This window comes from Prevotella sp. P5-108 (genome assembly GCF_002251385.1).
Taxonomy (GTDB): domain Bacteria; phylum Bacteroidota; class Bacteroidia; order Bacteroidales; family Bacteroidaceae; genus Prevotella.
In genome coordinates this window covers 1-92,992 of record NZ_NPJJ01000026.1, presented here as the reverse complement: position 1 = coordinate 92,992, position 92,992 = coordinate 1, and the positions used below count along the sequence as shown (strand labels likewise).

Genomic DNA, 92,992 nt, shown 5'->3' with positions numbered 1-92,992 from the left:
GTACCAGCCTTTTTCAACTGAATGGTGATTTGCCTTGTAATCAAGTCGTTATCTGCAGCATAAAGCGACAAACAACCAAGCAACATAAACATCAAGGTAAAAAAACTACCTCTTTTAATAATTTGTTTCATAACTATTCTTTTTTAATTTACCACAGTGCAACTTTGCCTGCTATTCCCAAGTCAATAGTTGCTGTAACTACACCCAATGCCTTAAACACTCTTCTCATAGTTGGAATAGTTATACTATAACCTCTTTCCAATCGAGAAATCTGCGCTCTTTTCACTCCGATACGCTCGCCAAGTTGTTCTTGCGTCAAGTTTTGTTCTATACGAGCTTTTTTGATAGCTTCGCCCAGTCTGTAAGCATGTAATGCTTCATCCACATCACTTTCGAAAGCGTCACGTTTTGGAGTGCCAATTTTTCCGAAATGCTTGTCAAGAACATCATCTAATGGAGTAAGATTCATCTGTGCCATAATTACTTATTTTTGAAATATTCTTTTCTGATTGCTTCTGCTTTCGCTATTTCCTTACTTGGTGTCTTTTGAGTTTTCTTGATAATACCGTGAGTGGCAATCACCAATGTCTCTTTGTCCCTATCCCAAAAGGCAAAAAGCCGATAAGCAGTCTTATTATATAATGTACGGAACTCCCATATCTCCGAATTTTCTAACTTCTTGAAAAGTTCCTTGTTGCGTTCTCCTCCTGCAACACGCTTGATGTTGTAGTATATCTTGTAAGATACCGCTTCAGGTAAACTCTCAATGAAGTCCTGTGCCTCGTCTGTCAAGACAAGTCGGAAGATATTTTGTGCCATATTATTCTTTTTGGTTGACAAAGATACTCATATTGTTTCATAAAAAAGAAACATCTGCGATAAAAAGCCATCTTATGCTACATTTTTAACTTTTTAGCTACATATAATTGCGCATCAAGAACTAACAGGCAGGTTGCGAAGTACATTTGTAAACTCAGTTGAAATCATCTAAATCATAACTGAAAATAAATCATAAAAGATAAACTGCATTTTTGTAAGTCGAAGTTTTTGTTGTACTTTTGCAACCGACAAGAGTTGTTTGACAAGCAAACGTATGCGCATTGCAGAAATTAGAACCATTGCTAAATCATTACCTCCATTGAGGTGAAACACTCATAAATCGCTCATTCTAAGCTATTCGGCAGTTTTTAGCGTAATTTTAACGGAAAAGAGAAGAAGAAGAATCCGAAAATTCATACTTTTGCACCATATATAACTGATGGCACACACCTATGGTACGCCATCAACCCAAAACTACAACAGACATGGAAGAAAACAAAGCTCGAATTATGGTCGTCGACGACGAACAGGACCTCTGCGAAATCCTGAAGTTCAATCTTGAGACCGAAGGATATCAGGTAGCTACCGCATACTCGGCAGAAGAGGCGCTGGAGAAGAATCTGGCGCGCTTCGACCTGCTGCTTCTCGACGTGATGATGGGCGGCATGGATGGGTTTGCAATGGCAGAGAGGCTGAAGTCCAACCCCGAGACAGCCCACGTACCCATCATCTTCCTCACCGCCAAGACCGATGAAAACGACAAGGTCAACGGACTCAATCTGGGTGCCGACGACTATATCGCCAAGCCATTCTCCATACGCGAAGTGATGGCACGCGTAAGGGCGGTGCTCCGCCGCTCGGGCGAAAAGAGCGTCGGACAGCAGATACTGAAGTTCCGCGGGCTCGAAGTCAACCTCGACAAAAAGACCGTGAGCATCGACGGCGAAGACATCCCCTTCAGCAAGACCGAGTTTGAACTCCTGGCGCTGCTGTTGCGTGAGCGTGGCCATGTCTTCTCCCGCCAGGAACTCATCAACCGCATCTGGCCCAAAGACGTGCTGGTGCTCGACCGCACAGTCGATGTCAACATCACCCGCATGCGCAAGAAGATTAAGGACTATGCCCACCACATCGTGACAAGGCTGGGTTACGGCTATTTCTTTGAAGAGTAACACTATGAGAAGACCCACGGTAGGACAGAAGTTGTTTGTAGGCGTCATCGCCGTGTTTCTGGTCTTCGCCAGCACGTTCATCGTGTATCAGCAGGCGAGGGAGAAACAGTTCAAGATAGACGCTCTCAACATCAGGCTGCAGGACTTCAACGACCGCATGGCCGACGAAATCCACGACGGTGTCATCGCCACCGAGCGGGAGTACAGCGACTATGTGCGCCGGCACCATGCACCGGGACTGAGAGTGACCCTCATCCGTCCGTCGGGCGTAGTAATCTATGACAACTGGTCCAAGCGCAAAGCCCACATTGGCAACCACGCCTCGCGCCCTGAAGTCAAGCAGGCGCTCGAGCATGGCACGGGCTCTACCGTCGAGCGCAGCAGCAACACGATGAAGGGCTACTTCTTCTACTCGGCGTCCTACTACCCCGACGACAGCCTCATCGTGCGCAGCGCTTTGCCCTACAACCACGACCTGGCCAAATCGCTCCAGGCAGACCAGCATTACCTGTGGTTTGCATTGGCTGCAATCTTCATATTGGTCATCATACTCTACCACTTCGCACACAGGCTGGGCAAGAACATATCCACGTTGCGCGCCTTTGCCATCAGGGCGGGTCACAACGAGTCGCTGGAGACCGAGGAGCTCATCAACTTCCCCAACGACGAACTGGGAGAGATAGCCGAGAAAATCATCAAGATATACAAACAGCTGCAGCACACCCGCCGGGAGCAGGATGTGCTCAAGCGGCAGCTCACCCAGAACATTGCCCACGAACTCAAGACTCCTGTGGCAAGCATCCAGGGCTATCTGGAGACCATCCTCGACAACCCCAATGTCGACGATGCCATGCGCCAGCAGTTTCTGGAGCGCTGTTATGCCCAGAGCCAACGCCTCACGTCACTACTGCAAGACATATCGACGCTCAACAAGATGGACGACGGCGTCCAGATGATGGACTTCACCGATGTCGACGTGGCGCAGCTCGTGGCGGGCATCGCCAAGACCACCGCCCTACAACTGGAGCAGAAGGGAATGAAGGCAGTGGTAGACTTGCCCGAACGGCTCGTCATCCACGGCAACCAGAGTCTGCTCTACAGCATCTTCCGCAACCTCACCGACAACGCCATAGCCTATGCCGGCGAGGGCACCACCATCCAGCTGAGCGCCCATGACGAGGGCAGCCAGTGGCGGTTTGTCTTCAGCGACAACGGAGTGGGCATCGAGCCTCAGCATCTGTCACGCATATTCGAGCGCTTCTACCGAGTAGACAAGGGGCGCAGCCGGAAGATGGGCGGCACAGGGCTCGGGCTCGCCATCGTCAAGAACGCCGTGGGGCTGCACGGTGGCTCCATCACCGCCACGTGCCCCGCTGAAGGTGGAATGAGATTTGAATTTACCCTAAACAAGTAACAATACAAGAACAAACAACATGAAGACTATCACCGCAACACCCCTACAGTCGCGCGAGATAGCCCGGCTCATCATGGTGGCCATGAACTACGAGTGCTGCCAGTACTTCGCCGGCGACAACCATACGCTCGACGAGTTTGAAGACATGATGACCGCTCTGGTAGAGCGCACCGACAGTCAGTACAGTCATCTCAACACGCTGGTAGCCCTCGACGGCGACGACATCGCCGGCATCTGCGTGAGCTATGATGGCGGACAGCTGCACCAATTGCGTCAGGCGTTCATCAGAGAGGCCCTCCACCGCTTTGGCCGTGACTTCTCTGCCATCGACGACGAAACCCAGGCTGGCGAACTCTATATCGACAGCATCTGTGTGAAGCCCGAATACCGCGGCAAGGGCATTGCCTCGCAGCTCATCGAGGCTACCATAGACAAGGCACGCACCCTGGGACTGCCGGCAGTAGGTCTGCTCGTAGACAAGGGCAACCCCAAGGCCGAGAAGCTCTACTCCCGCATAGGTTTTGTGCATGTGGACGACTCTGCTTGGGGCGGACACGCCATGAAGCACATGCAATACAAGCTGTAAGGCCATCCCGGCTGGCTGGGAGATGACCCCGGCGACGCTGGAGCAAAACTATACGACACAGAAGACTATCTATACGAGATGGGGGAAAACCACTGGCATTGTGCCTTTGGTTTTCCCCCATTTTCTGTTGATTGCTGTCCAGACTGTGATGGACGCTGGAACGGTCCTGACTATGGGCAGGACCTGTGCGGTCATTTCTGCGCTTTTTCCCAGTCCTCCCACTCTCGCATAGCCTGTTGCCAGTCGGTCTGCTCGCCGCTTTCCACTGCCTGGCGCTGGCGTTCAGCCTCATCGCGGGCACGGTCGCGGGCACGCTTAGCCTTCATATAGGCAATAGTGGCGTCGTCGAGTATCTGAATGGCACCACGGTCGAGCGCGGCCTGCAGTTCGTCTTCGCCGAAAGCACGGCCAGGCTCGTTGAAGTCAGAGATGTTGAACTCGTAATTGACTCTGAGTTCATGTCTTACCTGCTTCTGCTGGGCGCGGTTACCTGCGTTCTTCAGTCTGAGCAGTTTGGCTATTTGAATGATTTCAGTCTGTGAGAATTTGTTTCTTCCCATGCTTCATTCTACTTATTTCAGTTCCAGTTCTATCACCTTGTCTATCTCGGTGGGCACCTCGTTGAGCAACAGAGTGATGCCGTCGCCGCTCTTGGCCATCTTGACAGGTCTACGGGTGACGAAGTCGACAGCGCTCTTTATCTTCTTGTTGCCAGTGGGGAGGAAGAGGCCCTTGTCCTTGAGGTCGAGGATGTGCACATAGAGCTTATTGCCCTTCTGGGTGGTCACGCCCCAGTTGTGGGGAGCCACGATGCCCGCACGGCAACCATAGATGGTCTCGCCGTAGGTCTTCATCCACTCACCCATTTCGGCCAGACGACTCACGGCCACCTCCGGGAGATTGCCGTCGGGCTGAGGGCCGATGTTCATGAGCAGGTTGGCGTTCTTGCCAGCAGCGCGGACGAGATACTGCACCAGTGTCTTCTTGTTCTTATAGTTCTGGTCGGTAATCTTATAACCCCACATACCATTCATGGTCTCGCAGGTCTCGAGGGGCAGACGGCTGATGTCCTGGCCAGAGAGTCCGGCGGTATTCTCACCAGGCAGGTCGCGCTCGAAGATTTGCATATCCTCGCCATCGAAAGGAGTGACGTGGTGGTTGTTGCCGACGAGACAGGCGGGCTGCAGACCGTGGATGAGGGCATACTGCTCGGGCAGCTGCCAGTCGAAGTTGGGGTCTTCATTGTGGTCCCACCATCCGTCAAACCAGATGGCACCAATCTTACCATAGTTGGTAAGCAGCTCGGTCAGCTGGTTGTTCATAAACTGGTAATAGCTCTTCCAGTCGCCCTTGGCGCTGGGTCGTCCGGTACCTCTTCCGGTGCGTCCCCAGGGGTAGTCCTCGCGATACCAGTCCAGATGCGAGTAGTAGAGATGGAGGGCGATGCCCTGGCGATGACACTCGTCGGCGAGTTCCTTGAGGATGTCGCGCTTGAAGGGAGTGCCGTCTACAATATTATAATTGCTGTACTTGGTCTTGAACATAGAGAAACCCTCGTGATGACGAGTGGTGAAGCAGATGTACTTGGCACCCGACGCCTTGATAGCGCTGACCCACTTGGCAGCGTCAAACTCAGCGGGGTAGAAACCTTTGGCGAGCTTCTCATACTCATGATAGTTCAGGTTCTTGTTGGTCATAGTCCACTCGCCAGTGGCAAGCATACTGTAGAGACCCCAGTGGAGAAAGACACCAAAGCCCATGTCGCGGAATTCCTTTCTGGCCTGCAGATTGTCTTCGGTGGGTTCATACTTGGCGCTTGCCGATGTGGCAGTAAGCAGCAGTGCTGTCAGCGCGATGGCTACTCTCTTGAAGTTAGGCATTTTCATGTAATTTTTAATTATAGTTTGTGTCATTTCTGTGACTTCTCCTGTGCGCCCCACCCCGTTGCGCGGCGACGGAGCCATGCTTGCGGGCGCGGGCCAGAGGCTTGGCGGGCGACCGACTGTTGCCGGCAGAGCCACGGGGCGGCTCATTCCGCCTCTCCTTACCGATGCTCTCCGGGCTACGGTCTCCTCTTCTGAGCGAGAGGCATGGGACTGGTTTGGGAATTCAAAAATACACTCTTTATCTGTAACCTGCAAGTTTTTAGGTTAAAATTCTTTCCCTGTAGGAAAAAAATAGGGCAAACGCGATGTAGTTCAGAAAAAAACATATACTTTTGCCAAGATTTATAATCAACTTCATCTAACTTGTCATGAACACAGAACAATTATCGCCTGCCAAGAAAACCATCGTGGGTGTGCAGTTTCTCTTCGTAGCCTTTGGCGCTACGGTGCTGGTACCCCTTCTTATTGGCATCAATCCCGCCACGGCACTCTTCACCGCCGGTGTGGGCACCCTCATCTTCCATGTTGTCACCAAGGGGCGCGTGCCTATCTTCCTGGGCAGCTCGTTTGCCTTTATCGCCCCTATCATAGCCGCCACCAAGCAGTGGGGACTCCCCGGAACCATAGCCGGACTCACCAGCGTGTCGCTTGTCTACTTTGTGATGAGCGCTCTGGTCAAGTGGCAGGGCCGCAAACTGCTCGACAGGCTCTTTCCGCCGGTGGTGATAGGCCCCGTCATCATCCTCATCGGCCTCTCACTCTCGGGCAGTGCCGTCAACATGGCCAAAGACCACTGGCTGCTCGCCTTCGTATCGCTTATCACCGCCATACTGGTGCTCACGCTCTGCCGCGGACTGATGAAGTTGGTGCCCATACTCTCGGGCGTGGCAGTGGGATATATCGTGGCGGTGTGCATGGGCGAGGTCGACTTCACGGGCGTGGCCAATGCCTCATGGATAGCCATGCCGGTGGCTTTTGACACTATCACCCACTTCAGCTGGAGCCCCTTCCTCTACATGATGCCCGTAGCCATAGCGCCGGTGATAGAGCATATCGGCGATGTCTATGTGGTGAGCGCCGTGGCAGACAAGGATTTCGTCAAAGACCCTGGTCTCCACCGCACCATGCTTGGCGACGGTCTCGCCTGTCTGTGTTCCGCGTTTCTTGGAGGACCTCCCGAGACCACCTATTCGGAAGTGACAGGAGCCATGTCTATCACCAAGGTGACCAGCCCGGCCGTGATACGCATCTCTGCCCTTACCGCCATCTGCTTCTCTGTCGTGGGTAAGCTCAGCGCGCTGCTCCAGTCTATCCCCCAGGCCGTGCTGGGCGGCATCATGCTGCTGCTCTTCGGCACCATAGCCAGCGTGGGCGTGCAGAACCTGATGCAGCACCGCGTGGACATGAACGACACGCGCAACGTGATAATCATCTCCGTGATGCTCACTATGGGCCTCGGCGGCGCCGTGCTCTCCGGAGGCTCGTTTGCCATCTCGGGCATAGGTCTGTCGGCGGTCATCGGCGTGGTGCTCAATCTGGTACTGCCCAAGACCAAGGCAGAGGAAAAGTAGACCATCCTGGCACAGACCCTGACGGCCCACACCCCCTCATACACCCACCCCACCACCGCAGCGGCAAGGACTGCGGTGATGGCGGGCAGGTAGGCTAATCCTAACAATTAAAGTATATCCATCCATTAACGTTTAACTAAAAACAATGAGTACACTGACTATTGCAATCATCATCGTTTTTGTGTTCGGCTATCTGCTTATCGCGCTCGAGAGCCTGACACGTGTCAACAAGGCAGCCATAGCGCTGCTTATGTTTGTGGCGTGCTGGACGCTGTTCATGATAGACCCGGCAGCCTACATCAACGGATGCGGCTCCGACATCGCCAACCAGGTGAGCGCCGTCATCGAGCACCATCTGGGCAGCACCTCTACCACCCTGTTCTTCCTCATGGGAGCGATGACCATCGTCGAGGTGGTCGACCAGAACGGTGGCTTCAACTGGGTGCGCGGCGTGATGCAGACCCGCAGCAAGAGAGCGCTGCTATGGCGCATCAGCATCGCCACATTCTTCCTATCAGCCATACTGGACAACCTCACCACCAGCATCGTCATGGTGATGATACTGCGCAAGCTGGTCGAAGACCGCCCCACGCGCATCATCTACGCCTCGATGGTCATCATAGCCGCCAACTCGGGCGGCGCGTTCTCGCCCATAGGCGACGTGACCACCATCATGCTCTGGAACAAGGGCGTGGTGACAGCCCTCGGCGTAATCAGCGAACTGCTCATCCCCTCGCTCATCTCGATGGTGGTGCCCGCCTTTATCCTGCAGTTTACCCTCAAGGGCACGCTGGCCGAGGCTGACGACAGCACCAAGACCGAGACCGCAGAGCTCGACTTCACCGAGTCGCAGCGCCGCATCGTGTTCTATGTGGGCGTAGGCGGACTCATCTTCGTGCCCATCTTCAAGGCCATCACCCATCTGCCTCCCTTTGTGGGCATCCTCCTCGTACTGGGCACCCTGTGGACCGTCACCGAGGTCTTCTACCGCCATCTGCGCCAGAAGAGCGACCGCTCGAGCATGCAGAAGCGTGTGGCTACGCTGCTCTCGCGCATCGACCTCTCTACCATACTCTTCTTCCTTGGCATCCTCATGGCTGTGGCCTGTCTCGAGCAGACCGGCGTGCTGGTAGCCTTGGGCGAGACGCTCAACGACGTATTCCAGGGCAACCACTATCTCGTCACCGGCGTGATAGGCGTGCTGTCGAGCATCGTCGACAATGTGCCCCTCGTGGCAGGATGTATGGGCATGTATCCCGTGGCACCCACAGGCGACATGGCAGTCGACGGCATCTTCTGGCAGCTGCTGGCCTACTGTGCCGGAGTGGGCGGCTCGATGCTCATCATCGGTTCGGCTGCAGGCGTAGTGGTCATGGGCCTCGAGCGCATCTCCTTCGGATGGTACATGCGCCGCATCACATGGATAGCCTTTGTGGGCTATATCGCCGGCATCATGGCCTATGCCCTCATCCGCACCTTCATCATGCCCGTGGCGCTCTAAGCCACCGGAGCAGTTCCCCATACTACGGCAGCGCCTGCCAGCGCCGCCCTCATGACCCCAGCCGGGGCATCCTCGACCAAGCAGGATGCCCCGGCTGTCTGTTTGGCAGATTTGGCTGGCAGCAGCGTGGGCTGGGAGGGCATCGACAGCGGCATCGCCATCAGGAATGTCGGCGCCGGAGCCGACTCTGGCGGCGAGGAGGTCGCCTGGGCTGGCTCGTATCAATAGACACGAGCCCGCGTATCATACGTTACGAGCTCACGTGCCTTATGTCACGAGCCTTCGTGTCATACGATACGAGCCTCGAGAGTCAACCGCGGCGGGCGCAAAGCAGCTCACTGTGAACTCAATGGCGAATGGAGAAGAAAGTCAACACGATTGGTTCTTCCGGGGAGGCAGACCGTCTGCGCGTCGGGGCGCCCCGTGATAGCCGATAGGCTGTCATGAAAGACGGGAAAACGCACTCACCACAGCCATCATCGGCGACGGGATGAATAGCGGGGATGAAACGTGCGGGGAGAGCAGCCGGGGGAAAAGCCTGGGGCAAAAAAAATCCAGGGGAACGGCTCTTCCCCTGGATATCTCTCGTGGCGGTATGCCCGAGAGCAATGGTATGGCGTCTATGCGTTGACTTTGGCGAGATACTGGTCCATGAGCCACTGCTTCTGCTCAGGGATAGTCATGTGGCTGTTGTCCAGAAGTATGGCATCGTCGGCTTGGCGCAGCGGAGATACCTCACGGTGGGAGTCGATGTAGTCGCGCTCCTGCACATTCTTAAGGATATCCTCGTAGTCGGCCTCCATACCCTTGGCCTTGAGCTCATCGTAACGGCGCTGGGCACGCACCTCGGCCGAGGCGGTGACAAAAATCTTGAGCTCGGCATCGGGGAAGACGGTGGTGCCTATGTCGCGGCCGTCCATCACGATGCCCTTGTCGCGGCCCATAGCCTGCTGCTGCTCGACCATGGCTGAGCGCACAAAGGCGAGCGTGGCCACGGGGCTCACATGCGAACTCACCTCGATCGAACGTATCTCGCGCTCTACCAGAGAGCCGTTGAGATAGGTGTCGGGGCGGCCTGTCTCGGCGTTGAACTTGAAGGTAATCTGTATCTGCGGCATCAGCTGCTGCAGGCGCTCGCTGTCTATGCTGCCGTCGGCACCGAAGAGTCCCGCACGGAGGGCATAGAGGGTCACAGCACGATACATGGCGCCCGTATCGACATAGACATAACCTATCTCGCGAGCCAGGTCTTTGGCCATGGTACTCTTGCCACACGACGAGTGGCCGTCGATGGCTATCACAATTTTCTTCATATATATAATATTATAATGTATAAGCTGCATTGATGACGAGCGACGAGCTCGACACATGATACTTGCCATAGGCGACGCCTATCTTGAACCGCTCGAGCGACAGTCCGGCACCCAAGGACAGTCCGGCGCCGTGGCTGCTCTCTTCGTCGTCGCCGCTCACTATCTTCATCTCGTTGGCACGGCGCATATTGTATCCAGCGGCCACGTAGATGTTATCGGAGAGCAACACGTCGACGCCCAAGACCCAGTGGTAGATGAACTTGTAATCCCAATGGTTCATGTCGACCATCGTGGCAGAGATGCGGAAAGGCGTATGCTCGATGCGCTTGCTGGCTCCGAGCTGCACATCGATGGGCATCGACTCATAGTCGTCGTTGTAGGCTTTGAGCTGGCCTCCCAGGTTCTTGGCGACCAGCGACAGCGACCACTCCCGGTCGGCGTCGTAGTAGTTGAGCCCCAGGTCAAATCCCGCCGCAATGGAGTTGTAGTCGCCGATATACGACGTCACCATGCGGGCGGTGATGCCTCCCGCCAGGCGGTCGGTAAGCAGATAGGCAAAGGTGGCGGAGAGGGCAAGATCCTTGGCGGAGAACTCGCCAGTCTGCACGTTGCTCGCATCGGTGCGCCGCATCGTGCCATAGTTGATGTACTGCGCCCCGAAACCCAGTGACGCGCGGTCTGCCAATACCAAGGAGTAAGATGCACTGAGCATATTGGCACCCGACATGTAGTTCATATAGTTGAAACCGATGGTCTTGTCGCTCACCGATGAAAGCAGGGCGGGATTGTGGAAGGCAAGAGAGGCATCGTCGTCGGTCAGCGTGATGTTGTCGCCACCCAACGCCGCAGCATGCGCACTCACCGGCAGTCGCAGAAAGTTGTATGCTGTCTGGCTCTCCTGTGCCCGGCATGACAGAGCTAACAGTAAAAGCAGGAGAGTAAATGTACTTTTTTTCATCTATTTACCTGATTATTTCGCAAAGTTACGAGTTTTTTCAAAAAACTGAGTTAAATTTGCATATGAATTAATGCAGACGACACAAAATAATTGCCGACAATGGACAAAGCATCTCATACCAACTCTGGCGACATCGACAGCAAGCGCCTTCCGAGCTTCCTGCTGGGTGTGGTGCTTGCCCTGTCCATCCTCTACGTCGCCCTCGAGTACACCTCTATATCCCAGCCCTACCCGACCGACGACTCGCTCGACGAGATGGTGCAGGACATAGACATGCAGACTCCCGCCACCCAGCCAGACATGATGGCTGCCACCCAGCCCGATAAGCCGGTGACCACACAGGTCAAGGCGGTAGACAAGGAGGTGGACTCGCAGACCGACGAGGCCACAGACAACAGCGCCGAGGGGCCCACCTTAGTGACGGGCGGCGACGAGGCTCTCACGGACAAGGCCCATGTGAGCGAGGCCATACCCCAGACTCCTGCCGACGACAAGCCCATCCACTTCAGGGTGGTCGAGCAGATTCCACAGTTTGAGGGCGGCATGGAGGCGTTCACCAAATGGCTCACGCAGAACCTCTGCTATCCCGCCGAAGCCCAGCGGGGCGGCATACAGGGCAAGGTGGTGGTGTCGTTTATCATCAACCGCGACGGCAGCATATCCTCGCCCAAGATAGAGCAGTCGGTACATCCGCTGCTGGACCGCGAGGCGATGCGCGTGGTCAAGATAATGCCCCGGTGGAAGCCCGGCAAGGAGAACGACAAGCCCTGCCGCACGCTATTCGCCATCCCCATAGTGTTCCAGTTGTAGAATCCCTAAAACAAGATAATTATGATGACAGCCGACGAAATTCTTGCCAAGTTCAATGAATTCCTTGAGCATCTGCCTTATGACAGAAAACCGTTTAGTCTTTATGAACCCGTCAAGTATGTACTCTCTCTGGGTGGCAAACGCATCCGTCCCACGCTCATGCTGCTGGCGTACAATCTCTACAAGGACGACCCAGAGTCTATCCTTATGCCCGCCTGCGCCCTGGAGACCTACCACAACTATACACTGCTCCACGACGACCTGATGGACAATGCCGACCTGCGCCGCGGTCACATGACCGTGCACCGCCGTTGGGACGCCAACACCGCCATACTCAGCGGCGACTCCATGCTGGTGCTCGCCTATCAGCGCATGGCCCAGTGCCGTCGCGACAAGCTGGCCGACGTGCTCAACCTCTTCACCGAGACGGCTCTGGAGATAGGCGAAGGTCAGCAGTATGACATGGAGTTCGAGCAGCGCAATGATGTAACAGAGGCAGAGTACATCGAAATGATACGCCTGAAGACCAGCGTGCTGCTGGCGTGCGCGCTGAAGATTGGCGCGCTGCTTGCCGACGCTCCCGAGGCCGACTGTGACAACCTCTACCGCTTCGGCGAAAAGATAGGACTGGCCTTCCAGCTGCAGGACGATTTCCTCGATGTCTATGGCGATACCAAGGTGTTTGGCAAGGCCATCGGCGGCGACATCCTCGCCGGCAAGAAGACCTTCATGCTCATCAATGCTCTCGCCCATGCCAACGACAGCCAGCGCAAGGAGCTCGAGCAGTGGCTCGCCATCAATGACAGGCCGAAGGAGAAGATTGAGGCTGTGACCAGACTGTACAACGAGATTGGCATCGATAGAATGGCTACCGAGAAGATAGCCTTCTACTTCACGGAGAGTCATCGCTATCTCGAGGCAGTAAACGTAGACGAGTCGCGCAAGATAGAACTGAGACGCTATGCCGAACGAATGATGAAACGCCAGTACTGATGACAACATTCATAGATACACATACGCATCTCGACGGCGAAGAGTTTGCCAACGACAGGCCCGAGGTCATCGCCCGGGCCAAGGCGGCAGGCGTAGGCAGCGTCTTCATTCCCGCCATCGACGTGAAGAGCGTCGCCACGGTGCTCGATGTCTGCCACCAATACCCCGGCTACGCCTATCCCATGATAGGTCTGCATCCCGAAGAGGTGCGAGAAGACTGGGCTGAGCAGCTCGACACGATGCAGACGATGCTCGACGCCGACCGCAACGGCAAGCAGGAGTTTATAGCCATCGGCGAAGTGGGCCTCGACTACTACTGGTCGCGCGAATATGAACGCGAGCAGTTGCTTGCCTTTGAGCGGCAGGTGCAATGGGCAATAGAGTATCGGCTGCCACTGATGATACACTGCCGCAAGGGGCAGAACGAGATGGTAAAGCTACTGCGCAAGTATGAGCAGGAACTGGTAGGCGGCGTATTCCACTGCTTTACCGGCAACAAGAACGAAGCCCAGGAGCTCCTCGGCTTCGAGCGGTTCAGCCTGGGTATCGGCGGAGTGCTCACCTTCAAGAGCAGCCATCTACGCGATGACCTCCCCGCCGTCGTGCCGCTCAGCCGCATCGTCCTCGAGACCGACAGCCCCTATATGGCGCCCGTCCCCCATCGCGGAAAGCGCAACGAGAGTGCCTATGTGGCCGACGTAATGCGCTGCCTGGCCGCCAGCTACGGCGTGAGCGATGACGAGGTGGCCCAACAGACCAACAGGAATGTAGAACGTATCTTCGGAATAAAATAGGGTAAATATAAAAAAACTCAAGACAAAAGCCACGATTACCAAAGTTTTTTCGTACTTTTGCACGAGCTAAGAGGAGAGATGCTCGAGTGGCTTAAGAGGCACGCCTGGAAAGCGTGTATACGCCAAAAGCGTATCGGGGGTTCGAATCCCCCTCTCTCCGCCAAAGAGTCCTGTAAGTCGAAAGACTTGTAGGACTCTTTTATTATAATCCTGCCGTGCCTTTCAAAAATTACATTTACGACCAATAGTGTAGTTTTATACATTTTCTATATCATTTCATACAAACCATCTGCAACGATTTGCTTATGGCATATACATAGCCTAATTATGTATAGAAAAGCAATGAAGAAAGTATTAGTAGTTAGTTTTGGGCGGTATGATGGCGTAAACATAATTTGTGTTTACTATCAGACTCTTGCCAACATGCGTAAAGAAATTCTGCTTCAGCTTGTTAAAGGCTTCCACAAAGTAGTGCAACTGGAACGTCATCGTCACCGACTCTCCGTTGAAGAGATGCACGTCACAGTAGTTGCCAAAAGCTTCTATATAGGCAATGTCGTCCGTTGGCAACATAGTTAGATTCAGTACAGCATAACTCATTGGAAATCTTGCATTATTCAGAGGGTTGAGACGATGGCGGTGCAAACGTTTGCATAACTTTTTCCCCATATTTTCCATCTTCCCTAATATAGCGTAATGCAAAAATACATATATTTGCAGTCGAAAAAAACCAAAGAACGAGGATGGTCTTGGTTCTGCATAATGTGCAGGACCTGCTCTACTAACTAAAAACGTAGCATATCTATTAATAACGCGATAATTCTGAAAAGATGAAAAAATTAACTAAAAGCCTATTTGTCCTTATGTTGATGCTTGGGACAATATTGGAGATGAAGGCAGCAGATGCATATCTGCTTACAGCCCAAAAAAATCAACGGTATCGTTGGTGAGTATAAAGTGCCAAGCAACCATCAGCTTGCTCAGAACACTTCTTATGGCGACAATGTGTATTCCCTTAAAATCACTTCCATGCCCGAAACGAGTTTCTGGTTCCGTATCGGAGTGTCAGGGGAGAGTAATCAGATGCAGCCTGAAGTCAATGGTGATCCGCTTACGATAAACGAGGAAGGAACACAAAATCCCACCTATTATTCTATAGAAAGCGACTGTTATGGAAGCAGCAATGCCTGGAAAGTAAGCTATACGGCGGGCGAATATGAATATCTCACGGTTAATGTGGACATCACAGAAGGCGCGACGCGCCGCGTATGGATAGAAGGAAAGAAAACTTCCGCAGGAGAAAGCGGTGAGCCTGCAACAGATGTAGAACCGGGTTACTATCTCGTGGGCAATTTCTTCTCGCAATATAATAAAGGTGGAGAATATAATCCGGGAGGCGACGGCGCAACGATAGACTATAAAAAACATGTGTATTTCAAATTCGAACAGCAAAGGGACAAGAGCTATTCGTTCAGCATCCCGGCATGCCTCACGGCACATGCACAGATTCTTGCTGTTGACGAGTATGACAATAAGATGGTTTACGGACCGGGCGAGGTATTCAACCTGCATGGTGCAAAGGATAATACCAGCGCATGGCCGTCAACAAACGGAACTGTGGGAACTATTTGTGGAACAACAGGGGCAAAGACACTTCTCGGTTCTGCGACAATGGAAGAGGGCAACAACTACTGGAATCTCGTGACCCGCAATGACGGAGTGATAGACGACGATGGCATGTATACCTTCAGCTTTACGCTTGACAAAGACGGAAAACCCTCCGACTGGCAGGTGAAGCATGATGCCAATACACGTGTGACTTATTTTATTGACAACAAGGAAGGGGCTACGGCGCAGCCGCTCTATGACACTCGTACAGGTGGCCAGGGAAAATTCAGCGACAAGATGGAAGCTCCGCTCTATTTTGATGGTTCCAACAGCTATTGGGCAATCGATTATATTGTGAATGACGTATCCTCTACAGGGACACTTGCTCAGGCTAAAACGGCAACGCCGGATATTCATGCCACAAAGAGCGTAAACAACAATTCCGGAACTCACGATAAACTATTCTTCCTCGGCAACGGAGGCGTTGACTACAATTCTACCAGCGAGTATCGTGACAAGGTATGGGCTAACCAGAAACCTTTCACCCTTCATCTGCAGGGTATAAAGAGAATACACTATAATCCTAACAAAGGAAATAACGATTTGTCAATGCAAGACGGCAGTTATGGTCTGTCGGGCAGTATAGAGATAATCAACGGCAATGCTGACGATGCTGAGTCCCTGATAAAAACCATGTCTATGATAGGCGATGCCGTGGAAGGAACTTATGATGCAGCAACGGGCAATTGGCAGTATACTTCTACCGCAGGAGACATGAAGTATGATGACAACGAGCATTGCTTCTCGCTGACGATATCTACTGTAGACGCAAAATACGCCAAATCGCATTTCAGGTTTGTTGCCAACCATGACGCAGACCAGAACTGGGGCGAGACGGACAACAATATTACAAACAATACCGGATTTGCAAGATCTGCTTATGATGCCGCCGATGATGGCAACCACTCATGTATGGCTGACGATGCAAACGACGTGCAGTTCCGTAAAACGGCGAGAGAGGATGAGGAGGGCTTCGGAAGCACAACTCCTAATAAGAAGGATATCCTCTGGAACCGTCCCGCAGGAATATGGACGATAAGGTTCTACCCAGAGCTCGACAAGGATGGTAAAGACATCTCTCGCTATACCATATCAGAAACAAAAGTCATCAAGATGCCTTTCACCTATTGTGTAGGGAAGTTTATCCGTACATACAGCAACAATGTGGCAATGGCACCTGTCGACGACAACGTGAAAGTGTATGAGGCATATCGCTACAAAAAACCGGAGAATGCAGGAGACCCACTTTCACAGCGTATGGGTACGGTTTATCTTCGTCAGCTCAAGTATATTCCGGCAAATATGGGAGTGGTACTCGTAGGGGAAGTACCAGAGGGAGAATCATTCTCAGACTATGCCACACTGAATTTCTCCTTGAGGGAAGCACCGGCTGAAATGCCGTTAGAAGGTGATAATTACACGGCAGTGTGGACAAAGGCAGACGAGTATGCCGGTCAAGAATGGAACAACTATCTCAAGCCGACAGTCACGGCTATCGACAATCTCGGAAACGCTGATACCGATGCTGATGGAAAAATACTCCATCGTTTCTTCGGCCTTGCAAACTTCCATTCCACAAACTATTACAAGCAATATCAGACCGGAGACGACTATATCGGTTTCTTCCGCCTTACGCAGAATGGTAGAAGCGAAGCCAACAAGGCGTACCTGAGTATTCCGGCAAATGGTGCTGTAGACGGTGGGGTAGGAGCGAAGTTCGGGTATATCGATTTTAACGGACAGTTTCTCGGAAATGAGACGGACCTGAATAATCAGTCGCTTGCCAAGATGGCTATTGTCTTCGATGACGAAGATGATGGCGGAAGCACTACTGCTATAACAGAAGTCAAGCCGAATAGTACAGACGGCAACGCATCGTTCTATACCCTTCAGGGAGTAAAGGTGTCACGTCCTGTCAAAGGAGTGTATATTCATAATGGAAAGAAATTTATCAAATAAGAAACCAAGGAAATATGAAAAGTTATATTAAGCCGGAAGTCAATGTGTATAAAGTTAGAATCGAGTCTCTTCTTTGTGGAAGCGAAGGTGGACAGATAGGATGTGGGTTTGCCCCAAAACGTGACTCTTCTCTCTTTGATGAGGAAAATGGTGACGGACATACTGGTCGCGGCGATTTTTGGAATGACTAAGACTTTGAAGATTGAATGAAATATTCTGAATAAATGTAGTTTTAGTTGCGATAAGCAATCCGGTTAGTAGTGAGACAATCTGTAAGTAGCTTTAGTGGATATTATCCCTAAAAGCTCTTGCAGAATGTCTCTTTTTCGTTAGAAAAAGTGTGTATTTGGTTGATTATTCGTTAGAGAGAAAGTTTGTCATACGGCATGCCGGTATACAAATTCAGCCACCATCTTCTTGCCGTCCTTGTCCATTTGGCGCATACGGCGGTAAAGTGGAAGACAAACGTTGATGACTTTGTCAAGTGAAAGCGCATAAAAAGCCTTGTTTGCGTAATAAATGCCTCCGAAAGGAGTGATTTTCTCAGATTTTATATTTACCTTTGCCATATGTCAGATATTCTTTATTATAAGTCTGCTAATTTAAGGGGTTAAAGGAACTGCTTTATCAGCTTATGCTTGACAACGACCGCCTTGTGGCTGTCAATGCGCTTTGGACGTTTACCCATTTCGCTGTCGACGACAATGTTTGGCTGTTTGCCGACCCCAAGTCGCCCTATGCAATAAGGGCGCAGTGCATCAAGCTTGCCTACGAGCAGATGAAATACTGGTCCGAATTGCTTGATGAACTGCGCCAGACACTTGACTTGATTAGCTGCGAACCGCTTTCGCCAGGGCTGCGCTCAGCTTGGAAGCAGGTGATGAAGAAAATTTTATCCTGTAAAGTATATTGACACACCTAATGCGTATCTTTGCATTTGAATTAATTATACTACTATTATGGAAGAATCAAGGAAACTCTATTATGGATTTATACCGAAAGTACTTAACGAGGAACTCTTGTCATTTCTATGTAACAAGCATAAGGGCGAAATAGGACTTGGAGTTAAGAAGAATTATCCTCGTCTGCGCATACGCTATGTTATTGACAAGAACAGATTCGGTTATGCCGACTTTGGTGACTTCTTCTTTTGGGAAGATGGCGGTCTGTATGTTTGGCAACAGAGTGAAGAATTTGAAGAAGACCATAATCCTGACATTGTAGAAGACTACTTCGGACATTCTTGTGAAGGACGTGGCTATACGTTGCGTTCTATCTTTGCAGGAATAGACACAGGTTATGATGACAGCAATGGTAGTAGGATGTTCACTGGCGATGTTGTGCTGGTAAAAGAACCTAATGGATACGAAATGGGAGCTTTATGTCTTGCCTCGCCATGTGGTTTAATTAGTGATGGGTTCTATGGCTTTCCTTTGGACAATCACAGTTTGACGTTGGATATGTGTAAGGATGAAGGTTATAATCTTGAGCGTATCGGAACTATATTCTATCAACTCGACCCTTGCGAAGAACCTGTTTCTATATGGGAGCAGGCATTGACCTTCAACAATACTTACCGTGATAAATAGGAAGAATCCGTCTTACGAACTATGGCAAGATACACGCCAAACTTTGATAAGGAAGCATGGAAATACTTGGGACTTGAGATACTTGGAATCGAGGAGTTTAATTGGAAGTAATCAAATAAACATTAAGAAGATGAAAGTTTATATTGTATTTATACAAGACCTTTTAATAGGTAGAAATGAAGAGTTTGATAATGCAGACAAAAAACGCATCAGACTTATTAGACATAAGGACAATAGAAAAGAGAAATTAATTGACGGAAAGAAATATTCCAACTCACTTTTCGATTTGTATCTTAATGAGCATGACGTGTTCCTTAGTTATCAAAGTGAGCAAGTTGAAAAACGTTTCAAGGATGTTGACTATATTGTTTCGTTTATTGGCGAAGAAGGTATATCGTCTCGATTTGTTGGAGTCTTTAAAAATAATGGCGTATTGAAAGAAATAGAAGACTATAATGGAGAAGTGCAAGCCAAGTTTGATTTCTCTGAACTTGATGGCTTCCAACTACTTAAAGAAAGAATCGTAATAGATTGGAATAATCCTGTAAGTTGGCTTCAAGGGTTTAACAATAAAATGAAAGTAATAAGAATCGATCGTGGGCTACAAGAGAATAATATTCCTGTCTTTACCAGTTTTGAGGATGTAGTTCTTAATTATAATCAACTTAAAATGATCTTTAAATCAAACAATAAGGAGTGGAAGGCCAAGTTGGAAAGTTGTAATTGTATCTATCTTATCCTTGACAAATTAACTGGTAAACAATATGTGGGTTCTACATATAATACTAAAGGCATTTGGGGACGTTGGGAGATATATGCTAATACAGGGCATGGGTTTGATAAAGATTTACAAGAGCTTATCAATAACGATGCCACTTATGCTCAAAAGTATTTTCAATGGTGTATATTAGAAACATTGCCATTGAAGATATTGGAAGAGCATGCTATAGATAGGGAGTCGCTCTATAAACGCAAGTTTGGAACACGTGAGTTTGGCTACAATAACAATTAAGCCTATGTCACTCATACAAAAGTATATTTGGGTAATTAAGACCATTCATCGTTCTGGGCGCATTACATTGAAAGATCTCAATGAAAAGTGGCGTCAGAATATAGATCTTAGCCGTGGTGAGAACTTGCCACGGCAAACATTTGATCGTTGGAAAGGCGGTATCCTTGATATGTTCGGCATTGTGATTGATTGTGAGCAACATGGCAGATACCATTATTATATAGCCAATCCCGAAGTATTAAATGAAGGGGAATTGCGTACATGGCTTCTTGAAACCTACGGCACGGCAGAAACATTATCAAGCAGCATATCTATCCATGATAGAATACTGACAGAAGATATTCCTTCAAGCCAAGACTTTCTTGCAACAATACTTGAAGCGATGAAGTCAAATGTAGTTCTACAGATGACGTTTCGTTCTTTTTCGATGCAAGAGGCAAAGACGTTTCTTGTTGAACCGTACTGTGTGAAAATGTCCGCACAGCGTTGGTATATGTTAGCAAGAAATATAGACTATAACTACTTGCGTTTGTATTCTCTTGATAGAATAGAAGGTGTTAACTTAACAGATGCTCATTTTGTTTTGCCAAAAGATTTTTGTGCAAAAGAATATTTTGCAGAATACTTTGGAATTGTATTGGATGAATCTGCTCCGCTTCAGAGAATAGTGTTAAGGGCAGATAAATATCATCAGCACTATATGCGCACATTGCCGTTGCATCACTCGCAAAAAGAAATCAATGCATGTGATGATTATGCCGATTTTGAATTAACATTGCGTCCAACCTACGACTTTTATATGAAACTAATGAGTTTCGGCAATATGATAAAAGTGTTAGAGCCCAAAAGTCTTCAGGAGAAGATATGTATATGGTTGGATAAAACAATAGAGGTTTACAAATAAAGATAGTTCTACAAGTATGGAATCAAGGTTATTTCAAGTCTTAAAGGCTTTCAAAGGCGCTGATGGTTGTGAAGCGAACCTGTTTAAAGAGTTTAAGAAAATAGCTGAAGCTGCATTCTTCTCGGGCTATTTTCTTATTAATGGCGGTTGTAAGGATGCGTATAGACTAAAGTTGACCTGCATCGAATTCTATTACCATGAGGATGATGGCAATATTAAAGATGAAAAAAAATATCTGAAAGGGAAAGATGAATTTGGTTATGCTTTAGGTGCTGTATATCCAAATCCATCGGGCGTTGATGTTTTGTTTGATGACCCACAAAAGAAATATCATGCGTCTTTCTTGATTAGAGGATATAAAGCTATTGTGCCTGGGGGAAAAGAATGGGAGAATAATGAAAAAAGAAAAGATTGGGCTCCTCATGATCTTTGGTATGATATATTTGGTGGAGCAAATATACTAAGCAATGGTAAGTTTTGTATAGAATGGATAGATGAGCCTGATGAAACATCAGGCTATGCAGAACCTATGCAGCGAATCAATATAAACGACAACAGATTATGGGGATTTAAACGAGTTGAAAAGCTATGATAACAGAACAATATAAAGACAAAGTGTTTTTTTCACAGTTGCTACGTACTGATTATCCCAATATCTATAAGGATGTTTGTGAAATTCTGGATGCTAATAACGTAGCGCATGAAACACTTCCTTTAACTAAGGATTATTGGTGTCGTGATTATATGCCGATACCATTTGCATGTGATAGTTTCTCCCAATTTGTCTACAATCCCGACTATCTAAGAGGAAAGGAAAATTATATTACTGACGTAGATAAAGTAATGAAGAAGATTGATAGAACTAATTTAATCGTTAATCATTCTTCTTTGGTTATAGATGGTGGAAATATTGTTGTTGGCGAAATAGAACAACCAAATTTTTACACCACGAAATCTTTTATTGTAATGACAGACAAGGTGATGATAGAAAACGAAGGATTATCTCAAAACGAGATAGAATCTCAAATTCGGGATTCTTTCAAACCTAAAGAATCTAATTCAATTATTGATGATATAATTATAGTATGGCTACCATGGGATAAAAAGGATGTTTGTGGGCATACGGATGGAATATTAAGATTTGTCAGCCCACAAAAAAATGGCAAACCTGTAGTGTTAACTAATCTTTCTGTATATGATGATGGTATTGCGACTCAAATGCGTAATATCTTGATGGAACATTTTTATGTTATAGAGTTGAATCTTTCTGAATATAACGAATTAAGTTGGGCATATATCAACGCTCTTCAGACGCGTGATGTTATTATTGTTCCAGGAATTGGCAATACAAAACTTGATAATGAAGCAATGAGTCATTTTATTGCTTTATATCCAGATTATAGAGGAAGAATTTATCAAGTTCAGATGAAAGAATTTATCGAGAAATGGGGTGGAGCTTTGAATTGTTGTTCATGGACAATTAGTGAAGATATGTCCAAATTGCATCACGATATAGAGAATGACAAAAGATATAATTCTATTATAGAGAAGTATCAGAAAGACTCTAATAGTGTATGCTTTGATGAAATCCGATTCCTTGGTGACTATTATCCTAAAAAACTAGAGAATGATAATAGGGATTTGGATCGTTTGTATTATGGTTTTTAATCTGGGAGCTTTCGGAAGATGTACCGGCATAACATTCGTTGATTCCAAGCATATTGTTTCTTTGATAACAAGCCAAAGGCATTGCAAGGATACTGCATCGAAGACACGAAGCAACTTACATTGTTCTAAGGACAGAATAATCTCTTTCGATGCTTTTTATATAGCCCATGTCTGATGGCATGGGAAGAGAATTCATGTATCTGTCTTCACATGCAACTAATCGCTATTTTATCCCGAATTGGGGTATTCTTATAAAATATGCCGATGGCTTTGATAAACACAGACATAACAAAATATTACTAGTTTAAGAATATTGTGATTTTATACTCTCTCCTCCATGTATTTCTCCGGGTCGCGCAAAAAATCCATAAGATTTATAATATACACGCCTTCTTCATTCATGTAGGTAGGTTGTAGCCCATTTACAATTACGATTCTGCGAAATCCGTCGCGAAGTTTACGTAGTGAGGTCAGTTCTTGATTTCGTTTTTCTTCTGTTTCCATCGCATAGGCCGATTGGATGTATACTCGCTCATAGCCACGGTTGCAGACGAAATCGATTTCCAGCGTCTTGCGCTGACGGGATCCATCCTCGATTTTCACTTCGGTAAACACCTGTCCTACATCCACCTTCATTCCAATAGCACGAAGCTCGTTGTAGAGCATATTCTCCATCATATGCGTTGGTTCTACTTGCCGAAATCCTAATCGGGCATTTCTCAGTCCCAAATCCTCAAAGTAATACTTAAACGGCGAATCTATGTATTTTCTTCCTTTAATGTCATAACGAGTAACACGTTCCAACACGAACGCATCCTCCATATATTCCAAGTAGAGACGTATGGTATCCACCGAAATGCTACTATGCTTTACACTTTTAAAAGTGTCTGCAATCTTTGGAGGATTGGTCAGACCACCCACACATGATGCCATGATGTCCACTAGTTCTGACAAATCGCTATCTTGACGAACTTCATATCGCTCTTTTATGTCACGCAAATAAGTATGCTCCATCTGCTGTTCCAGATAACTCACCTTCTTGTTGACATCGTTTTCTAAAACGACCTGTGGCAATCCTCCATAGAGCATATATTCACGAATCATATCTTGCGAATAGTCATCACGGAAATCTGCTACTTCTCTGAAGGTCAATGGACGCACGTGTATTTCATCTCCTCGTCCACGAAACTCAGTGATTACATCCTTAGACAGGAATTTTGCATTAGAGCCAGTAACAAACACATCCACATTGCTTATGCTTAGGAATGAGTTCAATACATCCTCAAACTCGCTGACCATCTGTACTTCATCCAGCATAACATAATATTGACCGTCTGGTGAAAGACGGCTATCTATGTATTGAAGTAATGCGTCGGGGTCTCTCAAACTTTTATTCAGTCGGGTCTCCAAATTTACCCCTATGATATGGTCTTCTTTCACTCCTTGTTTTATGAGGTAGTTCTTGAAAAGGGTGAACAACAGGTATGACTTGCCGCATCTGCGCATTCCTGTTATCACTTTTATCAACCCATTCCCACAACTGTGGATAAGTAGATCCAGATATTTATCTCTACGGATTTCCATATTTCTATTCGTTTATTTTGTGTAAATACACATTATTAGCGACCACAAAGTTAGCTTTATTCCTTTGTACACGCAAATTTCAAGGCAAGAAAATGAGTCAATGGTCACATTTTTAACTCTTACAAGGCAGTTTTTCCTTCATACAACGCCGATAGACGTTATCAACAGTTGGGGCATCTCTAAGATGTATGCCACCCAAATTGTCAAGAATGTCAATGGCGAAAACTTCACTATGGCGGCACTTGTTATGCAAGTGAATGGCTTCCAATTTCAAGGCAAGGTATATATTGCTTTGGATGAAGGTTCTGACTACTATCGTATCTTTGGAGAGAAGGACGGAACGACTAAAGAATATCATCATAATATAGCTTTTGATGAACTTGGCGATGTACTTGACTCAATGATAGAGACTGGAGGTATGAGCAAAGAAGATACCAAGCAAAGGTAAAAGACTTTGTCTGTAGCCTCTGACATTAAATCTATTGGCGCAAAGTGGCTCAGCAGAAAAAGGTGGGGATTATTTTAATTTTTTAGTTTCTTGTCACAGTTATCGGTGGCCACTTATTGCTGTAACTGCCTGTAAAGTTATGATAAAAAACAATATTCTCCAATTTTTGACCTCACATGAAGGTGAAAATGACGGAATACTGTGGTATAGTCTTAGTTGCTGGTTTTTATCGTTGTCAAAGTTGATGATTGGTATGTCGTGGCGAGCCTTTTAATGGCATTCGCCACGACCATGACATGCATAGCTAATACTTACGACGGCGGTCGAAAATGTCTATCTTTATATCCTTGATGATATAGTCTTTCAAGAGATTGGCCACACCATATGGAGTGATGTCATCGGGCTGGTTATAGCAAAAATCATCGTCATCGACAGTGTATGGAGGTACAAATGTCACTACGATACTTGCTGTATTTACCGCACCCGCTGTGTCAGACCTTACGGGGGTGCATTCCATACTGCGTAGCCAGGCTCCGCATAGGTAGGTTTTCCCCTTTGGGTCTATATAGGGGGATGTGCCCTGCGACTCACAATCTTTCAGGGGCATTTCCCATATATACTGATTGATTAGCACCTCAAACTTCTTGCCGATAAAATAGCTGCGCTGGTCGTAGAAATTCTGTTTTAGAAAGGCTATTGTATCTCCTCGAAACTCTTTCAATGAGTGGTAGGTATAACTCTGTGCGCATACCTTAGACAGCCCTGCTATGAAGGCTATGAGCAATAATAACTTTTTCATTCTTGGCATATTTTAGTGATTATGTATTTTGCATTGGCTTTCTTGTAAGCCCCGTATGAAGTATAATGAGTTTCAATATCTCCACCGGCATCTTTCTCATTTTTAATTTTCGTAAGGCAAACACCAGTATCAAAATATTGTAAGATAGCGGCAAGTCGGAATAAGTTTTTATCTTCTCCTTTGTATTTGCTAAATGATTTCTTTTCCGTGTTAAAAAAATAGAGAATGTCTTGCAATGTTTCCTTCTATATTTGTATCTATTGTTGGAATATCTCCCCATGGACTATAAGGTTTTCCCCAATATCCTCCTCTATTGGGGTGTGGGGCTGTAACCTCGTATTCTGGAATTTCGAGTTCCCAGTTATCAGAGCTATCTGCGTCGGCAAATCTGGTCAGAGACGATTTGAGACCCTGATAGAGCCTCTTTGATGAGATTAGAATCCGACGATAGACATAGCAAAAATACAAATTAAATCTGAGGAACTCATTCCTTTTGGAGGAATATTTTCAATCATGGAGCAATTTGACTCCACATTGTCATCCGTAATCGACTCAACCCTCGGTCTAAGGTGTAGATTGTTCCATCTCATGGCACGTTTTCTCGCCATGACAGAGCTTAAGTAAACTTAGCTCTGCTCATCTGGCTTAACGAAAACGTTCGTTTCCAACAGAAAGACACGCTGAAGATGTTCTTTGAAAGATTTGAACAGAACTGTCTTACTATCAATTATTTCAGAGCTGATTGCGGGTCATGTTCCGAGGAAATCATAATATGCTACTTTAATGGGGACGTATCTCGAATGGCACCCAAAATAGGAACCGTCGTATGCGGAACCGCATGTACGGTGGTGTGAGAGGTCGGAAAACGAAAGTAGGAAGAAAACTACTTCGTTTTCCTCCTACTCGATTTATTGTTTCCATTACACTCCCGACGGTGGGGATGATAGATAGGACGGTGGAGATGATAGATAGGACGACGGAGATGACCCCGGCTTACTTGGTGACCACCTTGATGATGCACTTGGGTTCACGCCCGGCTTCCTTGGCATACTTGACATAAGTCGCAGTACCCTTGTCCTTGATAATCGTCACCGAATCAATCTTGGAGGATGGCGTCTTCTTCATTTCCGAATAAGGCACTATCTTGCCATTGATGACGCAGAGCACATCCTCCTTCTTGTCTACACTTGTGCTCTGGGTTGTATTCACCGTGACGCTGTTGCCGTCGACTTTCGTTACAGTTGTAACCGTCTTCACGTCACTTATGGTTCTGCCTTTGGTCTTATAGTCAGAAGTGATGATGACGTGAATGTTGCTCACTGGCTCTATCGAGTATTTCACGATGGTCTTGCCATTGAGTTGCCGGCCGTCAAAGTTTTCCACCTGATGTCCATCTATCACATAGACCGGCTTTTTAATCTTCTGCGCACTCATGGTTGCGACAGAGAGTACTGCTACGAGCAGTAAGATAATCGTTCTTTTCATTTTGATATGATTTAGAAGTTTATGGATTGCGATACCAATTCTATGGATGACTCGCCCGAGCCCCGCCTGAGCATATACGAGTTGGAGTTACCGTTGTCTGACACGGTACTGACCTTGAACTCGTCGTCGTGAGAAGAGATGACGATATCATCGGGCACCACATCGGCCAACAGAGCCACCGCCTCCAGCAGTTCTGGGGTACTGATGCGCTCGGTCTGCTTCTCCTGCGGTCTGCCAGCAGACTTGGCGGGTTTGGGAACCGTCTCTGCGCGAGGTTCTACCTTCTGGGGCGGCACATTGGGCGTGGTCTCCACTACGCGCTTGACCTCAGCCTGCCGCCTAACCTCAGCCACAGGCTTCTGAGCCATCTCCCCGCTATTCCTCATCATGGGGATAGCGATTACCATGACCGCTACGGCACAGGCAGCCACCGCCCAGATCCACAGAGTTACGCTCTTGCCTTTCTTTCGGGGAACCCGAGCCAGCATGGCGTCCTTTTCATCCTCACTGAAGTCATAGACATCGGTAGAGAAGCTGTCAAACAGCTCCTTAAACACCATCCACTCTTCGGGGATAGCCTCAGCCGTGCTGAAGTAGTCCGACAGCAGCTGTTCTTCCGACTCCGTTGTCAGTCCTTGGACAAACCTTTCAAGAAGTTTTCCTATGTTTTCCTTAGTCTGTATCATAACTCTGTCCCTTTCATTAGTTGTACGAGCGCCATCCGAGCCTTGCTTATCATGCCCCGGACCGACGACTCCGACGTTCCCATTATCTTGGCGATATCCGCATACTGCATATTCTCCACATTGCGCATCCTGAGCATTGCCCGTTGCTTGTCTGTGAGCGCCTGAATATTACGTTGCAGCCGTTGCTGTCCCTCCCGTTCCTCCAGCTGTATCTCCGGATTGGCGTGCGAGGCCACCTCCCATGCCCCATCGATAGAGACAGTCTGCCGCTTGTCGCGCAGCATGTTGAGCGATACGTTCCGGCAAACCACGGCAGCCATATTCCTCATCTTCGAGGCTTCTGCCACACGGTCTCTGACTACCCACAGCTTCACAAGAGTCTCCTGGACGGCATCCTCTGCGTCGTCTGCGTCGTTCAGATAGTGCCTTGCCTGCTTCAGTAGATTGCTGCGCAGACCCTCTACACCATGTATGAACTCTTGTATATCCATCGTCGCTAAGATTTGTTACTACTATAATAACACAAAAAGCCTGGTTTCGCTACCAGAGCAACCAGACTTTTTCTTTATAGTTGTCTACTAAGCCAACCAGATGGTCAAGCATAGCATTATGGATGCAACGATAAACCGCAGAAAACGTCGCAAGATTTGCGACAAAGTTAATAAATAAATGTCGCAACCACAAACAAAAGCAGGGAATTTAGATATAAAAAGACAATAGTACGACTCAGACGACTCGCAACCGATGACAGCGCTGCGGGCATTACCATTAGCGGCGCCGTGACCACCATGGGCGGCTCGTAACTTATGACACGAGACCTCGTGCCTTATGATACGTAGGCTCGTAACATATGATACGTGAACTCGTATCATAAGGCACGAACCGGCAACCGCCATGAACTCGCTTATTATCGACGGCTTACACGATATTCAACTACAACCCACAGCGATGCAGCACTAGGCTCCATGACGGCGTCTGCCTTTCCTGCCGCTGCAAAGATGGACTAAGAAAAGGTGATTACGACTTTTTCCGCTGCAAGCATGGACCAAGCAAAGGCGCATACAACACTTATCGCTGCAAACATGGACAAAAAAAGATGCTTGCTGCCCTCTTGGCTGCAAACATCTATGCTAAAGTCTACGCCGCTACCCTGCTCCACAGCCTGCCTGACGGCGGAGAGGGCAGAGACGGTGGTTATCTCTTCATATACTCAGTGGGAGTGGTGCCATACGCCTTGGAGAAGCACTTGGAGAAGTAGCTGCTGTTGGAGAAGCCCACTGTATACATCACCTCCGACACGCTGAACTTGCCCTCCTTGAGCATGAGCGCCGCCTTGTGCATGCGTATGTCGCGGATATACTCCACGGGCGTCTTGCCGGTCATCGCCTTGAGCTTGCGGTAGAGCTGCTTGCCACCCATGCCCACGATTTCCTGCAGGGTGGTGACGTTGAAGTCTGAGTCTATCATGTGGGCTTCTATCGCCTCGTTGATTTCCGTGAGCAGACGCTGGTCCGCGGGGCTCAACTCGGGTTCCTCGATTTCCACCTTTTCTGCCTGGATGCCCAGATAGCTGTTGGTGAGGTCGAGTATCTCATCAAAAGAGCGATGACCCACCGCGCTCTTCAGGTCTTCGGCCAGTCGGTTGAAGAAACTCATACGTGCGTCGACCTGCTCGAGTATCTCCGCCTTCTGGCGGCGCTCCTCTGCCAGTCGCTTTCTGACCCACACAAACTTGAGGCTACCCCAGGCGATGGCGGCAGCCAGCAGGGTGTAGACGAGTTTGGCCCAGAGCGAGAGATACCATGGTGGCAGTATCGATATGTCGAGCCTGTAGACCTCGTCGCCGATATTGCCCTCGCCTTCAACGGCATGCACCGTGAGATGATAGCTACCATGGGGCAGGCCGTTGTAACTTATGTCCAGATTGCGATGCGTCATATACTGCCAGTCGTGGTCGCTGCCCTCGAGGCGATAGGCATAGACCGCCGAGGGATGGTCTGAGAAGGGCAGGTCGGTAAGCTGCAGCGTGAAGTTGTTCTCGTCGCTCTCTATCACCAGTCTGTCCATGGTACGCGGAGCCTGCTCGAGGGTTTTCACACGACCGTCGTCGCTGCCGGCTGCCCGACCGTCGGCCATAGCCCCCTGCAGCTGGCGGCCATTGACCATCACGCCAGCGAGCATGAGCCTCCGGGGATGGACGCTCGCTGTGGGCGCGTCGGCATTGAGCGTCACATAGCCGTCATTGCCACCCATCACCACCTGGCGCTGCGTGGGCGAATAGTAGATGGTCATGGGCGTGATGTCCTGGGGTATCTTGAATCTGAAACTCTTGCCGTCGAGGCCGATGACACAGCACTCCTGGCCGCTCACCACCCAGGTGTGCCCGTCGACATCGCTCATACATGCCACCTTGCCGCCTATCTGCCACTCGCGGGGCTTGACGGGCCATGTGGCTTTGCCCTCCATGACATAGCATCTCACCTTGCCATTGCTGCCCATCCACACATTGCCACGGGCATCGGCCATGATATAGTTGACCACATCGTCCGCGGGCACAGCCTCGATCTTCATGGTCTTGGGATTGATGCGGTCTACGTGGTTGCCGGTCGAAGCCCACACCATACCCTGGGCATCGGTTACCAACTGGCCCACATGCAGCGCCGAGAGGGCATTGGCGCCGTGGTCGGCAAGATGCACATCGGCCACGAGCGTAGCCGTAGCCGACGGCGATGAAGCCGTGGCTGCAGTGACGGTCTGCACGAGCCGCTGGCGGTCTACGACGAAGATGCCGCCCATGTATGACGCCATCCACATGCGTCCCTGCCGGTCTTGGAGTATATCATAAGCCCACGCTGTGGAGTATCTGCGCGTGGGGTCGTAGACGATGAAGTTGCGCATCTGGCCCGAGCGGCTGTCATAGAGGTTGATGCCGTGGTCGGTACACACCCAGACGCCGCCCTCGCGGTCTTGATAGATTTTGCGCACGCGGTTGTGGCTCAGCGGGTGCTGGCTGTTGTTCTGCCGATACCATGCCTTGCCCTGTCTTATCACGCCATTGGTGCCACCCATCCACCATTCGCCGTCGCGCGTCTGGCAGAGAGCGTGCAGACAGTTGCCCTCATTAGACAGGGTAGCCTTGTAGAGCGGAGTATATATATAATAGGTATGGGACGACAGGCGCGACAGCCCGTTGTCGGTTCCTATCCACACATTCTGCCACTTGTCGACATAGCATGCCCACACGATGTTGTTGGGGATAGACGAGGCGTCGTGGGAGTCGTGCTGATAGTGGCTGATGGTACCACTGACAGCCATGGAGAAGAGTCCGTCGTCGGTGCCAATATACAGGGTGCCGTTGGCAGCAAGGGCAAAGCACTTGATGGAGTGACCGTTGAGGGCGTCGATACGGGTAAACGACTTCAACTGCAGGTCGGCGCGGTAGAGGGCGCCCTCGGTGCCTATCCAGTAGCAGCGGCGGTGGGCATCGTAGGCAAGGGCGTTGACCAGTGGCTGGGTGCCCTGGCAGAAGGCTATCTGCCTACGGCCGAGATAGAGTCCGGAGATGGTGCCCTTGAGCAGCCCTCTCCGCGTGGGAAGCAGGGCGTAGACATCGCTGCCATAGCCGTCGCTGCCATGACGCAGGTCGATGACGCGCAGCTCGGTGGGAGTCTTGCGGGTAGTGGTAGTGCCCGCAGCAGTGGCGGTACTGGGTCTATAGGCATAGGTGTCGAGGTCGAAGGCCTGCAGACCGTTGGCGGTGGCAAGATAGAGCATATTGGACTGCTGCGCCAGAGCATTTACGCGCGTATTGGCCACCGTACAGTCGCCGAAGTGGCGATAGCCGTGGTACCCGTCGTAGCTGAAGAGTCCGGCATCGGTACCTATCCACATCAGGCCCTGACTGTCCTGCATGATGGCGTAGATGGTCTGCGCTCCGTCGAGCGTGATGTTGGTAAACCGTTGTGCATGGAGCGCACAACAGATGATGTGCATGAATATAAACATGCCAATATGTCTGATAGTCTGCTTCATATACAACAAAAATACGCATTAAAAAGCACACTGGCAAACATATTGGCAAGAAAAAATCAACCGACTTTCAAAGTAACGGTTTTCTCGATATTGCGGGCAGCGCTTCTGACCCTCACGGTGACCTCGCCCGCCTGCTTCAGGCTCTGGACGATGAGTACCAGCTTGCCCGAGAAGAGCCGCATGCGGGGCTGGGTAAACGACTCGAGCGAGGTGGCATCGCCGTTGCATGCCGCCTTGAACTCTCCGGCGCCGCTGACCTCGAAGGTGAGCTCGTCGTCGGCAAGCGGACACTCGTTGCCATCGGCATCGAGCATGCTGACCGTGATGAAGGCCAGGTCGTGACCGTCGGCGTTGAGGGAGGCATCATGGTTGTGGTCGCAGCCCTCGACCAAGCACGCCACGCCGGTAGAAACGTGGTCGGGGCAGTCTACCTCGAGGCGTATCTGCGATGGCTCTCCGGCTGTACGGCGACAGTCTTCGCCCACCTTTTCTCCATACTGGTTGTAGGTGACCACGCGTATCTCGCCGGGTTCGTATCTCACGTCGTTCCATCTGAGGCGGTAACGGTCGAGACGGCTTGTCGGGTCCTTGCGCACACGCCCCTGGCTCTTGCCGTTGACGAAGAGCTCGCCCTCGACGCCGTCGGTGTAGCAGTATACGGGTGTAGGCTCTCCCTCACGCCCGCTCCAGTTCCAGTGGGGCAGCAGATGGGTGGTGTGTACACGACCATTCCAGTGGGCACGATACATGTAATAGCGGTCTTTGGGCAGTCCAGCCAGGTCGCAGATACCAAAATAGCTGCTGCGCGAAGGCCAGTAGGTGTCATAGGGCGTGGGCTCGCCCAGATAGTCGTAGCCTGTCCACACAAACTCGCCGATAACCCAGCTGTGGTCATCCTGCATCTGCCAGTCGTCGTCGGGCAGATTGCTCCACGAGCAATACTCGGTGTCGTAACTCGAACACTGGCCGTCGGGATAGGGATTGTTGTTGTGCGCCCCTACCCTTACCGGGAACTTGTATACTCCGCGCGAGCTCACGGTCGATGCCGTCTCAGACCCGAGCAGAAAACCCTGGGGCAACTGTGCCATATTGTTGTAATACTTGTGAACGCGGTAGTTGAAACCCGGCACATCCATCACCTGGGCGAAACCTGAGGCCAAGGATTCTTCGGCCCGGTCCATGCCCTGGGTGACAGGGCGCGAGGGGTCGTACTGGTGGCAGAGGTCCTGCAGACGGCGGGCGATGGCAACGCCCTCTTTGCTCCACTGCTCGGGTATCTCGTTGCCTATACTCCACATGATGATGCTGGGGTGGTTGCGGTGGTGCTTCACCAGATTGGTGATGTCTCTGTCGCCCCACTCCTCGAAGAAACGGGCGTAGCCGTTCTTGCACTTGGGATAGACCCACATGTCGAAGCTCTCGGCCATAACCATCATGCCGAGCGAGTCGCAGAGCTCCATCTGCATGGTAGAAGGCATGTTGTGGGCTGTGCGGATGGCGTCGCAACCCATGGCCTTCATCATCTTAATCTGGCGGATGAGGGCAGCCTTGTTTTCGGCAGCGCCGAGGGGGCCGAGGTCGTGGTGGAGACACACTCCCTTAATCTTACGGCTCACGCCATTGAGCTGGAAGCCGTGTTCGCGGCTCACCGAGATGGTGCGTATGCCGGTCTTGACGGTCTGCACATCGACCAGGCGGCGCCCCTCATAGCGGGCGAGGCTGAGCCGATAGAGCGTGGGCGACTCGGGCGACCAGAGTCGGGGCTCGACCACACGGAGCGTGGTCTGGAACTGGGGGGCGTTGCCCTGCAGCGTGTCGGCAGCCACCACCCTACCCTCGGCATCGGCCAGAGAGACCACGGTGTAGCCACGCTTGCCCATATTGCCTTGAAGCAGAGCGCTCACCTCGACCTGGGCCTCATCGCGGGTGGCACTGAGGGTGCGCACATAGGTGTCCCAGGGAGAGAAGGCGGCATCGCCATAGAGCTCGACATGGACCGGACGGTAGAGACCGCCACCAGGATACCAGCGCGAGCTCTCTTCGCAGTTGTTGAGATGCACCTCGACAAGATTGTCCTTGGAGCCAAACTTGACAAAGGATGTGATGTCGATGCGGAAGGCGTTGTAGCCATAGGCCCAGCGGCCTGCCTCACGCCCGTTGACGCTCACCACGGGTTCGCTCATAGCTCCGTCGAACACCAGTACGGCGCGCTTGTAGCCCTTGGGCAGCGCCAGACGCATGCGGTAATATCCCTCACCTATCCAGGGCAGCGCGCCCGAGCGGCCCGACTTCTCGGTCTTCTCGGTCTCGCCGTTCTGCTCGATGGCGACCATCTGCAGATCCCACTTCTTGTCGAAAGGCCCCGATATAGCCCAATCGTGGGGCACCCGGACGGGTTGCCACGACTGGCCGTCGCGTGAGAAATCCCAGTCGGGGAGGTCGATAACACGGCTTACCTGGGCCCGGCACCCCGTGGAGAGGGCCAACATAAGTGTGGAAGCCAGCAGCAGGGCTTTTGCTATTATATTTTTCATTGTTGTCTGTAATTGTTAGTCGGTTGTTGTATTATTCGTATTTCCAGGTCATGGCGTTGAGGTCGGCGGTGACGGTCACCTCGGTGCCGTTGACATCGTCCTTGAACCAGATGTTCCAGTTGCCGTCGGCTGTAGACAGCTTGAAGAGGTCTGAAGGGTCCGAACCGTAGTTGGCCTGTTGGTCATCCTTGCTCTCACCCACGTAGACAGTCACCACTACCGAGGCGCCGATGAGGGGGGCACCATTTTGTGCATCTGTCACTTTACCCTGGATGGTTCGAGTCTGTGCCAAGACTGGCAGACAGCCCATGAGCAACAATGCCACGAGAAGATAGCTTCTCTTCAGTTGTCTTAAGATTGCGTACATTTTAGTTACTATGTTAGGTTGTTGGTTTTTAACTGTGGCAAAATTAGCCAATAGGGTAAAAACAACAAGACATATATCAGACAAAGATAAAAATAAAACGGACACAAGTGGTCATTTCGCGCGTTTTTGTCCGTTTTGTTGCCAATATGACCGATATGTTGCCAAGAAAGACGGCCTCTTTTATCCACAATCAGACAGATAAACGACTGGGGGTTATCTTTTTTCCGACTTCAAAGTATGAAATGACAAATTCAAGGTGCCAATGATATAATTCGTGATGTGCATTACACGTATCGTGCCATGAATGACAAATCTATCATACGAAAAAAAACGGAGCGAAACCAATGCTATTATTGTAATAATGTGTAAATTTGTCGGCAAGCAGCTTACTGCCTACTCAGATAAAGCCATAATCATGACAGACATAAAGGATAAGAAGATTGCCATATTCGGCATCAGCCGGCTGCGCATGGGAACCGACGGCAAGGGCATCACCACCCTGGTCGCAATGATGGGCTGCCCGCTGAAGTGCAGGTATTGCCTCAACGACCGCTGCCACTACGATGTGGGCGGCAACGGCGACGGCAGCGAAGGCCACACCCTGACGCCCGGAATACACTGGGTCACGCCACTGGAACTCTACGAGATGGTGAAGATGGACAATATCTACTTCCAGACCACGGGCGGAGGCATCTGCTTCGGTGGCGGCGAGCCCACGACGCAGCACGCGTTCATCACAGCCTTCATCCCGCTCTGCCCCAGCCACTGGAGGTTCACGATAGAAAGCTCGCTGTGCTGCACCACCGATGCCATAGAGGCACTGGCACCCCATATCGACGAGTGGATAGTCGATGTCAAGGATATGAACAGCTATATCTACAGGGAATACACCTCCGCCGAACCGGTAGTCAAGGAGCGGCTCGCCGAACTCATGAAGCTGGTGCCCGAAGAGAAGATTAGGGTCAAGGTGCCGCTCATCCCCGACTTCAACACCGATACCGATGTAGAGCGGAGCGTCGACGAGCTACGGGCGATGGGCTTGACGCATATAGAGAGAACCGAATACATCGTCAAGCCATCCAAATAGCATATATATAATAAGGTATAGACAGAGGGAGGATAGCTACGCATCGACCGGCAGCCCCTCTACACGCAGACCGCCGCTGAAGTTGGCCCTCGGGCTTGTCTTCAGCGGCGGTCTGTTAGTATTTTTTGGCGGGAAGGTCATCTCGGCGGGCGTAGAAGTCATCTCGGCGGGTGCGGAGACAATCTCGGCGGGCGTGGAGGTCATCTCGACGGGTGCGGAGACAATCTCGGCTGGTGCGGAGACATCACCCAGCGAAGCCGCGATGAAGCCCACCCTCGCTTCAGCGCTTCAGCGCCTCGAGGATATGGTCTCTACACTGCTCCATTATCCACTTGGGCGTGCTCGTAGCCCCACATATACCTATGGTCTTGACTCCGTCGAGCCAGTGCAGGTCTATCTCCGACGGCTGCTCGATGTGGTGGCTGTTGGCGTTGACGCGCAGACACTCATTGAAGAGCACCTTGCCGTTGCTGCTCTTGTGGCCGCTCACAAAGAGTATCATGTCGTGGCGGGCGGCAAAGGCGGCAATGTTGGGCATACGGTTGGCAACCTGGCGGCAGATGGTGTCAAAGCTGCGGAAGGTGGCTTGGGGAGAGATATGCGCCTGGATGTAGGCTATGAGGGCATGAAACTCGTCGAGCGACTTGGTTGTCTGCGAGTAGAGGTAAATGTCGCGGTCGAAACAGAGATGGCTGGCGTCGTCAAGGTTCTCTACCACGATGGCGTTGCCATCAGTCTGACCCACGAGACCCAAGACCTCGGCATGGCCGTTCTTGCCAAAGATGACAATCTGTGCCTGGGGATTGTCGTCATACTGGCGCTTGATGCGGCGTTGGAGCTGGAGCACCACAGGACAAGTGGCATCGATGATTTCTATATGGTTGCGCTCGGCGGTGGCATAAGTAGCCGGCGGCTCGCCATGCGCACGCAGCAGCACCTTGACATCGTGGAGCTGAGACAACTGGCTGTGGTCTATAGTCTGCAGTCCCTGCAGATGGAGACGCTCTACCTCCATGCCGTTGTGCACGATATCACCCAGGCAGTAGAGCGTATCGCTGCGTGAGAGTTCTTCTTCGGCTTTGCTGATGGCGGTAGTCACTCCGAAGCAAAATCCGCTACCGCTGTCTATTTCTATCTGTATCATCAGGATAAGGATCTATCGTTTTACATCTACGGCTATCACCACCTTGGCATTGTCGGGGTCGTTGGTAATCATCAGTATGCGTGGCCGAGTACGCACCTTGTGGAGCGCCGATGCCACGGCGGTCACGCGCAGACGAGCCGACGCGCCGGGAGCTATCTTGCGGGTCGAGAGCGACACCTCCAGTCCGGCGGTAAACATCTGTATGTTGCGTATCTCGAGGTCGGTGCGTCCGTTGTTGGTGATGATAATCTCGCCGCGCTTCTTCTTTTTACCGTCAAAGCTGCCCAGGTCGAGGTAGGTGGCAGAGAGGCTCATCTTGGGGGCATACTGACGGGTGGCGTCGGTGATATTCTTAAACGAGGGCAGCAGCACCGCCGACACCTCGATGGCCTTGTCGGCAGAGACGCGCTCACCGGGATTGCTGCCCAGGTAGATGGTGGTCTGGGTGAGTCCGAAGTCGCGCAACTTGTCTGACAGCAGCGTGAGGGTCACCACTCCGGGACGCCCGGCGGCTATCGTCGACGGCGACACTTGTGCCTCGAGGTAGTTGGGCAGGTGCATCACCTGCGGGCTCACTGCCTTGGAGGTGGGGTTGAGGATATTGATGCGGAAGAAGGGTCGCTCGCCACGGTTGACGTCATCATATTCCACGTCGGTCTTGTCGACACGCAGGTCGCCGAGCTCGAGGGGGAAGTCGCCGGTATAGTCGATGACCTCTTCCACGACCACGCCACGCAGGGTGAGATACACGGGCTTATTGCCGCCATCGACATAGAGCGCCAGCTCTTTCTGGAAGTGTCCCAACTGACGGGCGTCATAGACAGCGCTTACCTTGAAGGTCTTGCCGTTGGCTATGGCCTGACTGGGGTAACTTGCCACTGTGCATCCGCAACTGCTGCGCACTTTGGCGATGGTGATGGGACGCCCGCTCTGGTTGCGGGCCTCAAACTGTACGGTCACGGGGCGGCGATACTGCACCTGTCCGCAGTCGATGGTGGGTTGGGCTACTGTTATCTTCTGTGCCATAAGCGCCATCGGCGCCACGCACAGCGTGAAGAGGGTCATCACCAGACGGTGAGAGTGTGAGGATAGGTTCATTATGGTCATATTATGGATTTACGTGGATGATTTCACCGGCAGCACGACCGGCAAAGGATGGACTGTAGGCACACTGCACGGTGCACTGACCTGCCCGGTAGTCGCCGGCACGGTCTACATAGTAGGAGGTCTCGATGACATGGGTGCCCTTGCCCATCCGGTCGAAATAATAGGATGTGCGGCAGTCGCGCAGGGCCTCATAGCAACCCTGACGATAACCGCTCAGCTGGACGACGGGCTCCAGACACGCAGCGCGCTTGTCGGTGACTTCGACAAAGTCGTAGTCGCGGTCGGCGCGGATGATGATACGCACGGTTACCTTGTCGCCCACGCCGAGGTGGGTGCCTCCGACAACTTGGCGCTCGATGCTGAAACCTTCACCGGCCTTCTCTACCTTGTCGGATGGCAGCATCATCGAGGCATAGACGGCACCCCAACTGGTGTGGGGCTGCTGCTTGGTGATGGCTATCGAGTTGACGGCGCCGTCGGCCTGCCAGGTCTGCGCGCCGATCATCGGCACGCTGGTGTCGGCTTCCATCGGCTTGCCGTCGATGGTGATGCGTGTGCCTGTGGCTGGCGCGAGGGCCGAGCCGTTGTCCTTGAGGAAGGCATAGATGGCGTTTACGCTGTTTATCGGTGTGTCCCAAGCCGTCGTACGCTTCTCCTGCAAGAGCCACTGCCGCATCTCGTCGATGGCAACGCTGTCTTGGGGAGCGAGCAGACCCATTGCCTCGATGGTGGCTACCTGTGTGGGGATGCGGTAGCTGCACCAAGAGTAGCCGGCAAGCGGAGTATCGTAGTAGCGACCCATGCCGTCCTTGTAGACGGTAAACTCGCGCGCACTCTTCAGGCACTCCTTGGCCCTGGCATCGCGTCCGTAGAGGGCGAGCACCACGGCGCTCTGCGCCTTGTCGGCGATGGTGGCCACGTGCTTCTGCTTCTCCATGATATCGAGCAGATAGTCGATGGTGGGGGTTGCCTTGCGCCCGGCGAGTGCAGAGGCGTAGAGATAGCGTGTCTCGATATAGTCGAGGCGGTCGGTCGTATGGTTCTTGGGGTCACGTTTCTTCATTTCCTCCACGCGCTGTGCCATCACTCTGTCCAATGCTGTCAGTGCGTTGTCCAGGATATTCTGCGTGGCGGTCTGCTTGCCGACGATGCGGTCGAGCCTTGCCAGCGTCTCTGCCACGGCGGCAGTCATATAGACGTTGCCTGTCATGCCTTTCCACCATGCCAACGTACCGTCTTCGTCCTGCAGGTCACCGAGGCGACGCAGGATAGACGACTGCGAAGCAGCCAGCTGGTTGGCATCGAGGTATCGGGCCAGACTATGCATACGCTGGGTGTCGCGGGCGGCATCCATGAGCCACGGGGTTTCAGCCAGAACGGTCTGCTTCAGACTCTCGTTCTTTTCCAGCACACCTGTGAGCGACTCATCGGGACGCTGCTGCCAGAGGCTTATAGCCTGGGCGATAGCGGGCGAACTGCCGATGATGTGCTGGGCGATGGCGTTGGCATAGTAGGCGGTGACGAGGCTCATGGCGTTGTCGCCCGAGGGGTTGGCCATCGACGGCAGAGCCTGTATCATGAGCCATGCGGGGTTGTCGGTATATTCTATAGTGGTATGCGTGCGCGTGGCGCCGGCGGAGTATAGGGATGTCAGGTCTATGGTGTGGGTGCCGGTGCCCGTGAGGGTAAACGGACGGGTGTTGACCACCTGTTCACGGTCGGGCAATACGGGCAGATAGTGCTGTTCGCCATCGGCAAAGTCGCTGCCGGTAGCCATAGCCTTGCACACCACAAGAGTCTCGTCGGTAGAGAGGTCGAAGGCGAAATAGAGGGTAGCCGCAGCCTTGGCGTCGACATCAAAGTTCTGCTGACGCGCCACGAGGGTGCGACTGCCGTCGGCGGTGGTGAGCTCCAGACGCAGTCGGCCGCTCTGGCGATGGTCCGAGGCATTGGTCACACGCACGGCGATGGTGGCATGGTCACCATTGCGCACAAAGCGGGGCATATTGGGCTGCACCATCACCTTCTTCTGTGCCACGGCGAGGGCTTCGATGGTGGTAGCATTGAGGTTGCGGTCGTGTACGAGGCCCTTGAACTTCCACGTGGTCACCGACTCGGGCAGACGGAAGCTGATGGCGATGTCGCCCTTGGCATCGGTCTGCAGGGAGGGATAGAAGAAGACGGTCTCGTTGAAGTTCTCGCGCAGAGAGGCCCACTCGGGCTCCTTCTCTGTCTCGGTGACCGACGGCTCGGGCATCGCCGCATCAGACGCCAGTTTGTCCTTGACCCTATTGGCACGGGTCGACTCGGCGCTGGCTACTCCCCTCACAAAGAGCTCCCTGCCTGCAGATGCCGAACCGGCATACATGGGGCCTGCGGTGCGATAGAGGAACCGGCAGGGCCACGCCGTAAGTTGCGAGAGCGACAGGTCGGGCTCTACCAGCATCTTGGTCTCGAGATAACTGTACAGACCGATACTTCGGCTGTAGGGTATGCGCCAGTCGGCATTGTAGAGCCGGCTTGCGCCATACTCGTTGTAGAAGCGCCAGTCATGGGCATAAATGGCATCGAGCGAATGGTCGTAGAGCGAGGCTATGAGCTGGGCGTCGGCGGGCTTGCCGTCGGGGCGGCTCACGTGGAGGGTCCACGTTTCCTGCTGTCCAGGCACGAGGCGGTCGCGGAAGGTGGTCCAGCGTGCCACAAGCCGCTTGTCGGGCATAGGCCGCATGATGCGCTGGGTGTGTATGTAGCGGCGGCCGTCCTTGACCCAAGCATAGGTGAGGGTGAGGGCGTCGCCATAGTCATCGCGGTAGGTGAAGTCGCGCAGATGGAGCTGGCCCTTGAGGTGGAGCGAGCCGCTCTCTATCACGCGGTCGTCGGCAAAGAGACTGTAGACGACGTACTGTTCGGGGGCAGAAGAGCCAAGTTGCAGCCTTACCTTGTCCTTGCCCTTGAAGCGGGTGCCGCTCAGATAGAACCAGTCGGGGGTATCGATGGGGGCACGGCTGTCGGTAGCGCTGAAGAGTACAAACGGGTGTACGAGGGTGTCGCTGTCACACACGGCGGTGAGCACATGGCGGCCGCTCTTCAGCCCCTTGAGGAGGGCTCTCAGGTCTACCGCCTCGTTGGCCTTGGCGGTATAGCTATGCTTGCCGAGGGTATAGCTCACGGTGCCTTCGATTTTCTGACCGGCGCTGTTGCGGTAGTCAAAGCGTATGGAGCCGATGCTGTCGCGCTCTATCTGGTCTGCCATGTCGCAGCTGAGCACTGTAGGACGCGTACCAAGGGCTACAGAGGTCTGGGCGTCGTGGCTCTCTCCGGCGGCATCGGTGACGGTGGCGCTGACATCAAAGGAGTAAAAGACCTGACGGTCGTAGTCGGCATCCTTGACCGTGAGGGGCAGACGCAGACCGAAGCGGCCCTGACTGTCGGTGACCGCAGCGGGCAACTGCTCGACATGGCTGTCACCGCGACCGAAACGCCACCACCACAGTCCTATCCGGCGTGTAGACTTGGCGCTCACCTTGGCGTGCTGCACAGGCACTCCGGCATAGGTCATCACCCTACCGGTGAGCAGGAGCGTGTCGCCAGCCTCGTAACGGGTGCGTATCGTGTCCCATTCTATCTTGAACGTAGGACGCTTGTATTCCTCGACCCTGAAACTGGTGCTGAGCGAATAGGGCATGTCGCTGTCTATGTAGTATCTACCGGTGAGGCCGGTGGCGGGCAGCACAAACTGGCTGTGGGCGGTGCCATAGCTGTCGGTGGTCACCTTGTGCTCGGCTATCACCCGGCTGTTGGCGTCGTGCAGACGTAGGGTGAGGTCGCGACCTGTGATGGCGTCGCCTTGGGTGGCGCTGCTCCTGTAGGCTCCCACCACAGCCACCTGCACGGTCTGTCCGGGACGATAGATGCTGCGGTCGGTAAAGAAGCTGAACCGCTCTTCTGCCTTGGACTTTAGGTATGAGAGCATCGACCATGTCTGACCAAACGGACTGTTGATGTCCATGCCCGAAGTAGCGCGCATATAGCTGCCTCCCCACTTGCCCGTGCAGAGCGCCTCGCCCTTGCGGTTGACGCGGATGACGGTGTCCTGGTCGCAGCGGCGCATGTCGCGTCTGATGATGATGGATGCCTCAGGCACGGGGTTTCCCGTTGTAGCGTTTACCACTACCAGCCTCATATTGGCAGTGCCCTTAGCCGACTGGCTCTGCACCATCAGGAGCAGGTCGCTTACGGAGAGAAGGGCATACTGGGGCTTCACGCCCTTGACATCGGCCTGCACCTCGACCAGATAACTGCCCAAGGGCAGCGGGGCGAGCGTGGCAGAGTCGGAGAGCAGCTTGTAGTCGGCATGGCCGATATACTTGCGCACCACCGTCTGCACGGGTGTCTTGCCTGCGTCTTGTCTGAGCGTCTCCACCAGTTTGTCTGTCTGTTGCAGAGACTCGCTACTGATGTCGGCATAGGGCTTGCTGAGCCGATAGACATTGAGGGTGAGTTGGTGGATATTGCGTATCGAGTTGATATGTATCTTGCGCTCCTTGCCGGGCAGCATCTGCCGCTCCTGGAGACTGATGTTGAACTGGGGCGCGGTGAGGTCGGTGCGCCTGTTGCGCAGGATATTCATGCGGGGCCATGCTCCCCACTTGGCTATAGCCCAGTCTATGTATCTTATGCGGCGCTCTACGATGTCTTTAGCATCTTCATCCATAGCCTCATAGTGGTCTATGGCCAGCTCGCCACACTCGTCGAGGTCTTGGTATACATTGATGAGCGAGTCTATGGCGTGCTGGTAGTGCTGCTTGCCGCTGCGGGTGTAAAGCCAGTCGCTGTGGTTCTCACGCAGGTCGAGGCAGGCGGCCAGACAGGCGGCGCGGCGGTTGCCGTGGGCTTCGTAGTAGCGGTTGAGCAGCCCATACTCCTTGGCCTCACCAGCCACAACGTGGAGCAGGTCGCCTCCGAACGCCTTGCTCATATCCCGGCGCTCCACGGCAGGCTCGTAGGTCTTGGCCTGGGTCTTGGCGAGCAGGTCGGGGTCCTTGAGGGCGCGGGCAAAGCAGTCACGACTCTTCTGCTGATAGGCTTTGCGGTTTATGCCTCTCTGCTGCATGGCGTAGAGCTTGCCCAGGGCGGTGGCATAGACGGCGCGCAGCACGGGCGACTTGGCGCGCTGCTCTTCGGCAGCCATCTGCGCAGCCACGGCGTCGAGTGAGTCGGGCGATATCTGGATGGTCAACCCTCCACGGGCTATCTGTGCCTTGACCAGATGGCCGTAGGCTTTCTCGGCAGTGGCGCGCACGATAATCTTGTCGAGCACGGCGATGGCAGTGCGTGGCTGCCATGCGGCGGCAGCCTTGTCGTAGCGCTGCCAGAGCGAGGTGTAGGTGTCGGCAGCCGATGCCCGCACCACGGCGATGAGCATCAGAGTGAATAATATGACCGATTTCTTCATTATTGTCAGTTCTGTAGTTACTATATCGCAAAATTAGTAAAAATAGGTGGTCACTACAAGAATATTTATATAAATGTCATTAAAAAAGCTCATTGTTTGTCATTTTGTCTTGACCGCTGCCCCACCCGACTCTATCTGGCTCGCGGACGCTGCCATCCACAGGCTGGGACTGCTCGGAGAGAGCGCCGCGATGATGCGTAAAACAATCCCCGCAGCCGACTGTCGACTGCGGGGATTTTGCGATATGGGCTATACTCACCACCCTACTTGGCGGCGCGGTACTGATACCGTCCTCCGGTGATGTCCTGAAGACTGAGGTGGCGATAGAGGATGTCGTACATCTCGGTGGACTGACTGCCCAGACGGAAGTGGACGCCATGGTCTTCATAGATGAAGCAGATATCGCCATTGCCGTCGAGCGCCATGGATGAATAGGCAGAATAGCCTTTGGTAATCTCGTGGCGCTGCCATCCGTCGGCCCAGCTGTCGGGAGTGGCCCAACTGTCGGCTGTGTCGAAGGCTTTCCAGTAGATAGAGACATGGCTGCGGCGTTCAAGGTTGGTGGGATGGTTGCCAGGGGTGCCACGGGGCACCGACTGGAGAGCCACATAGACGCGGCGGCCGTCGGCATCGAGGGCTGGAATGAAGAGTATATCGCCATTGCAGTTGTTGTTGATGGTGGCTGTACCGCCGTCGTGCTTCTCCGAGGCTACAGGCTCTGCCCAACTGCCGTCCTGGCATTGGCGGTCGGCGTAGGTGAAGATGTTGAACCATCGGCCGTCCTGACCGCTGCGACGACAACTGAGCAGCACGCGGCCGTCGGGCAGCTCTTCTATCTTGGCTTCATCGCCCTGTGGGGCTGGACGGGCGTCGGCACCGCCGAGGGGTACCCATGTGTGGCCGAAGTCATCGGAGTAGACGACCAGACTGCCCTCATTGGTCACCACGGCTGAGTAGAGACGGTAGTAGGTGCCATGCTTGACAAGTCGGCTCTGGCAGATGCGGCCGCTGGTGAAGAAGAGGCGGAAGATATTGCCATGACCGCGATAGAGGTCATAAATCTGCGAGGTCACATCGCCACCGTTCCAGGTGTAGCCGTCGTCGAGGCTGTAGTAGCGGCCTACCTTGAGTACCTTGGAGTAGTCGCCGGGTACATCTACACGCGACCTGCCGTAGCCCACTTCGCCCGAGCCGGTCATAATGAGCATGCGGCCCGTCTCGCGGTCGCGCACCACGGCGGCATCGCCATGGCTCTGGTCGAAGTTGCCGCTGCCAAATCCCATGACGGCGCAGCGGGGAGCGGTCCAGGTCTGTCCGCCGTCGTTGCTGTGGCGTACCTCGATGCTGATGTTGCCCACCGAACCTACATCGCCCCAACTGGTGGCGTCGGTCACGCCCGAGCGGTTGTCGGAGAAGGCTATGACGTGGTTGTCATACGCCACGATGGCGGGAATGCGGTAATACTTGTGACTGGCGGTGTCGGTCTTCCACAGCGTGGTCTGTGCGCACGCGGCAGTGGCGACGACGACCATGCCAAAGGCTGTAAGGATTGTCTTCATAATTAGTCTTTACTATATTTGTGATTATTGTTCTGGGTACAGGAGTCAGCCCGGTGCCGGCAGCGGGTGCAACTGAGGCTGTCGAAGTAACGCACCACGGGCAGCAGGAACGGCGAGAGATACTGGACGACCCTGTCGCCACGGTAGGCGATGCGCCCGCTGCTCCACGCCACATAGACGCGGCGGCGGGCACGGGTGAGGGCTACATAGAGCTTGCGGCGGTCTTCGGCGCATTGGGCTTCGTCGTCGCGGGTGAAGTAGTTGGGGTAACGGCCGTCGACGACATCAAAGACGATGACATTGTCAAACTCGAGGCCCTTGGCCTTGTGGATGGTGGAGACGAAGATGCGCTCGTCGAGGACATCGGAGCCGCAGAGGTCTGACTCTTTGAGGGTGTTGGTCTCCATGAGGTGGCGCTGCAGCTGCTCGGCAAGCGACGGCGCGAGGCTGCTGTCGACGATGTCGTGGGCGATATAGCTGAGCACATAGTCTATCTTGTGGGGTTGGGCATGGTCGCCGCCCATCTGGCGCAGGTAGTCGTAGACGGCACGCATCTGGCCGACCATGGCAGGACTGTCGCCAGCCGGCGCGTGGTCATAGAGCTGCTCACGGGCACGGACATAGAGGTCGCGGTAGTTGCGGCGCAGCATGTCGGCAGCCCTGCGGGTGGCGGCACGGTCAAGAAACTCCTGCTGCTCGGGGATGACCTCGCGGCAACGACGGTAGAGGTGGGCCATGACGCGGCAGGTGTCTTCGACATCGACATCTGCAAGGTGGGCATTGTCTTCGCTGAGTCCGAAGAGATGCTGGCGGCGGAAGAAGTCAAGCCGGTAGCTCACCAGCTCGGGATGGAGCAGGCGCAGGAGCTTGAGGGTGTCGATGCAGCGGTCGTGAGCAGGAAGGGCGACATCGGGGAGATAGCGGCTGAGGTTGTGGACGAGGATTTGGTAGTCGTACTCGACATTGTGACCCACCAGACGGCAGTCGCCGATGTAGTCGACAAACTGGCGCAGTGCCTCGGCATGGCTGACGAGGGTGGCGTGGCGCCGCTCTTCGATGATGGGGTTGGGGATGTCGCCGAGCATCTCGGGGATGGGGCGCTCGGTCTGGATATGCACCACAAAGGAGGAGCCCTGGACCATGCGGCCATGCTGCATCTTGACAGCGGCTATCTGCAGGATGTCGTCGTCGAAGACGCTGAGTCCGGTGGTCTCGGTATCGAAGACTACCACGGGAGCGTCGGCGTCGACGGCAGCCACAAAGTCCTGCACGTAGGTGGTGGAGTCGTAGAGCAGAAAATCGGAGGGCAGGAGGGCGCGGTTGAGCATCTTGCGCATAAACTCGCGGGCAGAGGCGGGAGCGGCAAAGACGCCCAATCCATAGAGCAAGCGTGCCCATGCCATGAAGTTGGTCTCCGAGGCAAGCACATTGAGATGGGCGAGCATGGTCTTGACCTGGACTGAGGCAAAAATATCTGTTCCCGACACCTGGAAGAAGGGCATATCGAGGGCATGGAGTGCCTCGCCCACCTTGTCGGCATCATAGTTGGAGTTGACCACGATGGCGGTGGTCTCACGGTTGTCGGCAAGGGCGAGCTTGCGGGCAAGGGCAGCCACATCGTGATACTCGCTGTCGATGAGGGGCGACTCGATGAGCCGCATCTCGGCACAGTCGGCGGCGTCGCTGGGCTGGGCTGTGGGCAGCAGAGCGCGGTCTACGCCCAAGACTTCGGCAGCATAGTGATTGGTCATGGCAAGGAGCGACGCCGGCGAACGGTGGTTGATGTTGAGGTGGTAGATATGGTCGCCACAGCGCTGGCGCAGCAGGGCAAGGGTGTCGCTCTTGGCGCCCATAAAGGAGAAGATGGCCTGCTGGGCATCGCCGAGATACATCACCATGCCCTCGCCACGGGTGACGGCGGTATCGGTGATGAGGTCGATGATGGCCATCTGCATGGCGTTGAGGTCCTGAACCTCGTCGACCTGTATCCAGCGGTAGCGGGGATAGTCGTTGTCGACAGTGAGGGCGTCGTAGGTGAGCAGGAGCAGGTCTTCGAAGTCGATGAGCTTGTTCTGACGGCAGTAGGCGGTGTAGGCGTGGGCATAGCGCATCTTGCGCAGGGTATTGGTGGCAAGGGCTTGGGTACCCACATCGAAGGCGTCGCCATGGATGACGTCGCGGTAGTCGTCGGTATGGTCGTAGATATGTATCATGGCGTCGGGGGTAAACTCGCGACGCTCGGCACGGCAGATGGCTTTGAGAGCGCGCACATCGTCGGCACTGACACAGTCGGGATGGAGCCTCAGCCCACGCGGATGATGATGGATAATCTGGTGCATGAAGTGGGCAAACTGGATAATCTCAGCATACTCGCGACGGCGGTTGTGGCGCTGCTTGATGGCACTTTCTTCCTCGTTCTGGTAACGGGCAAGGATGCTCAGGGCATCGTCATCGTCGATGACCGAGGTCTCTGCCTCGACAAGGTGGTGCTCGAAGAGGAAACGGGAACAGAATCTATGGATATTGCCGACATAGAGCTGGCCGAGGTCGGCACCCTCGATATACTGGGCGATGCGCTCGCGCATGCCGCGGGCAGCGCGGTTGGTAAAGGTGAGGCAGAGCATGTCGCCATAGGCTATGCCCTGGTCGTGGGCACGGCGGATGCGCTCGGTAAGTATCTGGGTCTTGCCGCAGCCAGGGGGCGCCAGCACCAGGTGGTAACCTCCTAACGGGGTTTCTATCACGCGCAGCTGACTTGCGTCGGGCTGCCAGGCAGGGGACATAGATTGTGTCATAGTTGTATGAATCTGCAAAAAAATATCCATAACCGCCACATGCGCTGTGACTATGACGGTCATGGATAAGGATTATATCAGGTTAAGGGGTGTGATGGGCAGCGGAGAGGGCGAAGGGGCGACGCCAACATCAGTACGTGTCGGGCGAGTTGCCATAAGGGATACGACGCGGAGCCTTGAGGGCTACTCTCGTGGTGGTCTCCATTTTTAAGCCGTCACGCCCTTGAAAGCTCATCGTAGTGAGCTTTCCCTCTATGAGCAGTTGCAGCCAGGCTGCTGCCTTTGAGGATATGCGGTGCTCTTCCATATAGTAGTGGGTGGCCTGTTCGGGATGGTTCTTGTTTTTATACTCCCAAGCCTCACCGTTGGCAAGTTGGTCGCGGTCGCATATATAGACCGTGCTGAATTCACGGCCGTCGGCGAGGGTGTGGTTGATGAGTTTGAGGACATCTATGCCATCCACAAAACACTTGATATATTTGTCGGTCGCCATGAGCTGCTTGTATGCCGAGCTGTAAGGTCTGAAGTCGCGGGGGACCCAGAAGATGTCTGTCACCTTGTTCGGACCATGAGCATAGCTGCTGGTGCATATCACAATGTAGTTGCCATCGCCAGCATCGAGCTGTTTGATAATGCGGTCTTTCATCCAGGAGATGTACAACCGCTGCTGGTCGGTCATTTCCTGGGCAGATGGTGTCGAGGGAGTGGTCTTCTGAACCGGCTTGGGGGTAGCTACTGGCGCCGGAGCCGCTTGGGGGGCTGGCTTGGGGGTAGCCACGGGCGCCGGAGTAGCGGGCGTGGTAGGCGTAGAGGGCTGATAGCCTATCCGCTGCTTAATCTCTTCGACGGTGGTATCATAACTGATGTAGGAGCCGTCGTCACCACGCTTCAGCGAGAAGTCGAGGATGGTAGAACCGGGCGTGTTGAGGGCTTCGCCATTGGCGGTATTGGTCACGAGGACATTGAGATAATAGTGGTGGTCGCCCTCGGGCCAATTGCCTGTGTCGTAGTTGACAAAGAGGGGGTAGTCCAGATAGGTGTCGATGTCGTGGCTGGGCATCAGGGCACCGTCGCAGCGGTAGATGACCACGGGGTCGTCGCCCGCCACATCACTGTCGAGGGTAACCTCGCCGGTGAGGCTCACGCTGCGGCGCTTCATGCCGCTCACGGTAAGATAGAGGTGGACCTTCATGCCTCGCTGGCCGTCCAGGATGACATCGTGCTCTACCCAGGCACGGGAAATCTTGGCATAGCGCCGGGCCGCAGCGCTGGTGCTCATGGTCACAAGCAGGGCGACCATGAGCAGCATGCCAGTGCGGACGGCAAAGGATAAGGAAGAGGTGTTCATATCGTCAACGATTGAAGCCTGCCCCGCATCAGGCCTTCTTGGTGGTGCGGGTGGCTATGATGAAATAGGTAATGAGCAAGAGGTAAGCAGCCAGAGAGAGGAGCTCGCTCAGGTGGTTGGCCCACCAGGCGTCGTAGTTGAACTCGATGCCGCCAAACTTGAGCAGAGCGCTCACTACGCCCATCAGGGCACCGCCGGCGATAAATCCGCTGGCAAGCAGGGTACCCTTCTCGCCACGGGCCTTGTTGACCTCAGCATCCTGCGAACGGGTGGTGACAAACCAGTTGACGGCGCCACCCACGAGGAGGGGGATATTGAGTTCCATAGGGATAAACATACCCAGGGCAAAGGCAAGGGCTGAAATCTTGCAACGGTCGAGAACGAGGGCGATGACGGCGCCGATGCCGTAGAGCAACCAGGGCGCCCCCTGACCGTTCATGAGCGGAGCGATGACGGCTGCCATGGCGTTGGCCTGGGGTGCGGCGAGCTTGCCGCTCTGGAAGCCGTAGGTCTTGTTGAGCACGATCATCACGCCGGCTACAGTGGCTGCCGACACGATGGTGCCGAGGAATTTCCAGGTCTCCTGCTTCTTGGGAGTGGTACCCAACCAGTAACCGATCTTGAGGTCGGTGACAAAACTGCCTGCCATAGAGAGGGCGGTACATACCACGGCACCCATAAGGAGGGCTGCGAGCATACCGGCATTGCCCTTGAGACCCACAGCCACCATCACTACCGAGGCGAGGATGAGGGTCATGAGCGTCATGCCCGATACGGGATTGCTACCGACGATGGCTATGGCATTGGCAGCCACAGTGGTGAAGAGGAAGGCTATCACGGCAACCAACAGGATGGCTACCACGGCATGGGTGAGGTTGAAGTCCATCACGCCGGCATAGAAGAAGGCGAAGGTAACCATAAGGGTGAGCACCGAGCCGATGGCGATAATCTTGAACGAGATGTCGCGCTGGGTGCGCACTACCTCTTCGGCGCCAGCGCCCTTGCCCTTCATCTCGCGGGCGGCAAGGCCGACGGCACTCTTGATGATGCCCCAGCTCTTGATGATGCCTATCACGCCAGCCATGGCGATGCCACCGATACCGATGGAACGGCCGTAGGCCTTGAAGATGGTTTCGGGAGTCATTTCACCCACAGGAGTGACAATATTGGGGTCCCACTGGTTGAGGACGGTGTCGGGGAAAAGCAAGGCCATACCCGGAACGATAAGCCACCACACGGCAAGCGAACCGAAGCAGATGATGGCGGCATAGCGCAGACCGATGATGTAGCCCAGACCGAGGACGGCAGCACCGGTGTTGACCTTGAAGACGAGCTTGGCATGGTCGGCAAGCTGCTGACCCCATGTCACTACACGCGAGGTGAAGTTCTCGTTCCACAGACCAAAGGTGGCGACGATGAAGTCGTAGAGTCCACCGATGAGACCAGCCACGAGCAGGGGCTTGGCCTGGCTGCCTCCCTTGGCACCCGACACGAGCACCTGGGTGGTGGCAGTGGCTTCGGGGAAGGGATATTTGCCGTGCATATCCTTAACGAAATACTTGCGGAAAGGTATGAGGAAGAGGATGCCGAGGATACCACCCAGCGACGAAGCGATGAATACGCGCAGGAAGTCGGCCTGGAGGTCAAGCATATAGATGGCGGGCATCACAAAGATGGCTCCGGCTACCACAGCGCCCGAACAGGCACCGATGCTCTGGATGATAACATTCTCGCCCATGGCGTTGCGGCGCTTGGTGGCCGACGATAAGCCGATGGCGATGATGGCGATAGGGATGGCGGCCTCGAATACCTGACCTACCTTCAATCCCAGATAGGCGGCAGCAGCCGAGAACAGCACTACCATCAACAATCCCCACGTCACACTCCATGCTGTGACTTCGGGAATGGTCTTTTCGGGACCCATAATGGGCTTGTACTCCTCGCCGTCGTGAAGTTCACGAAAAGCGTTGTCGGGCAGCTGCACCGCGTCTTTCTCTTTTTCTGTCATTGTAGTATATATTAGTAATGTTTTAACTGATACAAAGGTAGTGCAAACCGAAGAGAATACAAAATAAACGTGTTTATTTTTATTCTTGAGGTGCAGCCTACCTTCACGGCGATAGCCGTAGAGTTAATGGAAACTGAAGAGAAAACAAAACAATCTGCTGTTTTTATTTCCGAGACACCGCCTACCTTCATGGCGATAGCCGTAGAGTTAATGGAAACTGAAGAGAATACAAAACAATCTATTGTTTTTTACATTTCCACTCACTTCCCCTGCCCTATCTTCATCATGAAGGGCGTGGCAGGCAGTCCTGTCGAACCAAAGAGGTTGGCGTCTTCGGGATTGTTTTCCCAGCCATAGGTCACCGTGGTCACTGCGAGGTTGGGAGTGGTGAGCAGGCGCACGCTGTCGGTGCCTGCTATCTCGGCCTTGACACAGTAGCGCTTGCCCTGGGCGTCGATGACGGCAAATCCGCAGAGATAGCCATAGCGGTCATGACACTGCAGACCCTGGGCCACATGGCTGAAGGTGACCAGGATGGTGCCGTCGCCCTGGCGGGTAACGCCGGTGGCACGAGGACTCTGGCAGACGAGGTCGCTATGGCCATAGTCGTTGTGCAGGGCATGGAGGGCAAGGCGGCGGGCTACGGTATGCTTGTCGAGGGGATGTTCGTCGGTGGGATTGCCCACGTCGATAGTCACCGCCTGCCCCGTATGGGCAAGGGAGAGGGCCGAAGTCTGTGCATCGCGCAGTCCGGCAAGGTCGTTCTTGGGCGTGGCGATGAAGTTGGGCAACTGCACCCAGTAGAATGGAAGATCCGGGCGCTTTCGGGCCTGTCGCCAGCCGTCAATCATGGCTGGGAAGAGGTCGCGGTATTCGCCGGGGCGCTCGGTATTGGCTTCGCCCTGATACCAGACGATGCCCTTGACGGGATAGGGAGCCACGGGGGCGACCATACCATTATATATACGTGAGGGGAAGTCGTTGGAGAAGTAGCTGCGGAAACCGCTGTTGTCCTTCTCTACCGACACGCAGTAGCTCCAAGGATGATTGAGGATAGAGAGGCGACGGCTGCCCACCTGGACATAGAAGAGGCTGGCAGAGCCATAGCATCCGCCACCGTCGTGGTCGTCGACAATCTTGACCGTCAGCTCGTTGTCGCCGGCATGGAGCACACCGGCAGGTATCTGGTAACGACGCTTGACGGCATAGCCACGGGTGGCGCCCACACGGTGGCCGTTGACCCAGGTCACGTCGGCATCGTCGATGAAGCCGAGGGAGAGCAGAGCCTCGCGACCGGCAAGGGAGTCGGGCACGGTGAACTTAGCAGTGGTCCAGACCACGCCGTCCATCCGGGCGAGAGGAGCGTCGGCCCACAGGCCGGGCATGGCGAGGGGCTGCCAGTGACTCTTGTCGTAAGAGGGGGCATACCAGCCTTCGGCTTCGCCACGATCGGCAGCCACCTCACGCTCGAAGCGGGCGTCGTTGGCAAGTCCGCGCAGCTCGTTGGCACGGAAGGCGTCAGAGCGGAGCTGCTCCATGAGCTGGGTATACTTGGGGAAACGGTCTATCGACCCCATGGTCATCCAGCTCTCAATCTGGGTGCCGCCCCAACTGGCGTTGACGATGCCCACAGGACAGCCGAGCGCCGCATTGAGTTCTTTGGCGAAGAGGTAGCCCACGGCGGTGAAGCAGTCGGCAGCCTCGGGGGTAGTGACAGCCCAGTGTCCACTCACATCGTCGGCAGGACGGCTCGCCAGGGCGTGGTTGATTTCAAAGAGGCGTATGCTGGCATTAGTGGCATGGCTAATCTCGTCGTCGGCACGGTCGATGCTGCGCAGACGGAAGTCCATATTGGACTGGCCACTGGTCATCCACACCTCGCCAGCGAGGATGTCGGTCACGGAGAGGCTCTCCTTGCCGGCTGAGACAGTGAGGGTGTGAGGTCCGGCGGCGCTGATGGCGGGGAGATAGAGACTCCAGCGGCCGTCCTTACCGGTGCGCACGGTAGCCTTGTGTCCGGCGAGGGTGGCTGTAACCTTCTGACCTTGGGCAGCCCATCCCCAAACGTGTACGGGCTCGCCGCGCTGAATCACCATGTGGTCTGAAATGATGGCGGGCAAACGGAGTTGCGCCATAGCGCCCAAGGCAAAAGCCATGAGCAGGAGTGTCAATGTGTAGATTCTTTGTTTCATGACAGTGGATAAGTTTAACAACTCAATAAGTAGGTTTATGGTCATTGTGACTACAAATTTACACATTTTTGACGGTTAAAACGCCATCCCCCGCCATGTTTTTGCATATTGGGATGAAATTGGTAGGCAACGGGAGGATGGTTGCGTCGCAGGAGATATCACTGCGGGGCGCGGAAGGGAAGACGGGGAGTGTGGAGACCACACCGCCTACTTCGTATCATAAGGCACGAGCTCTCGTAACATAAGGCACGTGGCCACGTAACATAAGGCACGAGCCCACGTATCATAAGGTACGAGCCAGCCGACAGGGTCACGGTGGTGGCAAAGTGAAGCTCCATCCCAGTCTTCCTCAAGGGGAAGGAGCGCAACCAAATCTCCTCAAACACAAGGAGAATGAACTCACACCCCATGGCGAAGGTTTGGGAGATGGGCTCAATTCTCTCCCTTTGTAGAGCCAGAGAGGGGCTTCTTGGGTACACTCCGTAAGCAGCGGCAACTCTGTAGGAGTTGCGATTCCACAGCCCAGGGTTGCGGGCGAAGCACGCTACCCTGGGTAAGCGACCCACTAACCTGGCAACTCTGTAGGAGTTGCGCTTAGCCGTAGGCGTTACTTGTCGTGTGTATTTCCTTATTACATGAATTTACCGTCACAAGGAGCTACAAAAAGTTTTGTGGCTTTTCAGGGCTTCGCCCTATGCGTCCGTGTGTGTCGGGAGATATCTCGAGAGCGAGCTCTCGGATATTCCCCGTCACCCCCATCCGCGCCTGCCCGGTGGCAGGCTGAAAAGCCGCAAATACAAAAAGTCCGCCGTTGGCGGTAAAAAAAGTCCGGCTGCGCCGGTACAAAAAAATGATTACCTTATTTCTATCCGTAGCGTCATATAAATGGGATAACACAAGCTGCTATTCCTGCAGTGGTAACGCCTTCGGCTAATCGCAACTCCTACAGAGTAGCTAAGTAGGGTGGTGTTCTTACCCAGGGTAGAGGCGCTGCTCGCCTCAACCCTGGGCTATGAAATCGCAACTCCTACAGAGTTGCCAGGGGTGCGTACCATCAACCACAAGCCCCATCCTAACCTTCCCCAAGGGGAAGAAAAAAGCCAAACAAAGGCCCCATTCCAGCCTTTTTCAAGAAAAGGAGCGTAATCATAACCTCCTAAAACACAACGGGAATGGATTCCCTCCCCTTGGTGAGGGCTGGGGAGGGGCTTACAAGCTGCTGTTTTTTTACCGCCAAAGGCGGCCTTTTTGAACGGCCAAAGGCCGCTTTTTGAACCATGGCGGCTGTTGTCGTCATGCAAAGCATGGCGTTGGGGGTGGCGGCGACGACATGGAGGAAAACTCGTTTTCCGACTGGCGTCACCGACAGTCACAAAAAGGCGAAGCCGACAACAGCCGTCATGGCTTTTTGTGTTTTTATCAACCACAAATAGAAGCAGCTAATTATAGATTAGCCAAGCGACTGACCCCTTGTTTCCTGCTGCGGGTAACGCCTTCGGCTAATCGCAACTCTTACAGAGTAGCTACACCTTATTATATATATACCCAGGGTAGAGGCGCTGCGCACCTCAACCCTGGGCTTTGTAATCGCAACTCCTACAGAGTTGCCGTAGGGAAGCCCCATCCCAACCTTCCCCAAGGGGAAGGTGTGCACCACAACCTCCTCAAACACAAGAAGAACGAATTCCCGCCCCTTGGGGAGGGTTAGGGAGGGGCTTACAATCAGCTGTTTTTTTACCGCCAAAGGCGGACTTTTTGAACGGCCAAAGGCCGCTTTTTGAACCATGGCGGCTGTTGTCGTCATGCAAAGCATGGCGTTGGGGATGGAGGCGACGACAAGGAGGAAAACTTGTTTTCCGACTGCCGTCACCGACAGCCACAAAAAGGCGAAGCCGACAACAGCCGTCATGGCTTTTTGTGTTTGTATCGTCCACAAATAGAAGCAACTAAGTATAGATTAGCTCCGCGAATGAACCCTTGTCTCCTGCTGCGGGTAACGCCTACGGCTAATCGCAACTCTTACAGAGTAGCTAAACATTATTATATATTTACCCAGGGTAGAGGCGCTGCGCACCTCAACCCTGGGCTATGAAATCGCAACTCCTACAGAGTTGCCAGGGGTGCGTACCATCAACCACAAGCCCCATCCTAACCTTCCCCAAGGGGAAGGAAAAAAGCCAAACAAAGGCCCCATTCCAGCCTTATTCAAGAAAAGGAGCGTAACCATAACCTCCTTAAACACAACGGGAATGGATTTCCATCCCTTGGTGAGAGCTGGGGAGGGGCTCACAATGCACCTCCCTCCCCCACACCAATAAAAAAAACGTGGCAGGGAACTCAATCCTTGCCACGCTGTATGAAATAGGGCGGTATGGGCGTTGCCGATACTGTCAGGTTACTTCTTGTTCTTCTTGTAATACTCCAGTCCGAGCTTGACGTTCTTGGTGAGCGCATTGGAACTGAAGGTGGCGCCGCTGACGCCATCGACCTCGGCCTTCTGGGCCTTGGCCACTGTAAGGCCCTCAAACTGCTGGAGCACAGCCTTGGCACGGGCGAAGAACTTGGGAGTCTCTCTGTTGGGCAGAGCCTCTACCTTGACCACCTTGTTTTTCTCGATGTGTATCAACACGGGAGTGGCGCCCTTGAAGCCACGCACCTGCGCACCCAACTGGGTGGTGTTGACGATGGTGGTGTTGCCCTTATGGGTCATGATTTCATCGGCAGGACGCGCACTGATGAGCAGCGCCACTACCACTGCCGCCATCACGGAGGCAAGCATAAGATAAGTTTTGCGATTCATTATGATTCGTTTTCCGTTGTTTTCTGCTTATACCAGATGACTGATAATCTCCTCACGGTCGCCAGCGAGCATGTCGATAACGGGTATCTCGGGCATGGTGTAGCAGCCGGGCTGCAGATGCATAGTGGCGCGAGCCACATTGACAAGCACCTGGGCGGTGAGGGCAGGGTTATTGATGCTCATATTGAACTCGAAACGCTGGTTTGGGGTCTTGCCGCTCACACCCTTGCGCACGAGGTTGACACCATGACCCATATCGCGCACATCATCGACAGAGGCTACGGCGAAGACATGGGTCTCGTCGTTGGCGAAATAGGGGTCGGCCTTGATCTCAGCGGTGACCTGCTCGAGGGTGGCTCCGTCTTCGAGCTCTACATAGACCATACGGCGATGGATGCCTTCGCCGAGGGGAATGGTGACAGAGAGGGCATTGCGCACACCCTCCTTGCTACGCACGCAGACAGAGTGACCCATACTCATGCCGGGACCGAAGTTAGTATAGCTGAGTCCCTTGGGGGCAAGGCTCTCCATGAGCACGCGCACTACGGAGTCGGAACCTGGGTCCCATCCGGCAGCGATGACGCTGACACGGCCTGCCTTCTTGCAGTTTTCCATCTGCTTGCGGCGATAGTCGAGGATGCTGGTATGGATATCAAAACTGTCGACGGTATTGATGCCCATAGCCACTATCTTGGCTGAATAGTCGGGGCAAGAACGTGTAGGCGTGGCGAGAATAGCCACATCTACATCGTGGAGCAGGGAGATATCATCTACTACCTCGTAAGGAGTAAGTTCCAATGGGCAGTCTGTGTTGCCTTGACGACGCACGATGCCAGCTATCTCGAAATCCTTGGCGGCTTCGAGGGCCTGCACGGCGTAATGACCGATATTGCCGTAACCTACTACGGCGGCTCTAATCTTTTTCATTGTCAGTATAATGTTAAATTTGTTGTTTGCGATGGCAAAATTACTCCATTTCTGCGTAAAAACCGCCATCTTAACAGTATTTATTACTAACAAATGATAAATCGACAGCGCGACAGCCATCAAAAAAGTCCCGATGACGTTCATGGTCATCGGGACTCTTTAGTTATTGTTAAAATTAAATTTCAAAAGTACTACTATTCGGCTGCATTATCATAACCAAAGGCATCAATCTCGTTGATGGCGCTACCGTTACGGCGGCTGTTCTTTATGACGAAGCAGAAGTAGCGGAAGTTCTTCATCTCACCAAAATTCCAGGTTGCCGAAGCTGAGCCATTCCAGAACACCATAGTGGTATGCTTGTAGACTGCATGCTGGAAAGCAGGCGTATTGGCGTAGTCGGCACCGGCGTTGATGTCAAACTTCTCGTTACCACAATAGAGTTCTACGTTATAGAGTGTACGGCCGTTATACCAATTACCAGTATTCTGGTAGAGCACTATCTTGTTAACGAAAGTAGTCTCATTGCCCAGGTCTACGAGGAAAATCTTGGGATAGGTGCCATTGTTCCACCACCAGCCGTTGGCAAAGTTGCTACTATTTACGCCATCGATAGCCAGTTCGGGAGGATAGCCATTGCTATAACCAGGAGCCTCTACCGACCAGTTGGTATGGGTAAGTTTGCCGGCAATAGGCGTGGGCGACTTGCTCCAACTGTTCCAGATAGTGTCCAGTCCGGCAACAGGGCAGTAGCCCGAGGCATACTCATAACGAGTACCCACCTTGGCATTTTCTAACACCACGCTGGCTACATTGCTGGGCACAGGGTCTGTAACCACCCACTCGCCATCGTTGTTGAGATAGCGGAACTTGGTTGCCACCATCTCATTGGTGCCAAAGTCAAGGGTTATATTGGCGTTGGTGCCACTGGGAATCTCAGCCGACTTAATGGTACGTTCTGAGTGTGTTGCGAGCCAGATGTCGCCATAAGGCGAAGCGGTATTCTCAGACTGCATAGACTGGTTGCCCTCCTTGTCGTAGTTGACGATGTTGAAGGTATAGCTCTGCTCTTTGAGCTGGTCTATTTCCAGTCTGATACTGTCCTGCCCGGCATAGTCGGCATAGTTCAGTTCCTTGGTCTGGTCGCCATTGTCCCAGGTGATGACAGCCTTGGTCACCGAGGGGTCTTTGGGCGTAGCCCATCTGAGCTGTATACGCTTATAGCCCAACTTGGCGTTAAGGCCATTGGCTTTCTCCGGATAGACGCTGCCGCCAGGTACTACCCACTGCTTGTAGATGTCGTCCTGATCCTTGCAGGAAGTGAACGAGCCTATAAGCGCGGCAATCAATGTTATATATAATATTCTTTTCATTGTCGTATGCTATTTAGGAAGATTACTGTTTTAATAAATCTGACCATAAGGACTTACCTCGCCGATGAACCATCCACCTGAGGTCTGCTTGTACTGCCATGACTCGAAGGTGTTAACCACCACGATGCGCAGATAGCGTATCTTGTCAAAGGCACGGGGTGTGAGCGGGTTGGTGTTGTCGCACTCATACTCAGTGCTGTTCAGATAGTACTCGCGGTCCTCAGAGGTCCAGCCGTCTACGGTGCCGTCAGGAGCATAACCCGATGGCTTGTACTGCTCGCCCTTGGCAATCATGAACCACCCACGGCTGAAGCCATGACGAGACTGGTAGTCGGCATCGTCCTTGTTAGCAGGATTGTTTATAAGGTCCTGGCGTGGGTCTACATCAGTACCCCAGAACTCCCACTCGCGTACATTACCACTCTGGAAAGGCATGTAGTCCCAGCGGGGCTTGGTGGCGATACGGCTGATAGAAGCCTCCTGGCCGAGGTCAATGGTAAGCCATGTGGGAATGGGGTTACCCTTGGCTGCAAGGAAGAACTTGCCGGTACCATTGTACACACCGTCGAAGAGGGCTTTTACGTCACCGCCACCGGTATCGTTGACAAAGTTGTCTGCACCGGGCTGCAGTTTTTTGAGGTCCACAGGATACGTGCCTACAGGATAGTGCTTGCAGAGTTTCTTGTTGAGAGCTACCTCCTCCTTGGGAGTCAGTTTGATGAGCTGTGTCTCAGAAACATTGCCGAAATCATCACGGAAGTGGAACGCGAAAACGGTAGGAACTGCTTCCAGGCCACGGCGGGTCAAGACGACAGAGTTGCTCTCTGTGAAGAAGGTAGACACGTCTTTCCACTTACGCTGGTCGTAGGCCAGGTCTTGGTCAGGGTTGGTCTGGTCGCACTGTACTACGAGGGCCAGTTTGGCCAGGGTAGGATTATCAGTGATACGTATTTTGATGCCACCGAAACTCTCGAAAGCCTCGAACTTTGCGGTCTTGACGGGAGCTACCAGCGGAGTTATTTTCACGGTCTGTCCCTCTGACTTGTCATCGTTGGCATTAAACGAGCGGATTACCACGTCGTGCTCGTTCTCGTCGGCATAACCTTCTACGACCAGTGTGTCAAGATAGCGCGATATGCGTGACTCTACGGTTGCCCCGTTGCGCTGGTAGGTTGCTACCACGCCCTTGAGGTTGGGGTCGTCAGGGATAGACACCTTGATGACGGCACCGCCAGGAACCGATTTGATGCCCACAATGGTGGGCTTCTGCGGAATGGCTATTTCGCCTTTCTGGTCTATTCTGTTGCCGTCACCACAGCTAACCAGGGTGATGACAGCCATCAGTAATAAACTGAGTGATATTAGTATCTTTTTCATAATTGTATGCTATTTATTAGTTTACCAACCTGTGTTCTGGATAAGATTAGGATTGTGTTCCATAGTCGATGTGCTGATAGGCCAGAAGTAGTCGCGGAGCAAGAAAGGCTGCTCGAACACGAGGGTCTTCTTGTAGTATTCAGTAGGATCCGAGGCGTTCAGGTTGAAGCCGTAGATATTCTTGCTATACTCTGCGGGGGCCTCTTTCCAGCGGCGCAAATCCCAGAAACGCTGGCTCTCGAATGCCATTTCGTTCATACGGTCCTGGTGGATGATGGCGCGCATACCGGCCTGTGTGCTGTAGTAGCCGGGGTTGGTGCTGTAGCTGTCCCAGGCAGTCTTCACGTCAGGAATATGGGCACGCTCACGGATGTCGTTGAGACACTTGAACATCTCGGCGCTGTTAGGACCATTGGGGCCTTCCACCTCGTTGATGGCCTCGGCGTAGAGCAGGTAGAGGTCAGTGAGACGGATGATAGGATAGGGGAAGAAAGTCGTAGAGACATTCGTTCCGGCATTACCCGATACACGGTTCTGGTAAGGAATGGTACGCTTGGGGAAGTAGCCGGTTACAGGGCCCTGGTTGCCACCGAGCTTGTTGGCATACTTACCATTGCGGCACTCTACATCGAAAATGTCCTCGGGCGAGAGTTGACCTGGGGCTTTCTGCAGGGTAGCCTCGGGCAACTGGCCGAGCCACTTGCCACCGTCGAAACCTAAGTAGGCATAGAAGCGGGGTTCGCGGTCGAAGTTGAGCTTAACGGTCTCGTAGCCTTTCTCTATATAGTATTTGTGGGCCTCGTCGCCACGTACAATATCAAGCTCGTTCCAGCCGTTCTGGCGATCCCTGTCAACCGTGATTGGCACTCCGTGCTTGGTGTAGAACTCCTCGGCTATCTTCAGAGGCACACCAACGCAGCGGTAACCAGTGATGGGGCCACTCATTCCGAGTGTCTTGGCCTGGAGGTCTACCGTGGCGAGCATCTGCCAATACTGGCGCTCGCTGCTTCCCCATGAGAGCTGGGTGTTGCCCCAGATGAGTTCTGTGTTCCAAGGCTGGCAAAGTGTGCCACGCAGAATGAGATCGGTCTTCAGCGTGTCGTTGTCGCCCAGACGCAGGGTAATGTCCTGGCCTGTGTACAACTTGATGTTAACCTTCTCGCACTCATCGATGGCATCCTTACAAGCCTGCATGGCATATTTCCAACGCTCCAACTTCTGCTCCTCGGTCTTTGAAGGGAACAACTGTACGCCGCGCTTGTCAACGAGGTTCTTCTGATCCTCGTTGCCATTAAACAGGGGGCTGGCAGCATAGCAGGCCACACGGGCCTTCATGGCAGCAGCGGCAGCCTTGGTGACATAGCCATACTCACTCTCGTCAAACGACTCAGACAGATAGGGGATGGCCTTGTCTATCTCGTCCAGGACAAAGTTGAAACAGCTGTCGATGGGGTCGCGGTAAACACGGACCTCTTCTACGCTGGCATCCATGGGCAGACTGTGCTTGGTGATAGGGATGGCACCCCACTTGCGGATAAGGCAGAAGTGGTAGTAAGCCTTGAGGAACCGTCCCTCGGCCTTCCACTGCGCCTTCTCCTCATCGGTCATGTCAGGCACTTTGTCCACGTTGTCTATTAGGTTGTCGCAGTCGCGAATGGCCGTAAAGTAATGATCCCAGTCATTGCCATATACATTGGACTTGCTCTGCAGACCACGGGCTATCATGGTCATGGTCTGGCCGATGTACTTTTGGGTGGTACGGGGATAGAGATCCCACAACTCGTCACCACCGAGCAGAGCCGGGTCGCCACTTCCGAAACCGTCTTTCTGCATATATGAATAGCAGGTACCACGATAACGGATGGCTGTTGAGCGAAGGTTGAAGGCGTCGTCCAGTGTGGGGTCGCCGCCATCGGGCACTACATCAAGGTAATCGTTGCACGATGCAAGGCTCATCAGGGCTACACCGGCAATCAGTACCGAAGTCTTGATTTTGTTAAATATCTTCAACATAATATGGTCTGTTTTATTGGAAGGTAACGTTTAAGCCGATATTGATAGTACGCTGCAGCGGATAGTTCAAGGCTGAGGCTCCCTGCTCGGGGTCCCACATCTTGAAGCTGCTCCAGTTGAGCAGGTTGGTACCCGATACGTAGAAGCGCAGACTGTCCATGTGCCACTTCTTGGTGAGATTGCGTGGAATGGTGTAACCTAACTCCATCTGCTTCAGGCGCAGGAACGAGCCGTCGCGCATCCACCAAGTACTGGTCGGCGTGTTGTTGTTGTTAAGATAGGTGCTCAGGCGGGGCCAGAAGGCATACAGGTTGCGGTTGTCCTCGCTCCAGTGGTCGTCGGCGATAGACTTGAGCAACTGGGTGTGCTGGTAGAATGGAGCCATACCGCCAGTGTTGTTCTTGCTGTAGCCACTGGCGTTGATCCAGAACGACTCGTTGGCCAGGCCCTGGAAGAATACCGAGCAGTCGAAGCCCTTGTAGCCTACCGACACACCGAAGCCGTAGATAAACTCAGGCGAGGTGGGGTTGCCGATGGGCACCATATCGGCCTCGTTGATGATACCATCTTTGTTTACGTCGGTGTACTTGATGTCACCACCGCCGTACTGCGAACCAAAACCGGCCTGCGACGGGCTGTTAGCGGCCTCCTCGTCGTCTACGAACAGACGCTCGGCTATGTAACCCCATTTCTGCTTGATAGAGTAGCCCTTGTGCTGGCGATACGACTCGGCATAGGTGGGCTCCTCGTAAACCTCGTACTTGCTGCGGGCAAAAGTGAAGTTACCGCGGGCCGATGTCCAGAGATCCTTGTTCCAGTTTTTCTTGTATTCGAGCTGGATGTCTACACCGTGTGCAGAGGCCTCGCCGATGTTGGCGCTGATAGCGGTCTGCAGACCCATAGTCGACGGAATGTCTGCACGGCTCATATATATATCGGTACGCTTCTCGTTGTAGTATTCGGCTATAATGTCCAAGTCCTTGTACAGCTGGAGTTCCACTCCGAAGTTCTGCTTCTTGGAGCGTTCCCATGTAATGGCTGCGTTGGCATAACGCTTAAAGGTGATGCCGTTATAGGTGGTCTGCAGGTTGTTGCCGAAGTGCGATGCGGCCGAGCCAGAGTTCATATTCATCTCAGAGAGATAGAAGAAGCGGTTGGTTGCCTTTCCGATGTTGTCGTTACCTACGAGACCGTAAGAGTAGCGCAGTTTCAGCTTGGTGATAATTTTTTCCAATGGCTTGAAGAACTTCTCGTTAGACATCATCCAGCCGAAACTCATTGAGGGGAAGAAACCCCAGCGGTGCTCCTTGGAGAAACGCTCAGAACCGTTGTAACCGAAGTTGAACTCGGCAAAGTAGCGGTCGTCATAGCCGTAAGTCAATCGGCCTGCCAGGCTCACGTTACGCGAGGGCAGCGAGAGCTGCAGGCTGCCGGCGTTGGCATTGCGCTGCTCGCGGGTGGTGAATACCAACAGGGCACCCAGGGAGTGAACGTCAAAGTGCTGGTTCCAGTACAGGCGGCTTTCCCAGTACATGGTGTTGGTCACGTTCTTCTTTCCTTCTTCATAGGTCAGATAGTCTGTACCATCCTCATTGATACGGTTAATGTGGTACTCGCCTGTGTACGAGTCGTAGCTGCCCAGCTGATACCAGTAAGGTTTGAAGTAACGCTTGGTGGTAAAGTCAGAAAGGCGCGTAAGGTTAAAGAGGGTGGTGAACTTCAGGCCCTTGGTGATGAAACTCAGATCCTGGTCCAGCTGTACGGCGGCTATCATCTGGGAGCGCTGGTAGTCCTTGTAGCCGCGAACCATCTCGGCGTATGGGTTGATGTATCCGCCCGTCTCGTAGTTACCGAACATGATGTGCTTGATGCCTATATGGTCATTGTCCATGGGATAGTAGGCGGGGAAGAGCACAGGGTCGGCGTGCATTACGTTGACAAACATCTCGTTACCCGAAGACATCGGGCCGGTGTAGTCGTCAAAGTTGCCGGTAAGGCGCAGGCCCACCTTGGTGGTCTTGGTAACATTGACATCCACGTTGGCACGCATGGTGTAGACCTTGCTGTCAATGTTGTTGTTGAAGCTGTTGCGGTGGTCCACCTTCAGGATACCGCTATCCTGGGTGAAGGCTCCCGATATATAATAGGTAGCCACCTTACCACCACCTCGGATAGACACATCGGCACGGGTGCTCTGTGCGGTGTTCTTGAACAGCATGTTGTACCAGTCGTTGGCAGGGTAGATGATGCGGTTGGCACCAGGCTTGCCCGTGTTCTCTATCTTGTCCTGGCTGTAGATGAGGTCGTCAATGTTGCTGGGATTGCGCGACAGCAGGGCCTCGTTGTAACACTGCATGTAGGTTACGGGGTCGGCTATCTCCACCTTCTTGGTAGGACTTGAGATAGAGTGCTCTATACGTCCGAAAATCTTGGCGGGACCCTCCTCACCACGCTTGGTGGTAACCAGGATGACACCGTTGGCACCGCGGGCTCCGTAGAGGGCTGCGGCCGACGCATCCTTGAGGATAGAGAAACTCTCGATGTCATCGGGACGCAGACGGTTAAGGTCTGTTGTGGTCAGCTCGATGTTGTCGATCAAGATAAGAGGGTTGGAGCCACCCTCGCCGAACGTGGTGACGCCACGAACGAAGAAGTCGGTGTTGTCCTGGCCCGGCTCACCCGAGCGGGTGTAGGCTATCATACCAGCGATGTTACCGGCAAACGACTGGGTAAGGCTGCTCGATGGTACGCGCAGGTCCTTGGCGTTGACCGTGGTAATAGACGCGGTGATACTCTCCTTCTTCTGCTTACCGTAGGCTACGACCGTTACCTCGTCAAGCTCGTTACCCTTGGGGGCAAGCTCTACATTGATAACTGTCTGGTTTCCCACGGTAACGACTTTGTCCTCCATACCTACGTAGGAGAACACAAGTTTGTCGGTTGGCTTGACTTTGATTTCATAGCCACCATCAACGTCGGTCATAACACCCTTTGTGGATTTCTGGACTACTACGCTTGCGCCCGGCAAGGGTTCGCCAGTACCTTTCTCAGAGACTTTTCCCTTGACCGTTATCTCTTGTGCCAAAAGAGACAAAGGCATGAAAAGCAAGAAAAAGAGTAATGTTAAACTACATTTTTTACTCATATTTTATCAATTATTAAGATGATGCTGATGCAAATTTACAATTAATTATGAGACCCAAAAACTTTTTAAGGTGAAAATTGCGTTACAGTAGGTAATTTTTAGCGCAAAATTTGCGCAATTCCAGAACCACGGGGACTAATCAGAAAATAATTGCGTTTCCCCCTATACCTATTTATATATATAAGGGGACATAGTAGAGGGTTGAAAGGTTGGTAACGCCTACGGCTAATCGCAACTCTTACAGAGTAGCTATATTAGTTGATCGCTTACCCAGGGTAGCGTGCTTCGCCCGCAACCCTGGGCTGAGGAAACGCAACTCCTACAGAGTTGCCAGGGGTGCGCACCGCCTACGATGGGATAACCATACATGGTTGTTGGTGTGCATATCATCGACAACAACCAAATTATGTATAACCCTTGGCGGGCGCATCATCAACGATGAATTATGGCCCGCAAGCAGCAGCAACTCTGTAGGAGTTGCGATTTCATAGCCCAGGGTTGAGGTGCGCAGCGCCTCTACCCTGGGTAAGAACACCACCCTACTTAGCTACTCTGTAAGAGTTGCGGTTAGCCGAAGGCGTTACCACGGCAGGAAACAAGGGTTCTATCGTGGAGCTAATCTATAATTAGTTGCTTCTATTTGTGGTTGATATAAATACAAAAAGCCATGGCGGCTGTTGTCGGCTTCGCCTTTTTGTGGCTGTCGGTGACGCCAGTCGGAAAACTCGTTTTCCTCTGTGTCGTCGCCGCCATCCCCAACGCCATGCTTTGCATGACGACAACAGCCGGCATGGTTCAAAAAGCGGCCGGTGGCCGTAAAAAAAAGTCCGCCGTTGGCGGTAAAAAAACAGCTGATTGTAAGCCCCTCCCTAACCCTCCCCAAGGGGCGGGAATTCATTCTCGCTGTGTTTTAGGAGGTTGTAGTTACGCTCTTTTTCTTGAAAAAGGCTGGTATGGGGCCTTTGTTTTGGCTTTTTTCCTTCCCCTTGGGGAAGGTTAGGATGGGGCTTATGGTGGACGGGGCGCACCCCTGGCAACTCTGTAGGAGTTGCGATTTCATAGCCCAGGGTTGAGGGGCGCAGCGACTCTACCCTGGGTATATATATAATAAGGTGGAGCTACTCTGTAAGAGTTGCGGTTAGCCGAAGGCGTTACCACAGCAGGAATAGCAGCTTGTGTTATTACGCTTATATGACGCTACCGATAGATAATCAGGTAATCATTTTTTTGTACCGGCGTAGCCGGACTTTTTTTACCGCCAAAGGCGGTCTTTTTGTATTTGCGGCTTTTCAGCCTGCCACCAGGCAGGCGCGGATGGGGGGTGGCGGGGAATATCCGAGAGCATGCTCTCGAGATATTTACCGACACACACAGACGCATAGGGCGAAGACCTGAAAAGCCACAAATCTTTTTGTGTTTTCTTGTGATGGTATATTCAAGGATATGGAACCACACGCGACATATAACACATACGGCTAAGCGCAACACGCTATCACCTCCGCTCACATCCTACTACCTTCCCCACTCTCCCGCCAATCACTGCGGATTGCAGAGGACTTCGCAGACGCGGTCCTGGAAGTGGCGGGCATCGCTGGCGCGCATCACTCCCTGGTTGAGTATGGCGAAGCAGAGCTGGTGCCCGTTGGCGGCAGTGCAGTAGCCTGCCAACGAGATGACGCCGGTAAGGGTGCCGGTCTTTGCCTTGACGTTATCCTTGGTGAAGGTTCCGTGCATACGCTTTTCCAGAGTGCCATCTACTCCTGCCTTAGGCAACGAAGGGAGCAGATGAATATAGATATTCTGATAACGATAGGCATAGCGGAGCAGACGCACCTCGAGTTCGGCGGTGACATAGTTGTAGAGCGACAGACCCGAACCGTCGGCAATGCGGTAGCGCTGACCGTGGAGTCCTACCTTGTCTATAAGGCGACGGATATACTGGCGGGCGTGACGGGCCGAAGCCGGACGGGCACCACCCGAGGCTGCGAGCTGATAGAAGAGCGACTCGGCATAGAGGTTGTCGCTCTCCTTCATCATACGCATGAGTATCTGGTCGATGGTGTGATAACGGGCGCAGATGCAGAAGGCTGTGTCGGGCTTGACGGCGGTAGAGGCAAAAGCCTGGACCACAAGCCCCGACTCGCGCAGTTCACGCTCAAAGCGCTCCATAAACTGGTCCTTGCGGCCATAGATGAGGGGCGTGAGCACGGGGTTGTCGTCGTCCCAGCACCATCCCTCGCCCAGCAGGTCGTAGTCCTTCATGCTCTTGTCGGCATAGAGGTGGCCGCGGATAGTGTCGACGCCCATCTTACGGATGCTCTCGACAAAGGCTGACATATCATCGGCATTGAAGAGGGGGTCCATGCCACCCACGCAGTAGATGTCGCCCTCGAGGGTACGGTTGGCGATATGCCCGGTATAGCACAGCTCGGTCTTGGTCTGATACGAACCGCCGAGACGGTCGATGGCGGCAATGGCGGTGAGCAGCTTCATGGTCGACGCCGGACGCATCATCTGCCGCTCGTTGTGACGGTAGATGACAGAGTCGGCTGTGAGGTCATAGACCATGAGCCCTACCTGAGAGGTCTGGAACATATCGGCCTCGAGGAGACGGTCGATGCCATGTACGGCAGACTGTGGCCACTTCAGCGAGAGCGAGTCGCGCACGAGGGTGTCGGCAGGCAGAGTCCCCCCCACTTTCTCGTCCTCGCCCGCTACGTCCTGGGCCTGTACGGGAACTGCGGTCAGCCACATCAGCAGCCAACCTAATATATATAAATAGGTACGCGTCATTGTTTAACAGTTATTCTCTTTGTCATTTCATCTACAAACAGCTGTTCCATCTGTGGTTTCAGACTCAGCGACCTGCCCTTGCCATACTCTACGAGTACATAGCCGACCAGCCCGAAGCAGTTTGTCATCGTCTGGCAGCGGCTTACATCGGCATAGGCAATGCTGCGGGTACGCGAGAAGCGACCACCGCTCACCACGAGGGCCTCGGGGGTGAAGGAATAGGTGGTATGGAGCACGCGCTCGACCATCAGCACCCACACGGCTGCCACAGGCAGCGCCACCACCACCCTCTGCATCCAGAAGAAGTAGAAGGAGAGCAAAGCCATGAGCACGATGGCACTCACATCGATGGCCGTAACCCTGTAATGGAATATCCTGTTCATAATAACTGTATGCAAAATTACGAATTTAATTGCCAAAAGAGTTATGATTATTATAATTTTTAGTAAATTTGCACCGAAATAAGATAAATATGGTTTACAAGTACGATTTTCTCATTATCGGCTCAGGCGTAGCCGGAATGAGTTATGCGCTTAAGGTAGCGAGAGCACATAAAGGTAAGGTCTGCATGATATGCAAGACATCGCTCAACGAAGCTAACACCTACTTTGCCCAAGGCGGAGTGGCGTCGGTAACCAATCTGCTGAAAGACAATTTCAAAAAGCATATCGAGGACACCATGATAGCCGGTGACTACATCAGCGACCCCAAGGCCGTAGAGCAGGTAGTGACGATGGCGCCCGAGCAGATCAAGGAGCTCGTCAACTGGGGTGTCAACTTCGACCGCAAGGACAACGGCGAGTTCGACCTGCACCGCGAGGGAGGCCACTCCGAGTTCCGCATCCTGCACCATGCCGACGACACCGGTGCCGAGATACAGCGCGGTCTGATGGAAGCCGTGCGCAGCAACCCCGACATCGATATCAAGGAAAACCATTTTGCCGTAGAGATTATTACCCAGCACCACCTCGGTGCGCGCGTCACCCGACGCACTCCCTATATCAACTGCTATGGAGCCTACGTGCTCGACCCCGACACCCAGAAGGTAGACACCTATCTGAGCAAGGTCACCGTGATGTGTACCGGTGGCTGCGGAGCCGTCTACCAGACCACCACCAACCCCGTGATTGCCACGGGCGACGGCGAGGCTATGGTCTACCGCGCCAAGGGTACCGTACAGGACATGGAGTTTGTGCAGTTCCACCCCACCTCGCTCTACCACCCTGGCGAGACTCACCCCGCCTACCTCATCACCGAAGCCATGCGTGGCTACGGCGGCATACTGCGTCTGCCCAACGGCGAGAGTTTCATGGAGAAGTATGACAAACGACTCTCGCTGGCTCCGCGCGACATCGTGGCTCGCGCCATCGACCGCGAGATGAAGACCCACGGACTCGACCACGTCTGCCTCGACGTCACCCATAAAGACCCCGAAGAGACGCGCCACCACTTCCCCAATATCTATGCCAAGTGTCTCTCCATAGGCATCGACATCACCAAGGAATATATCCCCGTGCGCCCCGCAGCCCACTACATGTGTGGTGGCATCAAGGTCGACCTCAACGGATGCTCGAGCATCAACCGGCTCTACGCCATCGGCGAGTGCTCGTGTACGGGTCTGCACGGCGGCAACCGCCTGGCCAGCAACTCGCTCATCGAGGCGGTGGTATATGCTGAGACCGCAGCGCGCCACAGCATAGAGCACGTCGACGAGTATGACTTCAACGACAAGGTGCCCGACTGGAACGACGACGGCACCATGACCAATGAGGAACAGGTGCTCATCACACAGAGCGTGAAGGAGGTGGGCGAAATCATGAGCAACTATGTGGGCATCGTGCGCAGCGACCTGCGTCTCAAGCGTGCCTGGGACCGTCTGGACCTGCTCTACGAAGAGACCGAAAACCTCTTCAAGCGTGTCAAGGTGAGCAAGGAGCTCTGCGAGCTACGCAATATGATCAACACGGGTTACCTCATCACGCGTATGGCCATCGAGCGCAAAGAGAGCCGTGGTCTGCACTACACCATCGACTACCCGGTACACGCTTACGATAAGAAATAAGCACGGCACATAGACAATGGAAGCCCCTACACGGTCCTCCACAAGGAGAGAGGGTTGAAAGCCCCTCCCCAACCCTCCCCAAGGGGCGGGAATTCATTCTCGCTGTGCTTTAGGGGATTGTAGTTACGCTCTTTTTCTTGAAAAAGGCTGGTATGGGGTCTTTGTTTTGGCTTTTTTCCTTCCCCGTGGGGAAGGTTAGGATGGGGCTTATGGTGGACGGGACGCACCCCTGGCAACTCTGTAGGAGTTGCGATTTCATAGCCCAGGGTTGAGGGGCGCAGCACCTCTACCCTGGGTATATATATAATAAGGTGTAGCTACTCTGTAAGAGTTGCGCTTAGCCGTAGGCGTTACCACGGCAGGAAACAAGGTTTCAATTGCGGGATTAATCCATTAATAACTGCTTCTATTAGGGGTTGATATAAACACAAAAAGCCATGGCGGCTGTTGTCGGCTTCGCCTTTTTGTGGCTGTCGGTGACACCAGTCGGAAAACGAGTTTTCCTCCTTGTCGTCGCCACCATCCCCAACGCCATGCTTTGCATGACGACAACAGCCGGCATGGTTCAAAAAGCGGCCGTTGGCCGTAAAAAAAGTCCGCCGTTGGCGGTAAAAAAACAGCTGATTGTGTTATTCCATCTGTTTGACACCTGCCGATAGAAAATAAGGTAATCTCTTTTTGTACCGGCGCAGCCGGACTTTTTTTACCGCCAAAGGCGGACTTTTTGTATTTGCGGCTTTTCAGCCTGCCACCAGGCAGGCGCGGATGGGGGTGTCGGGAAATATCCGAGAGCTCGCTCTCGAGATATCTCCCGACACACACGGACGCATAGGGCGAAACCCTGAAAAGCCACAAAACTTTTTGTAGCTTCTTGTGATAGCATATTCAAGGTATATGGGCATATACATTACAAGTAACGCCTACGGCTAAGCGCAACTCTTACAGAGTAGCTATATTAGTTGGTCGCTTACCCAGGGTAGCGTGCTTCGCCCGCAACCCTGGGCTGGGGAAACGCAACTCCTACAGAGTTGCCGCTGCTTGCGGGAGGCCAATTGCGGGGTTAATCCATTATTACCTACTTATGTAATAAGTTGATATAAACACAAAAAGCCATGGCGCCTGTTGTCGGCTTCGCCTTTTTGGGGACTGTCGGTGACACCAGTCGGGAAACTCGTTTTCCTCTTTGTCGTCGCCACCACCCCCAACGCCATGCTTTGCATGACGACAACAGCCGGCATGGTTCAAAAAGCGGCCGGTGGCCGTTCAAAAAGTCCGCCTTTGGCGGTAAAAAAACAGCTGATTGTAAGCCCCTACCTAACCCTCCCCAAGGGGCGGGAATTCATTCTCGCTGTGCTTTAGGGGGTTATGATTGCGCTCCGTTCCTTGAAAAAGATTGGAATATGGAGATCATTTGGGCTTTTTTCCTTCCCCGTGGGGAAGGTTAGGATGGGACTTATGGTGGACGGGACGCACCCCTGGCAACTCTGAAGGAGTTGCGATTTCATAGCCCAGGGTTGAGGGGCGCAGCACCTCTACCCTGGGTATATATATAATAAGGTGTAGTTACTCTGTAAGAGTTGCGATTAGCCGAAGGCGTTACCCGCAGCAGGAAACATGGGGGCAATCGCGGGGCTAATCTATACGTGGCCGTGCGCACAATCCTACCCACCCTCCTGCCGAGCGTACACAAAAAAAGCCCTCTCACGTTTCACAACGGGAGAAGGCACAAATTATGAAAACTTTAATCTATCCGAATATCTTCTATTTCTTGAGAATATCGAGCTTGGGGGTATCGATGCCGCTCACATGGTCGTGGCGCACATCGTTCTGCTGCTCAAAGATTACGATATCGTTCTTGCCCTTCTTCAGGAAGCAACCAGGCAGATAGAGGGTCTGCTGGGGACCCACCTTCCAGTAACGGCCCAGGTTGACACCGTTGACAAAGACGATACCCTTGCCCCACTCTTCCATATCGAGGAAGGTGTCGCCGGGGCTGGCTACATCAAACTGACCCTGATAGATTACGGGCAGACCCTTGGCATAGCCGTGGTCGCCAGCAGCCAGCACAGGAGCCTCGCTCATGGGCAGACAATACATTTTCCACTCGCCCTCGATGGGGTTGTCGTTGATGGTGATGGGGCGCACAAAGCCCTTGAAGCTCTCGGAGATGCGGGCACCATAGTTGATGCGTCCCATATTCTCGACCAGGATGTCGAGGGTGCTGTTGAAGGGTACCTCGACCTCCAGGCTGTCTACGCCGGTGACGGCGTTGAGCTCGCCCACCTTCTCGCCGTTGACATAGACGATGCCATAGTCGGCAATGCCGTCGGCCTTGAGCACTCCGGCGATGGGCTGGTTGAAGTGGCGGCGGTAGAGCACGTATCCGTGGCCCTGGCCGAGCGCCTCGAATGTGGGCATGGTGTCACACTCCACAGGCGTCATCCCCTCGATGCGGTCAAAGAGGTTCTGGGTCTGGGTGAGACGTATTTGGGGCAGCGTGATGACAGGTATGCGCTCGGGCACTGCCGGCACATCCTTGTTATACTGCATCAGTATCTTTCTGATGGCCTCATACTTGGGTGTAGCCCATCCTGCCTCACTGATGGGGGCATCGTAGTCGTAGCTGGTGAGGTCGGGCTGCAGACGGATGTCCTTGGTATAGTTGGCACCCGAGGTGAAGCCGAAGTTGGTGCCACCGTGCACCATGTAGAAGTTGAAGCTGATGCCGGCATCGAGATACTTCTGCATCTGCTTGGTAAAGGCATCGGAGCTGACCTTCTGGAAAGGTTCGTTCCAGTGGTCGAGCCATCCGGTATAGAACTCTGCGACCATGTAGGGGCCCACTCCGCCGTGATAGGCGTCTACCTTCTTCTTGATGGTGTTGATATTGTTTTCGCCGTTGCACGTGGGCAGTGCTCCCTCGATGGCTCCACCCTCGAAGAGCCAGCTGCCATCGCTGGTGAACATGGGGATGTCGAAGCCGGCGTCGATAAGCTGCTGACTGATGGCGGCACTATACTGTCTGTGTACATCGAGGGGGATGTCCTTGCGCTGGCTGACATACGAGCCAAACTCGTTTTCAGCCTGTACCATGACGATGGGACCGCCCTTGGTTATCTGGAAGTCGCGCACTTGGACTGCGAGCTGGTCGATATAGGTGCGGCACGAGTCAAGGAAAGCCTTGTTCTGTGTGCGTATCTTCATCTCGGGCACGGTGCTGAGCCACCAGGGATAGCCGCCGTACTCCCACTCGCCACAGGCATAGGGACCGGGACGCAGGATGACCATCATGCCCTCGTCGGCAGCTGCCTTGAGGAAGGCGCGTATGTTGCGGTTACCCGTGGTCCAGTCCCACACTCCGGGTGCGGTCTCATGGTAGTTCCAGAAGACGTAGGTGGCCACGGCGTTGAGTCCGAGGGCTTTCATCATGCGCAGACGGTGATGCCAGTAGGCTGCGGGCACGCGCGAATAGTGCATCTCGCCCGAGTGGATCTGTATGGGTTTTCCGTCGTAGACAAAGTTGCCTCCCTCTATCTTGAAGGTATGCTTGGCCTTGGCTCCGGCTGTGGCGGTGAAGCCTGGCAGCAGGGTCATGGCGGTCATGATGATAACGATGATAAGTAGATTGCGTCTCATTATTGTTGTGATATAAGTTTTATTCCTTACAAAGATAATAATAATAAGGTATATCGCCCAACAAATCATCGAAAATTTTGCCCTACCCCACGATTTTTGTCGCCAAAATGACAAAAAGGCAGACCAAGACTGACATTTTGTCAGTTTTCGGGCATAGGTACATAGTTTGTATCATGATGAGTGACAATAACAAAGATAATAATTAAAACAACAAGCGATATGACATTTGACAAATTTACTATCAAGGCGCAGGAGGCCGTGCAGAGCGCGGTCAACAAGGCGCAGATGGCGCAGAATCAAGCCATAGAGCCGGTACACCTGCTGGCAGGTATCATGGACAAGGGTAAGGATGTGACCCAGTTCATCTTCCAGAAGCTGGGCGTCAACCCACAGCAGATTGAAACGCTCGTCGAGAGCGAGATAGCCCATCTGCCCAAGGTGCAGGGAGGCGAACCCTACTTCACCAATGCCACCAACGAGATACTGCAGAAGGCTATGGCCGAGGCTGCGCGCATGGGCGACGAGTATGTGGCCATCGAACCCATACTCATGGCTATCATGCAGACCCAGAACACGGCAGGACGCATACTCCGCGATGCAGGCATGACCAAGGACGAGGTAGAGAAGGCCATCGCTGCCCTCAGACAGGGCAAGAAGGTCGACGATGCCCAGGCCGACGAAAACTACCAGGCGCTCGCCAAGTATGCGCAGAACCTCATAGACAAGGCGCGCAACGGCAAGCTCGACCCTGTGATAGGCCGAGATGAAGAAATACGCCGCGTGCTGCAGATTCTCTCGCGCCGAACCAAGAACAACCCTATCCTGATAGGTGAGCCGGGTACGGGCAAGACCGCCATCGTCGAGGGACTCGCCCAGCGTATCGTGCGTGGCGACGTGCCGGAGAACCTGAAGAACAAGCAGCTCTTCTCGCTCGACATGGGCGCGCTCGTGGCTGGTGCCAAGTACAAGGGTGAGTTTGAGGAGCGACTCAAGAGCGTCATCAAGGAGGTCACCCAGGCCGACGGCAACATCATCCTTTTCATCGACGAAATCCACACGCTCGTGGGTGCCGGCGGTGGCGAAGGTGCCATGGATGCCGCCAACATCCTCAAGCCTGCCTTGGCACGTGGCGAACTGCGGGCTATCGGTGCCACCACGCTCAATGAGTATCAGAAGTACTTTGAGAAGGACAAGGCGCTCGAACGCCGTTTCCAGACGGTTATGGTCGACGAGCCCGACGAGATAGATGCCATCAGCATCCTGCGTGGCCTGAAGGAGCGCTATGAGAACCACCACAAGGTGCGTATCCAGGACGATGCGTGCATCGCAGCCGTCAAGCTCTCCGAGAGATATATCTCTGACCGGTTCCTGCCCGACAAGGCGATAGACCTGATGGACGAGGCTGCCGCCAAGTTGCGCATGGAGCGCGACTCGGTGCCCGAGGAGCTCGACGAGATTGACCGCCATCTGAAGCAGCTTGAGATAGAGCGCGAGGCAATACGCAGCGAGATCAAGCACCGCCAAGGCAGCGGCGCCGAGGATGATGCGGCTGCCAATCTGCACGACTCGCTCGACAAACTGGACAAGGAGATTGCCCAGCTGGGTGAGCAGGAGCGCCAGTACAGGGCTAAGTGGGAGTCCGAGAAGGCCCTGGTCAACAAGATCCAGCAGGACAAGCAGGAGATCGAGAACCTGAAGTTTGAGGCCGACAAGGCTGAGCGCGAGGGCAATTATGGCCGTGTGGCTGAGATACGCTACGGTCGCCTGAAGAGCATCCAGGACGACATAGACCATATCCAGCAACAGCTGCGGGGTACCCAGGGCGGCGACGCTATGGTGCGCGAAGAGGTCACTGCCGACGATATCGCCGAGGTGATTAGCCGCTGGACGGGCATCCCCGTGTCGAAGATGATGCAGAGTGAGCGCGAGAAGTTGCTGCATCTCGAAGACGAGCTCCATCACAGAGTGGTGGGTCAGGACGAGGCCATCAAGGCTGTCGCTGATGCCGTGCGCCGCTCACGAGCCGGACTGCAGGACCCCAAGAGACCTATCGCCTCGTTTATCTTCCTCGGCACGACCGGTGTGGGTAAGACCGAACTTGCCAAGGCGCTCGCCGAGTATCTCTTCAACGACGAGAACATGATGACGCGTATCGATATGAGCGAGTATCAGGAGAAGTTCAGCGTGACAAGGCTCATCGGCGCGCCTCCAGGATATGTGGGCTACGACGAGGGTGGCCAGCTGACCGAGGCAGTAAGACGCAAGCCTTATTCCGTGGTCCTCTTCGACGAGATAGAGAAGGCCCATCCCGACGTGTTCAACACCCTCTTGCAGGTATTGGACGACGGCCGACTCACGGATAACAAGGGCCGCGTGGTCAACTTCAAGAATACCATCATCATCATGACCTCCAACGCCACGCGTGAGATGCTGGGCAAGATTATGCGTCCTGAGTTCCTCAACCGTATCGACGACATCATCACCTTCCATCCGCTCACGCAGGAGGAAATCTCCAAGATTGTGGAACTGCAGATGCAGAAGTTGCAGAAGATGACTGCCGAGCAGGGCGTGACACTCACCTGGACCAAGGCGGCAATAGACTATCTGTCGCGTGTGGGCTTCGACCCCACCTTTGGCGCCCGCCCCGTAAAGCGTGCCATCCAGGACTACGTGCTCAACGACCTGAGCCGTATGCTGCTGGCTGAGCGCGTAAGCAAGGACAAGCCCATCACGGTCGATGTCGCCAACGACCACATCGTGTTCAGCAACTAATTTACCATTAAAAAAAATCCCTTCCGCCATAAGTGACGGAAGGGATTTTTTTGTGTCTGTATGTGTCGTAGTTACTTCACCACTTTCTTTCCACCTACGATGTAGATGCCTGCAGGGAGATTGTCGAGGCTGGTGCCCAGATACTGGCCCTGGATGTTGTAGACGCGGTTGTCTACGGGCTTGCCAGTGGTCTCGACAGTATCGATGCCGGTGCCTACGCCATCAGCCACGATGCGCACCTCATCGAGGAACATACGTTTGGCAGGGGTGAAGGTAATCTTGCCGCTACCGGTGCCGGTAATGTCGATGCTGTACTCGGTCCATTCCTCATTCTTCATGGTGAGGGTAGCTACCTCGGCGCCGTTGTAAGTCACCTTGAGCGAGGTGGCGTCACTGCCGTAAGGCGCAGCCTTGAAGGTGAGCTTGGCCTTGCCGTTGAGGGCAAAGGAAGGTGTGGTGGCAGAGCCGCTCTTCTTGGAGGAGCCAAACTTGCCGCACTTGAAGCCACCAGCACGGGAGACTGACTCCCAACCTGCGTTGTCTGTTACCAGCGCATTGCTGCCAGAACTCCATGTACCGTCGTTTCCGCCCGTTCCAGCACACTTGTCAAAGCTCTCATAAAACACCTGACCCTCTGGAGTGGGTTCTACCACGATAGCTGCATTGTACTGGAAGTTCACAGTACCGTTGTCATTCTCGGTAATGTCCTTGACCTGACGGCCCATGTTGCGGGTACCGTCCTCGTTGTCGTTGTAAAGACCGAACGAAGGTATCGATGTGTCGCTCAACTCATTGTTTGACTTGTAGGGATACAGGTCACCTGTGAGTGTAGTCTTGGTATAATACTGCTCGTATTTGTCCCAGTACTTACTGTCGTCAATGTTGTCGGCATGTACGAGCGTGAGGCGCTGGTGGTCGTTCTTGAAGTCAGCTGTCCAGCCATCTTTCTGACGGAATTCACCCGTAGAGTTGACCACATTGTTAATCCAGCAGGTGGGGTCATAGTCTACATGGATGACCTGCAGACCTGTAGCCTCAATATACTTGTCCCACTTGGTCTGCTGACGGTTTTCGAGGATGAAGTATTCGTTGCGGTTACCTTTATTATATATTACGTATGCCTTTCCGCCCTCGCTGGTGGGCTTGAGATCTGTCACCGTCACGTTCTCGTCTTCGAGCACCTCGTAGTCTATCCATCCGGCAATCCATTTCTCATAGGCAGTATAACCGGCGGGGCAGAAGCCGTCGTCGTTGTAGCCGGCAGAGTCCATGAGGTCAAAGCTCGACATACCGAAATGCCCCTCATAGAAGATGTCATAGAGGTCGGGATAGCCCAGACAGTGAGAGAACTCGTGGCAGATGGTACCGATACCATCGATACCAGAGTAGCCCATCTCGGCAGAGCAGGCGTAAGAATTGATTTTGACACCATCGAGGGAGAGTGTTATTTTGGCGGCAGCCAGTTCATAAGCGTGGGGCCAGATAGTGTCATCGCTACCACCGTTGGCCTCGCCCTGTCCGGCGTAGATGACATAGACCTGATCCACCTCGCCGTTACCGGTCCAGTCGTAGTCAGAGAAGTCTACCCAACCATCGGCAAGCTCACAGGCTTCCTTAATCATCTGCTCGGGATGCTTGTCGTTGCCTTCTGAGTCATTTCCACCATAGTAAGCCATATTCTGCGACAGGGTTACAGGCCCTACCACGTCAAAATCGATGGTAAACTTGCCATCGCTCTGTGCGCTGAAGTAGTCCTTGATACTGCCGTTGAAGCCATTGTCCTTGTAGTTCTCGGCATTGGCTATCTTCTTGTACAGGTCGAGGGTATGGCTGGCAGAAAACTTCTTGTCCTTGAAGTTGGCGAGGATGATGAGTCCCTTCTTGGTGCCCCGATAGTTGCCGCGGTTGCCCGAGATGTCGGCCTTGCGACGGCTGGCGTAGTGCTGGTTGGCACGGGCACGACGCTGCTTGGCACGGGCAGCCACCTTGGTGGCATCTTCCTGCTTGTACATACCATTGCCTGCTGATACATAGCTCTTTCCGTCGGCATCACGATACCAGTGGCCGTGCTCGTCGCCCACCAGGCGGGCCTTGACTTGACTGCCGTCGGCAAGGGTAATCATGCGCCACAGATTAGGGCGTGCGGGGATGGCTGACATTGTCATCACTGCGAGCAGGAACAATGACAAGAGAGTAATTCTTTTCTTCATACTTGATTATAATTGTTTACTTGGTTATTCGTGTGTAGCCGTTGGAGCATGCTGCGACTTGATTTTGTTCATCCGCGTCGACTCGAGGATGGGCAGATTGGTCTCTGTGGGGATATAGATGACGGTCTTGTCGCTCAGGTCGCTCTGCTGGCGCACCCAGAGATACTGGATATAGGTGGGGGTGATGCTGCCGTTCTCTATCTTGATGGCTTCGGCGGCACCCTTGGCGCGTGCCACTTCGGCCTGGGCGTTGAGCTTCTCGGCCTCGAGGTTCGCACGGGCTTCCTCTATCTTAATCTTGCGGTTCTGTTCGGCTTTGGCAAACTCGGCCTTGCCTTCCATCTCCTGCGACCATACGTTGTACCAGGGACGGATGAATGCCATGCCTATCACAAAGACAAAGATGGCGACGAGAGCCCAGACTATCTGTCGGGCAACGGTGGGGTTGAACCCCGGGGTACTGTTTCTGTTCATTTGACGATTGTTTAAGTGTGATGCAACTATGGGATAATTCTCCAACATGCAAAGATACATCATTTCTCGGCTTCTTTCTGCCAAAATATGCAATTATTTTTCACCACGCCCGTCATTTTTAATATTTTCAGGGCGCATACCATCCCTATCACCATCTCTGACGAGATGACAGCGTCCATAGTCGACAGGGGCATCGCGATGATGGCGACGGTGCTATCGTTGGTTGACAAAATACTGGCTGTAGATGTTATAATAGATGTCCATCCAGCCCTCGTCGAGCAGGTGGTTAAGTTTCTGTGCCAGCCCGGGATGGGCGTCGATATGGCTCACGAGGTCAGGATTGTAGCGGGTGCCGGCGTCGCGACGCATCTCGCCCATCACGGCATCAAAGGTCTTGCCGTCCTTGTAGTTGCGGCCCACGCGCTCGGTAGCGGCCTGCATGCAGTCGCTCAGGGTGATGATGTCTATCATGATGCGGTAAGGCGAGCGGGTATTGTCAAAGTCGGCGGGATAGCCTCCCTTGCCGTTGTACCACTTGTGGTGACCCAGGGTGGTGTCGTGATACTTCGCCAGCTTGGGGTCGAGGGCGAGGTATTTGAGTCCCATCTCCGGGTGGCGCTTCACGATCTTGAACTCCTGATCGGTGAGCGGACGGTAGTCGTTGTCTACCACGGGGATGATGGTGTTCTTGCCCAGATCGTGGTAGAGGGCGGCTTCGCGCACAAACTCGACGAACCTGCGCTTGTGGCGCTTTACGCTGCCTTCGGTCTCGCAACCCAAATAGCCCACCAGCAACTGGGGATGATTGTCTACAAGACTCTCCATGAGCACCATGGCTATCTCGCTCACGTGTACGGAGTGGGCGTAGGTGGCCACATGGGTCGATACCGACAGCTTGTTGAGGAAGGCAAGGCGCTCGCGGGGCTTCAGATACGACAGTATGCGGTCGTAGGTGACGAAGACATTGAGGTTGTTGACAAAGGTGGTCACCGACTGGCGGTCACTGCGATGGCGGAAAGCCATCTCGATGTCGCGGCACATGCGGAGCACGTTGCGGCGCTTGGCGCTGTAGGGGATGTCGGCCAAGTCGTTGAGATAGAACAACGAATAGTAGGGCATAAGATGCAACGAGAACTCTTGAGGGTCGAGCCTACGATTGCGCAGACTCTCCATAGACGCCCTGTAGCGCGGGCGGTATCTATTAAGTGCCTCCTTGGCGGTTATCTGCTTCAGGTTCATTTGCATAATCAGCGTGCGCAGATACGAGGAATTGTCCAGTGAGGGCTTCCGCAGGTTCCTTACCACGAGGGTATGCATAAGTTTGTCGATGCTCTTCTTCTTGATGGTGGTGCGGTCCACCAGGAAAATGTTGCGCACCATGGACTCGTCGGCATTGTTGAGCCGCCTCTTGAGCTCGGTCATCCTGTAGCCCTTGCGGCTGAGCTCGTCGCCGTGCTTGGCGACATATCGTCTTGCCAGTTTGATGCGCCCGCGCAGATCGTCGACCGTCTCCACCTTCTTCTGTGCCCATACATACGCACACAGTTGCAGCATCGCGTTGAGATAGTTTGACTGATAGGCGGGATAGCGCTTGGCGTCGTCGGCGGCGCATCGCTGGTAGCAAGCATACGACTTCTGCAGGAGTTCGTCGTCATGGGTCATGTTCCAGATATGGTAGTAGGCAGAGCCACGCCATGTGTTCAGATAGTTGGTAAACCTCAGCGAGTCGGGGCGGTTGACCTGCAGGGTGTCGATGAGGTCACAGAGTTCGAGCATGAGAAAGGGGTCGGAGCGGTTCTGGTTGATATACTTGCTGAAGAAGCTCTTGATAAATTCCGAATAGAGCCTCGCGTCGTTCTTGGCTTGTGGCAGGGTGATGACCTGACGCAGACTGTCCAGGCAGAGCTTGTTGCTCTGATAGATATCGTGGTTCAGGGCAGCGCGGGTATGAAAAAACTCCACCCAGCGGTCGTGGTCGTGTATGAGGAAGATGCTGTCGTTATAGCGGTTGTACAACTTGCGGTTGTTGACCAGGGTGCTGAACCAGCCGTCGAAGTCCACATGCAAGGTGTCTTCGTCCTTGACGGTTTGCGCCGAGGCTGTCATGACTGTCAGGAGCAGCATGACTATGGGCAAGAGTCTACGGGTGATGACTGCCAGCAACGCTGTAGCGGTGTGGCTGTGCGCCGCAGCAGGGCGGTGGGTAGGGGTGGCAATAATGACGCATTTCATAGTGCGCGTGTATAAAGTTAGAATGGCAACGGGCGTGGCACCGGTGCGTAGAGTTGAAATTCTGCTGTCTGTAATGGTTGTAACAACTACAAAATTCGTGAAAAAACGGGACTCCACCAACATTACTCGTGTAATAGTTGTTAAAATCGCCGAAATAATGGCATCGCGCACAATTATAGGCAAGCATGGAGGCGCAACGACCATCATAAGAAGCCCTCTCTGGCTCTCCCCAAGGGGAGAGAACGCAGACCAATTATATATTATGTGCTTTGTCATTATCTCCATCACCTTGCGGATGGTATAGGGCGAAGCCCTGAAAAGCCACAAATCTTTTTGTAGATTATTGTGATGGCTTATTCAAGGTATATGGGCATATACATTACAAGTAACGCCTACGGCTAAGCGCAACTCCGTCAGAGTTGCAAGGTTCGTTGGTCGCTTACCCAGGGTAGCGTGCTTCGCCCGCAACCCTGGGCTGGGGAAACGCAACTCCTACAGAGTTGCCAGGGGTGCGCACCGTCCACAATGGGATAGCCATACATGGTTGTAGGGGCGCACATCATCGACAACAAACTAATTATGTATAACCCTTGGGGACGCACAGTCCATGATGGGATAACCATACATGGTTGTTGAGGCGCACATCATTGACAACAAACTATTTATGTATAACCCTGGGGGGCGCATCATCAACGATGAATTATGGCCCGCAAGCAGCAGCAACTCTGTAGGAGTTGCGATTTCATAGCCCAGGGTTGAGGCGAGCAGCGCCTCTACCCTGGGTAAGAACACCACCCTACTTAGCTACTCTGTAAGAGTTGCGGTTAGCCGAAGGCGTTACCACGGCAGGAATAGCAGCTTGTGTTATTCCAACTATATGACGCTACCGATAGATAATAAGGTAATCATTTTTTTGTACCGGCGCAGCCGGACTTTTTTTACCGCCAACGGCGGACTTTTTGTATTTGCGGCTTTTCAGCCTGCCACCGGGCAGGCGCGGATGGGGGTGGCGGGGAATATCCGAGAGCCTGCTCTCGAGATATCTCCCGACACACACAGACGCATAGGGCGAAGCCCTGAAAAGCCACAAATCTTTTTGTAGATTATTGTGATGGCTTATTCAAGGATTGTGGAAACACACACGACAAGTAACGCCTACGGCTAAGCGCAACTCTTACAGAGTAGCTATATTAGTTGGTCGCTTACCCAGGGTAGCGTGCTTCGCCCGCAACCCTGGGCTGGGGAAACGCAACTCCTACAGAGTTGCCAGGGGTGCGCACCGTCCACAATGGGATAGCCATACAGGGTTGTAGGGGCGCACATCAACGACAACAAACTAATTATGTATAACTCTTGGGGAGAACTTCATCCACTATGGGATAACGATACGTGGTGGTAAAGGCGCACATCATCGTCAACGGACTAATCATGCATAGCCCTGGGGGGCGCATCATCAACGATGAATTATGGCCCGCAAGCAGCAGCAACTCTGTAGGAGTTGCGATTTCATAGCCCAGGGTTGAGGTGCGCAGCGCCTCTACCCTGGGTAAGAACACCACCCTACTTAGCTACTCTGTAAGAGTTGCGATTAGCCGAAGGCGTTACCACGGCAGGAATAGCAGCTTGTGTTATTCCATTTATATGACGCTACCGATAGATAATAAGGTAATCATTTTTTTGTACCGGCGCAGCCGGACTTTTTTTACCGCCAAAGGCGGACTTTTTGTATTTGCGGCTTTTCAGCCTGCCACCGGGCAGGCGCGGATGGGGGTGGCGGGGAATATCCGAGAGCTCGCTCTCGAGATATCTCCCGACACACACGGACGCATAGGGCGAAGCCCTGAAAAGCCACAAATCTTTTTGTAGATTATTGTGATGGCTTATTCAAGGATTGTGGAAACACACACGACAAGTAACGCCTACGGCTAAGCGCAACTCTTACAGAGTAGCTATATTAGTTGGTCGCTTACCCAGGGTAGCGTGCTTCGCCCGCAACCCTGGGCTGGGGAAACGCAACTCCTACAGAGTTGCCAGGGGTGCGCACCGTCCACAATGGGATAGCCATACAGGGTTGTAGGGGCGCACATCAACGACAACAAACTAATTATGTATAACTCTTGGGGAGAACTTCATCCACTATGGGATAACGATACGTGGTGGTAAAGGCGCACATCATCGTCAACGGACTAATCATGCATAGCCCTGGGGGGCGCATCATCAACGATGAATTATGGCCCGCAAGCAGCAGCAACTCTGTAGGAGTTGCGATTTCATAGCCCAGGGTTGAGGCGAGCAGCGCCTCTACCCTGGGTAAGAAACCCACCCTACTTAGCTACTCTGTAAGAGTTGCGATTAGCCGAAGGCGTTACCACGGCAGGAATAGCAGCTTGTGTTATCCCATCTATATGACGCTACCGATAGATAATAAGGTAATCTTTTTTTGTACCGGCGCAGCCGGACTTTTTTTACCGCCAACGGCGGACTTTTTGTATTTGCGGCTTTTCAGCCTGCCATCAGGCAGGCGCGGATGGGGGTGGCGGGGAATATCCGAGAGCATGCTCTCGAGATATCTCCCGACACACACAGACGCATAGGGCGAAGCCCTGAAAAGCCACAAATCTTTTTGTAGATTATTGTGATGGCTTATTCAAGGTATATGGAAGAACTCACGAATAACAACGCATACACTAAGCGCATCCCCGACTGCCATCATCCTCACGGAGATGGACTTCATTTTGGTTTCGGGGTTGGAAATGACGGTTTCGCGGTGTGAAATCATTATATCGCGGTTTGCAATCACTATTTCGCACCTTGAAATCAACTTTACAACGCCTTCCGGCTTCAATCCACCGACCGCCACCACCATTCCGCACAACTCCACCACCATTCCGCACAACTCCACCATCAAACCGCACAACTCCACCACCATTCCGCGCGCCACCAGCAGACTGGGTGCCATCACGCCCATGCCACTTCCCTGCCCTACGGCTATAAGGGTGGCTGTCAACTGGTTACCCCCCCCCCCCGCGCCGCCGACGACCCCCGCCGTTCTCGCCAACCCCTGCGGGGAGGGCGTAAAAATGGGGGCGGCTGCAATAAAATCGGGCACAAATACAATAAATCGGGCACCGACTGCGTTAATAATGTATATTATATAATATAACACGTACAAAATGATAGAATATATCAAGGGCGAGTTGACCGAGCTCACCCCCGCCACGGCTGTGGTAGAAGCAGCCGGAGTGGGATATGCCCTCAACATCTCGCTCAATACCTACAGCACCATCCAAGGCAAGAAGGAGGTGAAACTCTACGTACACGAAAACCTCGTGACTGGCGGCCGCGACGACGCCTATACGCTCTACGGCTTTGCCTCACGCCAGGAGCGCGACCTCTACCGACTGCTCATCACCGTATCGGGAGTGGGCGCCAACACGGCGCGCATGATACTCTCGGCATCGTCGCCATCGGAGCTCTGCAACGCCATCGCCTCTGCCGACGAGCGCATGCTGAAAGCCGTCAAGGGCATCGGACTGAAGACCGCACAGCGCATCATCGTTGACCTCAAGGACAAAATCGTGCAGATGGGCATCGCCACCGAGCTGCACGCCTCGACCTCTACCGCACCCTCTATTGACATGGGCGTGAGAGACGAGGCTGTGAGCGCCCTTACCATGCTGGGCTTCGCTCCGGCTCCCTCTGCCAAGATTGTGGCTGCCATCCTGCAAGACGAGCCCACCATGCCCGTGGAGCAGGTGGTCAAGCTGGCGCTCAAACAGATAAAGTAAACCCATGCAAAGGCAGAAGATAAGACACTGGATAAAGTTGGCATTAATCATGATACCTATGGTTTCGACCATAGGCTATGCCTCAGTGCCCTATCTTCAGAGCCGCAAAACCGTGCGCCCCGCCCGACAGCAGCAGGGCACGAAAGCCACGACACCCACCGACACCGTGCCACGCATCAAGGCTGCGGCGCAGCCCATAGCCATCGACGAGGACACCATACCCGACTCGCTGCTCCACCCGCGCTGGAAGATACAGCGCACCACGGCGCTCACGATAGACGACTACCGTCTACCCGCCGCCGACCTGAAACGCCCCGACAACCTGAACCAGCAGGTGGTCTACAACGACACACTCGACTGCTACATGATAGGCACGCGCATCGGCAGCGTGTGGCTCGAGGCACCCATCATCATGACGCCCGAGGAGTATCGCCGATGGAGCGAGCGCCAGGCACGCAACCGCTATTACCGCGACAAGAACGACGAGGTGTACCAGGCCAAGGGCAAGGAGAAGTTTGACTTCACCGACATGCACTTCGACCTGGGACCCGCCGAGAAGATATTCGGCCCCGGCGGCGTGCGCATCAAGACACAGGGAAGCGCCGAACTCAAGTTGGGCGCCACGCTCAAGAACATAGACAACCCCAGTCTGCCCATCCGCAACCGCAAGACCACTACCATAGATTTCGACGAGAAGATCAACCTCAATGTCAACGGCAAGGTGGGCGACAAGGTCAACATGAACCTCAACTACAACACCGACGCCACCTTCGACTACGACGCCCAGAACCTGAAGCTCAAGTATGAAGGCAAGGAGGACGAAATCATCAAGCTGGTCGAGGCGGGCAACGTGACCTTCCCCTCCAACTCGTCGCTCATCAAGGGAGCCAGCTCGCTCTTCGGTCTGCGCACCGACCTGCAGTTTGGACGCCTCAAGCTGCAGCTCGTCGCCTCGCAGAAGAAGAGCAACACCAGCAGCGTCTCCGCCAAGGGCGGCATCCAGCTCACGCCGTTTGAAATCAACGTCGCCAACTATGAGGAGAACATGCACTTCTTCCTCTCCCAGTATTTCCGAAGCAAGTATGACGCTGCCATGCGCACATTGCCCAACATGACGACCGGCATCACCATCAACCGCGTCGAGATATGGGTGACCAACAAGAGCGGCGTGGCTACCAACACGCGCAATATCGTGGCGCTGACCGACCTGGGCGAGAACAAGAAGGTGAGCAACACGATGTGGACGCCCACCGGACAGCCCGTGCCTGCCAACAGCGCCAACAGCGAGTATCAGACCATGACCACCGCCTATGCCGCCGCCCGCGACATAGACGCCGTCAACTCTACCCTCGACGGGGCAGGACTCGTGGGTGGCGTGGACTATGAGAAACTGGAGAGTGCGCGACTGCTGTCGCCGTCGGAGTACACGCTCAACCCGTCGCTCGGCTATATATCGCTGCGCTCCACACTCCAGACCGACCAGGTGCTGGCTGTGGCTTACGAGTACACCTACGGCGGCGTGACCTACCAGGTGGGCGAGTTTGCCTCTGACGTGACCGATGTCAAGAAGGCACTCTTTGTCAAGTCGCTCAAGAACACCAGCAACAACCCGACGCAGGGCAACTGGGACCTGATGATGAAAAACGTGTACAGCCTGGCCTCCAGCGTGGAGAAAGAGAAGTTCCGCCTCGATGTGAAGTTCCAGAGCGATACCGCCGGCGTCTATCTCAACTACATCCCTGAAACCCAGGTCAAGGAGACGCCCATCATCCGTGTGCTCGGCGCCGACCGTCTGGACAACAACAACAAGCCCAACCCCAACGGCTACTTCGACTTCGTGGAAGGCTACACCGTGAGCAACGGCCGCGTCTTCTTCCCATGCACCGAGCCCTTCGGTTCTTACCTCTACAACTACCTCGTGGCCAAGGGCGTAGCCCCCGACCGCGCCAAGCGCTACGCCTTCACCGAGCTCTATGATACCACCAAGACGGTGGCACGGCAGATAGCCGAGAAGAACAAGTATATACTCACGGGACAGTTCAAAGGCAGCGCATCGGGCGTCATCTCGCTCGGCGCCTACAACGTACCACAAGGCTCGGTGGTGGTAACCGCCGGCGGAGTGACCCTCACCGAGGGCAGCGACTACACCGTAGACTACAGCGCGGGCGAAGTGACCATCCTGAACCAAAGTCTGATAGATGCAGGGACGCAGATTAACGTCTCTCTCGAGAGCCAGTCGGACTACGGACAGCAACGCAAGACGATGTTCGGCCTCAACTGGGAGTACAACTTCAACAAGAACCTGCAGCTCAGCGGTACCGTGCAGCACCTCACCGAACAGGCGCTCACCAGCAAGGTCAATATGGGCACCGAACCGCTCAACAACACGCTCTGGGGCGTGAACCTCAACTGGAAGAAGGAAAGCCAGTGGCTCACCAATATGCTCGACAAGATTCCATTCCTGCATGTGACGCAGCCATCTCAAATCTCCTTCAACGCCGAGTTTGCCCAGCTCATCGCCGGACAGAGCCACGGCACCCAGGACAACGCGTCATATCTCGACGATTTTGAAAACTCCACGAGCAAGATAGACATCTCCACGCCCTCATCGTGGATTATCTCGAGCGTGCCGTCGTCCATTCCCAACTTCAACGACAAGACTACGCTCCGCAGTGGCTACGACCGCTCGCTGCTGGCATGGTACAACATCGACCCGCTATTCACCCGACGCAGCAGCTCGCTCACCCCAGCCCACATCAAGAGCGACCTCGAGCAGCTCTCCAACCACTATGTGCGCGAGGTGCCGGTCAACGAGCTCTACCCAAACCGCGACCAGAGCAGCTACAATGGCGTCATCTCTACCCTTCCTATCCTCAACCTCGCTTACTACCCCACTGAGCGCGGTCCTTATAACTTCAACCCCGACATCACCGCCGACGGCCGGCTGCGCAACCCCAAAGACAAGTGGGGTGGCATGATGCGCAAGCTCAACACCAATGATTTCGAGGCAGCCAACATCGAGTACGTAGAGTTCTGGCTCATGGACCCGTTTATCTACACCAACCGCCAGGCCAACGCCAATGAGTATGGCGGCGACTTCTATATCAATCTGGGTGAGGTGAGTGAGGATGTGCTGCGCGACGGCAAGAAATTCTATGAGAGCGGCATGCCGGTAGACGGTTCACAGTCATTTGTCAACACGCAGTGGGGCAAGGTGCCCACCCAGGCCAACGTGACCTACGCCTTTGCCACCTCGCCGGGTAGCCGTGCGCTCCAGGATGTGGGCTTCAACGGTCTGCGCGACGAGGAAGAGCGCCAGTTTGAGACCTATCAGCAGTTTCTGCAGGAGGCAAGGGCAAAGGTGAGCCCCGAGGTGTTTGACTCTATCCAGGCCGACCCTGCCAATGACAACTACCACTACTTCCGCGGCACCGATTTCGACAAAGCCAAGACCTCGATACTCGAACGCTACAAGCGCATCAACAACCCCCAGGGCAACTCGCCCGACTCCGAGAGCCGCACCGAGGGCTACGACACCTCCTACAAGACCACGCCCGATGTCGAGGACATCAACCAGGACTACACCCTCAATGAGTATGAGAAATACTACCAGTACCATGTCTCGCTGCGCCCGCAGGACATGGCTGTAGGCCGCAACCACATCGTAGACTGCCGTGAAGCGGCTGTCCCACTGCGCAACGGCACCACCGAGAAGGTCATGTGGTACCAGTTCCGTATCCCCCTCAGCGACTACGATGACCGCGTGGGTTCCATCTCCGACTTCACCAGCATGCGCTTCATGCGTATGTATCTCCGCGGGTTCAGCCGCCCCATCGTGCTGCGCTTCGGCAGTCTCGACCTGGTCAAGGGCGAGTGGCGTACGTACGACCAGCCGCTCGACGGAGTCGCTTCGTCGTCGGGAAAGATGGCTGTAAGCTCTATCAACATCGAGGAAAACAACGACAAGTCGCCCGTCAACTACGTGCTGCCACCGGGCATAAACCGCGCACAGGACCCCACGCAGCCACAACTGGTAGAGGCCAACGAGCAGGCACTCAACATGGTCGTAACCAATCTGGGCAACAACGAGTCAAAGGCGGTCTACAAGAATACCAACCTCGACCTGCGTCAGTATCGTCGCCTGCAGATGTTTGTCCATGCCAACGCAATGGAGCAGAACGCCACCAGCCTCGCCGACGACCAGATAGCCGTCTTCATCCGTGTGGGCAGCGACTACAAGACCAACTACTACGAGTACGAAATCCCCCTGAAGCTCACCGAACCGGGTCACTACGACCGCTACTCACGCTCCGACTGCGAGCGGGTATGGCCCCAGGCTAATATGTTTGACTTCCCGCTGAGCATCTTCACCCGTGTCAAGAAGGAGCGCAATATCGCCAAGGCACAGGGCACAGCTTCATACTCGCGCGTGTTCTCAGTCTACGACGCCGACCACCCTGCCAACCGCGTAAGCATCGTGGGCAACCCCACCCTGGGCGAGGTGAAGACGATGATGATAGGCGTGCGCAACAAGTCGGGCAACCACAAGTCGGCAGAGGTGTGGGTCAACGAGCTGCGACTCAAGGAGTACAACAACGGAGGCGGATGGGCGGCACAGGGCAACCTCAATGTGCAGCTCTCTGACCTGGGTACGGTCAATATGCAGGGCCGCTACATGTCGGAAGGCTTCGGCGGACTGGAAGAGGGTGTCAGCCAGCGCTCTACCGACGACTACAAGACCTACAGCATCACCACCAGCCTGGAGTTGGGCAAGTTCTTCCCCGACAAAGCCAAGGTGAGCATACCGCTCTACTACTCGGTGACCAAGGAGGAGACCTCGCCCAAGTACAACCCGCTCGATACCGACATGCTGCTCAAGGATGCGCTCGACGCTGCCGGCTCCAAACAGGAGCGAGACTCTATCAAGAGCATCGCGGTGACCAAGACGACAAGCACCAACTTCTCGCTGTCGAACGTAAGGGTAGACATACAGAACAAGAGACACCCGCTGCCGATAGACCCAGCCAACTTCTCGCTGTCCTACAGCCACTCCCACCGCGAGACCAACGGCGAGACGACGGTCTATGAGAAGGAAGACAACTGGCGAGGGGCGCTCAACTACAACTGGACGCCGATATTCAAGGCGTGGGAGCCGTTCCGCTCAATCAAGAACAGGTCGAAGTGGCTCGATATCATCAAGAAATTCGGACTCAACTGGCTCCCGCAGAACGTGGGGTTCAACACCGAGATAACGCGCAACTACTACGAGCTGCAGGAGCGCGACATGGAAGACCTCGGAGGCGGACAACTGCCGCTGACCTTCAGCTCGCAGTTCCTCTGGAACCGTGATTTCACCCTGAGATGGGACCTTACACGCAATCTGCACATGAACTTCCAGAGTGCCACGCACGCTGAAATCGAAGAGCCCTACGCTCCCGTCAACAAGGAACGCTATCCCGACGAGTACGCCCATTGGAAAGACTCTGTCAGAACGAGTCTGCGCCACATGGGAACGCCGCTCGACTACAGCCAGAACTTCACCCTGTCGTACCAGGTGCCACTCAACCTCATCCCGATACTCGACTGGACCAATGTCAACGCCACCTACAACGCCACCTACAACTGGGTGCGCGGCACGGCACTCGACGACGGCACCTCGCTGGGCAACAACATCGTGAGCAACCGTGACCTCAATGTCAACGGAACCTTCAACATGGAGCGGCTGTACAACCACATCCCCTTCCTGAAGAAGGTCAACGACAAGTTCAGACGCGAGAAGAGCCGCTCGCAGATAGAGCGCGAGAAAAAGGAAAAGCAGCGACAGCGCGAGACGCTCAAGAAGCAGGCTGCCAACGGCAAGGACGGCGCCGCAGAGAAGCAGAAGAAAGAACTGCCCAAGAACCGACGCAGCTATGAGCGCGAGCTGACGCTCACGCCCGACACCACGCTGCTCATAAGCCACGGCAAGCGCACACGACGTATCGACGTGAGCGCCAAGACCAAGGACGGCAAGAACATCGCCATAAAATATAAGAAGGTGGGTGATAACCAAATCAAGATATTCAGCAAGGTCGACACGCTCACCAAAATCAAGCTGACGGTGACCCCGCGCGAACCGCTCGAGGACAAGGGCTGGTACAAGACGGCTCAGTCGGTAGCCCGCGTGATGATGATGGTGCGCAACGTGAGCCTCAGCTACCGCAACAACTACTCGCTCTCGCTGCCGGGATTTATGCCTACCGTGGGCAATGCGCTCGGACAGACGCGCGGGTACGGACTCCTGTCGCCAGGACTCGACTTCGCCTTCGGCATGATAGACGACAGCTACATCGACAAGGCCAAGCGCAACGACTGGCTGCTCATGAGCGACTCGGTGGCCACGCCCGCCACCACCAACCTGACCGAGGATGTGCAGCTGAGACTCACCCTCGAGCCGGTGCGCAACCTGAAGATAGACCTCGTGGCAAACCGCACCGAGAGCCGTGCCAAGAGCATACAGTACATGTATCGGGGCAATCCCACCACACAGAGCGGCACATTCACGATGACTACCATCTCGCTCAAGGGCGCCCTGAGCGGCATAGGCGAAGCCACCAACGGCTTCCACTCGCCCACCTTCGAGAAGTTCTGCAACTCGCTCGACGCCTTCCGTGACCGCGTCGAAGCCCAGTATGCCGGTGCGGTCTACCCCGCCGGCACCTCGCTCGCGGGAAAGACCTTCGACCCCGCCAACGGTGGCGTAAACCGCTACAGCGCCGATGTCATGGTGCCCGCATTCCTCTCTGCCTATACCAGCATGGGCAGCGGACTCGACATATTCCCATCGCTGGCGCGCATGTTGCCCAACTGGACGGTGCGCTACAGCGGAATGGCTAAGTTGCCTTGGTTCAGGGATGTGTTCAAGAGCTTCAACATCAACCACGCCTACCGCAGCGTCTACGCCGTGGGAGCCTACAGCACTTACAGCACCTTCCAGGAGTATATGAACGGGCTGGGCTTCGTCAACGAGACCACCACGGGTGCGCCCACGCCCAGCAGCATGTTCAACGTGTCGAGCGTCAGCATCAACGAGGCGTTCTCGCCACTGCTCGGAGTAGACATGACATTTGAAAACAACCTCACCGCGAAGGTGGAATATCGCACTACACGCGTGCTCAATCTGAGTATGACGAGCGTGCAGCTCAACGAGGCGCTGAGCAGAGACTGGGTATTAAATGATTAGTCCATGGTGGATGGTGCGCACCCAATGGTATAATGATGTTAGCCCATCGTGGATGGTACACAGCCTCGGCAACTCTGTAGGAGTTGCGATTTCATAGCCCAGGGTTGAGGTGCGCAGCGCCTCTACCCTGGGTATATATATTAATAAGGTGTAGCTACTCTGTAAGAGTTGCGATTAGCCGAAGGCGTTATCTGCAGCAGGACATAATATAGGATGATATAAACACAAAAAGCCATGGCGGCTGTTGTCGGCTTCGCCTTTTTGGGGGTGGCGGTGACGTCAGTCGGAAAACGAGTTTTCCTCTTTATCATCACCACCATCCCCAACGCCATGCTTTGCATGACGACAACAGCCGCCACGGTTCAAAAAGCGGCCGGTGGCCGTTCAAAAAGTCCGCCGTTGGCGGTAAAAAAACAGCTGATTGAGTTCTTCCATCTATATAACGCCTGCAGATAGACAATAAGGTAATCATTTTTTTGTACCGGCGTAGCCGGACTTTTTTTACCGCCAACGGCGGACTTTTTGTATTTGTGGCTTTTCAGCCTGCCATCTGGCAGGCGCGGATGGGGGTGTCGGTGAATATCCGAGAGCTCGCTCTCGAGATATTTACCGACACACACGGACGCATAGGGCGAAGACCTGAAAAGCCACAAATCTTTTTGTAGTTTCTTGCGATAGCATATTCAAGGCATATGGGCATATACACAACAAGTAACGCCTACGGCTAAGCGCAACTCTTACAGAGTAGCTATATTAGTTGGTCGCTTACCCAGGGTAGCGTGCTTCGCCCGCAACCCTGGGCTATGAAATCGCAACTCCTACAGAGTTGCCGAGGGTGCGTACCAGCCAACTAAAGCCCCACCCCAGCCCTCCCCAAGGGGAGGGAGCTCTATCCGTCTGTGTATTAACTAATTATAAAGAACT

Annotated in this window: 66 protein-coding genes, 1 tRNA gene and 1 pseudogene; 28 read left to right on the top strand and 40 right to left on the bottom strand. The window is 53.6% G+C overall.

The window, feature by feature from the left end:
* Positions 1–148: 148 nt before the first annotated feature.
* Positions 149–478 carry a helix-turn-helix transcriptional regulator gene (locus CIK95_RS04675; RefSeq protein ID WP_094386722.1) on the bottom strand — a complete coding sequence of 110 codons (330 nt, stop codon included), beginning with the start codon at positions 476–478 and terminating at the stop codon, positions 149–151.
* Between the two features lie 2 nt (positions 479–480).
* Positions 481–819: a type II toxin-antitoxin system RelE/ParE family toxin gene (locus CIK95_RS04670; RefSeq protein WP_077195648.1), complete on the bottom strand. Its 339-nt coding sequence runs from the start codon at positions 817–819 to the stop codon at positions 481–483.
* Positions 820–1,304: 485 nt separating this feature from the next.
* Between CIK95_RS04670 and CIK95_RS04665 the strand changes: the two genes are divergently transcribed.
* The 3 genes from CIK95_RS04665 to CIK95_RS04655 are packed head-to-tail and all read left to right on the top strand — an operon-like array spanning position 1,305 to position 3,991.
* Positions 1,305–1,991: a response regulator transcription factor gene (locus CIK95_RS04665; protein WP_094386721.1), complete on the top strand. Its 687-nt coding sequence runs from the start codon at positions 1,305–1,307 to the stop codon at positions 1,989–1,991.
* A gap of 4 nt (positions 1,992–1,995) precedes the next feature.
* Positions 1,996–3,405, top strand: coding sequence for a cell wall metabolism sensor histidine kinase WalK (locus tag CIK95_RS04660; RefSeq protein WP_094386720.1), 1,410 nt, complete (start codon positions 1,996–1,998; stop codon positions 3,403–3,405).
* Between the two features lie 19 nt (positions 3,406–3,424).
* The gene (locus tag CIK95_RS04655; RefSeq protein WP_094386719.1) at positions 3,425–3,991 is read left to right on the top strand and encodes a GNAT family N-acetyltransferase; all 567 of its coding nucleotides are present in this window, start codon (positions 3,425–3,427) and stop codon (positions 3,989–3,991) included.
* A 191-nt stretch (positions 3,992–4,182) separates the two neighbouring features.
* Here CIK95_RS04655 and CIK95_RS04650 read toward each other — a convergent pair whose 3' ends face one another.
* Together CIK95_RS04650 and CIK95_RS04645 are read right to left on the bottom strand one after the other, a co-directional pair.
* Positions 4,183–4,551, bottom strand: a complete 369-nt coding sequence (locus CIK95_RS04650; protein ID WP_094386718.1) for a hypothetical protein — start codon at positions 4,549–4,551, stop codon at positions 4,183–4,185.
* A gap of 12 nt (positions 4,552–4,563) precedes the next feature.
* On the bottom strand, positions 4,564–5,877 hold the full coding sequence (locus tag CIK95_RS04645) for an alpha-L-fucosidase (RefSeq protein ID WP_173849861.1): 1,314 nt from the start codon (positions 5,875–5,877) through the stop codon (positions 4,564–4,566).
* 368 nt (positions 5,878–6,245) lie between these two features.
* Between CIK95_RS04645 and CIK95_RS04640 the strand changes: the two genes are divergently transcribed.
* The 3 genes from CIK95_RS04640 to CIK95_RS13130 all read left to right on the top strand — a co-directional run bounded on the left by CIK95_RS04640 (position 6,246) and on the right by CIK95_RS13130 (position 9,177).
* On the top strand, positions 6,246–7,448 hold the full coding sequence (locus CIK95_RS04640) for a uracil-xanthine permease family protein (protein WP_094466410.1): 1,203 nt from the start codon (positions 6,246–6,248) through the stop codon (positions 7,446–7,448).
* Positions 7,449–7,593: 145 nt separating this feature from the next.
* Positions 7,594–8,949, top strand: a complete 1,356-nt coding sequence (gene nhaD, locus CIK95_RS04635; protein WP_094386716.1) for a sodium:proton antiporter NhaD — start codon at positions 7,594–7,596, stop codon at positions 8,947–8,949.
* A 51-nt stretch (positions 8,950–9,000) separates the two neighbouring features.
* Positions 9,001–9,177: a hypothetical protein gene (locus tag CIK95_RS13130; protein WP_158215092.1), complete on the top strand. Its 177-nt coding sequence runs from the start codon at positions 9,001–9,003 to the stop codon at positions 9,175–9,177.
* Between the two features lie 392 nt (positions 9,178–9,569).
* Here the strand turns inward: CIK95_RS13130 and cmk are convergent, their stop codons facing one another.
* Together cmk and porQ are read right to left on the bottom strand one after the other, a co-directional pair.
* The gene (gene cmk, locus CIK95_RS04630) at positions 9,570–10,262 is read right to left on the bottom strand and encodes a (d)CMP kinase (RefSeq protein ID WP_094466414.1); all 693 of its coding nucleotides are present in this window, start codon (positions 10,260–10,262) and stop codon (positions 9,570–9,572) included.
* Positions 10,263–10,272: 10 nt separating this feature from the next.
* A complete protein-coding gene (gene porQ / locus CIK95_RS04625; RefSeq protein WP_094422555.1) occupies positions 10,273–11,220 on the bottom strand; it encodes a type IX secretion system protein PorQ in 948 nt (315 codons plus the stop codon).
* A 99-nt stretch (positions 11,221–11,319) separates the two neighbouring features.
* Here porQ and CIK95_RS04620 point away from each other — a divergent pair, with 99 nt between their 5' ends.
* The 4 genes from CIK95_RS04620 (at position 11,320) to CIK95_RS04605 (ending at position 13,980) form a co-directional block, all read left to right on the top strand.
* Positions 11,320–12,030 (top strand): energy transducer TonB, encoded by a 711-nt coding sequence (locus CIK95_RS04620; protein WP_094389194.1) that lies wholly within the window; start codon positions 11,320–11,322, stop codon positions 12,028–12,030.
* Between the two features lie 21 nt (positions 12,031–12,051).
* The gene (locus CIK95_RS04615; RefSeq protein WP_173849860.1) at positions 12,052–13,023 is read left to right on the top strand and encodes a polyprenyl synthetase family protein; all 972 of its coding nucleotides are present in this window, start codon (positions 12,052–12,054) and stop codon (positions 13,021–13,023) included.
* Positions 13,023–13,817: a TatD family hydrolase gene (locus CIK95_RS04610; RefSeq protein ID WP_094466409.1), complete on the top strand. Its 795-nt coding sequence runs from the start codon at positions 13,023–13,025 to the stop codon at positions 13,815–13,817. Before CIK95_RS04615 ends, CIK95_RS04610 begins: the two co-directional genes overlap by 1 nt.
* Before the next feature lie 72 nt (positions 13,818–13,889).
* A tRNA-Ser gene (locus CIK95_RS04605) sits at positions 13,890–13,980 on the top strand.
* A 191-nt stretch (positions 13,981–14,171) separates the two neighbouring features.
* Here CIK95_RS04605 and CIK95_RS04600 read toward each other — a convergent pair.
* Positions 14,172–14,390 (bottom strand): LytTR family DNA-binding domain-containing protein, encoded by a 219-nt coding sequence (locus CIK95_RS04600; RefSeq protein ID WP_158215091.1) that lies wholly within the window; start codon positions 14,388–14,390, stop codon positions 14,172–14,174.
* 330 nt (positions 14,391–14,720) lie between these two features.
* Between CIK95_RS04600 and CIK95_RS04595 the strand changes: the two genes are divergently transcribed.
* Both CIK95_RS04595 and CIK95_RS13125 read left to right on the top strand, forming a co-directional pair.
* Positions 14,721–17,444 carry a hypothetical protein gene (locus CIK95_RS04595; protein WP_094466407.1) on the top strand — a complete coding sequence of 908 codons (2,724 nt, stop codon included), beginning with the start codon at positions 14,721–14,723 and terminating at the stop codon, positions 17,442–17,444.
* A gap of 14 nt (positions 17,445–17,458) precedes the next feature.
* Positions 17,459–17,635 carry a hypothetical protein gene (locus tag CIK95_RS13125; protein WP_158214789.1) on the top strand — a complete coding sequence of 59 codons (177 nt, stop codon included), beginning with the start codon at positions 17,459–17,461 and terminating at the stop codon, positions 17,633–17,635.
* A gap of 186 nt (positions 17,636–17,821) precedes the next feature.
* On the opposite strand, the gene CIK95_RS04590 is transcribed toward CIK95_RS13125, so the two are convergent.
* Positions 17,822–18,013, bottom strand: a complete 192-nt coding sequence (locus CIK95_RS04590) for a hypothetical protein (RefSeq protein ID WP_094386708.1) — start codon at positions 18,011–18,013, stop codon at positions 17,822–17,824.
* A gap of 65 nt (positions 18,014–18,078) precedes the next feature.
* Between CIK95_RS04590 and CIK95_RS04585 the strand changes: the two genes are divergently transcribed.
* From CIK95_RS04585 to CIK95_RS13620, 7 genes and pseudogenes are all read left to right on the top strand, one after another.
* Positions 18,079–18,357, top strand: a complete 279-nt coding sequence (locus CIK95_RS04585) for a hypothetical protein (protein ID WP_094466406.1) — start codon at positions 18,079–18,081, stop codon at positions 18,355–18,357.
* Between the two features lie 46 nt (positions 18,358–18,403).
* A complete protein-coding gene (locus CIK95_RS04580) occupies positions 18,404–19,033 on the top strand; it encodes a hypothetical protein (RefSeq protein WP_094386706.1) in 630 nt (209 codons plus the stop codon).
* Between the two features lie 130 nt (positions 19,034–19,163).
* A complete protein-coding gene (locus tag CIK95_RS04575; protein WP_144007731.1) occupies positions 19,164–20,045 on the top strand; it encodes a GIY-YIG nuclease family protein in 882 nt (293 codons plus the stop codon).
* A gap of 4 nt (positions 20,046–20,049) precedes the next feature.
* Positions 20,050–20,949, top strand: coding sequence for a YafY family protein (locus CIK95_RS04570; RefSeq protein ID WP_094384395.1), 900 nt, complete (start codon positions 20,050–20,052; stop codon positions 20,947–20,949).
* Positions 20,950–20,965: 16 nt separating this feature from the next.
* Positions 20,966–21,541, top strand: a complete 576-nt coding sequence (locus CIK95_RS04565) for a hypothetical protein (protein ID WP_094466404.1) — start codon at positions 20,966–20,968, stop codon at positions 21,539–21,541.
* Positions 21,538–22,617: an agmatine deiminase family protein gene (locus CIK95_RS04560; protein WP_094384399.1), complete on the top strand. Its 1,080-nt coding sequence runs from the start codon at positions 21,538–21,540 to the stop codon at positions 22,615–22,617. Before CIK95_RS04565 ends, CIK95_RS04560 begins: the two co-directional genes overlap by 4 nt.
* A gap of 48 nt (positions 22,618–22,665) precedes the next feature.
* Positions 22,666–22,746, top strand: a pseudogene (locus CIK95_RS13620) (IS982 family transposase); the annotation flags it as partial.
* Positions 22,747–22,938: 192 nt separating this feature from the next.
* Here CIK95_RS13620 and CIK95_RS04555 read toward each other — a convergent pair.
* On the bottom strand, positions 22,939–24,201 hold the full coding sequence (locus CIK95_RS04555) for an ATP-binding protein (protein ID WP_094466403.1): 1,263 nt from the start codon (positions 24,199–24,201) through the stop codon (positions 22,939–22,941).
* Positions 24,202–24,301: 100 nt separating this feature from the next.
* On the opposite strand from CIK95_RS04555, the gene CIK95_RS04550 reads away from it, so the two are divergent.
* Positions 24,302–24,649: a hypothetical protein gene (locus CIK95_RS04550; RefSeq protein ID WP_094466402.1), complete on the top strand. Its 348-nt coding sequence runs from the start codon at positions 24,302–24,304 to the stop codon at positions 24,647–24,649.
* 304 nt (positions 24,650–24,953) lie between these two features.
* Here CIK95_RS04550 and CIK95_RS04545 read toward each other — a convergent pair whose 3' ends face one another.
* The 8 genes from CIK95_RS04545 to CIK95_RS04505 form a co-directional block, all read right to left on the bottom strand.
* Positions 24,954–25,448, bottom strand: a complete 495-nt coding sequence (locus CIK95_RS04545) for a hypothetical protein (protein ID WP_094466401.1) — start codon at positions 25,446–25,448, stop codon at positions 24,954–24,956.
* A complete protein-coding gene (locus tag CIK95_RS04540) occupies positions 25,445–25,684 on the bottom strand; it encodes a hypothetical protein (protein WP_094384407.1) in 240 nt (79 codons plus the stop codon). The genes CIK95_RS04545 and CIK95_RS04540 overlap by 4 nt, the downstream gene beginning before the upstream one ends.
* A 757-nt stretch (positions 25,685–26,441) precedes the next feature.
* Positions 26,442–26,933 carry a hypothetical protein gene (locus CIK95_RS04530; protein WP_144007730.1) on the bottom strand — a complete coding sequence of 164 codons (492 nt, stop codon included), beginning with the start codon at positions 26,931–26,933 and terminating at the stop codon, positions 26,442–26,444.
* A gap of 11 nt (positions 26,934–26,944) precedes the next feature.
* Positions 26,945–27,619, bottom strand: a complete 675-nt coding sequence (locus CIK95_RS04525; protein WP_094466399.1) for a hypothetical protein — start codon at positions 27,617–27,619, stop codon at positions 26,945–26,947.
* Positions 27,616–28,110 (bottom strand): RNA polymerase sigma factor, encoded by a 495-nt coding sequence (locus CIK95_RS04520; RefSeq protein ID WP_094466398.1) that lies wholly within the window; start codon positions 28,108–28,110, stop codon positions 27,616–27,618. The genes CIK95_RS04525 and CIK95_RS04520 overlap by 4 nt, the downstream gene beginning before the upstream one ends.
* A gap of 703 nt (positions 28,111–28,813) precedes the next feature.
* The gene (locus CIK95_RS04515) at positions 28,814–31,651 is read right to left on the bottom strand and encodes a two-component regulator propeller domain-containing protein (protein ID WP_094466397.1); all 2,838 of its coding nucleotides are present in this window, start codon (positions 31,649–31,651) and stop codon (positions 28,814–28,816) included.
* Positions 31,652–31,707: 56 nt separating this feature from the next.
* Positions 31,708–34,185 (bottom strand): glycoside hydrolase family 2 TIM barrel-domain containing protein, encoded by a 2,478-nt coding sequence (locus tag CIK95_RS04510; protein WP_371591372.1) that lies wholly within the window; start codon positions 34,183–34,185, stop codon positions 31,708–31,710.
* Positions 34,186–34,216: 31 nt separating this feature from the next.
* Entirely contained in the window at positions 34,217–34,552 is a 336-nt protein-coding gene (locus tag CIK95_RS04505) for a susC outer membrane protein (RefSeq protein WP_022311284.1), read from the bottom strand.
* A 361-nt stretch (positions 34,553–34,913) separates the two neighbouring features.
* Here CIK95_RS04505 and CIK95_RS04500 point away from each other — a divergent pair, with 361 nt between their 5' ends.
* On the top strand, positions 34,914–35,639 hold the full coding sequence (locus tag CIK95_RS04500; RefSeq protein ID WP_158215090.1) for a radical SAM protein: 726 nt from the start codon (positions 34,914–34,916) through the stop codon (positions 35,637–35,639).
* Between the two features lie 36 nt (positions 35,640–35,675).
* Here CIK95_RS04500 and CIK95_RS13120 read toward each other — a convergent pair whose 3' ends face one another.
* From CIK95_RS13120 to CIK95_RS04425, 16 genes are all read right to left on the bottom strand, one after another.
* Complete coding sequence (locus CIK95_RS13120; RefSeq protein ID WP_158215089.1) at positions 35,676–35,843, bottom strand: hypothetical protein; 168 nt, start codon at positions 35,841–35,843, stop codon at positions 35,676–35,678.
* A 76-nt stretch (positions 35,844–35,919) separates the two neighbouring features.
* Positions 35,920–36,783: a 4-hydroxy-3-methylbut-2-enyl diphosphate reductase gene (locus CIK95_RS04495; protein ID WP_022311286.1), complete on the bottom strand. Its 864-nt coding sequence runs from the start codon at positions 36,781–36,783 to the stop codon at positions 35,920–35,922.
* A 12-nt stretch (positions 36,784–36,795) separates the two neighbouring features.
* The gene (locus tag CIK95_RS04490; RefSeq protein WP_254046007.1) at positions 36,796–37,890 is read right to left on the bottom strand and encodes a DUF1573 domain-containing protein; all 1,095 of its coding nucleotides are present in this window, start codon (positions 37,888–37,890) and stop codon (positions 36,796–36,798) included.
* A gap of 1 nt (position 37,891) precedes the next feature.
* Positions 37,892–43,345, bottom strand: coding sequence for an alpha-2-macroglobulin family protein (locus tag CIK95_RS04485; protein WP_094466394.1), 5,454 nt, complete (start codon positions 43,343–43,345; stop codon positions 37,892–37,894).
* Between the two features lie 263 nt (positions 43,346–43,608).
* The gene (locus CIK95_RS04480; protein WP_094466393.1) at positions 43,609–44,904 is read right to left on the bottom strand and encodes a sialidase family protein; all 1,296 of its coding nucleotides are present in this window, start codon (positions 44,902–44,904) and stop codon (positions 43,609–43,611) included.
* A gap of 2 nt (positions 44,905–44,906) precedes the next feature.
* A complete protein-coding gene (locus CIK95_RS04475; RefSeq protein ID WP_094466392.1) occupies positions 44,907–47,699 on the bottom strand; it encodes a 3'-5' exonuclease in 2,793 nt (930 codons plus the stop codon).
* A gap of 130 nt (positions 47,700–47,829) precedes the next feature.
* Positions 47,830–49,047 (bottom strand): hypothetical protein, encoded by a 1,218-nt coding sequence (locus tag CIK95_RS04470; protein WP_144007729.1) that lies wholly within the window; start codon positions 49,045–49,047, stop codon positions 47,830–47,832.
* A 28-nt stretch (positions 49,048–49,075) separates the two neighbouring features.
* Complete coding sequence (locus CIK95_RS04465; RefSeq protein WP_094466390.1) at positions 49,076–51,055, bottom strand: OPT family oligopeptide transporter; 1,980 nt, start codon at positions 51,053–51,055, stop codon at positions 49,076–49,078.
* A gap of 260 nt (positions 51,056–51,315) precedes the next feature.
* Positions 51,316–53,247, bottom strand: coding sequence for a sialate O-acetylesterase (locus CIK95_RS04460; protein WP_158215088.1), 1,932 nt, complete (start codon positions 53,245–53,247; stop codon positions 51,316–51,318).
* A 1,450-nt stretch (positions 53,248–54,697) separates the two neighbouring features.
* On the bottom strand, positions 54,698–55,156 hold the full coding sequence (locus CIK95_RS04455) for a hypothetical protein (RefSeq protein ID WP_094466388.1): 459 nt from the start codon (positions 55,154–55,156) through the stop codon (positions 54,698–54,700).
* Positions 55,157–55,642: 486 nt separating this feature from the next.
* Complete coding sequence (locus tag CIK95_RS04450) at positions 55,643–56,047, bottom strand: FMN-binding protein (RefSeq protein WP_094466387.1); 405 nt, start codon at positions 56,045–56,047, stop codon at positions 55,643–55,645.
* Between the two features lie 27 nt (positions 56,048–56,074).
* The gene (locus tag CIK95_RS04445; protein WP_094466386.1) at positions 56,075–56,974 is read right to left on the bottom strand and encodes a diaminopimelate dehydrogenase; all 900 of its coding nucleotides are present in this window, start codon (positions 56,972–56,974) and stop codon (positions 56,075–56,077) included.
* A 194-nt stretch (positions 56,975–57,168) separates the two neighbouring features.
* Complete coding sequence (locus tag CIK95_RS04440) at positions 57,169–58,344, bottom strand: DUF4998 domain-containing protein (RefSeq protein WP_094466385.1); 1,176 nt, start codon at positions 58,342–58,344, stop codon at positions 57,169–57,171.
* Between the two features lie 30 nt (positions 58,345–58,374).
* Positions 58,375–59,721 (bottom strand): DUF5000 domain-containing lipoprotein, encoded by a 1,347-nt coding sequence (locus tag CIK95_RS04435; RefSeq protein ID WP_094466384.1) that lies wholly within the window; start codon positions 59,719–59,721, stop codon positions 58,375–58,377.
* Positions 59,722–59,742: 21 nt separating this feature from the next.
* Positions 59,743–61,734, bottom strand: coding sequence for a RagB/SusD family nutrient uptake outer membrane protein (locus CIK95_RS04430; protein ID WP_094466383.1), 1,992 nt, complete (start codon positions 61,732–61,734; stop codon positions 59,743–59,745).
* Between the two features lie 13 nt (positions 61,735–61,747).
* Positions 61,748–64,819 (bottom strand): TonB-dependent receptor, encoded by a 3,072-nt coding sequence (locus CIK95_RS04425; RefSeq protein ID WP_254046422.1) that lies wholly within the window; start codon positions 64,817–64,819, stop codon positions 61,748–61,750.
* 727 nt (positions 64,820–65,546) lie between these two features.
* Between CIK95_RS04425 and CIK95_RS04420 the strand changes: the two genes are divergently transcribed.
* The gene (locus CIK95_RS04420; RefSeq protein WP_094466381.1) at positions 65,547–65,879 is read left to right on the top strand and encodes a hypothetical protein; all 333 of its coding nucleotides are present in this window, start codon (positions 65,547–65,549) and stop codon (positions 65,877–65,879) included.
* Positions 65,880–66,415: 536 nt separating this feature from the next.
* Here CIK95_RS04420 and dacB read toward each other — a convergent pair.
* Both dacB and CIK95_RS04410 read right to left on the bottom strand, forming a co-directional pair.
* Entirely contained in the window at positions 66,416–67,672 is a 1,257-nt protein-coding gene (dacB, locus tag CIK95_RS04415; protein ID WP_094466380.1) for a D-alanyl-D-alanine carboxypeptidase/D-alanyl-D-alanine-endopeptidase, read from the bottom strand.
* The gene (locus tag CIK95_RS04410; RefSeq protein WP_094384456.1) at positions 67,669–68,055 is read right to left on the bottom strand and encodes a hypothetical protein; all 387 of its coding nucleotides are present in this window, start codon (positions 68,053–68,055) and stop codon (positions 67,669–67,671) included. The genes dacB and CIK95_RS04410 overlap by 4 nt, the downstream gene beginning before the upstream one ends.
* Before the next feature lie 89 nt (positions 68,056–68,144).
* Here CIK95_RS04410 and nadB point away from each other — a divergent pair, with 89 nt between their 5' ends.
* Both nadB and CIK95_RS04400 read left to right on the top strand, forming a co-directional pair.
* Positions 68,145–69,734, top strand: a complete 1,590-nt coding sequence (gene nadB, locus CIK95_RS04405; protein WP_022310312.1) for an L-aspartate oxidase — start codon at positions 68,145–68,147, stop codon at positions 69,732–69,734.
* Between the two features lie 437 nt (positions 69,735–70,171).
* On the top strand, positions 70,172–70,393 hold the full coding sequence (locus CIK95_RS04400; RefSeq protein WP_094466379.1) for a hypothetical protein: 222 nt from the start codon (positions 70,172–70,174) through the stop codon (positions 70,391–70,393).
* A 1,102-nt stretch (positions 70,394–71,495) separates the two neighbouring features.
* Here CIK95_RS04400 and CIK95_RS04395 read toward each other — a convergent pair.
* Positions 71,496–73,370, bottom strand: coding sequence for a beta-galactosidase (locus tag CIK95_RS04395; protein ID WP_094466378.1), 1,875 nt, complete (start codon positions 73,368–73,370; stop codon positions 71,496–71,498).
* Between the two features lie 219 nt (positions 73,371–73,589).
* Between CIK95_RS04395 and clpB the strand changes: the two genes are divergently transcribed.
* Positions 73,590–76,142 carry an ATP-dependent chaperone ClpB gene (clpB, locus tag CIK95_RS04390; RefSeq protein ID WP_094466377.1) on the top strand — a complete coding sequence of 851 codons (2,553 nt, stop codon included), beginning with the start codon at positions 73,590–73,592 and terminating at the stop codon, positions 76,140–76,142.
* A gap of 71 nt (positions 76,143–76,213) precedes the next feature.
* On the opposite strand, the gene CIK95_RS04385 is transcribed toward clpB, so the two are convergent.
* The 4 genes from CIK95_RS04385 to CIK95_RS04355 all read right to left on the bottom strand — a co-directional run bounded on the left by CIK95_RS04385 (position 76,214) and on the right by CIK95_RS04355 (position 84,230).
* Positions 76,214–78,352: a M6 family metalloprotease domain-containing protein gene (locus tag CIK95_RS04385; RefSeq protein ID WP_254046421.1), complete on the bottom strand. Its 2,139-nt coding sequence runs from the start codon at positions 78,350–78,352 to the stop codon at positions 76,214–76,216.
* Positions 78,353–78,376: 24 nt separating this feature from the next.
* Complete coding sequence (locus CIK95_RS04380; protein ID WP_254046008.1) at positions 78,377–78,736, bottom strand: hypothetical protein; 360 nt, start codon at positions 78,734–78,736, stop codon at positions 78,377–78,379.
* A gap of 303 nt (positions 78,737–79,039) precedes the next feature.
* Positions 79,040–81,058 (bottom strand): HD-GYP domain-containing protein, encoded by a 2,019-nt coding sequence (locus CIK95_RS04375; RefSeq protein WP_158215087.1) that lies wholly within the window; start codon positions 81,056–81,058, stop codon positions 79,040–79,042.
* A gap of 2,647 nt (positions 81,059–83,705) precedes the next feature.
* Positions 83,706–84,230, bottom strand: coding sequence for a hypothetical protein (locus CIK95_RS04355; protein WP_094466371.1), 525 nt, complete (start codon positions 84,228–84,230; stop codon positions 83,706–83,708).
* A gap of 1 nt (position 84,231) precedes the next feature.
* On the opposite strand from CIK95_RS04355, the gene ruvA reads away from it, so the two are divergent.
* From ruvA to CIK95_RS04340, 3 genes are all read left to right on the top strand, one after another.
* Positions 84,232–84,846, top strand: a complete 615-nt coding sequence (ruvA, locus tag CIK95_RS04350) for a Holliday junction branch migration protein RuvA (RefSeq protein WP_022310237.1) — start codon at positions 84,232–84,234, stop codon at positions 84,844–84,846.
* A 4-nt stretch (positions 84,847–84,850) separates the two neighbouring features.
* On the top strand, positions 84,851–92,068 hold the full coding sequence (gene sprA, locus CIK95_RS04345; protein ID WP_254046420.1) for a cell surface protein SprA: 7,218 nt from the start codon (positions 84,851–84,853) through the stop codon (positions 92,066–92,068).
* 234 nt (positions 92,069–92,302) lie between these two features.
* Complete coding sequence (locus CIK95_RS04340; protein ID WP_094466369.1) at positions 92,303–92,524, top strand: hypothetical protein; 222 nt, start codon at positions 92,303–92,305, stop codon at positions 92,522–92,524.
* Positions 92,525–92,992: the final 468 nt, after the last annotated feature.

Bases quoted from the DNA above. Each gene is read 5' to 3' on its own strand.
- CIK95_RS04675 (WP_094386722.1), bottom strand. From the start codon at position 478: ATGGCACAGATGAATCTTACTCCATTAGATGATGTTCTTGACAAGCAT.
- CIK95_RS04670 (WP_077195648.1), bottom strand. From the start codon at position 819: ATGGCACAAAATATCTTCCGACTTGTCTTGACAGACGAGGCACAGGAC.
- CIK95_RS04665 (WP_094386721.1), top strand. From the start codon at position 1,305: ATGGAAGAAAACAAAGCTCGAATTATGGTCGTCGACGACGAACAGGAC.
- CIK95_RS04660 (WP_094386720.1), top strand. From the start codon at position 1,996: ATGAGAAGACCCACGGTAGGACAGAAGTTGTTTGTAGGCGTCATCGCC.
- CIK95_RS04655 (WP_094386719.1), top strand. From the start codon at position 3,425: ATGAAGACTATCACCGCAACACCCCTACAGTCGCGCGAGATAGCCCGG.
- CIK95_RS04650 (WP_094386718.1), bottom strand. From the start codon at position 4,551: ATGGGAAGAAACAAATTCTCACAGACTGAAATCATTCAAATAGCCAAA.
- CIK95_RS04645 (WP_173849861.1), bottom strand. From the start codon at position 5,877: ATGAAAATGCCTAACTTCAAGAGAGTAGCCATCGCGCTGACAGCACTG.
- CIK95_RS04640 (WP_094466410.1), top strand. From the start codon at position 6,246: ATGAACACAGAACAATTATCGCCTGCCAAGAAAACCATCGTGGGTGTG.
- nhaD (WP_094386716.1), top strand. From the start codon at position 7,594: ATGAGTACACTGACTATTGCAATCATCATCGTTTTTGTGTTCGGCTAT.
- CIK95_RS13130 (WP_158215092.1), top strand. From the start codon at position 9,001: ATGACCCCAGCCGGGGCATCCTCGACCAAGCAGGATGCCCCGGCTGTC.
- cmk (WP_094466414.1), bottom strand. From the start codon at position 10,262: ATGAAGAAAATTGTGATAGCCATCGACGGCCACTCGTCGTGTGGCAAG.
- porQ (WP_094422555.1), bottom strand. From the start codon at position 11,220: ATGAAAAAAAGTACATTTACTCTCCTGCTTTTACTGTTAGCTCTGTCA.
- CIK95_RS04620 (WP_094389194.1), top strand. From the start codon at position 11,320: ATGGACAAAGCATCTCATACCAACTCTGGCGACATCGACAGCAAGCGC.
- CIK95_RS04615 (WP_173849860.1), top strand. From the start codon at position 12,052: ATGATGACAGCCGACGAAATTCTTGCCAAGTTCAATGAATTCCTTGAG.
- CIK95_RS04610 (WP_094466409.1), top strand. From the start codon at position 13,023: ATGACAACATTCATAGATACACATACGCATCTCGACGGCGAAGAGTTT.
- CIK95_RS04600 (WP_158215091.1), bottom strand. From the start codon at position 14,390: ATGTTGCCAACGGACGACATTGCCTATATAGAAGCTTTTGGCAACTAC.
- CIK95_RS04595 (WP_094466407.1), top strand. From the start codon at position 14,721: ATGCATATCTGCTTACAGCCCAAAAAAATCAACGGTATCGTTGGTGAG.
- CIK95_RS13125 (WP_158214789.1), top strand. From the start codon at position 17,459: ATGAAAAGTTATATTAAGCCGGAAGTCAATGTGTATAAAGTTAGAATC.
- CIK95_RS04590 (WP_094386708.1), bottom strand. From the start codon at position 18,013: ATGGCAAAGGTAAATATAAAATCTGAGAAAATCACTCCTTTCGGAGGC.
- CIK95_RS04585 (WP_094466406.1), top strand. From the start codon at position 18,079: ATGCTTGACAACGACCGCCTTGTGGCTGTCAATGCGCTTTGGACGTTT.
- CIK95_RS04580 (WP_094386706.1), top strand. From the start codon at position 18,404: ATGGAAGAATCAAGGAAACTCTATTATGGATTTATACCGAAAGTACTT.
- CIK95_RS04575 (WP_144007731.1), top strand. From the start codon at position 19,164: ATGAAAGTTTATATTGTATTTATACAAGACCTTTTAATAGGTAGAAAT.
- CIK95_RS04570 (WP_094384395.1), top strand. From the start codon at position 20,050: ATGTCACTCATACAAAAGTATATTTGGGTAATTAAGACCATTCATCGT.
- CIK95_RS04565 (WP_094466404.1), top strand. From the start codon at position 20,966: ATGGAATCAAGGTTATTTCAAGTCTTAAAGGCTTTCAAAGGCGCTGAT.
- CIK95_RS04560 (WP_094384399.1), top strand. From the start codon at position 21,538: ATGATAACAGAACAATATAAAGACAAAGTGTTTTTTTCACAGTTGCTA.
- CIK95_RS04555 (WP_094466403.1), bottom strand. From the start codon at position 24,201: ATGGAAATCCGTAGAGATAAATATCTGGATCTACTTATCCACAGTTGT.
- CIK95_RS04550 (WP_094466402.1), top strand. From the start codon at position 24,302: ATGGTCACATTTTTAACTCTTACAAGGCAGTTTTTCCTTCATACAACG.
- CIK95_RS04545 (WP_094466401.1), bottom strand. From the start codon at position 25,448: ATGAAAAAGTTATTATTGCTCATAGCCTTCATAGCAGGGCTGTCTAAG.
- CIK95_RS04530 (WP_144007730.1), bottom strand. From the start codon at position 26,933: ATGAAAAGAACGATTATCTTACTGCTCGTAGCAGTACTCTCTGTCGCA.
- CIK95_RS04525 (WP_094466399.1), bottom strand. From the start codon at position 27,619: ATGATACAGACTAAGGAAAACATAGGAAAACTTCTTGAAAGGTTTGTC.
- CIK95_RS04520 (WP_094466398.1), bottom strand. From the start codon at position 28,110: ATGGATATACAAGAGTTCATACATGGTGTAGAGGGTCTGCGCAGCAAT.
- CIK95_RS04515 (WP_094466397.1), bottom strand. From the start codon at position 31,651: ATGAAGCAGACTATCAGACATATTGGCATGTTTATATTCATGCACATC.
- CIK95_RS04510 (WP_371591372.1), bottom strand. From the start codon at position 34,185: ATGAAAAATATAATAGCAAAAGCCCTGCTGCTGGCTTCCACACTTATG.
- CIK95_RS04505 (WP_022311284.1), bottom strand. From the start codon at position 34,552: ATGTACGCAATCTTAAGACAACTGAAGAGAAGCTATCTTCTCGTGGCA.
- CIK95_RS04500 (WP_158215090.1), top strand. From the start codon at position 34,914: ATGTGTAAATTTGTCGGCAAGCAGCTTACTGCCTACTCAGATAAAGCC.
- CIK95_RS13120 (WP_158215089.1), bottom strand. From the start codon at position 35,843: ATGACCTCCACGCCCGCCGAGATTGTCTCCGCACCCGCCGAGATGACT.
- CIK95_RS04495 (WP_022311286.1), bottom strand. From the start codon at position 36,783: ATGATACAGATAGAAATAGACAGCGGTAGCGGATTTTGCTTCGGAGTG.
- CIK95_RS04490 (WP_254046007.1), bottom strand. From the start codon at position 37,890: ATGACCATAATGAACCTATCCTCACACTCTCACCGTCTGGTGATGACC.
- CIK95_RS04485 (WP_094466394.1), bottom strand. From the start codon at position 43,345: ATGAAGAAATCGGTCATATTATTCACTCTGATGCTCATCGCCGTGGTG.
- CIK95_RS04480 (WP_094466393.1), bottom strand. From the start codon at position 44,904: ATGAAGACAATCCTTACAGCCTTTGGCATGGTCGTCGTCGCCACTGCC.
- CIK95_RS04475 (WP_094466392.1), bottom strand. From the start codon at position 47,699: ATGACACAATCTATGTCCCCTGCCTGGCAGCCCGACGCAAGTCAGCTG.
- CIK95_RS04470 (WP_144007729.1), bottom strand. From the start codon at position 49,047: ATGAACACCTCTTCCTTATCCTTTGCCGTCCGCACTGGCATGCTGCTC.
- CIK95_RS04465 (WP_094466390.1), bottom strand. From the start codon at position 51,055: ATGACAGAAAAAGAGAAAGACGCGGTGCAGCTGCCCGACAACGCTTTT.
- CIK95_RS04460 (WP_158215088.1), bottom strand. From the start codon at position 53,247: ATGAAACAAAGAATCTACACATTGACACTCCTGCTCATGGCTTTTGCC.
- CIK95_RS04455 (WP_094466388.1), bottom strand. From the start codon at position 55,156: ATGACGGCTGTTGTCGGCTTCGCCTTTTTGTGGCTGTCGGTGACGGCA.
- CIK95_RS04450 (WP_094466387.1), bottom strand. From the start codon at position 56,047: ATGAATCGCAAAACTTATCTTATGCTTGCCTCCGTGATGGCGGCAGTG.
- CIK95_RS04445 (WP_094466386.1), bottom strand. From the start codon at position 56,974: ATGAAAAAGATTAGAGCCGCCGTAGTAGGTTACGGCAATATCGGTCAT.
- CIK95_RS04440 (WP_094466385.1), bottom strand. From the start codon at position 58,344: ATGAAAAGAATATTATATATAACATTGATTGCCGCGCTTATAGGCTCG.
- CIK95_RS04435 (WP_094466384.1), bottom strand. From the start codon at position 59,721: ATGAAAAAGATACTAATATCACTCAGTTTATTACTGATGGCTGTCATC.
- CIK95_RS04430 (WP_094466383.1), bottom strand. From the start codon at position 61,734: ATGTTGAAGATATTTAACAAAATCAAGACTTCGGTACTGATTGCCGGT.
- CIK95_RS04420 (WP_094466381.1), top strand. From the start codon at position 65,547: ATGGCGGCTGTTGTCGGCTTCGCCTTTTTGTGGCTGTCGGTGACGCCA.
- dacB (WP_094466380.1), bottom strand. From the start codon at position 67,672: ATGACGCGTACCTATTTATATATATTAGGTTGGCTGCTGATGTGGCTG.
- CIK95_RS04410 (WP_094384456.1), bottom strand. From the start codon at position 68,055: ATGAACAGGATATTCCATTACAGGGTTACGGCCATCGATGTGAGTGCC.
- nadB (WP_022310312.1), top strand. From the start codon at position 68,145: ATGGTTTACAAGTACGATTTTCTCATTATCGGCTCAGGCGTAGCCGGA.
- CIK95_RS04400 (WP_094466379.1), top strand. From the start codon at position 70,172: ATGGCGGCTGTTGTCGGCTTCGCCTTTTTGTGGCTGTCGGTGACACCA.
- CIK95_RS04395 (WP_094466378.1), bottom strand. From the start codon at position 73,370: ATGAGACGCAATCTACTTATCATCGTTATCATCATGACCGCCATGACC.
- clpB (WP_094466377.1), top strand. From the start codon at position 73,590: ATGACATTTGACAAATTTACTATCAAGGCGCAGGAGGCCGTGCAGAGC.
- CIK95_RS04385 (WP_254046421.1), bottom strand. From the start codon at position 78,352: ATGAAGAAAAGAATTACTCTCTTGTCATTGTTCCTGCTCGCAGTGATG.
- CIK95_RS04380 (WP_254046008.1), bottom strand. From the start codon at position 78,736: ATGGCATTCATCCGTCCCTGGTACAACGTATGGTCGCAGGAGATGGAA.
- CIK95_RS04375 (WP_158215087.1), bottom strand. From the start codon at position 81,058: ATGAAATGCGTCATTATTGCCACCCCTACCCACCGCCCTGCTGCGGCG.
- ruvA (WP_022310237.1), top strand. From the start codon at position 84,232: ATGATAGAATATATCAAGGGCGAGTTGACCGAGCTCACCCCCGCCACG.
- sprA (WP_254046420.1), top strand. From the start codon at position 84,851: ATGCAAAGGCAGAAGATAAGACACTGGATAAAGTTGGCATTAATCATG.
- CIK95_RS04340 (WP_094466369.1), top strand. From the start codon at position 92,303: ATGGCGGCTGTTGTCGGCTTCGCCTTTTTGGGGGTGGCGGTGACGTCA.